General features: G+C 43.2%; 116 protein-coding genes, 1 tRNA gene, 1 pseudogene and 1 riboswitch (2 of these 119 only partly in view). Of the genes and pseudogenes, 51 read left to right on the top strand and 67 right to left on the bottom strand.

Features of this window, described 5'->3' with window-relative positions; translation table 11 throughout:
* The 4 genes from uvrB to D891_RS0103545 all read right to left on the bottom strand — a co-directional run.
* Window positions 1-1179: the 5' portion of an excinuclease ABC subunit UvrB gene (uvrB, locus tag D891_RS0103560; protein WP_025209661.1), read on the bottom strand. The gene continues 804 nt to the left of window position 1, outside the view; only the first 1179 of its 1983 coding nucleotides appear in the window; its start codon is at window positions 1177-1179; its stop codon lies off the left edge, out of view.
* The gene (gene def / locus D891_RS0103555; protein ID WP_025209660.1) at window positions 1180-1686 is read right to left on the bottom strand and encodes a peptide deformylase; all 507 of its coding nucleotides are present in this window, start codon (window positions 1684-1686) and stop codon (window positions 1180-1182) included. It abuts the gene before it with no gap.
* Between the two features lie 8 nt (window positions 1687-1694).
* Window positions 1695-2237: a glycine cleavage system protein R gene (locus D891_RS0103550; RefSeq protein WP_025209659.1), complete on the bottom strand. Its 543-nt coding sequence runs from the start codon at window positions 2235-2237 to the stop codon at window positions 1695-1697.
* Between the two features lie 108 nt (window positions 2238-2345).
* Window positions 2346-3596, bottom strand: coding sequence for an OmpP1/FadL family transporter (locus D891_RS0103545; RefSeq protein WP_025209658.1), 1251 nt, complete (start codon window positions 3594-3596; stop codon window positions 2346-2348).
* Window positions 3597-3854: 258 nt separating this feature from the next.
* Here D891_RS0103545 and D891_RS0103540 point away from each other — a divergent pair, with 258 nt between their 5' ends.
* The 5 genes from D891_RS0103540 (at window position 3855) to D891_RS0103520 (ending at window position 6393) form a co-directional block, all read left to right on the top strand.
* Window positions 3855-4196: a NifB/NifX family molybdenum-iron cluster-binding protein gene (locus tag D891_RS0103540; protein WP_025209657.1), complete on the top strand. Its 342-nt coding sequence runs from the start codon at window positions 3855-3857 to the stop codon at window positions 4194-4196.
* A gap of 3 nt (window positions 4197-4199) precedes the next feature.
* A complete protein-coding gene (locus D891_RS0103535; RefSeq protein WP_025209656.1) occupies window positions 4200-4433 on the top strand; it encodes a hypothetical protein in 234 nt (77 codons plus the stop codon).
* Between the two features lie 174 nt (window positions 4434-4607).
* Complete coding sequence (locus tag D891_RS0103530; RefSeq protein WP_025209655.1) at window positions 4608-5285, top strand: FmdE family protein; 678 nt, start codon at window positions 4608-4610, stop codon at window positions 5283-5285.
* A 2-nt stretch (window positions 5286-5287) separates the two neighbouring features.
* A complete protein-coding gene (locus D891_RS0103525; RefSeq protein WP_025209654.1) occupies window positions 5288-6067 on the top strand; it encodes a sulfite exporter TauE/SafE family protein in 780 nt (259 codons plus the stop codon).
* Window positions 6064-6393 carry an ArsR/SmtB family transcription factor gene (locus D891_RS0103520; protein ID WP_025209653.1) on the top strand — a complete coding sequence of 110 codons (330 nt, stop codon included), beginning with the start codon at window positions 6064-6066 and terminating at the stop codon, window positions 6391-6393. Before D891_RS0103525 ends, D891_RS0103520 begins: the two co-directional genes overlap by 4 nt.
* Here the strand turns inward: D891_RS0103520 and folP are convergent.
* The 4 genes from folP to D891_RS0103500 form a co-directional block, all read right to left on the bottom strand.
* Window positions 6390-7595, bottom strand: coding sequence for a dihydropteroate synthase (gene folP, locus D891_RS0103515; RefSeq protein ID WP_025209652.1), 1206 nt, complete (start codon window positions 7593-7595; stop codon window positions 6390-6392). The two genes, D891_RS0103520 and folP, sit on opposite strands and share 4 nt — an antisense overlap.
* Window positions 7579-9378, bottom strand: coding sequence for an ATP-dependent zinc metalloprotease FtsH (ftsH, locus tag D891_RS0103510; RefSeq protein ID WP_025209651.1), 1800 nt, complete (start codon window positions 9376-9378; stop codon window positions 7579-7581). The genes folP and ftsH overlap by 17 nt, the downstream gene beginning before the upstream one ends.
* Before the next feature lie 53 nt (window positions 9379-9431).
* The gene (locus tag D891_RS0103505) at window positions 9432-10280 is read right to left on the bottom strand and encodes a radical SAM protein (RefSeq protein ID WP_025209650.1); all 849 of its coding nucleotides are present in this window, start codon (window positions 10278-10280) and stop codon (window positions 9432-9434) included.
* A gap of 68 nt (window positions 10281-10348) precedes the next feature.
* Entirely contained in the window at window positions 10349-11653 is a 1305-nt protein-coding gene (locus tag D891_RS0103500) for a citrate (Si)-synthase (protein WP_025209649.1), read from the bottom strand.
* A gap of 224 nt (window positions 11654-11877) precedes the next feature.
* On the opposite strand from D891_RS0103500, the gene D891_RS0103495 reads away from it, so the two are divergent.
* The 6 genes from D891_RS0103495 (at window position 11878) to D891_RS0103470 (ending at window position 20227) form a co-directional block, all read left to right on the top strand.
* Window positions 11878-12342 (top strand): HAD family hydrolase, encoded by a 465-nt coding sequence (locus D891_RS0103495; protein ID WP_025209648.1) that lies wholly within the window; start codon window positions 11878-11880, stop codon window positions 12340-12342.
* Window positions 12343-12397: 55 nt separating this feature from the next.
* On the top strand, window positions 12398-13231 hold the full coding sequence (locus D891_RS0103490; RefSeq protein WP_025209647.1) for an MBL fold metallo-hydrolase: 834 nt from the start codon (window positions 12398-12400) through the stop codon (window positions 13229-13231).
* A gap of 8 nt (window positions 13232-13239) precedes the next feature.
* Window positions 13240-14859: an adenine deaminase gene (gene ade, locus D891_RS0103485; protein ID WP_025209646.1), complete on the top strand. Its 1620-nt coding sequence runs from the start codon at window positions 13240-13242 to the stop codon at window positions 14857-14859.
* Window positions 14856-15632, top strand: a complete 777-nt coding sequence (locus D891_RS0103480; RefSeq protein WP_025209645.1) for a tRNA (adenine-N1)-methyltransferase — start codon at window positions 14856-14858, stop codon at window positions 15630-15632. The genes ade and D891_RS0103480 overlap by 4 nt, the downstream gene beginning before the upstream one ends.
* A 162-nt stretch (window positions 15633-15794) precedes the next feature.
* Window positions 15795-18377, top strand: coding sequence for a cache domain-containing protein (locus D891_RS0103475; protein ID WP_025209644.1), 2583 nt, complete (start codon window positions 15795-15797; stop codon window positions 18375-18377).
* 29 nt (window positions 18378-18406) lie between these two features.
* Window positions 18407-18472: riboswitch (Fluoride riboswitch) on the top strand.
* Window positions 18473-18493: 21 nt separating this feature from the next.
* Complete coding sequence (locus D891_RS0103470; protein ID WP_025209643.1) at window positions 18494-20227, top strand: dynamin family protein; 1734 nt, start codon at window positions 18494-18496, stop codon at window positions 20225-20227.
* Here D891_RS0103470 and D891_RS0103465 read toward each other — a convergent pair.
* The 5 genes from D891_RS0103465 to D891_RS0103445 are packed head-to-tail and all read right to left on the bottom strand — an operon-like array spanning window position 20219 to window position 26195.
* Window positions 20219-20926 carry an SIMPL domain-containing protein gene (locus D891_RS0103465; RefSeq protein ID WP_025209642.1) on the bottom strand — a complete coding sequence of 236 codons (708 nt, stop codon included), beginning with the start codon at window positions 20924-20926 and terminating at the stop codon, window positions 20219-20221. The genes D891_RS0103470 and D891_RS0103465 overlap by 9 nt on opposite strands.
* A complete protein-coding gene (locus D891_RS09435) occupies window positions 20919-21389 on the bottom strand; it encodes a methylated-DNA--[protein]-cysteine S-methyltransferase (RefSeq protein ID WP_025209641.1) in 471 nt (156 codons plus the stop codon). Before D891_RS09435 ends, D891_RS0103465 begins: the two co-directional genes overlap by 8 nt.
* Window positions 21379-23790 carry a preprotein translocase subunit SecA gene (gene secA, locus D891_RS0103455; protein WP_025209640.1) on the bottom strand — a complete coding sequence of 804 codons (2412 nt, stop codon included), beginning with the start codon at window positions 23788-23790 and terminating at the stop codon, window positions 21379-21381. Before secA ends, D891_RS09435 begins: the two co-directional genes overlap by 11 nt.
* A gap of 16 nt (window positions 23791-23806) precedes the next feature.
* Window positions 23807-25474 (bottom strand): glutamine--tRNA ligase/YqeY domain fusion protein, encoded by a 1668-nt coding sequence (locus D891_RS0103450; protein WP_025209639.1) that lies wholly within the window; start codon window positions 25472-25474, stop codon window positions 23807-23809.
* Window position 25475: 1 nt separating this feature from the next.
* The gene (locus tag D891_RS0103445; RefSeq protein ID WP_025209638.1) at window positions 25476-26195 is read right to left on the bottom strand and encodes an SIR2 family NAD-dependent protein deacylase; all 720 of its coding nucleotides are present in this window, start codon (window positions 26193-26195) and stop codon (window positions 25476-25478) included.
* A gap of 143 nt (window positions 26196-26338) precedes the next feature.
* On the opposite strand from D891_RS0103445, the gene D891_RS0103440 reads away from it, so the two are divergent.
* The 3 genes from D891_RS0103440 to D891_RS0103430 are packed head-to-tail and all read left to right on the top strand — an operon-like array spanning window position 26339 to window position 28948.
* The gene (locus D891_RS0103440) at window positions 26339-27259 is read left to right on the top strand and encodes a TRM11 family SAM-dependent methyltransferase (RefSeq protein ID WP_025209637.1); all 921 of its coding nucleotides are present in this window, start codon (window positions 26339-26341) and stop codon (window positions 27257-27259) included.
* Window positions 27252-28142 (top strand): DpnII family type II restriction endonuclease, encoded by an 891-nt coding sequence (locus tag D891_RS0103435; protein WP_025209636.1) that lies wholly within the window; start codon window positions 27252-27254, stop codon window positions 28140-28142. Before D891_RS0103440 ends, D891_RS0103435 begins: the two co-directional genes overlap by 8 nt.
* Window positions 28139-28948, top strand: coding sequence for a Dam family site-specific DNA-(adenine-N6)-methyltransferase (locus D891_RS0103430; protein WP_025209635.1), 810 nt, complete (start codon window positions 28139-28141; stop codon window positions 28946-28948). Before D891_RS0103435 ends, D891_RS0103430 begins: the two co-directional genes overlap by 4 nt.
* On the opposite strand, the gene D891_RS0103425 is transcribed toward D891_RS0103430, so the two are convergent.
* The 6 genes from D891_RS0103425 to D891_RS0103400 are packed head-to-tail and all read right to left on the bottom strand — an operon-like array spanning window position 28949 to window position 36240.
* Window positions 28949-30283, bottom strand: a complete 1335-nt coding sequence (locus tag D891_RS0103425) for a TRAP transporter large permease (protein ID WP_025209634.1) — start codon at window positions 30281-30283, stop codon at window positions 28949-28951.
* The gene (locus D891_RS0103420) at window positions 30280-30759 is read right to left on the bottom strand and encodes a TRAP transporter small permease subunit (RefSeq protein ID WP_025209633.1); all 480 of its coding nucleotides are present in this window, start codon (window positions 30757-30759) and stop codon (window positions 30280-30282) included. Before D891_RS0103420 ends, D891_RS0103425 begins: the two co-directional genes overlap by 4 nt.
* Window positions 30759-31736: a TRAP transporter substrate-binding protein gene (locus D891_RS0103415; RefSeq protein WP_025209632.1), complete on the bottom strand. Its 978-nt coding sequence runs from the start codon at window positions 31734-31736 to the stop codon at window positions 30759-30761. The genes D891_RS0103420 and D891_RS0103415 overlap by 1 nt, the downstream gene beginning before the upstream one ends.
* A gap of 13 nt (window positions 31737-31749) precedes the next feature.
* Window positions 31750-33321: a hydantoinase B/oxoprolinase family protein gene (locus tag D891_RS0103410; protein ID WP_025209631.1), complete on the bottom strand. Its 1572-nt coding sequence runs from the start codon at window positions 33319-33321 to the stop codon at window positions 31750-31752.
* Window positions 33311-35299: a hydantoinase/oxoprolinase family protein gene (locus D891_RS0103405; RefSeq protein WP_025209630.1), complete on the bottom strand. Its 1989-nt coding sequence runs from the start codon at window positions 35297-35299 to the stop codon at window positions 33311-33313. Before D891_RS0103405 ends, D891_RS0103410 begins: the two co-directional genes overlap by 11 nt.
* Window positions 35299-36240, bottom strand: a complete 942-nt coding sequence (locus D891_RS0103400; RefSeq protein WP_025209629.1) for a hypothetical protein — start codon at window positions 36238-36240, stop codon at window positions 35299-35301. Before D891_RS0103400 ends, D891_RS0103405 begins: the two co-directional genes overlap by 1 nt.
* 236 nt (window positions 36241-36476) lie before the next feature.
* On the opposite strand from D891_RS0103400, the gene D891_RS0103395 reads away from it, so the two are divergent.
* On the top strand, window positions 36477-38270 hold the full coding sequence (locus D891_RS0103395; RefSeq protein ID WP_025209628.1) for a diguanylate cyclase: 1794 nt from the start codon (window positions 36477-36479) through the stop codon (window positions 38268-38270).
* A gap of 3 nt (window positions 38271-38273) precedes the next feature.
* A complete protein-coding gene (locus D891_RS0103390; protein WP_025209627.1) occupies window positions 38274-39044 on the top strand; it encodes an SDR family oxidoreductase in 771 nt (256 codons plus the stop codon).
* On the opposite strand, the gene aroA is transcribed toward D891_RS0103390, so the two are convergent.
* From aroA to D891_RS0103295, 19 genes are read right to left on the bottom strand one after another with little or no spacing between them, the layout of a single operon-like run.
* The gene (gene aroA / locus D891_RS0103385) at window positions 39041-40309 is read right to left on the bottom strand and encodes a 3-phosphoshikimate 1-carboxyvinyltransferase (RefSeq protein ID WP_025209626.1); all 1269 of its coding nucleotides are present in this window, start codon (window positions 40307-40309) and stop codon (window positions 39041-39043) included. The two genes, D891_RS0103390 and aroA, sit on opposite strands and share 4 nt — an antisense overlap.
* Window positions 40297-40833 (bottom strand): LPS export ABC transporter periplasmic protein LptC, encoded by a 537-nt coding sequence (lptC, locus tag D891_RS0103380; protein WP_025209625.1) that lies wholly within the window; start codon window positions 40831-40833, stop codon window positions 40297-40299. Before lptC ends, aroA begins: the two co-directional genes overlap by 13 nt.
* Complete coding sequence (locus D891_RS0103375; RefSeq protein ID WP_025209624.1) at window positions 40820-41338, bottom strand: KdsC family phosphatase; 519 nt, start codon at window positions 41336-41338, stop codon at window positions 40820-40822. The genes lptC and D891_RS0103375 overlap by 14 nt, the downstream gene beginning before the upstream one ends.
* Window positions 41338-42306: a KpsF/GutQ family sugar-phosphate isomerase gene (locus tag D891_RS0103370; RefSeq protein ID WP_025209623.1), complete on the bottom strand. Its 969-nt coding sequence runs from the start codon at window positions 42304-42306 to the stop codon at window positions 41338-41340. Before D891_RS0103370 ends, D891_RS0103375 begins: the two co-directional genes overlap by 1 nt.
* A complete protein-coding gene (locus D891_RS0103365; RefSeq protein WP_025209622.1) occupies window positions 42303-42848 on the bottom strand; it encodes a tetratricopeptide repeat protein in 546 nt (181 codons plus the stop codon). Before D891_RS0103365 ends, D891_RS0103370 begins: the two co-directional genes overlap by 4 nt.
* Complete coding sequence (locus tag D891_RS0103360; protein ID WP_025209621.1) at window positions 42839-43111, bottom strand: acylphosphatase; 273 nt, start codon at window positions 43109-43111, stop codon at window positions 42839-42841. The genes D891_RS0103365 and D891_RS0103360 overlap by 10 nt, the downstream gene beginning before the upstream one ends.
* Window positions 43112-43124: 13 nt before the next feature.
* Window positions 43125-43475 carry a hypothetical protein gene (locus tag D891_RS0103355; protein WP_025209620.1) on the bottom strand — a complete coding sequence of 117 codons (351 nt, stop codon included), beginning with the start codon at window positions 43473-43475 and terminating at the stop codon, window positions 43125-43127.
* Complete coding sequence (gene accD, locus D891_RS0103350) at window positions 43475-44296, bottom strand: acetyl-CoA carboxylase, carboxyltransferase subunit beta (RefSeq protein ID WP_025209619.1); 822 nt, start codon at window positions 44294-44296, stop codon at window positions 43475-43477. The genes D891_RS0103355 and accD overlap by 1 nt, the downstream gene beginning before the upstream one ends.
* A 2-nt stretch (window positions 44297-44298) precedes the next feature.
* A complete protein-coding gene (locus D891_RS0103345) occupies window positions 44299-45579 on the bottom strand; it encodes a dihydroorotase (protein WP_025209618.1) in 1281 nt (426 codons plus the stop codon).
* Entirely contained in the window at window positions 45576-47003 is a 1428-nt protein-coding gene (gene gatB / locus D891_RS0103340) for an Asp-tRNA(Asn)/Glu-tRNA(Gln) amidotransferase subunit GatB (RefSeq protein ID WP_025209617.1), read from the bottom strand. The genes D891_RS0103345 and gatB overlap by 4 nt, the downstream gene beginning before the upstream one ends.
* Window positions 46993-47658 (bottom strand): phosphoribosylglycinamide formyltransferase, encoded by a 666-nt coding sequence (gene purN, locus D891_RS0103335; protein WP_025209616.1) that lies wholly within the window; start codon window positions 47656-47658, stop codon window positions 46993-46995. The genes gatB and purN overlap by 11 nt, the downstream gene beginning before the upstream one ends.
* Window positions 47651-48658 carry a phosphoribosylformylglycinamidine cyclo-ligase gene (gene purM, locus D891_RS0103330; protein ID WP_051453552.1) on the bottom strand — a complete coding sequence of 336 codons (1008 nt, stop codon included), beginning with the start codon at window positions 48656-48658 and terminating at the stop codon, window positions 47651-47653. The genes purN and purM overlap by 8 nt, the downstream gene beginning before the upstream one ends.
* Window positions 48655-49713, bottom strand: coding sequence for an AI-2E family transporter (locus tag D891_RS0103325; RefSeq protein WP_025209614.1), 1059 nt, complete (start codon window positions 49711-49713; stop codon window positions 48655-48657). The genes purM and D891_RS0103325 overlap by 4 nt, the downstream gene beginning before the upstream one ends.
* Window positions 49714-50073, bottom strand: a complete 360-nt coding sequence (locus tag D891_RS0103320; RefSeq protein ID WP_025209613.1) for a hypothetical protein — start codon at window positions 50071-50073, stop codon at window positions 49714-49716.
* On the bottom strand, window positions 50074-50598 hold the full coding sequence (locus D891_RS0103315) for a DUF948 domain-containing protein (RefSeq protein ID WP_025209612.1): 525 nt from the start codon (window positions 50596-50598) through the stop codon (window positions 50074-50076). It lies immediately after the preceding gene.
* Window positions 50599-50617: 19 nt separating this feature from the next.
* Window positions 50618-51436 carry a pyruvate, water dikinase regulatory protein gene (locus D891_RS0103310; protein WP_025209611.1) on the bottom strand — a complete coding sequence of 273 codons (819 nt, stop codon included), beginning with the start codon at window positions 51434-51436 and terminating at the stop codon, window positions 50618-50620.
* Between the two features lie 8 nt (window positions 51437-51444).
* A complete protein-coding gene (locus D891_RS0103305; RefSeq protein ID WP_025209610.1) occupies window positions 51445-52491 on the bottom strand; it encodes an LptF/LptG family permease in 1047 nt (348 codons plus the stop codon).
* A complete protein-coding gene (kdsA, locus tag D891_RS0103300; protein WP_025209609.1) occupies window positions 52475-53263 on the bottom strand; it encodes a 3-deoxy-8-phosphooctulonate synthase in 789 nt (262 codons plus the stop codon). The genes D891_RS0103305 and kdsA overlap by 17 nt, the downstream gene beginning before the upstream one ends.
* 19 nt (window positions 53264-53282) lie before the next feature.
* Window positions 53283-54554, bottom strand: a complete 1272-nt coding sequence (locus D891_RS0103295; RefSeq protein ID WP_025209608.1) for an ATPase domain-containing protein — start codon at window positions 54552-54554, stop codon at window positions 53283-53285.
* Window positions 54555-54751: 197 nt separating this feature from the next.
* Here D891_RS0103295 and D891_RS0103290 point away from each other — a divergent pair, with 197 nt between their 5' ends.
* The 14 genes from D891_RS0103290 to D891_RS0103225 are packed head-to-tail and all read left to right on the top strand — an operon-like array spanning window position 54752 to window position 66117.
* Complete coding sequence (locus D891_RS0103290) at window positions 54752-55096, top strand: J domain-containing protein (RefSeq protein WP_025209607.1); 345 nt, start codon at window positions 54752-54754, stop codon at window positions 55094-55096.
* Window positions 55097-55105: 9 nt separating this feature from the next.
* Entirely contained in the window at window positions 55106-55462 is a 357-nt protein-coding gene (locus D891_RS0103285; RefSeq protein WP_084042300.1) for a NifB/NifX family molybdenum-iron cluster-binding protein, read from the top strand.
* An 18-nt stretch (window positions 55463-55480) separates the two neighbouring features.
* On the top strand, window positions 55481-55993 hold the full coding sequence (hpf, locus tag D891_RS0103280) for a ribosome hibernation-promoting factor, HPF/YfiA family (RefSeq protein ID WP_025209605.1): 513 nt from the start codon (window positions 55481-55483) through the stop codon (window positions 55991-55993).
* Window positions 55990-56460, top strand: a complete 471-nt coding sequence (locus D891_RS0103275) for a PTS sugar transporter subunit IIA (RefSeq protein WP_025209604.1) — start codon at window positions 55990-55992, stop codon at window positions 56458-56460. Before hpf ends, D891_RS0103275 begins: the two co-directional genes overlap by 4 nt.
* 1 nt (window position 56461) lies before the next feature.
* On the top strand, window positions 56462-57316 hold the full coding sequence (rapZ, locus tag D891_RS0103270; RefSeq protein WP_025209603.1) for an RNase adapter RapZ: 855 nt from the start codon (window positions 56462-56464) through the stop codon (window positions 57314-57316).
* 10 nt (window positions 57317-57326) lie between these two features.
* Window positions 57327-58208, top strand: a complete 882-nt coding sequence (locus D891_RS0103265) for an aspartate carbamoyltransferase catalytic subunit (protein ID WP_025209602.1) — start codon at window positions 57327-57329, stop codon at window positions 58206-58208.
* 11 nt (window positions 58209-58219) lie between these two features.
* Window positions 58220-58837 carry a TorD/DmsD family molecular chaperone gene (locus tag D891_RS09430; RefSeq protein ID WP_025209601.1) on the top strand — a complete coding sequence of 206 codons (618 nt, stop codon included), beginning with the start codon at window positions 58220-58222 and terminating at the stop codon, window positions 58835-58837.
* A complete protein-coding gene (cobO, locus tag D891_RS0103255; protein ID WP_025209600.1) occupies window positions 58827-59345 on the top strand; it encodes a cob(I)yrinic acid a,c-diamide adenosyltransferase in 519 nt (172 codons plus the stop codon). Before D891_RS09430 ends, cobO begins: the two co-directional genes overlap by 11 nt.
* A 6-nt stretch (window positions 59346-59351) precedes the next feature.
* Window positions 59352-60296 carry an HD-GYP domain-containing protein gene (locus tag D891_RS09425; RefSeq protein WP_025209599.1) on the top strand — a complete coding sequence of 315 codons (945 nt, stop codon included), beginning with the start codon at window positions 59352-59354 and terminating at the stop codon, window positions 60294-60296.
* Window positions 60293-62554: an endonuclease MutS2 gene (locus D891_RS0103245; RefSeq protein ID WP_025209598.1), complete on the top strand. Its 2262-nt coding sequence runs from the start codon at window positions 60293-60295 to the stop codon at window positions 62552-62554. Before D891_RS09425 ends, D891_RS0103245 begins: the two co-directional genes overlap by 4 nt.
* Entirely contained in the window at window positions 62551-64239 is a 1689-nt protein-coding gene (gene dnaG, locus D891_RS0103240; protein WP_025209597.1) for a DNA primase, read from the top strand. The genes D891_RS0103245 and dnaG overlap by 4 nt, the downstream gene beginning before the upstream one ends.
* Window positions 64220-64828 (top strand): DedA family protein, encoded by a 609-nt coding sequence (locus tag D891_RS0103235; RefSeq protein ID WP_025209596.1) that lies wholly within the window; start codon window positions 64220-64222, stop codon window positions 64826-64828. Before dnaG ends, D891_RS0103235 begins: the two co-directional genes overlap by 20 nt.
* Window positions 64818-65369, top strand: a complete 552-nt coding sequence (locus tag D891_RS0103230; protein WP_025209595.1) for a class II aldolase/adducin family protein — start codon at window positions 64818-64820, stop codon at window positions 65367-65369. The genes D891_RS0103235 and D891_RS0103230 overlap by 11 nt, the downstream gene beginning before the upstream one ends.
* On the top strand, window positions 65362-66117 hold the full coding sequence (locus D891_RS0103225) for an SIR2 family NAD-dependent protein deacylase (protein ID WP_051453551.1): 756 nt from the start codon (window positions 65362-65364) through the stop codon (window positions 66115-66117). The genes D891_RS0103230 and D891_RS0103225 overlap by 8 nt, the downstream gene beginning before the upstream one ends.
* A gap of 3 nt (window positions 66118-66120) precedes the next feature.
* Here D891_RS0103225 and D891_RS0103220 read toward each other — a convergent pair whose 3' ends face one another.
* Window positions 66121-68130 carry a methyl-accepting chemotaxis protein gene (locus tag D891_RS0103220; RefSeq protein WP_025209593.1) on the bottom strand — a complete coding sequence of 670 codons (2010 nt, stop codon included), beginning with the start codon at window positions 68128-68130 and terminating at the stop codon, window positions 66121-66123.
* A gap of 216 nt (window positions 68131-68346) precedes the next feature.
* On the opposite strand from D891_RS0103220, the gene D891_RS0103215 reads away from it, so the two are divergent.
* From D891_RS0103215 to D891_RS0103205, 3 genes are read left to right on the top strand one after another with little or no spacing between them, the layout of a single operon-like run.
* Window positions 68347-71778, top strand: coding sequence for an EAL domain-containing protein (locus tag D891_RS0103215; RefSeq protein WP_025209592.1), 3432 nt, complete (start codon window positions 68347-68349; stop codon window positions 71776-71778).
* Window positions 71771-72244, top strand: coding sequence for a MaoC family dehydratase (locus tag D891_RS0103210; RefSeq protein ID WP_025209591.1), 474 nt, complete (start codon window positions 71771-71773; stop codon window positions 72242-72244). Before D891_RS0103215 ends, D891_RS0103210 begins: the two co-directional genes overlap by 8 nt.
* Window positions 72244-72699: a precorrin-2 dehydrogenase/sirohydrochlorin ferrochelatase family protein gene (locus D891_RS0103205; protein WP_025209590.1), complete on the top strand. Its 456-nt coding sequence runs from the start codon at window positions 72244-72246 to the stop codon at window positions 72697-72699. The genes D891_RS0103210 and D891_RS0103205 overlap by 1 nt, the downstream gene beginning before the upstream one ends.
* Here D891_RS0103205 and mazG read toward each other — a convergent pair.
* The 6 genes from mazG to hrcA all read right to left on the bottom strand — a co-directional run bounded on the left by mazG (window position 72692) and on the right by hrcA (window position 79431).
* On the bottom strand, window positions 72692-73468 hold the full coding sequence (mazG, locus tag D891_RS0103200) for a nucleoside triphosphate pyrophosphohydrolase (RefSeq protein ID WP_025209589.1): 777 nt from the start codon (window positions 73466-73468) through the stop codon (window positions 72692-72694). The genes D891_RS0103205 and mazG overlap by 8 nt on opposite strands.
* Window positions 73465-74742 (bottom strand): DUF445 family protein, encoded by a 1278-nt coding sequence (locus tag D891_RS0103195; protein WP_025209588.1) that lies wholly within the window; start codon window positions 74740-74742, stop codon window positions 73465-73467. Before D891_RS0103195 ends, mazG begins: the two co-directional genes overlap by 4 nt.
* Window positions 74739-75836 (bottom strand): molecular chaperone DnaJ, encoded by a 1098-nt coding sequence (gene dnaJ, locus D891_RS0103190; protein WP_029951957.1) that lies wholly within the window; start codon window positions 75834-75836, stop codon window positions 74739-74741. Before dnaJ ends, D891_RS0103195 begins: the two co-directional genes overlap by 4 nt.
* A 107-nt stretch (window positions 75837-75943) precedes the next feature.
* A complete protein-coding gene (gene dnaK / locus D891_RS0103185) occupies window positions 75944-77851 on the bottom strand; it encodes a molecular chaperone DnaK (protein WP_025209586.1) in 1908 nt (635 codons plus the stop codon).
* Window positions 77852-77854: 3 nt separating this feature from the next.
* Window positions 77855-78418 (bottom strand): nucleotide exchange factor GrpE, encoded by a 564-nt coding sequence (locus D891_RS0103180; protein ID WP_025209585.1) that lies wholly within the window; start codon window positions 78416-78418, stop codon window positions 77855-77857.
* Between the two features lie 2 nt (window positions 78419-78420).
* Window positions 78421-79431 (bottom strand): heat-inducible transcriptional repressor HrcA, encoded by a 1011-nt coding sequence (hrcA, locus tag D891_RS0103175; RefSeq protein WP_025209584.1) that lies wholly within the window; start codon window positions 79429-79431, stop codon window positions 78421-78423.
* Between the two features lie 251 nt (window positions 79432-79682).
* Here hrcA and D891_RS0103170 point away from each other — a divergent pair, with 251 nt between their 5' ends.
* Window positions 79683-81509, top strand: a complete 1827-nt coding sequence (locus D891_RS0103170) for an HDOD domain-containing protein (protein WP_025209583.1) — start codon at window positions 79683-79685, stop codon at window positions 81507-81509.
* Window positions 81506-83008 (top strand): HD-GYP domain-containing protein, encoded by a 1503-nt coding sequence (locus D891_RS09420; RefSeq protein ID WP_025209582.1) that lies wholly within the window; start codon window positions 81506-81508, stop codon window positions 83006-83008. Before D891_RS0103170 ends, D891_RS09420 begins: the two co-directional genes overlap by 4 nt.
* Here D891_RS09420 and D891_RS0103160 read toward each other — a convergent pair.
* Window positions 82997-83977 (bottom strand): glycosyltransferase family 9 protein, encoded by a 981-nt coding sequence (locus tag D891_RS0103160; RefSeq protein ID WP_025209581.1) that lies wholly within the window; start codon window positions 83975-83977, stop codon window positions 82997-82999. The two genes, D891_RS09420 and D891_RS0103160, sit on opposite strands and share 12 nt — an antisense overlap.
* Window positions 83978-84037: 60 nt before the next feature.
* On the opposite strand from D891_RS0103160, the gene tsaE reads away from it, so the two are divergent.
* From tsaE to D891_RS0103135, 5 genes are read left to right on the top strand one after another with little or no spacing between them, the layout of a single operon-like run.
* Window positions 84038-84457, top strand: a complete 420-nt coding sequence (gene tsaE, locus D891_RS0103155; RefSeq protein WP_025209580.1) for a tRNA (adenosine(37)-N6)-threonylcarbamoyltransferase complex ATPase subunit type 1 TsaE — start codon at window positions 84038-84040, stop codon at window positions 84455-84457.
* Complete coding sequence (gene aroE / locus D891_RS0103150; RefSeq protein ID WP_025209579.1) at window positions 84441-85262, top strand: shikimate dehydrogenase; 822 nt, start codon at window positions 84441-84443, stop codon at window positions 85260-85262. Before tsaE ends, aroE begins: the two co-directional genes overlap by 17 nt.
* Window positions 85259-86956 (top strand): type IV-A pilus assembly ATPase PilB, encoded by a 1698-nt coding sequence (pilB, locus tag D891_RS0103145; RefSeq protein WP_029951950.1) that lies wholly within the window; start codon window positions 85259-85261, stop codon window positions 86954-86956. The genes aroE and pilB overlap by 4 nt, the downstream gene beginning before the upstream one ends.
* Window positions 86957-86968: 12 nt before the next feature.
* On the top strand, window positions 86969-88063 hold the full coding sequence (locus tag D891_RS0103140; RefSeq protein ID WP_025209577.1) for a type IV pilus twitching motility protein PilT: 1095 nt from the start codon (window positions 86969-86971) through the stop codon (window positions 88061-88063).
* 3 nt (window positions 88064-88066) lie between these two features.
* Window positions 88067-89272, top strand: coding sequence for a type II secretion system F family protein (locus D891_RS0103135; RefSeq protein ID WP_025209576.1), 1206 nt, complete (start codon window positions 88067-88069; stop codon window positions 89270-89272).
* Here D891_RS0103135 and mrdA read toward each other — a convergent pair.
* The 11 genes from mrdA to lptB are packed head-to-tail and all read right to left on the bottom strand — an operon-like array spanning window position 89265 to window position 100650.
* A complete protein-coding gene (gene mrdA / locus D891_RS0103130; protein ID WP_025209575.1) occupies window positions 89265-91061 on the bottom strand; it encodes a penicillin-binding protein 2 in 1797 nt (598 codons plus the stop codon). The two genes, D891_RS0103135 and mrdA, sit on opposite strands and share 8 nt — an antisense overlap.
* The gene (locus D891_RS0103125; RefSeq protein WP_156919058.1) at window positions 91048-91524 is read right to left on the bottom strand and encodes a hypothetical protein; all 477 of its coding nucleotides are present in this window, start codon (window positions 91522-91524) and stop codon (window positions 91048-91050) included. The genes mrdA and D891_RS0103125 overlap by 14 nt, the downstream gene beginning before the upstream one ends.
* Window positions 91506-92276 carry a rod shape-determining protein MreC gene (locus D891_RS0103120; RefSeq protein ID WP_025209573.1) on the bottom strand — a complete coding sequence of 257 codons (771 nt, stop codon included), beginning with the start codon at window positions 92274-92276 and terminating at the stop codon, window positions 91506-91508. The genes D891_RS0103125 and D891_RS0103120 overlap by 19 nt, the downstream gene beginning before the upstream one ends.
* On the bottom strand, window positions 92276-93319 hold the full coding sequence (locus tag D891_RS0103115; protein WP_029951949.1) for a rod shape-determining protein: 1044 nt from the start codon (window positions 93317-93319) through the stop codon (window positions 92276-92278). Before D891_RS0103115 ends, D891_RS0103120 begins: the two co-directional genes overlap by 1 nt.
* Before the next feature lie 5 nt (window positions 93320-93324).
* Window positions 93325-95499: a RelA/SpoT family protein gene (locus D891_RS0103110; protein WP_051453550.1), complete on the bottom strand. Its 2175-nt coding sequence runs from the start codon at window positions 95497-95499 to the stop codon at window positions 93325-93327.
* Window positions 95484-95687 (bottom strand): DNA-directed RNA polymerase subunit omega, encoded by a 204-nt coding sequence (gene rpoZ / locus D891_RS0103105; protein WP_025209570.1) that lies wholly within the window; start codon window positions 95685-95687, stop codon window positions 95484-95486. Before rpoZ ends, D891_RS0103110 begins: the two co-directional genes overlap by 16 nt.
* A complete protein-coding gene (gene gmk, locus D891_RS0103100; protein ID WP_025209569.1) occupies window positions 95668-96318 on the bottom strand; it encodes a guanylate kinase in 651 nt (216 codons plus the stop codon). Before gmk ends, rpoZ begins: the two co-directional genes overlap by 20 nt.
* Complete coding sequence (locus tag D891_RS0103095; protein WP_025209568.1) at window positions 96315-96548, bottom strand: DUF370 domain-containing protein; 234 nt, start codon at window positions 96546-96548, stop codon at window positions 96315-96317. Before D891_RS0103095 ends, gmk begins: the two co-directional genes overlap by 4 nt.
* A complete protein-coding gene (rnr, locus tag D891_RS0103090) occupies window positions 96549-98618 on the bottom strand; it encodes a ribonuclease R (RefSeq protein WP_025209567.1) in 2070 nt (689 codons plus the stop codon).
* Complete coding sequence (gene rpoN, locus D891_RS0103085) at window positions 98600-99937, bottom strand: RNA polymerase factor sigma-54 (protein WP_025209566.1); 1338 nt, start codon at window positions 99935-99937, stop codon at window positions 98600-98602. Before rpoN ends, rnr begins: the two co-directional genes overlap by 19 nt.
* Window positions 99934-100650 carry an LPS export ABC transporter ATP-binding protein gene (gene lptB / locus D891_RS0103080; protein ID WP_025209565.1) on the bottom strand — a complete coding sequence of 239 codons (717 nt, stop codon included), beginning with the start codon at window positions 100648-100650 and terminating at the stop codon, window positions 99934-99936. Before lptB ends, rpoN begins: the two co-directional genes overlap by 4 nt.
* A 170-nt stretch (window positions 100651-100820) precedes the next feature.
* Between lptB and D891_RS0103075 the strand changes: the two genes are divergently transcribed.
* Together D891_RS0103075 and D891_RS10110 are read left to right on the top strand one after the other, a co-directional pair.
* Window positions 100821-100896: transfer RNA gene (locus D891_RS0103075), tRNA-Phe, on the top strand.
* A gap of 686 nt (window positions 100897-101582) precedes the next feature.
* Entirely contained in the window at window positions 101583-101699 is a 117-nt protein-coding gene (locus D891_RS10110; RefSeq protein ID WP_442905301.1) for a hypothetical protein, read from the top strand.
* A gap of 79 nt (window positions 101700-101778) precedes the next feature.
* Here the strand turns inward: D891_RS10110 and D891_RS10105 are convergent.
* The 6 genes and pseudogenes from D891_RS10105 to D891_RS0103050 all read right to left on the bottom strand — a co-directional run.
* Window positions 101779-101901: pseudogene (locus D891_RS10105) on the bottom strand (UPF0175 family protein); the annotation flags it as partial.
* Complete coding sequence (locus tag D891_RS09835; RefSeq protein ID WP_025209564.1) at window positions 101895-102095, bottom strand: hypothetical protein; 201 nt, start codon at window positions 102093-102095, stop codon at window positions 101895-101897. The pseudogene D891_RS10105 and the gene D891_RS09835, both read right to left, overlap by 7 nt.
* On the bottom strand, window positions 102096-103199 hold the full coding sequence (locus D891_RS0103065; RefSeq protein ID WP_025209016.1) for an IS256 family transposase: 1104 nt from the start codon (window positions 103197-103199) through the stop codon (window positions 102096-102098).
* A 320-nt stretch (window positions 103200-103519) separates the two neighbouring features.
* A complete protein-coding gene (locus tag D891_RS0103060; RefSeq protein WP_025209563.1) occupies window positions 103520-103954 on the bottom strand; it encodes a hypothetical protein in 435 nt (144 codons plus the stop codon).
* Window positions 103920-104297 carry a helix-turn-helix domain-containing protein gene (locus tag D891_RS0103055; protein ID WP_025209562.1) on the bottom strand — a complete coding sequence of 126 codons (378 nt, stop codon included), beginning with the start codon at window positions 104295-104297 and terminating at the stop codon, window positions 103920-103922. Before D891_RS0103055 ends, D891_RS0103060 begins: the two co-directional genes overlap by 35 nt.
* Window positions 104266-104643: a hypothetical protein gene (locus D891_RS0103050; RefSeq protein WP_025209561.1), complete on the bottom strand. Its 378-nt coding sequence runs from the start codon at window positions 104641-104643 to the stop codon at window positions 104266-104268. Before D891_RS0103050 ends, D891_RS0103055 begins: the two co-directional genes overlap by 32 nt.
* Window positions 104644-105193: 550 nt before the next feature.
* Here D891_RS0103050 and D891_RS0103045 point away from each other — a divergent pair.
* Both D891_RS0103045 and vapC read left to right on the top strand, forming a co-directional pair.
* Window positions 105194-105430, top strand: coding sequence for an AbrB/MazE/SpoVT family DNA-binding domain-containing protein (locus D891_RS0103045; RefSeq protein WP_025209560.1), 237 nt, complete (start codon window positions 105194-105196; stop codon window positions 105428-105430).
* Between the two features lie 9 nt (window positions 105431-105439).
* Window positions 105440-105832 (top strand): type II toxin-antitoxin system tRNA(fMet)-specific endonuclease VapC, encoded by a 393-nt coding sequence (gene vapC / locus D891_RS0103040; RefSeq protein WP_198014778.1) that lies wholly within the window; start codon window positions 105440-105442, stop codon window positions 105830-105832.
* A 56-nt stretch (window positions 105833-105888) separates the two neighbouring features.
* Here the strand turns inward: vapC and D891_RS0103035 are convergent, their stop codons facing one another.
* Window positions 105889-106806 carry a hypothetical protein gene (locus tag D891_RS0103035; protein WP_156919057.1) on the bottom strand — a complete coding sequence of 306 codons (918 nt, stop codon included), beginning with the start codon at window positions 106804-106806 and terminating at the stop codon, window positions 105889-105891.
* A gap of 35 nt (window positions 106807-106841) precedes the next feature.
* Window positions 106842-107486: a response regulator transcription factor gene (locus tag D891_RS0103030; RefSeq protein ID WP_198014777.1), complete on the bottom strand. Its 645-nt coding sequence runs from the start codon at window positions 107484-107486 to the stop codon at window positions 106842-106844.
* 103 nt (window positions 107487-107589) lie between these two features.
* Here D891_RS0103030 and D891_RS0103025 point away from each other — a divergent pair, with 103 nt between their 5' ends.
* Window positions 107590-109131, top strand: a complete 1542-nt coding sequence (locus tag D891_RS0103025) for an ATP-binding protein (protein ID WP_025209556.1) — start codon at window positions 107590-107592, stop codon at window positions 109129-109131.
* 8 nt (window positions 109132-109139) lie between these two features.
* The gene (locus D891_RS09830) at window positions 109140-109310 is read left to right on the top strand and encodes a hypothetical protein (protein WP_156919056.1); all 171 of its coding nucleotides are present in this window, start codon (window positions 109140-109142) and stop codon (window positions 109308-109310) included.
* 55 nt (window positions 109311-109365) lie between these two features.
* On the opposite strand, the gene D891_RS09415 is transcribed toward D891_RS09830, so the two are convergent.
* Window positions 109366-109827, bottom strand: coding sequence for a prepilin-type N-terminal cleavage/methylation domain-containing protein (locus tag D891_RS09415; RefSeq protein ID WP_025209555.1), 462 nt, complete (start codon window positions 109825-109827; stop codon window positions 109366-109368).
* Between the two features lie 34 nt (window positions 109828-109861).
* Complete coding sequence (locus D891_RS10025; RefSeq protein ID WP_051453549.1) at window positions 109862-110293, bottom strand: prepilin-type N-terminal cleavage/methylation domain-containing protein; 432 nt, start codon at window positions 110291-110293, stop codon at window positions 109862-109864.
* A 385-nt stretch (window positions 110294-110678) separates the two neighbouring features.
* Here D891_RS10025 and tig point away from each other — a divergent pair, with 385 nt between their 5' ends.
* The 5 genes in view from tig to hslU are tightly spaced (at most 4 nt apart) and all read left to right on the top strand, a layout consistent with a single transcriptional unit that may run on beyond the window.
* Window positions 110679-111995 (top strand): trigger factor, encoded by a 1317-nt coding sequence (gene tig / locus D891_RS0103005; RefSeq protein ID WP_198014776.1) that lies wholly within the window; start codon window positions 110679-110681, stop codon window positions 111993-111995.
* A complete protein-coding gene (clpP, locus tag D891_RS0103000; protein ID WP_025209552.1) occupies window positions 111992-112594 on the top strand; it encodes an ATP-dependent Clp endopeptidase proteolytic subunit ClpP in 603 nt (200 codons plus the stop codon). The genes tig and clpP overlap by 4 nt, the downstream gene beginning before the upstream one ends.
* Complete coding sequence (gene clpX / locus D891_RS0102995; RefSeq protein WP_025209551.1) at window positions 112591-113856, top strand: ATP-dependent Clp protease ATP-binding subunit ClpX; 1266 nt, start codon at window positions 112591-112593, stop codon at window positions 113854-113856. The genes clpP and clpX overlap by 4 nt, the downstream gene beginning before the upstream one ends.
* Window positions 113856-114395: an ATP-dependent protease subunit HslV gene (hslV, locus tag D891_RS0102990; protein WP_156919055.1), complete on the top strand. Its 540-nt coding sequence runs from the start codon at window positions 113856-113858 to the stop codon at window positions 114393-114395. The genes clpX and hslV overlap by 1 nt, the downstream gene beginning before the upstream one ends.
* 4 nt (window positions 114396-114399) lie before the next feature.
* A protein-coding gene (gene hslU / locus D891_RS0102985; RefSeq protein WP_025209549.1) for an ATP-dependent protease ATPase subunit HslU crosses the window boundary here: on the top strand, window positions 114400-115343 show its 5' portion. The gene runs 409 nt beyond the window's last position; 944 of the gene's 1353 nt are visible here — the first part of the coding sequence; its start codon is at window positions 114400-114402; its stop codon lies beyond the right edge, outside the window.

Here is a 115343-nt window from a genome sequence, read left to right as displayed (position 1 = left end):
TGCAGAAACAAAGATAACCTGATCCCATCTCTCCATGAGTTCCTCAAACCTAAGCGGCCTGTTGTCCAATGCAGAAGGAAGCCTAAACCCGTAATCCACAAGCGTCTTTTTCCTGGAATAATCCCCCCTATACATGCCCTTTAGCTGCGGAAGCGTCACATGGGATTCGTCTATTATAACCAAAAAACCATCCCCGAAGTAATCTATCAATGTCCCTGGCGGTTCACCGGGTTTTCGGTTTGAGAAGTGTCTGGAGTAATTCTCAATGCCTGCGCATGTACCTGTCTGCTCTATCATCTCAAGGTCAAAGTTCGTTCTCTCTTCAATCCTTTGGGCCTCAAGTAGCTTACCCCTGCTTTTGAAGTATTCAACCCTCTCCTTTAGCTCTTCCTTAATCGATTTTATGGCCCTCTCCTTCTTCTCCTTTGTCGTAATAAAGAAATTGGCAGGAAATATAGCAACAGATTCCCTCTCCTCAACAACCCTGTTGGTAAGGGGGTCAAACATAACAATTCTATCCACCTCATCGTCAAACAACTCTATCCTTATGGCCAGATTCCTCATATAAGATGGATATATATCAATAACATCCCCCCTAACCCTGAATGTGCCACGCTCAAAGTTTATATCGTTCCTTGTATATAAAAGCTCAACAAAAGTCGAAAGTATATCCTTTCTTGAGAGCTTATCACCCACATTGATATAAAATGCAAGCTTCGAATAATCCTCCTTCTCGCCCGCTCCGTATATACAGGAAACGCTCGCCACGACAATCACATCCCTGCGGGTCAAAAGGCTCATTACGGTTTTTTGCTTAAGCCTGTCTATCTCGTCGTTTATGGATGAATCTTTGGCTATATAGGTATCCGTTCGGGGAATATAGGCCTCTGGTTGATAGTAATCGTAATAGCTAATAAAATATTCAACGGCGTTCTCTGGAAAGAACGCAGAGAATTCATTGTAAAGCTGAGCAGCCAGCGTTTTGTTGTGGGATATTACCAAAACAGGCTTGTCGATCCGGGCTATGACATTTGCAATGGTAAATGTCTTGCCACTGCCTGTAACACCCAATAAGACTTGATACTTAACACCCCTCTTGAGGTTGTTTACCAGCTCCTCTATAACCCTGGGTTGATCGCCTGCAGGCTCATAATCGCTCTTTAGCTTGAATATCCCCATTTAGCCGTAATTTTTTCGCCTGAAAAGATCGGTTCTTTTTGAGATGATTCTATCTATAAACAAAATACCGTCTAAATGGTCTATCTCGTGTTGAATAACCACAGCCTCAAAGCCCTCTGTGTCGAATTGGTGCTCCTTACCGTCTAAATCCCAGTATTTTACAGTAATCTTCCTCGCCCTGTTGACATTACCCGTATAATCCGGCACGCTTAAGCACCCTTCTCTCGTTTTTATTATGCTGCTCCAATCTAAAATCTCGGGGTTTATCATAACAAGCTCGCCGTGATTTATCTTCTGCCCCTTTTTATTCTTCGATGCATCAACGGCTATAATCCTCACAAGTTCACCTATCTGGGGGGCAGCTATACCGACTGTATGGTTGTAATAGCGCATGGTTTCCAATAGATCCTTAGCAACCTTGAGCGTTTTTTCATCTATATTCCTAATCTCATCACATACGGTCTTCAATCTCTGATCAGGGTAAATCACTATATCTCTAACAGGCATAGGCTCTCCTAAAGCTCATAGGTTTCGACTTTTCTAATGGAGTAATCGACATTGATCTTCTTGCACGCCCTATCGAGTATCCCTCTAAAGGCAGACTCATCCATCCCTTTGGGCAGATCCACATCCAAAATCATCACATACATGGGGGGCTCACCCTTTGTCAGCCTGGTTCTTAAGTCGAGTATGTTTATGCCGTTATCTGCAAAGGCCTTGGAAATCCCATAAACAATGCCCACCCTATCTGTGCCATAAACCGACACGCTGTATAGGTTCTCAGGCTCCCTTGTTGTGGCTTCATCCTTATCTATCCTTCTTAGGGAAATACTCAATTCTAAATCCTTCCTTGCTTTTGCAAAGGCCTTTTTTAGCTCAAGCACGCCGTAATTGGTATCTGACGATATTATTAGCGTCATGGTAAACTGATCCCCAAGCAGCGTGGAGATGGAATCCTCAATCGATATACCCTTATTGAACAGAACCTCAGAAACAGCAGCCACTATACCAGGTTTATCCCTTCCTATAACCGTAAGGGCATAAAAATACTTACCCATTCTTCACCCCCTTTTTGTTCTAACGGGCAATTTTATATCTATGGGAAAAATAATTCAAATAAAAAAGGCCGGACAAGCCGGCCAACCTTGTTTAGGAGGACAGCGTCCTTAGAAGGTATAGCTTAGCTGGAATGCAAAAGTATCCTGGTGCATTTTGATTTTCGTCTCAGGACCATACATCATTAGATTTTGCACGGATGTATTTTTATGGCTCTGTTTATGCTCAAATGCATGTGCATAGGCAAATGAGGCCTCCAGATTCTTTGTAAAGCTATAACTCAAACCCGCTGTTAGGTGTGTTTCCACAATAGCCGGAGCAACTATGTTAGCATTCAAATCATCATCTTTGATTGGGCTCTTTGCATAGTTAAAACCAGCCCTAAGTGTTAAAGCCCTTGTTGCTTGATATTCGGCACCAAAGGCAAATACCCATTGATTATGCCAATGGAAATTCCAGGTTGGCTGACCCATGCCAGTTGTATCAACTTCATTCATAACCTTATGGTAATTAATCCATCTAACATCAGCCTCAAGTCTAAGGGGCTCAATTGGCCTGAAGTTAACACCTAAAGCGATCTGCTGCGGCATATTCAATCTCATTTTAACCTTATTACTGTTAATCATCATGCCTGCGGCTGTTGTAGGACTTGGTTTTGTAACATTCCATTCAAGCTTTTGCATCCATCTTTCAGATTTATAAACAAGACCCAGTTGAATCATATCGTTTAATTTATAAACAACACCAAGATCAAAACCCAAGCCATATGCGTTTGTTGTATCCAAGGAAGCACTGGAGTTATCTGAAAAACCATACTCCAAACCCATAGCTTGATAAACAAATACAGGAGCAAAACCTATAGACAACTGATCATTGAACCTATATGCACCACCAATAGACATCTCCATCATCTGCATGTTAGAGTATGCTTTCTTAAGCCTTCCAGTGCCAGTTAAATTATTATTACTCCAATCAACACCCATACCGGAGATACCATACATACCTATACCAAAAACAAAGTGGGGTGTGCCGCAATTACAACCCATAGGATTGTAGGCAAAACCAGCTGAAGGTATCATAAATATGTTGGAATCGCTTTTGTGGCCGTTCATTTTCCTTGGGGGCGTAAATATTGCTCCACCAACATCAAATGTCGTATTCCTCAACCAGGCAATACCTGCAGGGTTCTGGATGATCGTTGATGCATCCTGCGGATTTGCAACAACTGCACCTGCCATACCCAAAGACTTAGCGCCTGTTGCTATCATGTAATATCCATTTGTAGCATGAGACATATTGGCCGCACCAAAAACCAAACCAGCAGCTATTGCTGCACTAAAAAGCCTCTTCCTCAAAGACATAACCAAAAACCTCCTGTTTTAATAAAATTTCCTGAAAACTAACTTTATTCTTACAATCACAGAGTATTTGATATAACTTTATAATACATTTGTCAACCGCAAAAATACATTCAAACCCATTTTTCTAATAATTTTTTGAAGATATTATTTTATAATCGTAATCCAGTCCAACAATTAAACAATATTTGCATACCCACTGCTTGACTTTTTTATAAAATGACATATGTTCAAAATAGAAAACGACTCTGGAGGTATGGAATGAAGATCGCATTTCCAACAAACAACTTAAAAACAATCTCATCACACACATCCCTTAGCAAATACTTTGCCATAATAGAGATAAGGGACGGCAAGGTCACAGACAGGGTGGCCATAAAAAACCCGATACCGGAGCTTGCAAAGCAAACCCAGACAGAGGAGCCCAATAGGGGCTTGGGTGCTGGCAGGATAGTCCCACAGCTTCTAAACGGCGTCGATGTGTTTATAGTCAACCAGATCGGAGACGGCATGAAGACAAACCTAAACGCTGCTGGCATAAAGGTTATAGAAACCCAGATTAAAGACATAAAAACGATTATAAACGAGTTTCTGGAGGTATAGAGAATGAACAGGAGATTTAAGTGTGCTGACTGTGGTGCAGAATTTGAGGAACCATTCGGAACAGGCAGGCCCGTATGCCCCAAATGCGGCTCGGATAATGTATTCAGGATCGACGAATATGCCGGCATGGGAAAAGGCCAAGGCTTAGGCGCAGGAAGAGGGCAAGGTCTTGGCAGAGGATTAGGCAGAGGCTTAGGAAGAGGAATGGGAAGAGGATTTGGCAGAGGCAGATTCTAAACCTCAAGGGGGACAACCCCCTTTTTTCTTTTTAGCTATTCAAACCTCCAACATCAAAACCTTCAATCCATCCAAACAAGGGTATTGCACTGAGCACCATTGAGATATATTTTTCTTGACATATTCTAATATTGGAATATATAAAAATAGAAATTTATTAACGGAGGTGCAGGGATGCAAGAGATGTTTAAAGCCCACAGGGAGATCGTAAACTCCATAACGAGCCTGGATGAGACAGAAAAGGAGTTGCTCTATTCGGCCCTAAACATTCACGGCCATTTTTGCGGCGGTATGCCAATGGGTTATCTGGCCGGCCTTGCAGGCTTGAAGGCCTTAGGCACAACAAGGGAGCTTAGCATGGACAAGGAGGTTATAGTCTATGTGGGCGACCACCACGCAGGCGGTTGTTTTGCAGACGGTGTCCAGTTTGCAACAGGATGCACATTTGGAAAAGGTATCATGAGCAAAGACCCAAGGGGTAAATGGGCCTACATGTTGATAGACAAAAAAAGCAAAAAGGCCGTAAAGGTTACGGTAAAACCCGAAATCATGCAGGCGGCTTTTGATGCACCGTTTATAACTAAATACAGGCTAAAGGGCATCCCTCCTGCTGAGGTTGATCAGGATGTGGCAAAACAGGCGTTCTTAGGTCTGTTTGGCAAAAAACTTGAGGATATAGTCAACATAGAAGGACCGTTTAACTATGACCCAAAAAAGGGCAACTCCTGCTTCAATTTGGCATTCTGCGACAAATGCGGAGATGCGGTTGCTGAGAATTACCTAAGGGTGGAAGACGGCAAGAAGGTATGCCTGGATTGTTTCACATACACCAACCTCATTGAGAGGAAATAGGCATGACACCCACTGTGTCTGTCTTGGGTATAACATTCGTCATTATATGGGCAGCTTCATTCTTATTTGCCATGCTGGGGCTTGGCGGCGGCATGGTGTATGTCCCTGTAATGAAGTGGCTGGGCTTTGACCTAAAAACCATAGCCATACCGCTTGGGCTTCTGCTTAATGGGCTTAATACCGGCCTTGCCATGATACCTTACCACAAAGCAAAGCTTATCGATTACAAAGGCGCCCTACCCTTTGCTTTAGCAGCCATCATCGGGGCGCCCTTTGGCGTATATACGGTTCAATTCATACCGACACGCATTGTCTTGATACTGTTCATCATAGCCGTATTGATTGCTGCTGCCAAGGTGTTTATATCAACAAAGGCTCCAGATGAGGACAACCTCATAGAGTTTAAAAAAAGGCTCATATACGGCGGTGCAAGCGGCCTTTTGATAGGTTTTATAGGCGGCATGCTGGGCATAGGCGGTGGATTTTTGGCAGCTCCAATCCTAATGAGTATGGGGTATGGTGCAAAAAGGGCTGCTGCCACAACGGCCTATGTCGTCACATTCTCATCCGCCAGCGGATTTTTAGGCCATGTTGCAGAGGGGCATTTTGACATTACAACGACAGCCGTGCTTGTGGTGGCCGTTCTGCTTGGTTCTCAACTGGGCGCCAGATTCACTGTAAAGAGGGCAAAACCCAAGACAATCAAAACAATTTATGCTATAATTCTATTGCTTATTGCTGTTAAGTTGACACTGGGTTTATTTGGGATACGATTTAGATGAAAAACTTAGAGGCTTACGAATTCAAAACGCAGGTGGTTAAGGCGTTTGCCCACCCTTTGCGCCTTGCCATCTGCGAATACTTATTAAAAATAAAACAGCCAAAGTGTGTAAACCACATAGCGGGGGAGTTTAACAAGAACCAGTCTGTAATATCCAAACATCTCTCGATTCTGCAACAGGCCGGGATAGTTAAGGTGGAAAAGGAAGGGGTCTTTGTGCGCTATACCCTCTCAAACCCGCAGATCACACAAGCCCTGATAAAATCCATAAACGAACTGGCCAAGCACAACGCCAAGATGAGCTCAAAGATAGCAGAGTCCCTTTAGAAGGTCTCATCCACTATGGCCTTTGCAAGCCTTAAGGCCTCCCTGTGCGCCTTAACATCGTGAACCCTGAAGATCGATGCCCCCCTTAAGAGTGCCACAACATTGGAAGCAACAGTCCCAAAAAGCCTATCTTTGGGGTTGCCAACCCCCAAAACCGCACCGATAAAACTCTTTCTTGATGTCCCTATAAGAATAGGTCTGCCCCACACCCTGAATGCCTCAAGGTGATTTAGTATAGTTAGGTTATCCTCAAACCTCTTGCCAAAGCCAACACCCGGATCAAGCACAACCCTTTCTTCGTCGATGCCGGCCTCTTTAAGCCTATTCAAGATCCCTTCAAATCTATCGTTGATCTCGCCAAGCAGATGTTCGTATGTCGGGTCTTTCTGCATATCCTTTGGCGTTCCTTTTATGTGCATATCAACTATACCGCAGTCGCTGTTTGAAAGAACATCGACCAGCCTATCATCAAACCCCAATCCGCTTATATCGTTTATTATCTCAACGCCCCTATCCAAAACCTCTTCTGCAACCCTCGATTTGTATGTATCAACAGACACAACAACATCAAAGCGCCTCTTTATGGCCTCCACAACAGGAACAACTCGCTTCAACTCCTCATCCAAAGGCACAAATTCGCTGCCAGGCCTTGTTGATTCTCCGCCAACATCGATAATATCGGCACCCTCCTCAATCAACTGCTCCGTCCTTTTCAACGCAGCATCTATGCTGTTAAACTCGCCTCCGTCAGAGAAGGAGTCAGGCGTCACATTCAATATGCCCATTATCAAATAATCGTCTTTTAAATCAAAAACCCTATCCTTCACCCTCCATACAAAGCTTCCTTCCAAAACCCCTTCAAGGGCCTTTTTAAGCCTAAAGGATAGCTTCTTTAGAAATGCAAAATCCTGAATGGATAACTTATCGGCAAGCTTAATTAATCTTTTTGCATCGCCCATTATAAGGCAGTCTGTGATCTGGGTCTGGGCTGTCACAACACCCTTTTCAACGGCAACATCGATACCCAAAGAAAGGGCCTCCTGCTTTAAGATGTTGGCATGATAGAACCTGCATCCAAACACCCTAACCGCATAACAGACGGCCTTTTTATCCATCAGGCCTATAGCGACACTATCAACACCAATACCCTTTATGAGTCTTTTGGCCTCACCTATGTCGTTTATCTTAAGCAGCTCTATCATCGCTCAACCCCAAAATCTCATCGATCTCTCTTGCATCTAAAACCTCTTTTTCAAGGAGCTTCTGAGCCATCTTTTCTATCTTATCCCTGTTATCCTCTATTATCTCAACGGCCATTCTATAGGCCTCCTCAACCAGTTTCCTCACCTCGGCATCTATCAACTTGGCCGTCTCCTCCGATATGCTCTTCTTAACGGCAATATCCCTGCCCAAGAAAACCTCTTTACCCTCATCGGCCAGATGGATAGGACCCAAAGAGCTCATGCCCCATTCGCAGACCATTTTCCTTGCAATCTCGGTTGCCCTCTCTATATCGTTGCCCGCACCGGTTGTTATGTTGTTTAGAATAACCTCCTCTGCTGCCCTTCCGCCCATCAAAACGGCCATCCTGTTCATCAGATATTCCCTATCGTATGTGTATTTATCATCCTCTGGCAGCTGCTGTGTAATACCCAAGGCCATGCCCCTGGGGATTATGCTAACCTTATGCACCGGGTCTGTATTGGGCAACATCTTTGCAACAATGGCATGCCCAGACTCATGGTATGCTGTTATTCTCTTCTCCCTATCGCTAATTATGACATTCTTCCTCTCAGGCCCAAGCAGAACCTTATCCTTCGCAAGGTCAAAATCCTCCATCTCAACCTTGCTCTTATTCCTCCTTGCAGCAATCAAGGCCGCCTCGTTCACCAAATTGGCCAGATCGGCCCCAACAAACCCTGATGTGCTTTTTGCTATAACCTCTAAATCAACATCATCCCCCAAAGGAATCTTCCTTGTATGAACCTTCAATATCTCAAGCCTGCCCTTTACATCCGGTTTTGGCACAACGATCCTTCTATCGAACCTGCCAGGCCTCAACAAGGCCGGATCCAGAACATCGGGCCTGTTTGTTGCAGCCATAACTATGATGTTGGTATCGGTCTGGAAACCGTCCATCTCAACAAGCAGTTGGTTTAGCGTCTGCTCCCTTTCATCGTTTCCACCACCGACACCAGCCCCACGCTGTCTTCCAACCGCATCTATCTCATCGATAAACACAATGCACGGGGCGTTCCTTTTGGCCTGATTAAACAGATCCCTCACCCTGCTTGCGCCAACACCGACAAACATCTCAACAAAATCCGAGCCGCTTATGGTAAAAAACGGCACGCCGGCCTCACCGGCTACAGCCTTTGCAACAAGCGTCTTACCGGTGCCTGGTGCACCAACCAACAATACACCCTTTGGTATCTTTGCTCCTATCTTTGTAAACTTCTTTGGATTCTTCAAAAACTCTATAAGCTCAAGCAATTCATCCTTAACCTCATCTATACCGGCCACATCCTTAAATGTTATGCGGTTTTTTGGATCGCTTACAAACATTCGCGCATTGCTCTTACCAAAGCTTAGCGCCTTACCCCCCTTGTTCATCTGGTTCATGAAATAAAACCACAAGAAGATAAAGACAATCATCGGCGCCCAATAGATCAGTATATTGGTAAGCAGGGAGTTGTTTTGCGGGGGTTTTATATTCACAGCAACACCACTGTTTGCAAGCTTGTCGGCTATCTCCTTAACCTCAGGAACATATGATTTATACCGCTTACCGTCTTTGGTGATTACATAAACATCGTTGCCCTCAAAATTGGCCTTCTTGACCTTGCCGCTATCAATTAGCGATATGAGTTTTGTATAGCTCAGTCTCGCATAGGTGTAATTCTTGTTGTTGAACAGGTTAAACAACAGTATCATCAACACCGCTATAATCATCCACAAAAACGCATTGCGATAAACGGGCGACATCAACACCTCCATGCAGGAATTTGAAAAAATATAGCAAAACAGGAGGGCAAAGTCTATACCTGTTGAATATAACCCTTAAGGCCCAACTCATGGACAAAATCGACTATCTCAAAATACTCATCCGGGCTTATCTTTCTTTTTATGAGCGGATGCAAGAAGGCCTTATATGCCGGAAAGTATTGAAACATCACAGAAACATCGACATCGGGCAGATTGTCCCTTATCCACAGAAGCGCCTTTTTGCTGTTCTCTATGCAACCGGGTAGAACAAGGTGTCTGACAATAAGCCCCTGCTTTGCTATACCATCTTCTAAAACGAGCCTGCCTTTGGTGTTAAACATGGCCTTCAAGGCCCTTGTTGCCACATCAAAATAGTCATTCACACCAGAAAGCTCCATCGAAAGCTTATCGTCGGTGTATTTTAAATCCCCCAGATAGACATCCACATAGCCTTCCAAGGCGTAAATCACCTCTTCCTTATCATACGAACTGGTGTTGTAAACAATGGGAATACTCAAGCCCTTAGACCTTGCAAGTTCAATAGCATCCACAAGCAGGTGAGCAAAATGGGACGGCGTGACAAAATTTATATTATGAGCACCCCTTTTTTGGAGTCTTATCATTATATCGGCAAGCTCATCAATCTCAACCTCCCTAAATGCGCTCTTTAGCTGGCTTATGGGGTAATTCTGGCAATATATGCAGCCCATATTGCAACCGGCAAAAAATATCGTGCCCGATCCGTTTTTACCGCTTATGGGGGGTTCTTCGCCAAAATGGAGGTTGAAGCTTGCTATCTCTAACTTGCTTGAGGTCTTACACAGCCCTCTGCCCCTGCTCCTGTTCGCCTTACAATTCCTCGGGCAGAGCCTGCAGTTGCCCTCAACAAGATACTTTAACATTCTGCCAATAAAAAAAGGGAGGACCCATAACGAGCCCTCCCCCATTTGTTTTTAAGCTGCAAGCCGGATTATTTTGCTCCAGCAAGCTCCTCGAGCATGTCTGTTGTGATGGATTTTGGCCTCTCGATCTGATAGCCAAGACCCCTGTCCCAAACGATGTTTGCTGTAACACCCAAGGCCCTTCCGATACCGAAGAGTACTGTGTAGAAGTCGTACTCCCTTACGCCGTAATGCCACTGGATGCAGCCGGAGTGTGCGTCTACATTTGGCCATGGGTTCTTTACTTTGCCAAGCTGCTGCAAGATTGGAGGAACAACCTGGAACATCAGGTCTACATACTTGAAGATCGGATCGTCTGGCAAGTGCTTCAGAGCGAACTCCCTCTGAGCTGTGTATCTTGGGTCTGTCTTCCTCAAGACTGCATGACCGAATCCAGGAACAACCTGACCGCTGTTCAATGTATCCCAGATGAACTTCTCCATCTCCTCTTTTGTTGGGATCTTGCCGCCCATCTTCTCCATTACGCCCTGGATCCATCTCAAGACCTCCTGGTTGGCCAAGCCGTGCAATGGACCAGCAAGACCGCACATACCAGCAGCATAGGAGTAATAGATGTCGGACAATGCACTTGCTACCAAGTGTGTTGTATGAGCGGAAACATTTCCTGACTCATGGTCGGAGTGCAGGATGAAGTACATCCTTGCAACATCGTCATAAGGCTTATCGATTCCCATCATATGGGCGAAGTTACCACCGAAGTCCAGATTCGGATCGCTTGGAATGTGTGTATCGCCCTTATATTTCATTCTATAGATGTAAGCGCCCAATAGTGGCAATTTTGGCAGAAGATCCATTACATCTTCATACATATACTCCCAAGCATCCATCTTGTTGAACTGGCCGGATGCATACCACTGAGCGAATTTGGAATCCCTCTGCATTGCAAGGATTCCAGCAGCAAACATTGTCATTGGGTGAGTATCCCTTGGCATAGCCCTCAAGATGTCAATTACATACTGAGGAAGCTGCTCCCTCTTCTTCCACTCTGTGTAAACCTCTTCAACATCCTTCTCTGTTGGCAACTCGCCTGTCAACAACAGATAGAAATGACCCTCAACATAGGGCATCTCTGCGCCCTCTGGCTTGGGCAACTTCTCCATTACTTCAGGGATTGTATAACCCCTAAACCTAATTCCCTCATAAGGATCCAGATAGGAGATGTCTGTAATGAGAGCCTTCAAGCCCCTCATACCAGCGATGATCTTGTAAACGGTTACCTCATCGATAACCTTGTCTGCAAACTCCTTGTAGAGTCTGGTGATCCTCGGTCTGTGAGCCTGAATCTTCTCATACAGCTTTTCCTTAATTCCCATGGCTAAACCTCCTTAAAAAATTAATTTTTCTTTACATAAAGCCGTTTACGGCTTATTAAGTTCTCCTCTTGCTGCGCTGTGTCTATCTATAACACTTTTATTAACTTTTGTCAACAGTTTAAATATCTTACTAACAATAAACTTTATCCCTTACAAAAGTAAAGGCCCTTAACCAGAGTTATAGTGGGTTGATTTTTAAGCCTTTCATCGGTATAAATAAAAACATGAATTTTACCGTGGACGGCAAGAGGTTTAATTTTAACTATCTCATATCGGATTACACCGGAACGCTCTCAGAACACTCAAGAATTATCCCCTGCGTTAAAGAAAAAACAGCTCAGCTAAAAAACCTATTTAAAAGAATCATTGTACTAACCGCTGATACGATGGGCAGTGCAGAAAGGGAGCTTTCAAGCCTCAATATAAAGCTAAAAATCATAAACCGGAACACATCCATACAAAAAAGGGAATTCTTAGAATCGATAGGTGCAGAAGAATGCATAGCGATAGGAAATGGCAACAACGACATAGAGATGTTCAAGGTTGCAGGCCTGTCGCTGGCCGTAATAAACAAAGACGGCTGCAACGCTAAGCTGATACAGCACGCAGACCTTGTGTTTAACTCGATATGCGATGCATTAGACGCCCTCATAAACCCCAAGATACTCATATCGCTCTTGCGCAACTAATTGTAAAAAATTAAAAAATCTTATAGAATTGTAAAAAATTTACGGGAGGTTTCTTATGGAGGTAAGAATTACGGTTCTGGCAGAAAACAGCGTCGTTGTGCCATTTGATGTAATTGGAGAGCACGGCTTTGCCGCTTTTGTGGAGACACCGGAGTTTAACTTTCTATTCGACACAGGACAGGGCAAGGCTTTGATAAACAACGCAATAGCGCTAAAGAAGGATCTATCCAGCATAAAATTCCTATACCTATCGCATGGTCATTACGACCACACAGGCGGCATGGTTGATCTGTTAAAGATAAAATCCCCTCTAAAGGTATACACCCACAAGGACGCCTTCTCAAAGAGGTTCTGGTTCAAGGGCGGCATAAAGAAATACATAGGCATACCGTTTGATAAGAAATACTTAGAAAGCTTAGGCGCTGAATTTGTTTATGAGAAGGAGTTTAGGGAGATAGAAAAGGGCATTTTCTCCTCCGGTGAGGTTGAGCGCAAAACGGATTTTGAAAAGATAGACGCAGAGATGAAGGTGGAAAAGGAAAACGGCGAGCTTGTTCAGGATCAGATCTGGGATGATTTCTCCTTAGCAATTGACACATCCAAGGGGTTAATCGTGATTCTTGGTTGCGCTCATGCAGGAATCGTTAACATACTAAACCACTTCATCAACAAAACCGGCAGAAAGGAGATATACGCAGTTATCGGTGGAACGCATTTAGGATTTGCAAACGATGAGCAGATAAACGCAACACTGGAGGTTATAGAGAAATACAACATTCAAAAGCTCGGCGCCTCACACTGCACAGGCCTAACCGTATCGGCCAAGCTTTACAATAAATTAAAGGATAGGTTCTTCTTCGCAGGCGTAGGAAGCGTTTTAGAGGTATAGAGGAAAAAATGGACTTAGCCATAAACAATGCATGGGTTGTCGATTTTGATAAATTGAGATTCGACAAACTAAGCATAGGCATAAAAGACGGCCTTATTGCAAAAATAAGCCCAACGCCCATAAAGGCCAAAGAGGCCATCGATGCAGAGGGGCTTTATCTATCCACAGGGCTTATAGACTGCCATTGCCACATAGAAAGCACGCATTTAACGCCTAAGGGCTTTGCCGAGGCGGTTATTGACAAGGGAACGCTATTTGCCGTTGCCGATTGCCACGAAATAGCCAATGTCTTTGGCAGGAAGGGGCTTGAGTTCTTCATAGACGATGCAAGGGATGTGGATATGCAGCTTAGGTTTGCCGTCCCCTCCTGCGTTCCTGCCACAGGGTTTGCCACAAGCGGCGGCAGGATCGACCCAGACGATGTGGAATACTTCTTGGGCTTTGATGAGGTTGTATCGCTGGGCGAATTGATGAATGTGCCGGGTGTTATAAACAGGGATGAAAAATTCATAAAGATGATAGAGCTTGCCAGGATGCACAACAAAAGGGTTAACGGCCATGCGCCCCATTTAGATGCACAAACACTTAAGCTATACAAAGAGGCAGGCGTTGAGGATGACCATGAAAGCTATGATTACGATGAGCTGAAACAGAAGATAGAGTTGGGCTTTTTTGTATTCATAAGGGAGGGAAGCAGTGAGCATTCAACCAATGAGGCATACAAAATAATCAAAGAATACCCCGACAGGGTTGCCTTCTGCAGCGACGACAAATCGGTGGGCGATATCTTAGAGAAGGGCCATATAGATTACAACCTAAGAAAGGCGATAAGCTTGGGCATTGAGCCTGCTTTGGCGCTTAAGGTGGCATCGTTTAATGGCCTGAAGTATTACGGGCTTGATGAATTTTTGGGGATAAAAGAGGGAAAAAGGGCTTACCTTGTCCTGTTTGATGAGAAATTTATGCCAAAAACATCGATTACAAACGGCAAAATTTACAAATCCATCCACAAAAAGAGCAGTCCACCCGAGGCGTTTTTAAACTCCATCAAGGTAAAAACGCCTATAGAACTGCCCAAAATAAAGCACAAAGGGATAGCAATCGGTCTAAAAAACGGTTCGTTGATTACACAAAAGCTATCCATTGCGCATCAGGAGGAAGAGTTCAACACAAAAGACGACATACTAAAGCTTGTTGTAATAGAACGATACGGGCATAACAACAAAGCGGCCTGCTTTGTTAAGGGGTTTCTGCTAAAAAAGGGGGCTATGGCCACATCGCTTGCCCACGATTGCCACAACATAGTGGCCGTCGGCACCTCGGATGAAGAGATAGAAAGGGCCGTTTCAGCCATAATAGAGATGCAGGGAGGACAGGTTGTTGTAAATAACGATAAAATAACACGCCTTGCCCTGCCTATAGGCGGAATAGTATCAAGCGATGAGCCCGAAAACATAAAAGAATCCGTCATAGCCCTAAAACAAGCCGCAAGGGAACTTGGCTGCGGGCTGGATGATCCGCTTGGCATGCTGTCGTTTCTATCACTTGAGGTCATACCCCACATCAAGCTGACAGACAAGGGCCTGTTTGATGTTGATAAATTCTGCTATATAGAGGAAAATCCATGAATAGACCCAATCAAAACAGCATTATCATACTCTATGACAAACAAAAAGACAAAAAGCACATATTAAACCTTGCAACACTGCCTGACAAATACTCAACGGCAAACGGCATTATAGAAAAGGATCTGATTCTCAATACCGGTTTTGGCAAAAGCATAAAGACCCATTTAGGATATGAATACATACTCCTGCCTGCAACGCTGTATGATTTCATCATGAAAAAACTCAACAGGCTCACGCAAATCGTATATCCAAAGGATGCAGCATACATCGCATTGAGGCTTGATATAAAACCGAACGACACGGTAATAGAATCCGGCATTGGAAGCGGCGCCATGAGTGCGGTATTTGCCCAGATTGTGGGCAGACAAGGCAAACTAATAAGCTATGAAAAGCGGCAGGAGTTCATAGATAACGCCCTTAAAAACCTAAAGAGATTCAACCTCCACGACAGGATAGAGGTAAAGCACAAAGACATTGCAGAAGGGTTCGATGAGGAGAATGTGGATGCCGTTTTTATAGATGTCAAAGAACCCTGGCTTTACCTTGAAAACGCCATAAAGCCCCTAAAAAGCGGCAGGCTCATAGGCGTTTTAGTGCCAACGACAAACCAGGTGTCGCTGGTTTTAAAGGAGATGGAAAGGCTGCCCCTGATAGATGTTGAGGTTAGCGAGATACTGCAGCGCCACTGGAAAACAAACCCGGAAAGGCTGAGGCCGTATGACACCATGAGTGCGCATACGGCTTTTCTCATATTTGCAAGAAAGATTCAGTGAGCCAAAGCTGCATTACTTCAAAAAGTTAAAGGCGTTTCATAAATGAAGCAATTATATATGTTCCTTTGTTTCATGTATAAGAATTAGGAAAAATTATCTTTTGACAATTGCAAAATAAAATACTATAGTTCTCCGAGTAAACTAAAGGAGCCAAGTCTGCAAGTGAAACAGATTAAATTATCCTCCATGATAGGCGTGTTCATAATGCTAAGCATAATCTCTATAACCGTCATTGTTTCTATCGGGTGGGGGTATTTTCTGCTAAATGCAACAAACAAGGCCATCCATTACTTCAACGAGGATGTTCACCTAAAGAGAGAGATAAGGCTTGAGCGATATGAGGTAAGGGATGCGGTAAAGCTGATAAACTCAGAGAGGGAAAAGGCGTATCAGAATGTATTAAAAACCCTAAAAGACAGAACATACAGGGCATACAAGGTGGCAATGAACATATACAACAAATACAAGGGGAAGGAGTCAAAGGAAAGCATAAGGGAGAGGATAAAGGATTCCCTGATGTTCCAAGTGTTTGACAACGGTAAAAGCTATTACTTTATAACCTCCCTAAATGGGGTGGAAATACTAAGTCCTCAGAAAAGCCTAATTGGAAAAAATCTCTTAAAGGATAAACGATATTCAAAATCCGTTCAGCAGGAGATAGATGTCATAAAAAGACAGAAAGAGGGGTATGTTAAGGGAAAATTCATGCACAACGGCAAGCCTCTGCTAAGGATAGCCTTTGTAAAGCTGTTTGAGCCTTACGGGTGGTATATAGGCTCAGGCAAGATGATAACGAATTTAGAAAAAGAGACAAAAGAGCTGACATTAAAGAAGTTAAATACATCCTTTGGAAACTTCAAAAACCCCAGCCTGTTCATAATGGAACTCTCCTTCAAAGGAGAATGTGCAGGAAGGGTTATATTCTATACAGATCCGGCCTTTGAAGGCCACACATGCCTAAAACTCAACGATAAGTCCATAACATACACAAACTCAAAGCCGTGTTTGAAGGACTGCCTTGAAAAGCTGCTAAAGCTGGGTGATCTGACAACAACACTAATCTGGCCGTATCATAAAAACAAACAGCTCAGAGAAAGGATTACATACCTTTACTATTACAAGCCGTATAATTGGATCATAGGCTCATGCGCACCAAGGAACTTTACGGCAGTATTCCCAGATTTTGAGGCAATTATAAAGAAAGAGGCCAAATCCAGCATAAAGAGCCTGTTGTTTATATTCTTTATATCGGCGCTTGCCATAGGTTATCTGTTGTGGCTGTTGATATTCTTAAGGTTTATATACAAACCGATCAAAAAAGATATAGAGACCATACTCAACTTCTTCTCCAATCAAGGATTGGATACAAAGATAGACCCTGGCAGTATAAAAGTAAAAGAGCTTTCACAGATGGCTCAAAGCATCAACGAAACGGCACAAAAGCTACACCAGGCTCAAAAGAAAACCGAAGAGCTTTTGAAAAACTACTCCCTGCTTTTAAAACACATGCCCGAATGCGTTGTGGTTTTAAAAAAGGTCGGTGGGGAATTAACGGTTGAGGATGTAAATGATGCGGCCATGAACTGCAAAGCCATAACAAAATCCGAAAACCTAATAGGCAAGAAAGCCCAGGAGGTGCTTAAAACATACAACACCTTAAAAGACGCCATTGAACTGGTCATGGATAGGGGCTTTAACCTACACACCACCGTAAAGCTAAACGAAGATGAGAATGATGTGTTTGTTGAGGTGGTAAGCTATTCGCCAGAGAAGAACAGAAGCGTCTGCATCTTCAGAAACATAACCCAGATGGTATGCCTATACAGGGCTATAGAGAAACACAAACACCAACTGCAACAGTTCATAGACAAGATAAAAACCGGCATTATAGTCATGGATAAAAACGGCAACATCAAATATTACAACCACCTGGCAAAGAAGCTGCTCTGCTTCGAAGAAAACGAGGAGTTCACCATACAGAGGCTAAAGATACCGGAATCACTAAAGATACGGTTCCTGAAGGTTGTAAAGGGAAGAGAGGACTGCGATGGTTGCGAGACCAATATCATAACAGCCGACGGCAAAAGCAGGTGGTTTGATGTGCATGTCGCAAAAATCAAGATAGATTCAGAACCGGTATTAATCATATCGTTCAACGACATAACACAGAGGTATCTGAAAAACAAGCAGTTGGAGTATTTGAGCCTGCACGATACCCTAACAGGCCTATACAACAGGCACTTCTTTGAAGAGGAAATTAAAAGGCTATTCAACAGAAGGCACTATCCGCTTGCACTGGTAATAATAGACCTAAACGGCTTAAAGATAGCCAACGACCTGCTCGGCCATGAGATAGGCGATAAGCTAATCATGAAGATGGCAGAGATACTATCCACATCAACAAGGGGCAGCGATATAGCAGCAAGAATCGGCGGCGATGAATTTGCCGTTATAATGCCAAACACAAACGAAAACGGGGTGAGGGCGTTTATAGAGAGGATCAAGGCAAGGATAGCAAGCAATAATGAGGTCTCAGAGATCATCATCAGCGCCTCTATCGGATACGCCATCCAAAATGGTCAATTCAGAAAGGCAGATGACCTGATGAGAGAGGCAGACAAAAATATGTATATGGACAAATACTCACCCTCCCGCACAAGAAAGCTAAAAGAGATCATAAAATGGGCAAAGAACCTCAAATCAACGATGAGCCACATAGATGAGGATTACCTGATTAACAGATAATTGAACTTGCCGCCTTTTTAGGGTAATATTCTAAAAAAGGCTATGAGGTTAGCCTAAAAAGCCCCGCCAGCGGGGATGATAACCTCTATCCACATACCAGAACATAGGGGGATGAGATGAATAACATTAAAGAGAGGCTTTTAAAAACCATCGCCACAATAGAGGTTATCACATCAAAAGACTTATCAAAAACAAAAGAGAAGCTTATGAATGAGCAATTCAACCTTGTTGTCATAGGGCAGTTCAAAAGAGGCAAGTCGTCGCTTATAAACGCCTTGCTTGAGGACAACATTGTGCCATCATCCATCCTGCCATTAACATCCATAGTAACGATCATCTCTTACTCAAGCAGAAAGAAGGCCATCGTCAAATTCTTAGACAACTCAGAAAAACAGATAGAGATCAACGAGATCGAAGGATATGTCACAGAGAAGCACAACCCCAAAAACAGGCTCAATGTAAAAGAGGTTCATGTATTACACCCATCACCATACCTAAAAAAGGGCATAAGGATCATAGACACACCCGGCATAGGCAGCGTTTTTAAGCACAACACCGATGTTGCCTATAACTTCTTGCCCTATTGCGATGCGGCAATCTTTGTTATGAGCCCCGATCCGCCGCTTGGTGAGGCTGAGATAGAGTTTTTGAAGAATGCAAAGGCGTTCACAGAAAAGTTCTTCTTTGTGCTCAACAAGATAGACATCGTATCAAAAGACGAGCTAAAAGAGGTTATAGGGTTTAACAAGGGGCTGCTTAAGGAATACATAGAATCGGAGAATATAGAGATCTATCCCATTTCTGCAAAAAACGCACTGAAGGCCAAACAGACAAAGGACGGAGGGTTATTGGAATCATCGGGCATAAAAGAGTTAGAAAACAGCTTGGATAGCTTCATACAGAAAGAGAAGGGCAACATCATAGCGATAAATACGATAAACGCCCTCCTGCGCCACATAAACAACGAGCTAAACGCCTTCGAGATACAGAAGAAAACCCAGAGCCTCTCGCTAAAGAACCTGCAGGAGAAGGCGGATAAATTCCAATCCTTCATTGGCAAGGTAAAAGAGGAGGCAGAGGAGTATGAGTACATCTTGGACAAGCGCATAGAAAAAATTTACGGCGAGCTGGACGATGAGATAGAAAAGTTAAAGGAAAAGCACCTGCCGGGGCTTATAGAGAAGATGCAGAACCATTACAACCAGAAGACAAAAGAAAAGCCGTCCACAGAGGAGTTTGAATCATATATGACGCAAAAAATGAACGAGCACATAATGGAGATATTCAACGATTTTAAGAAGGAACAGTCCGAATCCATCTCATACAGGGTTGAGGCCATATACGATGAGCTGGCAAAAAGGATCAACGAAAAGATAGAAGACATCATCCAGACAGCCTCAACCATATTCGATATAAAGCTAAACACCTATATCGACAAAGAAAGACTAACAGACAAAAGCTATTTTAACTTTATGTTGACCGATCAGATGGGCATACTCAACATCTTTGCAACCACATTCAGGACAAAGCTGCCGTTCTTTATAGGCAAAAAGATAGCATACAGACACATAAAGAACACAACAATAGAGCTATTCGACAGGCACTGCGGAAGGGTCAGGTATGATCTGACAAAAAGGGTAAGGGAGACAACCTTCAGGTTTAAGGATCAGCTTAAGGATAAGCTGGATCTAACGATAGAGGCCATAGAGGGCGCATTAAAGAAGGCCATTGAGATCAAGAAGGAAAACCAGGCAAAGGCCAATCAAATACTAAAAACCATAGAAAACAACACAAGGCTCCTCTTAAAAGAGAAAGAGGAGCTTGAAAAACTCAAAAATAAACTATCTTAGATAGTAAACAACATTAACAACAACCCTGACGCGCTTAATATATGGCGTGTTGGGGTCTCTATCTGTTATGCTGAAATAACCCTGACGGGCTGTCTTTATCGGGCCCAATTCCGAGTTGGACTCATTTGCAAACTTCATAGCCACCTTATGGGCGTTCTGTATAGCCTGCTCTATCATGATCGGCTTTATCTTGTTTAACTGGGTATAGAGATAGACCGTCTGGAACTTCTGGTTTGTGGCCATTACGCCCATCTCTGAAAGCTTAAACAGTTTCTTCCCCAGCGATACCACCTTATCGACCTGGTGCGTATAAAGCGTTATAATCAGTTTCCCCGTATATCTAAACCTGGCGTTTGAGTTATATTCATTTGCATAATTATCAACAATTCGGGGAGAAGAGACAAATATCTCATCCTCACCAAACCCTTGAGATTTCAAAAACGACTCTATACTATCCCTGCCTGCCTTAAGCTTGTTGGATAGCTTTATGGGGTTATTGTCGGCAACAACAAGTTCTATTGGGTATATCGCAATATCGGCCTTTACAAGCCTTTCGGACAAACCCTTAACACTGACGGTTCTATCCAGCCTCTTAACGCTTAATGCCGTATTCATAACAAACCAGCCCAATACAGACAGGCCAGCAGCAATAAGCAATCCACACCAGAAACCGCTCCAGGCAGACTCCCTCTTATACATAACCCTCTCCCTTTAAAGCTTCCCATTCTAAGATTTTACGCTTCAATTCCACCCCCGCCGAATATCCGCCTATCCCGTTTTTTGATACAACCCTATGACAGGCAACAAAAAAGGCAAACGGGTTGGCGTGCAACATAGAAGCCACAGCCCTTGCATAGCTTCTTGAGTTGAAAACCTCCTGTGCCACATCTGAATAGCTAAAGGTCTGCCCTATCCTGGTTGATACAAGAAAAGCCTGAAGCATTCGGGCTTTCTTAGAAAGCTGTGAGTTATCCAACAAGCCGTAATCAAAGCAGGAAAAATCGCCACTGTCAAAGATATACCTAACACAATCCCCCAAAGCATCAGACAGCGGCAGACCCACGGGTTTGAAAGAAAAGGAGATACTCCCTATCTTTAGACCTTCAAATTCAAAAACGAGAAACCTATCGAACGGCGTCTCAACAAAAAACTTACTGCTCAATGACTATCCTTATATGATAGATTGAAGCGACAGTGTCCTCCTGAATCCTCCTTACCATATCCTCAAACTCATCGAAGGATACCTTCTTGTATTCAACAAGAGGATCCCTCTGACCATACCCCCTCAAGCCAACGGCATCCCTTAGATAATCCATATTCTTCAAATGCTCCCTCCAGTGCATATCCACGATCTGAAGCATGACCTGCCGCTCTAAATTCCTCATCTCGTCGCTGCCAATCAGCTCTTCCTTTGCGTTGTATTCCCCCTTAAGCTGACCCTTTATGTCCTCAAGCAATTTATGTCTCTGTTTGGTCTTCGAAAGCTCATTTGTATCTATATCAAAAGTCCTGTCGAATATCCTGCGCATCTCCTTGTTGAAGCCCTCAACATCCCAGTTGGTAGGGTCAACCTTATCGGGCAGATAAACAGAGGCCAAATCCTCAACAATAGAATCGATATAACCCAGGATATCCTCCTTTAAGTCCTTACCCTCAAGGATACTCCTCCTTTGCTGATAGATAACCTGCCTCTGCTTGTTCATTACATCGTCATACTCAAGTAGGTTCTTCCTGATCTCGAAGTTATAGGCCTCAACCTTTTTCTGGGCGTTCTCTATAGACCTTGTAATCATCCTGTTTTCAATGGCCTCACCCTCTTCAACACCCAACTTGTCCATAAGGAGCTTGATCCTCTCAGAACCGAATATTCTGAGCAGATCGTCTTCTAAGGATAAGAAAAACCTCGACTCACCGGGGTCTCCCTGCCTTCCAGATCTTCCCCTTAGCTGGTTATCTATCCTCCTTGATTCATGCCTTTCAGTGCCCAGGATAAACAACCCACCCAATTCTTTGCTCTCTGGTGTCAGCTTAATATCCACGCCACGGCCAGCCATATTGGTGGCAATGGTAACCCTCTTGGGCTCACCGGCATGGGCTATAATCTCTGCCTCCTTCTCATGGTGCTTTGCATTCAATACGGAGTGTGGTATGCGTTTCTTTGTAAGAATTTTATGCAACTCCTCAGACTTCTCAACGCTTGTCGTTCCAACAAGAACGGGCTGCCCTTTTTCGTATCTTTCCTGAATCTCTTTTATTATGGCATCCACCTTCTCTTTGTGGGTTTTGAACACCAGATCGTTGTGGTCTATTCTCCTTACGGGTTTGTTTGTCGGTATGACAACGACCTCTAAGTTGTAAATCTCCTTAAACTCCCTGGCCTCAGTGGCCGCTGTTCCTGTCATACCGGCAAGCTTCTCATACATCCTGAAGTAATTTTGAAATGTTATAGAGGCAAGGGTCTGGGATTCCTTCTGAATCCTCAAATGCTCCTTGGCCTCAATAGCCTGGTGCAGGCCATCGGAGTATCTCCTGTCTGGCATTAGCCTGCCTGTAAACTCATCAACGATTATTGCCTTACCGTCTTTAACAATATAATCCTTATCCTTCAAATATACCGTATGTGCCTTTAGGGCCTGATTGACCATGTGCAGGATCTCAATGTTCTCTATGTCGTATAGGTTATCTATACCCAAAAACTTCTGAACCTTCTCCACACCCGAATCGGTCAAAACGGCGTTTTTAACCTTCTCATCAACCTCATAATCGCCTGGTCTTAGCTGCCTTACGGCCTTATCTATTTTGTAATACAAAGAAGAAGGCCTATCGGCCACACCGGATATAATCAAAGGCGTTCTGGCCTCGTCTATCAAGATAGAGTCAACCTCGTCGACTATGGCATAGTAAAAATCACGCTGAACATACTCATCCAGCGAATAGCTCATATTATCCCTTAGATAGTCAAAGCCGAACTCGCTGTTTGTGCCGTAGGTAATGTCGGCCAAATAGGCCTCTTTTCTTGAGCACGGGACAAGCTTTGTGGTGAATTTCTCCTTATCATCCCACTCAATCAAAAACGACTTGTTCTGCTGCTGTATAACGCCGACACTAAAGCCCAAAAACAGATAAATTGGCCCCATCCAGAGGGCATCCCTCTTTGCCAGATAGTCGTTAACCGTAACGAGGTGAACGCCCCGCCTGGTCATGGCATTAAGCACAAGGGGCAGTGTGGCAACAAGCGTCTTACCCTCACCGGTCTTCATCTCGGCAACCATGCCCTTATGCAAGACATATCCGCCGATAAGCTGAACATCAAAGTGTCTCATGTTGAGGGTTCTTCTTGCCGTCTCCCTTGTTAGGGCAAACGAATCCACCAATATATCGTCCAGCTTGCCCTTTTGGTGGTATCTATCCTCAAGCTTCTTTATCTGTTCTCTAATCTCATCATCAGAAAGCGATTTTGCCCAGCCCTCCCTATCGTTAATCTTATCCACATACGGCTTTATGGACTTTAAGATCCTGTCGTTCTGCGTTCCAAAAATCTTCTTCATCAATCCAGCTAACATATCTATTCCCTCTTTTTCAGCTTAACTTCTTTTGAATCTTGGCCCAGCTATCCTTAAGGGTCGCCGTTCGGTTGAACACCAACCTTCCATCCTTTGAATCCTCATCCACGCAGAAATAGCCCTTTCTTAAGAACTGAAACTTATCGCCAACCCTGGCGTCTTTTAGCGAAGGCTCAACCTTGCAGTTATCAAGCACAACAAGTGAGTTTGGATTTATGTTATCCAAGAAATTATCACCTTCTTCAGGGTCCTCTTTAACAAACAGATGGTCATACAGCCTAACCTGGGCATCTATGCAGTGCCTTGCGCTTACCCAGTGGAGCGTTCCCTTAACCTTCCTGCCATCCTCTGTCCATCCGCCCTTAGAGGCCGGATCGTATGTGCACCTAAGTTCAACAATATTGCCGTTTTCGTTTTTTACAACCTCGTTGCAGGTGATGTAATAGGCATGTTTCAGTCTCACCTCCCTGCCCGGTGCAAGCCTAAAAAACTTCTTCGGGGGGTTTTCCATGAAATCGTCCCTTTCTATGTAAATCTCCCTGCAGAACGGAATCTTTCTTGTGCCTGCACTCTCATCCTCTGGATTGTTTTCAGCATCGAGCCATTCAACCCTATCCTCAGGATAGTTGGTTATAACGACCTTTAAAGGATCCAAAACAGCCATAACCCTGTTGGCTTTTTTGTTTAGATCCTCCCTGATGCAGTGCTCAAGCAGGGCATAATCCACAACGGAGTCGGTTCTTGAAACGCCCGTTCTATCAACAAAATCCCTTATAGCCTCAGGCGTATAACCCCTCCTTCTTAAGCCCGCAATCGTTGGCATCCTCGGGTCATCCCATCCGTTTACATACCCCTCTTTAACAAGGATCGTGAGTTTTCTCTTGCTCAAAACGGTGTATGTCAGATTGAGCCTGCCAAACTCTATCTGCTGTGGCTTGTATATGCCAAGCTGATCTAAAAACCACTCATAGAGTATTCTGTGATCGGCAAACTCAAGCGTGCAGAGCGAGTGGGTTATAAGCTCTATGGAATCCTCAAGGCAGTGCGCCCAATCGTAAGTGGGGTAAATATACCACTTCTTGCCCTGCCTGTAATGGGGCTTTTTGATGATCCTGTACATCACAGGATCCCTCATATTCAAATTGGGATGGGACATATCTATCTTAGCCCTTAAGGTCTTTGAGCCCTCTTCAAATTCTCCGTTTCTCATCCGCTCAAATAGATCCAGGTTCTCCTCAACGGAGCGGTTTCTATAGGGGCTTTCCCTTCCTGGCTCTGTTAGTGTGCCCCTATATTCCCTAATCTCATCCGGCGTTAAATCGCAAACATAGGCCTTGCCCATCTTTATCAATTTAACCGCATACTCATACATCTTCTCAAAGTAATCAGAGGCAAAAAACAGCCTGTCTTCCCAATCAAATCCCAGCCACCTTACATCCCTCTTTATGGACTCAACAAACTCCTCACCCTCCTTTAAAGGGTTGGTATCATCAAACCTCAGATTGCACTTTCCGTTATACTTCTCTGCCAGGCCGAAGTTCAAGCATATGGATTTTGCATGGCCAATGTGCAGATAACCGTTGGGCTCGGGCGGAAACCGTGTGTGCACCCTACCCTCGTATTTGCCGGAATCTATGTCGTTTTCTATGATCTCCTCAATAAAATTCAAGGATTTATCGACCATATCACACCCCTTCAACGAGTTTTGGCAAAACCTCTTCAGCCTTATACTGCAAGAATATATCGGTAATCTCACCCGTATAATTAGACGGGTCTGGATTGATCTCTATGATAAAAGCACCGTTATTTTTGGCCAAGAAAGGAATCTGGCTTGCTGGCATTATCTGGCCCGTTGTGCCAACAACAAGCATAACATCGCAAATCTGGGCAAGCATAAAGGATTTCTCCAAAGCATCCTTGGGGATCTGCTCACCAAAGAAAACAAAATCCGGTTTTAAGATGCCCCCGCAATCGCATCGCGGAATATCCGCAGAAAGATCTACCCTATCCCTATTGAATCTTTTGGAGCAATCCATACAAACAAGTGTTTGTGCTGTCCCGTGGAATTCAATAACATCTTTAGAGCCTGCCGCCTGATGGAGGTTGTCTATATTTTGCGTTATTACAGGACAGGCAAGCTTTGCTATTGCTATATGGGCGGGGTTGGGTTTTACATCCTTAAGGAGATATTCATAGAATATCTGTTTTATGTATTTCCAGCTCTTGCTGGGGTTTGAGAAGAAAAAATCTATATCCAAGATGGAGGGGTCGTATTTGCTCCAAAGACCCGACGGCCCCCTAAAAGGCGGTATGCCGCTTGCAACGGATATACCAGCACCGGTAAAAGCAACAAGCCTTTCGGCCTTCTTTATCCTCTCTTTAGCTTTCTCAATGAGACTATCCATAGCAATGCCATTTTAGCATAGAAACACCACAAAAGTAAACAAGGCTTTGGAGGTAAAGACACATCTTATCAATATAACCTTGATTTTTAATTATTCATGATATACTTTTATTCTGATGGAGTTATTTGAAAACTGGCAAAAATATGAGAGAAATAAAACAAGAAGACTATTTAGAGTTTATAAAAAACCACTCAGAGGTCGTAATAGGAAACTCTGCAGTTAAACTTGAGGGTAATTTTGTTATTATAAGCAACTGCTCTCCCTCTGAAAATTATATACCTGAAAGAACCTCTGTTTGGAGTTTTCCAGACAGAGGAAAATGGGCAACCCATCGAGGCAACTATAGAGGCAATTGGTCTCCATATATACCCAGAAATCTCATACTAAAATATACAGAAAAAAACGATTGGGTATTGGATCAAATGATGGGAAGCGGAACCACACTGGTAGAAGCAAAACTATTACAAAGAAATGCTATAGGTATAGACATCAACTTAGAAGCTGTCATGGTCAGTAGAGACAGATTAAACTTCTCCTGTGATTCGAGTGTACATAATGATTACAGAGAACCAATAATAAAAACTTATTGGGGCGATGCCAGAAATCTTGATAAAATAGACAATAACAGCATAGATTTAATTGCCACACATCCACCTTATGCAAATATAATATCCTATAGCAGAAAAAAGAAAATAGAGTCAGACCTATCATCAATGCCGTTAAAGAAATACATATCTGGCATGAAAGAAGTAGCCAGAGAATCCTACAGGGTGCTAAAGCCTGGCAAAATATGTTCAATATTGATTGGTGATGCCAGAAAACATAAACACTATATCCCAATATCAAACATGATTATGGAAATATTTCTCAACAGCGGCTTTATTTTAAAGGAGGATATTATTAAAATTCAATGGAACATGAAAGCCACAAGGGAAAATTGGAGAGCAAAACAATATGATTTCTTTTTAATTGCCCACGAACACATCTTTGTCTTTAGAAAACCGGAAAATGAAAAGGATCTAAAAAAACATAGATTCAGCACAAAGCTGTGGAAAGATGATTAATTATAGTTTACTTGGATTTAAAAAATTTGAAGATTTTTCAAATTTTTTCTTCAAAACACTGCTACCATCAAATAAAACTTACGAATATTTTGTGGATTGGAACAAGGTAAAAAAGTCTTTAGATAAATACATAAATGAAATCTCTCTAATGAACTCATTGGCAAAGCTGCCCAAAGATCAAAGAGCAAAACACTTATATAGAATTTTAGAAGATTACCCGTCAACAGCACAAATAATACCCATATTAATAGCAGAGAGGCTTAAAAAGGGTAAAATAGAGGTATTCGATACAGATTTAGATAAATTCCTAACTTTAACCTTTAATACTCAAAATTTAAATAAAGAATTAATAGTAAAATTCTGCGAAAAAACTGGCATACTAAGCTTATTCGAAAAAATCAGCGATCTTTACGACTATTTGCTCGGGGTTGAAGTCGGCATGGACACAAATGCCAGAAAAAACAGAAGCGGCGCTATATTTGAAAAAATGGTAGCATATAAGCTCAATAAAATTATAGATAAAAGGTATAAAATAATAGAGCACGACCCCAATCTTTCTCTCTACCCCATACTGTTAAACAAAAAACTAAAAAAAGCAAAAAATCACGACATAGTCATATACTTAGATAAAAAACCCATTGCAATAATAGAATGCAGTTTCTATAACACTCAAGGAAGCAAACCAATATCAATTGCTGAAAGCTATCCTAAAATGCACAGAATAGCCAAAGAACTTAAAATAAATTTCATATGGGTAACTGACGGACCAGCATGGAATAGCATGAAAGAGCCCCTTTTAAGAGCAATGAAAGAAATGGAATGGGTATTGAATTTTAAAATGATAGACAAAATACCGAAAATATTAAAATCAATAAACACATGAAACCTTTTTTAAAATGGGCCGGTAATAAATATAAAATACTTGATAAAATATTGCCACTACTACCCAAAGGGGATAGACTTATTGAACCGTTTGTAGGGGCAGGTGCTGTTTTTCTAAATACGGATTACAAAGAATACATTTTAGCAGACTCAAACGAAGATCTTATCAATCTATACATTGTTATAAGTAAACATAAATACGACTTTATAGATTTCACAAAAACCCTCTTTACCCAAGAAAACAACACACCCGAGATGTATTATAAACTAAGAGATGAATTCAACAATACAAAAGACGGTTATTTAAAAGCAGCTCTTTTCATATATCTTAACCGCCACGCTTACAACGGACTATGCAGATACAACAAGCAAGGAAAGTTCAATACACCCTTCGGTAAATATAGAAAACCATACTTCCCTGAAAAAGAGTTAATAGGTTTTATCGAGAAAATAAACAAAAGTAAGACAACTTTTTTATGTCAAGATTTCGAAAAAACCATGATGATGGCACAAAAAGGTGATGTTGTATATTGCGACCCGCCCTATGTTCCACTATCAGAAACAGCAAACTTTACAGATTACTCATCTGGAGGTTTTACCCAGAAAGATCAAATAAGATTGGTTAGCATATCAGAATCTATTAGTAAAAAAGGCGTCTTTGTTTTAATAAGCAATCACAACACTACTTTCACCCAACACTATTACAAAAATGCATCCAAGATAATCACATTTGATGTTAGAAGATCAATCAGTTGCAATGGGAAAAATAGATCTAAAGCACCGGAAATTCTTGCTGTGTTCGGTTAATCACCTAATCATATGCGAAGGCAGAAAGTAAACAACCTCAGGAAAAAGGGCAAGGATTACAACCACAAAGATCATAATCAAAAAGAACGGGAAGCTGTATTTTATGATATTCCCCACCTTTTCGTTGGATATACCCTCAATAACAAACAGGCTAAATCCAACAGGTGGCGTAATCTGGGCAAGTTCCACCATAATCACCAAGAATATTCCAAACCACAAGGCTTCAAAGCCCGCCTGCTGCATTATGGGCAATATTATAGGCGTTGTCATAACAACCATAGAAACGCCGTCTAAGATAGCGCCGAGCAGAAGATACATAAAACCCACAATTACAAGGAGCTGGTAAGGGCTTAGGTGAGATTGTGCAACATAGAGGCTCAAGGCCCTTGTTATGCCACTAAAGCCGGCAACCTGAGATAAAAATGCAGCGCCCATCATGATAAAGGCTATCATGACTGTGGTTTTTATGGAATTCTTTACCGACAGCTTAAAGTTATCCCATGTTAGATTCCTAAACGCCGCAGCCAGAGATAAAGCACCCACAACGCCCAAGGCTGCAGCCTCCGTTGGTGTTGCAAAACCAAGATAGATGCTGCCCAAAACAAGCACGATCAGCAAAAATACAGGCATTATGTCTTTAAGCGCAACAAGCCTGTCCCTAAGACTAAACCGCTCATTATCTTTGGGCACAACATCCGGCTTTATCAGTGATACAACCATGATATACAAAGAATACAAGCCACCGAGCATTAAGCCGGGTATAATCCCTGCTATAAACAGCTTACCTATGGAGACATTAGACATCACCCCGTAGATTATCATTATCAGGCTGGGCGGTATCAAAAAACCAAGCGTTCCAGCACCGGCCAATGAGCCGACAGACAAACTCTTCGAATAACCCCTTTTTTGGAGTTCGTTTAAGGTAATCTTGCCAACCGTTGCCGTTGTGGCTGCAGATGAGCCCGATACAGCGGCAAACATAGAACATGCAACCACATTGAGATGCAAAAGCCTCCCCGGTATCTTTGAAAACCACGGCAGAAGCCCATTGAATAGCTTATTCGATATATCGGTGTGATAAAGTATCTCTCCCATAAATACAAACAAGGGAAGAGCAACCAAAGACCAGGAATCTAAGCTATTCCAGGAGGAGTTGGCAAGCAGCCCCCCGATTTTGGACCATATAGAGATGGTTGGCGGCAAGGTGAAATCGTAAAGCAGCATCGTTGCCACACCCGTTGCAAAGAGCGAAAAACCTATCCATAGACCCGACAGAAGGAACGCAAATAGGATTATAACCATGACAATTAGAAGGGTTAACGGATCGGATATCATCTAAACACCTTCAAAATCTCAGAAATCAACTGCAAAGCCAAAATAAAAAAGCCCACAGGCATACACAATTGAGGTATCCACAGCAGTGTCTGTGCAACCGTATCGGCCCTCATCTGATAGACATAGGCCTGATAGACCATCAGGCATGAATAGTAAAACATATATACAACCAGAGCCAATGCTATAGCCTTAACAACCAAACCAAACACCCTCTGCAACCCTTCAGGAAGCTTGGATGTCAGAACCGTTATCCTTATATGCCCGTCTTCTTTGAGTGTATAGGAGATAGAAAACATAACAAAGGCGGCAAACATATAGGCAGAATACTCATCGGTAATCATGATCGACTTATTAAACAGGCCCATAAGGGCTATATTGGAAACGATCAGAACTATAATGACAATTAGAAAAAGGGCGGATAGATAGGCAAACAGATCGCTTAGCCTATCTATCCAACCGGTAAGCCTCTCAATCATTACTTGATAAATTCTTTAAGGATCTTCTTCTCAGAGGGTGATGCCTTTTCTAAGAACTCATCCACCAACTGCTTTGAGGCCTTCTCCATCTGTTTCTCAAACTCCTCTGTAGGCTCGTTAACAACCATGCCGTGCTCCCTTATAATCTTCAAATCCTCGTTGTTTATCCTCTCAGAGTAAGCCCACTGGTATTCTTCGGTCTCTTTAGCTGCCTTCAGGACGGCCTCTTGTTGCTTTTTATCTAAAGCCTTCCAGTAATCCAGGTTTATGGTCACCATATTCAGGGGATAGGCATAGTTTATCGGTGAAAAATACTTCAAGACCTCCCAGAATTTACCGTTCTTGGTCGATTCTGCACTGGTCAAAACGCCGTTTATAAGGTTTGTTCTTAGGGCCGAATACACCTCACCCCAGGGCATGGATACGGCATTTGCCCCCAATATCCTTAAAAACTTCGCACCGTTTTTGTCGTATGTTCTAATCTTTAAACCCTTCAGATCCTTAGCCGTCTCAATCTTAACCTTTGTAACCAAACCGCTCGGTGGCCACGGGGCGGCATACAGAAACTTCTGATTCCACTTCAAGGCAGCCTTCTCATACAGCGGCTTAAACGCCTGATACAGCTTGTAGGCCTCTTTGTAAGAATTAACCAGCTTGGGCAGGGAACTTACGCCAAACACATGCTCACTGCCTGAGACCACACCCATCAAAATATCGGACATAGGAACCTGCCCATCCCTAACAACACGCAGAAGCTCAGGACCCTTAAACCCTAAGCTGCCACCGGGATAAACCGTAATAACAACGCTGCCGTTTGTGTATTTCTTCACAAGCTCAGCAAACCTAACAGCGCCCTTTGTGTGGATACTGTTTGGCCCATAGATGCAGTTTAGATTCATCTTGATGACCTTTGCATGCGAAAAGCCGCTAACAATCAAAACGGCCAACACAACAACAAACAACCTAAAAAACCTCATAAACACCTCCCAATCACTTCTTTGGCTTAAAATAGCCGCCACCGCCCGGTGTTTCTATCCTGACAATATCACCCTTATTTAGCTTCATGGTAAACTTGGGTGGCATCTCCATCTCCTTTGAATCCCTTATGATTATATTCCTGCCCCTCTTGCCGGCCTCTCCACCCTCAAGACCGTAAGGCGAAAGCCGCCTTCTCTCGGATAAAACGGTAATCTCAGCCTTATTGAGCAGCTCTATCTCCCTAACAAGCCCATCTCCACCACAGAAGGCACCCCTGCCACCTGAACCCCTCCTTATAGAATACTGCCTAACCCTAAAAGGATAGCTGTATTCCAAAGCCTCAATGGGTGTATTGAGTGTGTTGGTCATATGGGAGTGTATGGCGCTTTCGCCGTGGTGTCTGCTTGATGCACCCATGCCACCGCCCAATGTCTCATAATAGGCAAACGGTTCACCGTTTAGCTCATTGATGCCGCCGATGGCTATGTTGTTCATAGTCCCCTGGCTTGCAGCCGGTATCTTCTCCGGTATTGCCTTTGAGAGGGCACCCAGGATTACATCGACTATCCTCTGGGATGTCTCCACATTGCCACCGGCAACGGCGGAGGGAAAGACGGCATCGACAATACTGCCCTTTCTGGTTATAAGCCTCAGCGGCCTTAAACAGCCGGCATTGGTGGGTATGTTCTGTTCAACCAAACACCTGAACACATACAAAGCCGCAGAAAGCGTTATGGCATATACGGCATTTACGCTGCCTGAGACCTGATCGTCCGATTTTGTAAAATCCAGGGTTGCCTCATCCCCATCTATGGTCAAATCCAGCTGTATCTTTATGTTCTGCCTCTCAATTCCATCATCGTCTAAAAAATCCACAAATGAGTATGTCCCATCCGGTATTTTCAAGATCGTCTTTCTCATTATCCTTTCTGAGTAATCCATAAGCTCCTTTGCATAGAACCTAACGGTTTGTAAGGTGTACTTCTCTATCATCTCCTTGATTCGCTTAATACCGGTCAGGTTTGCCATTATCTGGGCCTTAAAATCCCCTTCCCTTTCATACGGTGTCCTTACATTGTTTAAAAACAGCTTGAACACGCTTTCGTTTATCTGGCCGTTTTCAACGAGTTTTAGCGGCGGGATTATCACACCCTCCTGGAATATGCTGCTCGATAGGGGCATCGAACCGGAACTCATACCACCCACATCGGCATGATGAGCCCTGTTCGCCACATAGAAAACCGGTTTCTCTTCACCCTCAACAAAAACCCCGGCAACGATGGTTATATCGGGCAGGTGCGTGCCGCCCTTGAACGGGTCGTTTAAGACCACCATATCCCCTTCCTTGAAGTCAAACTCCGATATTGCCGCCTTAACAGACATAGGCATAGAGCCAAGATGCACCGGTATGTGGGCAGCCTGGGCTATCATGTCGCCATTTTCATCAAATACAGCGCATGAGAAGTCCCTTCTTTCCTTTATATTTGCAGAGAAAGCCGTCCTGTTTAAAGAAACCCCCATCTCATCGGCCACCGAGGACAACTTATTCTTAAACACCTCAAGGAGTATAGGATTAACCTTCATCTTTTGCCCCTTCAATGTCAATTATGAGATTACCGTATTTGTCCACAACCGCCTTTGAATAGAAGGGTAAAACAATGGTGGATGAGTATTCAACTACAATGGCAGGCCCCTCAATAACATTGCCGCAGGTTAATTTATCCCTATCTATCACAGCCGTTTTGTAAAACTTACCATCAAACACCACATCCCTATAACCCAAAACAGCCTCATCTTTCAGCCTAAAAGAGCCGCAACGCATCGGACTAAAGTTCGGCTTTGACGGTATGCCTATAGCCCTAAGCCTTATGTTGACTATCTCAACCCTCTTGCTTATGTCTGCATAGCCGTAAAGCTTCCGATGGAGGTTGTGGAATGAATTTAAGTAATCCTCCTCAAACGGCACAACTATCTCATAGGATTGCCCAAGATACCTCATATCCAGATACTTCTCTATCCTGACCCTCTTTTCGATTCCCTCGTTCTTTAAATCCTCAAGCCCCTTTTCAACCAGCGGGTCGAATGCGGCATTCAACTCCTCATAATTCGTATCTTCTGCTTTCAGCATAACGGTTAGGGAGTAATCCTTAATAACATCAGCCATCAACATGCCTATGGCCGACAGTATTCCGGGATTCTTAGGAACAAATACCTTGGGAATCCTCAATAGCCTCGCCAAAAAGGCAGCATGCATTCCGCCTGCACCGCCAAAGGAGAACAGCACAAATTCCCTCGGGTCATAGCCCCTATCCACAGAGATCACCCTTATCGCCCTCTCCATCGATGCATTTGCCACGGTCAGGATGCCCTCTGCCAGCTCTATCTCATCCATATTGAGCTCTCTTGCCATCATGGAGAAGTATTTGTTTAGCCTATCCTTATCAAGCCTCATATTACCGCCCAAGAAGAACTCAGGCACCAATCTGCCTAAATAGAGATTGGCATCCGTTACGGTTATCCTCTCGCCCTTTCCATAACATATAGGCCCTGGATCAGCCCCGGCGCTCTCTGGGCCAACCCTTAATGAGCCGCCTGTATCTAAATAGGCAATGGAGCCACCGCCTGCTCCAACGGTATGTATGTCGATCATCGGCACCTTAACGGGAAAACCGCCGATCTCCGATTCAAAGGTTAAGGGTAGTTTAGAATCTATTAGCGACACATCGGTGGATGTCCCGCCCATGTCGAATGTAATGAGCTTAGAATAGCCCGCCATCTTGCCTATCTCAAAAGCACCGACAGCACCGCCTGCAGGCCCTGATAAAATCGTCCTGACAGACTCCTCCGATGCGGTTTGGGCCGAGATACTCCCACCGTTTGATTGCATTATCCTTAATTCATTATCCTTAAGCTCATCCATGATGTTGTAAAGGTAGCGTTTCATTTTTGGCGAGACATAGGCGTTGATTATGGTCGTTGATGCCCTCTCATACTCCCTGAATTCGGCCAATATCTGATGTGATAGGGATACGGGCAGATTTAACCTCTCAATAGCCGATTTCACCCTCTTCTCGTGTTCTGGATTCAAATAGGAAAACAAGAAACAGACGGCTACCGATTCCGCCTTTGCATCCTCAAGCTTTTTAACCAGGCTCTCAAGCTCCTCATCGTCAATATCCTCAACTATCTCACCCTTTGAGCTAACCCTGCAGGAAAGGCCAAACCTCAACTCCGAGGCCACAAGCGGCTCTTCCCTTTTGTAAAACAGATCATAGAGCCTCTCCCTATTCTGCCTGCCTATCTCTATGACATCCTCAAAACCCTTATTCGTTATAAAGGCCGTATAGGCGCCCTTTCTTTCCAATATTGCATTGGTAGCAACGGTTGAGCCATGGACAACCTTGAATTTATCGCCCTTGACTATGTGCTTAATCCCCTCTAAAACGGCCTCAGCAGGATTGGACGGTGTGGAAAGCAGCTTATAAACGCCCCACTTGCCGTCCTGGGTCTTGTAAATAAAATCGGTAAATGTACCGCCCGTATCGACACCTATAATCTCCATCAATTATCCTCCGATAAGTGATCGACCAAATATTTAATCATCCTCATACCTTCACTATCGCAAAACCTATCCCTGCTTATCACCTTCATATTCTTAAACAGAAAATAGTTGTTCTTGATGACCCAGCTATATCCAACCACCATATCTGCAAAACCCAAAAAGTGGCGATTCACCAAAATCTCATCCTGTGTGTATATGTAAAGCCTGTATTTATCCTTAAGCACATCCTGATAGACACTAATGGAGTTTTCCTTATCCATCCTTGAGGCCGCTATATAGAAGATCCTGCTGCCAAAGGGTATCTCATCGTTATCGGCAAAACCCTCAAGCGGGTGTGTCGCCCTCAAAGGAACAAGCCTAACACCCTCATAGACAAAAGGCTCAAGCTGCGGGGAGCAGAAAAACGGTGCAACGATGATCTTATTGTCTATAGCCCTGTTGGAAAGCTCACTTTTCAGTGTATCAAACGGCTTAAACACCACATTACACTCTATAAAATCCTCTATCTGGGACTTGGCAAATATGGCGATGGATTCGTCCTTTTCCGTATAGATCACATTGGATTGGCTCCTTTTGGCATTGGATATAACATCGTAAACCAACGACAATATATCCTCTTCGCTAAAGCCGTTTTTAAGCAAAGACTCAACAGACCCCTTGAAGGCCTCTTTAGAGCTTATAAATTCAGAAATCTGCTGTTTGGTGAACTTGGCCGTCGTCCTTGTTCCACCCTTCTTGTTGCTAACAAGATACCCCTTCTGCACCAGCTCCTTTTCCACCTTCTTAACCGTCAACTCACTGACACGGTCGCTCTGGGCTATCTCTTTAGCCGGCGGGAGCTTAAGCTGCGGGTTTTCTATGGCCTTTAAAATTAACTTCAATTTAACTATCTCGTGTTTTATGAAAAACCGATCGATATTCAATTTAACTTCATCACACATATTAACTTCATTTTAAAAATAAATTAGCAGTTGTCAAGAAAAATCAAACAGACTAACCTTTATATGATCCCTAATTTAATTTGACACTTGCCAAAAGGGCAAACATGCCTATTTTTCCTAAAAAAGTAATATTTTATTTACTTAAAAACGGAAGTTTTAAATTATTTCACTCTGTTCGATAAAAATGTATAATAGCTTGACCGTAAAGGGTAAAAAGTTTTGATTTTTGGTTGGTTATGAGAAGGATAATAGGCAGACTCTCCAAGAAGTCGTTTAAATTCAAGATACTGGCCACATACACCATAGGCCTTATTATCATAGGGATTTTGGGTTATGGGTATTTCTTTGTAAAACAGTACTCACAGATGCAAAAACAGATAGAAAACCAAAGAACCAACCTAATACAGATACACAAGGACATGGCAAGAACAGCCGTTGAGGTGGCTCAAAATATCGTAAGCATAGCGGAAAATCTGGCCATGGAGGGTAAGCTCTCGCTTGAGGATTCAAAGAGCATAGCTCTTGATGGCATAAGCACAATAAAATACGGCAGGGTTGGGTATGTATGGTGCATGACCTATGACGGCACTATGTTGATAGACCCGCCACGGCCAACCATCGAGGGAAAAAACATATTCAAGCTGAAAGGCAACCCGTTTGAGGACCTAAAACGGATGCTTGAAACCCTTAGGATAAAAAACGGCGATTTCATTACATACCGCTGGTATTACCCATCAGACACATCGGGCAGGCTGTATAAAAAGATATCCTATGTTAAAACCATACCATCCCTAAGGTGGATCATAGGCAGTGGATTCTATATAAAAGACATAGACGAGATTATAAGCATATACAGCCAAAAGCAGAAGAAGCTGTTTATAAAGGATGCCATAAAGAGCCTCATACCGGGCATATTCTTTTCCATAATATCGTTTCTGGTTATGTACATTCTCATCTCAAAGATGATGAGATCCGTTGAGGAGATTGCCGATGTATCAAAGAAACTGATAGAGGATGAGGTAAACATCAACATGAAGTTGCCGCTATCCTCCACCGAGGGGCCTGTCGGTAAACTCATATCCAACATAAACAGCTATATCGAAAACACGACCAGGCTTTTGAAGTTCAAGGAGGACATAGACCTATGCGAAAGCGAGGAGGAGATATTCCTGCTTCTTGCAGAGCTTCTAAAGAGGGAGTTCAACATTAAGAACTTCTCCATATACAAGGAGAAGAACTCAAATCTCATACCCGTTGTCAGGGAAGGCACCATAAACTGTCCGTTCACCCAAAAATGCCTAAAGGCCGTAAAGAAAGGCATGACACTAAACGAAACCTGCCCCAACAATCAGGAATACATATGCTATCCCATATTCTCAGGCGAATCACTGATGGGGGCCATCGAGATGGTCTTTGACTCAGACACACCGATAAATACAACGATGAAGAAGGTAATCAACCGATTCATACAGAGCATGGCACACAGCCTAAACATAAAAAGACTAACCCAGAGTCTAAAGGAGCTCTCACTAAAAGACAAGCTAACCGAGCTTTACAACAGGAGGTTCTTAGAAGAGGTAATCCCCACTATACTATCGACGGCCAAAAGGCTCAATACAAAGGTTGCCGTCGTCATGATAGACCTGGATGATTTCAAAAAGATAAACGACTCATACGGACACCTAATAGGCGATGAGGTGTTAAAACATGTGGCAGCCATCTTGAAGAACCACTTTAAGCGGAGTTCTGATCTAATCGTAAGATACGGCGGTGAGGAGTTCCTGATTATTCTTGAAAACATAGAGGAGGAAAACCTCATTCAGCTCCTTAAGGGGTTTAAGGATGAGCTTTCTGCCTCGCCCATCAAGATCAACGGCAACACCATAAACATCACGGCAAGCATAGGGTATGCAATCATACCCGAGGATGCCCAAGACTTCAAAGAGGCTGTCAGATTGGCCGATGAGGCCATGTATGCAGCAAAGAAAGAGGGTAAAAACAGGATAATAAAAGCCAAGAAGGAGGAGTGATTGATGGGAAAAATAGCCCTGATTACGGGTGCCTCAAGCGGCATAGGCAAGGCAACAGCCGAGATATTGGCCAAAAACTCAATAGATCTCATCATTACAGCAAGGAGGCTGGAGAGATTAATAGAGTTAAAGGATGAGCTGCAGGAGAGATACAAGGTAAAGGTGCTGCCCATAAAGCTCGATGTCAGAAACAGGGATGAGGTCATAGAATCGCTTACAAACCTGCCCGATCAGTGGAAGAATGTCGATATATTGATAAACAACGCAGGTTTGAGTAAAGGGCTTGATAGGCTTCAGGATGGAAGGATAGACGATTGGGAGGTCATGATCGACACAAACATCAAGGGGCTTCTGTATGTAACCAGGGCCATACTGCCCTCCATGATAGAAAGAAACAGCGGCACAATCGTAAATATAGCATCAATCGCAGGCCATGAAACATATCCAGGTGGCAATGTATATTGCGCCACAAAGGCGGCCGTTTTGCACCTATCCAAGGCTTTAAGGATGGATGTTTTAGGCACAAACATCCGCATAATCTCCATAGACCCGGGCATGGTTGAGACCGAATTCAGCATCGTAAGGTTTGACGGCGATATAGAGAAGGCAAAGAAGGTCTATGAAAACATAACCCCTCTGACGGCAGAGGATGTGGCCGAAGCCGTATGGTTTGCCGTCTCAAGGCCCTTGCATGTTACGGTTGAGGATATGGTTCTTATGCCAACGCAGCAGGCCAGCGCACTGCTGAATGTCAAGAATTACAAAAGGCTTTAACTCGATACATAAGAGAGGTGATCCAAAAAGTTCGGATACGATGTCAGGATGGAGTGTGTCTCAGTCAACTCTATCGGCACAGAACTAACCGCAGATAAGATAGAAAAGCTCATGGCTATTCTGTGGTCGTTGTGTGTATCGATCAAGGCTGGCCTTATCGGGTGGTTGGGTTTGCCGTAAATATCAAATCCATCCTCAAACTCTTCTGTTTTGACCCCCACCCTTTTTAACCCCTCGCAAATCGACTTTATCCTGTCGCTCTCTTTTTTGCGCAACTCAGCCGCATCCCTTATGCTGCTTATGCCATCGCAAAAGATGGCCAGAATAGACAGAATGGGTATCTCATCTATCAACAGAGGCAGAAGCTCACCGTCTATCTTAAACGGCCTGAGGTTGTTAGAAAACCTAACCACAACATCGCCCATCTTCTCAAGCCCGCTCAAACGCTCGTTTTTTATATCGTAATCCACATTGGCCTCATCAAAAACACTCAAAATGCCGCTCCTTGTCGGATTTAGGCCTACATCCTTCAAGACAAGCTCAAAATCCCTCTTCAGGGCGCCCAAAACCATAAAGAAGGCAGCAGACGATATGTCGGCAGGAACATCTATGGCCAGATCGCCCTCAAGTTGCCTGTTTTTGCCCAACCTCACCGCTAAACCGTCCTCTATCACATCGACACCGAATGCCTTTAACATCGTTTCTGTGTGGTTTCTCGATTTATACGGTTCAACAACCTCAACATCACCGTCAGCATAGAGACCGGCAAGCAGGATAGCGGATTTCACCTGAGCAGAGGCTATACCCATCTTGTGCTTTATACCCTTTAGATTAGAGCCCTTTATGGCAAGTGGCGCCAAGTCGTTATCTCTTGCCATAATCGACGCCCCCATAGCCCTTAAAGGCTTAATAACCCTGCCCATGGGTCTGTTGCGCAGCGAATCATCACCCGTTAAGATGCTTAAAAAGTCCTGTCCGGCCAACAAACCGCTCAAAAGCCTCATGGATGTGCCGGAATTGCCCAGATACAGCACATCATCGGGCTCTTTAAGCCCGTATTTGCCCACACCCACCACCTCGATTCGGCGTGAGCTAACCTCTATCCTTACGCCCATCGACTGCATGGCCTTGATTGTTCTCAATGTATCATCGGAAAACAGGGCGTTGTTGATAACCGTTCTGCCCTCGGCTATAGATGAAAACATCACAGCCCTATGGGATATGGATTTATCAGACGCCACCCTCAACGATTTCATCTTAACCATATACTAACACCCCTGCTTACAAGCTTAGAATCGTTCAGGTAATAGACAAAGGCCCTGCCCTTGAACTTGGATTTATCCGTCCTTCCATGAAACGGGACATCGCTTTTTAGTGCATTGTTAGAAGAGTTGTATGAAACCCTATCGCCTTCAATTACCAGATCCCTCCTTTTAAGAACAACACCGCCAGAGGCATAGATGTCGTTATTGGGATAGACCAAAGCCTCACCTGAGACAATTAAAACAGGCGGCTTTGATGGCCTTATAACCCACAACTTAGGTTTTATGAGTTTTACAACCCCGTTTTTCAGCTTAACCATCCTGTTTGCAACTATGTGGTATTTGCCGTTTTTGCTGAACTTATACACATCAACACCGCTTGCCTTCTCCTTTACATTGAAAGAGACATCAACGGTCTTTATGGTTTCTTTTTGCATAAACCCCACAAACAGGAAAGCCGAGATTCCAAATAGAAGGGATAGGGAAAAATAGCCGCTGAAGAGCGTGAGTTTTTTAAACGATACCATATCCGTCTATCAGCAGGTATTTTTTCATCATCTCTTCCCATATACCTTCCTGCTTCATGATGTATTCCACAATATCCCTAACTGCACCCCTGCCACCGGGAAGCGGCGATATGTAATCGCTCACCTTCTTAACCTCCTGATGGGCATCAGAGGGGCAGGCACTAAAACCGGAAACTATCATGGGCGGTATATCGATTACATCATCCCCGATATAGGCTATCTCGTCGTTGTTGAGGTTGTATTTCCTCTTCAATTCACCATAAGCCGTCATCTTGTTGTGAACATCCTGATAGACATCTTCAACACCCAACTGTTTGGCTCTTATGTTTGTGACCTCAGAATACCTGCCCGATACAATGGCCGTCTTTATGCCGAAGTTGTGGATTATGTGAAATATGTGGCCATCCTTCACATCAAAGAACTTATACTCAACACCGTTATCGTCCAGTATTATCCTTCCGTCGGTCAAAACGCCATCGACATCCATGATTATAAGTCTAATCATTACAATACCCCGGCTTTAAGTATATCGTGCATATGTATAACGCCCTCGATCCTGCCATTAACATTAACAACCACCAAGCTGGTTATGGAATAACCCTCCATGATGTTTGCCGCCTTTGCCGCCAAAGAGAACCTATCTATGGTCTTCGGGTTTCTGCTCATTATATCCTTGGCCTTTATATCAAACAGTTTGCTTTTGTATCTCTCTATCGCCCTTCTTAGATCCCCATCCGTTATAACGCCCACAAGATTACCGCCATCATCGACAACCGTAGTCATGCCCAGTCTCTTGGACGAGATCTCATACACCAGCCTCTCAAAGGACTCATCCAGACCCACCATGGGCACTTCATCGCCCGAATGCATCAAATCCTCAACCCTGACAAGCAATTTCTTGCCTATAGCACCACCGGGGTGGAAGAAGGCAAAATCCTCCTCCTTGAAGTTCCTTTTTACAATAAGACCAGCAGCCAGGGCATCGCCTATAACCAAGGCCACGGTTGTCGATGATGTCGGCACCAGGCTTATCGGTGTGGCCTCAGATTCAACCGAGGCATCCAAAACAACATCGCTCCTTCTTGCAAGCTCTGAGTGTATATTCCCCACAATGGAGATTATCTTTAGGCCAAACCTCTTAAGCATCGGCAAAAGGAACAGCACCTCGGCCGTTGCACCGGAGTTTGAGAGCAATACAGCCACATCATCGCTTCTTATCATACCCAGATCACCGTGGGCTGCCTCTGACGGATGGACAAACATAGAGGGTATGCCTATGCTGGAAAAGGTCGAGGATATCTTCTTCGCCACCAGGCCAGATTTTCCAATACCCGAAAAGATCACCCTGCCCCTGCAGCTATCCAACAGCTCAACGGCTTCAATAAAGGATTCATCTATCCTATTGCTCAATCCCTTTATGCTTTCTGCTTCTATATCAACAGCCCTTTTGATCGCCTCTAAAACACTATTCATTTCTCTTTGTTCTTCTTTACCATCTCCATGAGTTCCTTAAGCAGTTCGTTATCAAACGGCTTCATCTTTGCAGCCTTTGCCAGATAGTCGATGGCTTTGGAGTAATCCCCCATCTTCTCATACACCTTCCCAAGGAGCATATTGGTATTTATGCCCCTGTTTCTGTCCGGTTCTATCTTAGATAGATAGAGGTCATCACCCATGCTCGTCGCCTTTACATTATACAGAGACAGCACATCATACAGATAGTCCAGATCGCCGTCGGCATACATAGCGCTGTTCTGGTATTTCTCAAATATCTCCCTCAATGTATCCTGCTGTTCCTCTGAGGAGAACACATAAACACCGAACATATCCTTTGCCTCAACCAGCCCATCCTCAATAGCATCGATACACATCATGCCAAATTGGGCTATCCTGTTTGACGGATCCTTGGACAAAACCAGCATAAAGAATGTCTTTGCCCTATCAAACCTGTTATTCAAAAAGCTCTCTATACCGTATTGAAGCAACTCCTCTATCTTCTTAGGTTTCACACCCATATTCTAAACTCCTTATCCTCCGGTTTGTAATCCACATCAAACACCTCAACATCCTTAACAACGCTGGCTGCAGGACCCTTCTTTGCGGCATTTATCATGACATTGACCAGCTTATCCTCAGCACACACAACCATCTCAACACTGCCGTCAGGCATGTTCCTGACATAGCCCTTAACACCAAGCATGCCGGCAAGCCTCTTTGCCCAGGCCCTATAGCCCACACCCTGCACAACACCGGTTATTCTCAATCTCTTACAAGGCATTGCATCCTCCATATCAAGCCTTCTTGTCGACATTCACCCCGATGGCATCGGGCAGCTTGCAACTCCTATTCAAGATACCGCAAAGCACCTCATAATCCTGCAACAGACATCTATTTGTCAACTTATTGCAGATTCTAACCTTCCATTTACCGTCCATCTTAATTAAATTAATCGAAAATCTATCCCCATCAAGGCCAAAGTATTCACAAAACGCATCCTTGAATGCATCTTTGGCCTTCTTGGGCTTCTTCTTTTTAAAGAAACCCTGCCTGCTATTCTGGCCTCCCTCCTTCTTAAAGCCATCGATCCTGTCGATTCGAGGCGGGCTTTGAACCCTATAGGTATATAAAGAGTCATCATCCATTACTTGCCGTTTGAGAAATACCTCAAAAACTTACCTATGTATTTAGGTATCTCCTTCCTATCCACAATAACATCAATAAAGCCCTTCTCAAGCAAAAACTCAGACCTCTGAAAGCCCTCAGGCAGACCGTGTCCTATGGTCTGCTCAATAACCCTCGGGCCTGCAAACCCTATTAATGCGTTGGGCTCTGCTATAATCACATCGCCCAACATGGCAAAACTTGCAGCCACACCGCCGGTTGTTGGGTCTGTTAAAACCGATATATAGGGCAGGCCCTTATCCGCCAAAAGACTCAAGGCGGCTGCTGTTCTTTCCATCTGCATCAAAGACAAGATTCCTTCCTGCATCCTTGCCCCACCAGATGCACTGATTATAACAAGCCCAACCTTTAGCCTTATGGCCTTCTCTATCGCCCTGACGATCTTCTCACCCGTTGCATAACCCATAGAGCCGCCCAAGAAGGAAAAATCCATAACGCTTAAGACGCAGGGTTGACCGTCTATGGTGCATGTGCCGTTTATAACGGCCTCCTTAGAGCCTGTTTTCTGAATGGCCTCCTTTAGCCTATTCTTATAAGGCTTAAGATCCGTAAAGTTCAACGGGTCTTTTGTCGATATGCGGCTGTCAAACTCCTTAAAGCTCCCCTCATCCACCGTCATCTCTATCCTGTCTTTGGCCGAAACCCTGAAGTAAGAGCCACACCTGGGGCAGATCCAGAAGTTCTGCTTAACCTCATCTATATAGAATGTCTCATTGCATTTTTTACACTGAATCCACTTCTTCTCTTCCTTCTTGGACTTCTTCCTCTTAAAAAACACCATCTTTACACCCCTTTTGAGTAAACCAGCATTCCCCTGTAAAATGTTTTAACAATCTCACCCTTAAGCTTCTTACCGTGATAGGGCGTATTCTTGCCCTTGGATACGAATTTATTCCTATCAACCACCCATTCCTTGTTCTTATCAATTAACACGATATTGGCAAACCCACCCTCATTGAGCGTGCCTGCATCAAGATGGAAGATTCGAGCAGGCTTAACAGTCATCAATGCTATGGCATCTGAAAGACCTATGATGCCGGCCTCGACAAGGTATGTATTGACCACGGCAAAGGCCGTCTCAAAGCCGCTTATACCAAATGCCGCATTCTGCATGGTGCATCGCTTGGAATCCTCATCGTGGGGCGCATGGTCTGTGGCTATAGCATCAACAAGACCTAAGGAGAAGGCGCCGTGTATAGCCTCCACATCCTCCTTGCTCCTGAGTGGGGGATTAACCTTGGCAAATGTGTTATACCCCCTGATCTCCTCATCGGTCAACGATAGATGGTGTGGCGTGACCTCGAATGTAATCCTGTCGCTGTCCATCTTGGCCTTCTTTAGCACATCAATCGACTCCCTTGTGCTAACATGGCATATGTGTAGTTGGGCATTGGTGCTTTTTGCTATCTCCACATCCCTTGCTATGATGGATGATTCAGATACATTGGGTATACCCTTAAGCCCCAATTCAAATGCGGGCTTGCCGTCGTTTACAACCCCATCACCCGATATATTCAGATCCTCCTCATGCAGCGTAAGGGGGACATTCAAATCCTCAGCGTATATCAGAGCCTTCCTCAAAACCTCACCGTTCATAACGGGTCTACCGTCGTCGGAAAACGCCACACAGCCTGCCTCTTTTAGGCTCATCATGTCGCTTAATTCTTCGCCCTTCTCGCCCTTTGTTATCGTGCCTATCGGATAAACATCGCATATGCCAACGGCGGCTGCCTTCGATTTTATATACTCCACCGTCTGGATATTGTCTATTGTCGGATTCGTGTTGGGCATGCAGCAGATGGTGGTAAAGCCACCCTTAACGGCAGCCCTCATGCCCGTCTCTATGGTCTCCTTATGTGTAAAACCCGGATCCCTCAAATGGGCGTGTATGTCCACAAAACCGGGGGCCACTATCAATCCTGTGGCATCCACCTCTTCATCTATACTAACCCCTCCAACATCGCCTACCGTTTCTATAACACCGTCAACAATCGAGACATCGGCAAAACCCTCAAACTCGTTTGACGGTGCTATAACATAACCGTTCCTTATAACCGTTCTCATAACTCCTCCAATTTAGAAGCAAGTATCTCATTAACAATCTTGGGATTGGCCTTGCCCTTGGTTTTTTTCATTACCTGTCCGACAAAGAAGCCAATCGTATTCTTTTTACCACCCTTATACTGCTCAACGGCCTTTGGATTGGCCTTAATAACCTCATCCACAATGGCCTCAATCTGCGCCTTATCGGTTATCTGAACAAGCCCCTCCTCCTCAACGATCTGTTTGGGCTTTTTGCCGGATTCATACATCTTAGCAAAGACGGTCTTCGCTATCTTGCCGCTTATGGTGCCGCTATCCACAAGCTCAACAAGCTCTCTTATGTGGGATGGCTTTATCAATGTCTCATCTATGGTTTTGTTGTCTTTATTTAGATAACCCAAAAGTTCTGACAATATCCAGTTCGCTATGGCCTGAGGGTTTTTATAGCCCTTCGAAGCCTCCTCAAAGTAATCGGCCAAGGCCTTCTCCTCAACCAAAACCCTCGCATCGTCCTCTTTCAATCCGTATTCTTTAACAAAACGCTCAAGCTTCTGCCTGGGAAGCTCAGGCACTTCATTTTTTATCCTCTCTATCCACTCATCGTCTATTAAGATAGGCACAAGGTCTGGATCCGGGAAGTACCTGTATTCATAGGCCTCTTCCTTACTCCTCATGGGCTTTGTTATGCCACTCTTTTCATCCCACAATCGGGTTTCTTGAATTACCTTGCCACCGTCTTCTATAACCTCTATCTGGCGTTGTATCTCATACTCTAAGGCCTTCTCCACATGCCTAAACGAATTCATATTCTTAAGCTCCGTCTTTGTCCCAAGCCTCGTCTCACCCTTGGGCCTAACGGAGACATTCGCATCACACCTCAAGGAGCCCTCCTCCATGTTGCCGTCGCATATACCCAAATACCTGACGATCCTGCGCAGGGAGCGCAGATACTCCCCGGCCTCTTTTGGTGAATGCATAACGGGCAGCGAGACTATCTCAAGCAGTGGAACGCCTGCTCTGTTGAAATCCACATAACTGCCATCCGGCCTGTGGATGGTCTTTCCTGCATCCTCTTCCATGTGTATGCGCTCAAGCCCTATCTTTTTATACTCACCATCCACGAATATCTCAACATAACCGCCCTCCAATATGGGCAGTTCATACTGTGATATCTGATATCCCTTGGGCAGGTCTGGATAGAAGTAATTTTTTCTTGCAAAACGGGAAAATCTATTTATCTTGCAATCCAGGGCCAGACCCAATTTTATAGCATAGTCCACAACCCTCTTGTTCAAAACGGGCAGAACACCCGGTGCACCCATGCAAACAGGGCATATATGCGTATTGGGCGGGGCTCCAAAATCCGTTGAACAGCTGCAGAATATCTTGGTATTTGTCAGAAGCTGTATGTGAACCTCCAAACCTATTACGGCCTCAAACTCCATCTCTTCCTCCACCTACTGGATTGATTGCAAAGAAACCCTCATCCAAGAAATCCCCATCTATCAAAACACGATTGCCCTTTAAGCTTATTCTATCCTCGCACAACAACTTAACGGCCAGCGGATATATCTTATGCTCGCTCTTCAATATCCTGTCCGAGAGGCTATCCTCGGTATCATTATCAAACACAGGGACAACGGATTGGATTATTATGGGCCCTGAATCGAGCTCTTTTGTAACAAAATGAACCGTCGCACCGGCAAACCTCACGCCGGCCTCAAGCGCCTGCCTCTGGGCATGCAAACCCTTAAACGACGGCAAGAGTGCAGGGTGTATATTTAGGATCTTACCCTCAAAGCTATCTATGAAACAGTCAGAAAGTATCCTCATATACCCTGCCAGAATAACATAATCCACATTATAGCTTCTCAATATCTCGACCAACTTTCTATCGTATTCATCCCTTGAAAGCCCTTCGGGGTTTACAAACAGGGCATCTATGTGGGCCTCTTTGGCCTTCTCAAGACCCCTTGCGTTGGCTTTATTGCTTAAGACAACAACGATCTTTCCGTTTTTTATATAACCCGATTCTATAGCTTTCAGTATGGATTCAAAGTTTGACCCCCTGCCAGATAGCAACACTCCAAGCCTATACAATTTCCACCCCTTTAACATCTTTTGTTGTGTATCCGATCCTATAGGCATCTATACCCAACCCTGAAGAGGCAGATACAACCCCATCAACATCGGATTCATTGCAAATTATAACAAAACCGACACCCATGTTAAATGTCCTAAACATCTCCCTATCGCTAATTTTACCCAAATTTTTAACAAACTCAAATATCTCAACCTCAGGAAGAGCCTTTTTCTCTATAACAACACCAATACCCTCAGGCAAGATGCGTGGTATGTTATCGTAAAAACCGCCGCCTGTTATATGGGATGCAGCCACGACCCACGGCCTTATCTTCTCAAAGAGCTCGACATATATCCTGGTCGGCTTAAGCAACCACTCGACCAGTGGTTTATTCAAAATCATGCTGTCTAAGCTGTATCGGCCTATATCAAAAAACAGTTTCCTCAAAAGCGAATAACCGTTTGAATGAAAACCGCTCGATGCAAAACCAATCACCACCATGCCCTCTTTTGTCTGCTTTGGCAAAAGCTCATCCTTCTTGCCCACACCAACACAGAAACCCGCAATATCGTATTCACCATCCCCATAGACATCGGGCATCTGCGCCGTTTCACCGCCTATTAAAGCCGTATTGGACTGCCTCAACCCCTCAACTATACCCTCTATTATCTTCTCAAGCACACCATCCTCAAGCTTGCTGTATGATATGTAATCCAAAAAGAATACAGGCTTTGTTCCGCCGGTAATTATATCGTTCACATTCATGGCAACCAGATCTATACCGACGGTGTTGTGAATACCAGCCATCTGGGCAACCAAAAGCTTCGTTCCAACGCCATCTGTGGCAGAGGAAAGAACCAGATCGCACCCAAATCTATCTAACCCAAAAAGCGCTGAAAAACCGCCGATGGAAGAGATAACCCCGTCTTTGGGTAAAACCTCGACCATTTCCTTTATGGCTTCTGCAAATCTGTTGCCCTTGTCTATATCCACACCGGCAGATCTATAGTCTATCACATTGCTCTCCTTTTTATTAAGATTGGCACAAGCTTCTCATAGCTAACAACGATTATACCCAAAAGCGGAACAGAGAGTATAACACCCCACACACCTAAAAGCTTTCCAAAAAACAGAATGGAAAGCAGGACGGCTAAAGGGTCTAACTCTAACTGTTTTGAATAGATGTAAGGTGCTATAATATTGCCGCTGATAAAGTGTATAAACAACAAGACGGCCAACACCTCAATGGCCATAATGATGCTGTGGTGAACGACCAACGCCACAAGAATAGGCGGTATAAAGCTAAAAATCGCACCCAAATAGGGGATTATGTAAAGCACACCACCCAACACACCAAAAAGCAGGGCATAATCTATGCCCACCACATAAAGCCCTGCAATACCCAGAGCAGACACCACCACCATGAGTATTACAAGACCCACGATATAGCTTATAATGACATTGTGTATATCCTGAAACACAGAAAGGTAATCCTCTCCCAAAACGGTCAATATGATGCTTTTAATCACAAGCTTATACTTCTGCCTGTAAATAATCATAAAGAAGGAGAGTATAGGGATAAGGAACATAGCCATAAGTCCTGAGACGCCCTTGATGAGGCCCGTTAGAGAATTCACGGCAAAATCAATGAGGTATTTTTTAACAGAATCGGTGGCGGAGGCCAATAAGTGGTTGATTATGCTGTTGTTGGAAAACTTGATCGACATATAGCTGTAAATCCTATTTATAAAATCCTGAATCCCCTCGATGAGTGCGGGAAGCTGTTTTTCTATCCCGGAGATCTGATTGATAAGGGCAGGCACGGTTATGGTCAAAACAAACACCGTGCCGCCCATGATAATACTCAAAACAAAAAGCCCACTCATCCAGCGGGGGATTTTAAACTTAAGCAACATATTCTCAAATGGGTATGATATCTCTGCAACAAGATAGGACAGAAAGACAACAATGGTTACAAAGGTGAGCTTAAAGAACAAAAGATAAACACCGCCTATAAGGAACAAAAGGAATATGAAATACTCAAACAGGCCGGAATGGTTGGTCGTATTCAACTATTCCACCCCTGTATTTACCTCATCCAACTTCGCCCTTATCTGTCTTAGCTTCTCCCTTTCTTCTTCTATCATCCTCTTGGCCTCTTCTATCGCATCCTCAATGGCCTGCTTCTTTTGCTGAATAATATCACCGGCCTTACCGACCAGATCACTGCCAAGTTGCCCAAACGATGTGTTTAAGAATGAAACCTTCTCCAATAGCTCCTCTTTTGCGCCCTCTAACTTTGATAGCTGCTCATTGATTGAGGATAGCTTATCCGTCAGCGAGGATAGCTTATCTGAATCGATCTTTTTGAATACAAAATACAAACCCACTGCAGCAGAACCCAAAACGCCCAACATTAAAATCTTTTTCATCTATCTATCCTCCCTCTTTATTAGTTTTGAGGTAAATTTGGAGATGCCCACCAAAAACGCATAAACATCGTCAAGCTTCTCCTCGAGGGCTGAAACCCTGCCGAATATATAGTTTGTGTGATTCTCAACCCTCTTTTTGGTGCTAACAACCAAATCGCTGACCTCATTAACGGTCTCCTTGGTCTTGTCCATCACCTCAAAACTCGTCTGCTTGGCCTTATCCATGACCTCCGTGGTGGTCTCTTTGGTCTTATCCATCACCTCAACACCGGTTTCTTTGGCCTTCTCAACCAACACCTTCACATCCTCAGCCAGGGTCTGGGCTATCTCCATCATAACCTCTGCCTTGTAGAGCATCTGATCGGCTTTGGACTGATAGGGCTCAATCTGCTTCTTGATCTCCTCCACTCTTTTCTTCATGTCGGAATAGAGCTTAATTAAAACAATGATGCCGATCAGACCACCCAATGCAAGACCCGCATAAACCAAAGCAATAACCGCCAGTGAAATGGAAGCTAAATCCATTTTCAAAAACCTCCTAACTCTAAAGTTTTCTTCCAAATAATTTGGAAACTATCTCGCTGGCCGTCTCCTCGACGGATCGGTTTGTAACATCCACAACAAGCCATTGCGGATGCTGCCTAAAGATAGAGTTTGCATACTCAACCTCCTCGTATATCCTGCTCAATGAGGCATACGAGGAGTTGGATAGTCCCAATTTCTTTGCCCTCTGCTTTCTGATCTCATACAGCCTCATCGGGTCGATGGTTAAACCCACGATCTTCTTCTGATCAACCTTAAACAGGGCATCGGGTAATTTTTCACCCTTTACTATAGCAAAATTGGCAACCTTATATCCACCCTCCTGGGCCAGATAGATGCTCAAAGGTGTTTTGGATGTTCTGGATAGGCCCACCAATATTATATCGGCATCGTCCAGATTGCGACTGCTCCTGTTATCGTCGTGCTCAACGGTATATTCAATGGCCTTGATCTTTTCAAAATAGCGATCGCTAATCCTGTGCAGAAGGCCTGAAACATTCCTTGCCTTTTGGCCGAAGAACTCCTCAAACTTACTGATGTAATAACCAAACAGATCCAGCACTATCAGATTAATCTGGCCAAACCTATCGTTTGCATAGTCCCTTAAGTCCTTATCGGCTATAGTCAGAATAACCAAAGGCCTCTCATCCTCGGCCTTTCTAACAATCTCGTCTATCTTTTCCTTATCCCTTACCTCAATAAATTTCCTCTCAACTATATTGGGGTATTTAAACTGAACCAAGAAGGCCCGGGCTATCTTTGTTGCAGTCTCACCCGTGCCATCGGATATAAGATAGATATACTTCGGTTCTGCCTCCATTCAACACCTCAAACGCCAAGTTTCAACAGATTATACACAGAAACACTCACCCAGAAAAGGATAAAAATAACAACAGATAAAATCGGATCGACCATAGAATACCTGCCCATCGACGATATCAACTCCAGGCTGCCCACATAAACCAGAAAGACTATACTGCCCAAAAAGACATTCCTTATAAAACCGCCCCTTCGGGGGCTTGTTCTTAAGATAAACACAAAAGATAGCAGGGTTAGGATAACACATGAAAGGGGGTATACGATCCTGTGTATAATCAAGGCCGTATAATAATCCTTATCCAGCGTATGGTTTAAGGAATACACAAGCTCAGAAAACGATGGCTCTTTAAACTTCGATGAGGAGAACATCGAATAGAAGCTCTTGCTTGTCTTTATCTTAAAATCCTTAAAGCATTTTGGGTTTGAAAAATTGGGCATGGAATAGAGACAACCGTCAAACAAAACCACTTCCTTGGGTTTAAAAACCGCCTCATGCGCCTTTACAATCACCTCAACCCCTTTAAAATCCTTATCAACCCTGTATGCAGTTATATCATAGGCCTTCCTATCCCTGACGGAGAGCTTATTGACCCTTACAAAGAAGTTGCCGATTTTTGTCCATCCCCTTTTGAAGCGCTTGTTTTTAAAATAGTAATGCCTGATAAACGAGGCCTTCTCAAGCCCCTTATTCACAACAAGCTCCTTACCGAAAAACATAACAACGGCAACAATCAAGGAAAAGAGCAAAACGGGCTTTGCTATCCTTAATATGCTCAGGCCGCTTGAGCGCATGACTATTATCTCGTTCTTTGAGGATAGATAGCCCAAGCTTACCAACGAAGAGAGCGCAAATATAAAAGGCATGCTGAAGTAAACAACAAAGGGGGAATAGTAAAGGTAGTAGTTGATTATGTATCTAAACGGCACATCGTTTCCAACTATATCAGACAGATTTGAGAAAAAATCACTTAATACAAACAATAACACAAAGAATGCAATGGAGATAAAGAATGTCTTAAGAAAGAAAACCGATATGTATCTATGAATCTTTTTCATATTCGTCTGCTATCTGCCAATGTTGTAATACGGCGGGGATTATACTCTCAAACTCATCCAACGACAACATAACAGCGGCATCGGATAGGGCCTTTTCAGGCTGCGGATGAACCTCAAAAAACAGACCATCCACACCCACACTGGCTGCGGCAAAGGCCAGCCAGGATGCATATTCCTTCGTCCCTAAGCTTTTACCTGCCACACTGGGCATCTGCATGGAGTGGGTCGCATCGTATATAACAGCATCGGCAAATTCCTTCATTATCCTCAAGCTCCTAAAATCCACCACCAAGTTGTTGTATCCAAAGGTTGCACCCCTCTCTGTCAGCCACACATCAACATCGGATGACGATTTGGCCTTCGCTGTAGCATATTTCATATCCCACGGTGCCATAAACTGGCCCTTTTTGATGTTTACCGTTTTGTTTGTCCTTGCAGCCTCAACAATCATATCGGTTTGGCGGCACAGGAATGCAGGAATCTGTATAACATCAACAACCTCGGCAACAACCTCAGCCTGAGACGGTATGTGTATATCCGTCGTCAGCCTAAAACCAAACTCCTCCTTTACCCTTGAAAGGATCCTAAGACCCTCATCTATACCCGGCCCTCTGAAGGAATCGATAGATGTTCTGTTGGCCTTATCAAAGGACGATTTAAAGATTATCTCGATATTATACTTTTCACTTATCCCCTTTAGCCTTTCGGCCGTCTGAAGAACTATCGTCTCATTTTCTATAACACACGGCCCTGCAATAAAGAAATGCCTCATGGCTTCCATAATACATAACCTAAAGCAAATCGTAAAGCTGTTTTATGTTTTTATAATCCAAAGCCGAGACCACAAAAAAACCGCCCTCTTTCAGGCGATTTACCACATCCACTTCACCCTCAAACAGCCTCAGTTTTCCAGAGAGATCCACCTCAGACACCAAAACGGTCCTCTCCTCAAACGACCTTTTCTTAAAAGAGGAAAAAATCGCCCCCACAACCGCTGCATCCAAAAGCGTTGAGGTTATTCTCAATCCGCCCGTAATATTTAGATAGACATCGTATTTATACATGGGCAGGTTAAGCCTCTTCTCAATAACGGCAATAAGCATATTCAACCTGTTTATATCAAAACCCACGCTTATCCTGCGTGGAATAGCAAGCGGCGTTTCTATGCAAAGTGCTTGGACCTCAACGATTATGGGGTGTTTACCCTCCACGATAACACCATAGCAAACACCGTCGTTTGAGCCAAACCCATCGATAAACTTGGTCGTCGGATCCTCAACGACAACAAGCCCCTTATCCGTCATCTTCAATATCAAGGCCTCATCCGTTGAACCAAAACGGTTCTTTAAAAACTTCAACACCCTCAGGCCGCTTTTTGATTCAACCTCAAGCAGCAGCACGCTATCAACCATATGCTCCAAGGTCTTCGGGCCTGCAATGGCGCCGGATTTGGTTATATGCGCCACTATAAAGAGGGTTATGTTGCTTCTTTTTGCAATATCTATAAGCCTCTCTGTGGCATATCTGACCTGCTGAATACCCCCCACAACATAATCCACATTCTCATCAAATACGGCATGTATCGAATCTACAATGGCCACAGCGGGTTTTTCATTCTCAAGAAGACCCAAAATGGCCTCAAGCCTATTGGATGAGAACACCTCCACATCAAGGGCCCCTATCCTCTTGCCCCGTGATGCCACCTGCTCCTTGGACTCCTCAGCCGATATATACAACACCCTGCCGCTTTTGCTTAAATCCCTTGACAGCTGCAGAAGCATGGTGGATTTACCCACACCGGGGGTTCCAGAGATCAAATAAACCCCACCCAGGGAGAGCTTACCATCAAACAGGGCGGAAAACTCACTATCAAAGGGCAAAAAGCTCTCGTTGTGGTCAATCTCCTTTATCTTTAAAGGTTTATCATAACAGACTGCCCCTTTAGCTTGCGGGCTTTTCTCCTCAAAGGTTCCCCATTCTCCACACTTGGGGCATCTGCCATACCACTTGTTTGAGGTATAACCGCAGTTCGAACAGACATATACAGTTGTTTTCTTAGACATACGGTAATTTTAGATTAAACCGATTCAGCTGTCAAAAACTCAAGCGACCTTTACAACCACAACTTTTTTTCCTAAACTATGGATATGTGGACTAAAGGATATAATCGATTAAAACTTGTTGATGAAACACTCAAAAAAGCATATTATTCCACATATGGAAAAGGCAGGGGACTTTACTCCCTCAGCGGGGGTGGCTTATGATTTATGATTTCTCCTTTCAAAGCCGATTTACAAAGATAAAGAGATACGAGATAGCCGCAAGGAAGATACTGGGCGTTAGTGAGGATGATCCCGACTGGATCATAAGGAACAACTATCTGAAACTGGCTAAAAAATACCATCCCGATGTTAATAAGAACACAGAAGAGCTATTCAGAGACATCAACACCGCATACATGATACTAACGAAAAAGGACTTCGATGTTGAGAATGTCAAGTTCTTAACCATAACAGAAGAAGAATTAGACGATTGGGAGAGGGAATATTCCATTGAAAGGGAAACATCCGATTATTACTCTTACTGGAAAAACAGATTCTTTTAAGGAGGCTTGATGATGATAAGGGTTGCCATGCCCATTGAAGGTGATAATCTGTGCGAGCATTTCGGCCATGCGCCCAAGTTTGCTTTTTTCGATATAGAGAACGGCAAGGTCGAACTTATGCAGATTGAGCCAGCCCCCGAACACTTTGAGGGGTCTTTTCCTCAATGGGTCAAACAGAAAAATGCCGATGTTGTTATAGTGGCCGGTATAGGCCCGAAGGCAAAGGAGTTGTTTGAAAGCTTTGGCATCAGGGTTATCAGTAATGTAAGACCCAAGAAGGCCAAGGAGTTGGTGGAGGATTTTATCGCAAACAGGCTGGATCTATCCTATCAAGAGGTGTGCGATCACCACGAACACAACCATTAATTTAACCAAGGAGGGGTTATGAAGATTACAATTAGTGCAAAAAACACGGAGCTTACGCCTTCGATTAAGGAGTATGTGGAAAAGAAAATCGGAAGGCTTCAGAGGAAGATAGATGGCTCGGCAACAGCCGATGTGGTATTGAGCGTGGAGAAATACAGACATATAGCCGATGTAAAGCTAAATATAGAGGGCGAGATCATCAAGGCCACAGAGTCATCGAAGGATATGTACTCATCCATCGATCTGGTGTATGAGGTGTTGGAAAAACAGATAGAGAAGATGAAGGATAAGCTTTACAAGTCCAAAAGGAGGGCATCCCAGGCTGAGCAGTATGCACCCCAGGAGAGCGAGAGGGAGCCTGTCATTGTTGAGGAGGAGTTTATACCCAAACCACTAACGGTGGAAGAGGCCATAATAAAACTCAACGAGGAGGATAAGCACTTCGTTGTATTTAACAACTCAGAAAACGGTAAGGTATGTGTGGTGTATAAAAAGAAAAACGGCGATTATGGATACATAGTTACACGATGAAGGAAAATAGAATTACCGATTTCATCAATACAGTAAAGCTAAACATCAACTGCCATGAGAAGTTTGAATGCCTAAAGAAGATGGCAGAATACTTGGCAAAGGAAAACAACCTAAACAGTGAGGATGTCTTTTCCCTTTTAAGGGCAAGGGAGAGGTTTGGCTCAACGGCCGTAGGGGGGTATTTTGCCCTCCCTCACGCCAAGATGGATTCATTAAGCAAGCTCATAGGTGGCCTATTTACCACCGAGGAACCCGTCGATTTTGGTTCTTTAGACGGCGTTCCTTCACAGATATTCCTGGTGGTTTTAGCGCCAAGCTCCAAACCGTCTATACTGCTTAAGGCCTTAGCAAAGGCGGCAAAGATATTTAAGGATAACCGCCTAAAAGAAGAGATAATAGCAGAAAAAGAGGCAGAGAGGGTTATAGAGTTAATCAAGAATAGAGAAGAAGAGCTAAAGAAGGCATAAAGTGGAAATCGTCTTTATTAGCGGGCTGTCTGGATCTGGCAAAACTACCGCTTTGAAGGCGTTTGAGGATAACGGATACTTCTGTATCGATAATCTGCCGCTGGCGCTGTTTAAAAAATTCATAGACATACTGGAGCTTTCAAAAAGCCAGATAAACAGGATAGCCACGGTTTGCGACATAAGGGATCCAAACATCACAAAAGACTTAAGGCTCATAAAGGAGTGGCTTGACCATTCAAAGATCAAACACACAATAATCTTCTTCGAGGCCGACGAGAAAACGCTAATAAGGCGATTTGAGCAGACACGCAGAATCCATCCGTTGAGCCTTCTTAAGAATATACCGCTGCACAAGGCCATAGAGGAAGAAAGAAGGGCTATGGAGCCTGTAAAATCCCTGGCCGATTTTATAATCGACACAAGTCAGTTGAATGTCAACGAACTTAAAAGGGTCATTCGTGAAAGGTTCCTAAAGCTGGACAAAAAACCCATTATACAACTCATATCCTTCGGTTTTAAATACGGCATACCGATAGAATCGGACAATGTATTCGATGTCAGGTTCCTGCCAAATCCATACTTCATAGAGGAGTTTAAGGATACAACGGGCAAGGATAAAAAGACCTATGAGTTTGTGATGAACCAGGCACAGACAAAGGAGTTTTTAAGCTATATAAAGGAGTTTCTCAAGACCTTCATACCGTATTACATAAAGGAAGGCAAGAGCTATCTGACCATATCTATAGGGTGCACGGGCGGAAAGCACAGATCGGTGGCCATTGTTGAGCATTTGAGAAACTTTTTAATGGATAAGGGTTTTGAGATAGAGGTTTTTCATAGAGACATAGAAAAATGAGGTATTCAAGATGAAGCATTTTATATCCATTAAGGACTTTACCAGGGAGGATGTAGAATTAATCCTAAAAAGGGCCTTGAAGTTTAAAGAAAGCAGGCTGTATGAGGGCAAGCTTAAAGGGAAAACCATAATCACCCTGTTTTTTGAAAACAGCACAAGGACACGCACATCGTTTGAGATAGCAGCAAAGAACATGGGCGGTGAGGTGATAAACATAGACCATAACCAATCGAGCCTAAAAAAGGGGGAAACCGATTACGACACCATAATCAACCTTTCAGCAATGAGGCCCGATGCCTTTGTTATACGCCATTACCATTCGGGATACCCATTTTTTTTGAGCCATTTTACCAACATCCCCATCATCAACGCCGGTGATGGAACCAACGAACACCCATCCCAGGCCATATTGGATGCCCTAACGATGTTGCAGGCAAAGGGAAGGCTCAACAACCTCAATGTGTGCATCATAGGTGATATATCAAACAGCAGGGTGGCAAAAAGCCACATGTGGATGGCGCGGTTGTTTGACTGGAATTTGAGCTTCTTCGGCCCAAAAACAATGCTGCCCAAGGCCGAATGGCTGGACAATGTAAAAATCGAAAAGAGCCTAAACGAAGCGCTATCAAACAAGGACTTCATAATACTTTTAAGGATACAGTTAGAAAGAAAGAGCGGCCAGAGCATACCGTCTCTTAAGGAATACTCTAAATTTTTCGGCATAAACGAGAAAAACATGCCAGATAGCTTTATCATGCATCCAGGGCCTGTAAACAGGAATGTGGAGCTAAGCTCCTCTTTGCTTGATTCCGACGGAAATATCTTGATTACCAGACAGGTTGAGAATGGCGTCTTTGCAAGAATGGCCATTTTCGAGTACTGTCTGTTTTAGGAGTAAAAACAATGAAGCCTCAAAAGGAAGACAGGATAGCACTATATAGATTTTTGGGTATCTGCTTTACATACCCGCAGGAGAACTTTTCAGAGATAATACACAAAGCCATAGAGATGGCAAAACAACCATACAGGAACCTTCATGATCACGGATACAAAATAACAGGCATCAGGAACCTAAAACACGGGCTGGATGAGTTAAGCAAACTGACGCTTAACGAATGGCAAGGCATATACACGGGTCTTTTTATTGCAAACTATCCCAAGACCCCACTGCACCCCTATGAGTCGTTTTACAAAGACGGACTTGTGGGCGGCGAGGTATCGGATCAACTCAACGAGATATACAAAAGCTGCGGTCTTGAGATATTCGACGAGAGGGAGTTTCCGGACTATTTGACATTCGAGCTGGAGTTTGGTGCATTTCTGCTTGAGAACGAAGAGAACTGCAAACCCATTTTCGCGCAGTTCTTCTTTGACCATCTGTTTGAATGGATCTTCTCGTTCTTTGATGATTTAACAAATACAAAGGAAGCACCGCTATTCTACAAAAGCTTAGCTCAAATAGGGAACTCGTTTCTAACAAAGGAGCAAAAGGTATTAAAGGAGCTTCTGAATGAAAACTAAGGGCTATATACAGGTCTATACGGGCAACGGCAAGGGCAAGACCACAGCAGCCATAGGATTGGCTGTAAGGGCTGCCGGTGCAGGCTATAGGGTGCTATTTGTTCAGTTTGTTAAGGGGCAGGATTACAGCGAGCATAAGGCCCTGAGGGTTTTTGAAAACATAACCCTAAAGCGATTTGGAAGGCCCGGTTTTATACACTCAACGCCCTCAAAGGAGGATATAGAGGCCGCCAAAGAGGGATACAACTTCGTTCTTGATGCCCTAAGGAGTAAGGATTACGATGTTGTTATACTGGATGAGGCCAATATAGCCGTATTCTTCAACCTCTTCAGCGAGGATGACCTGCTCAAGCTGATGGATGAAAAACCGGACAACACCGAGCTTGTAATAACCGGCAGGTATGCAACAGAAAGGGTGATCGAAAAAGCGGATCTGGTCACCGAGATGAAGGAGATAAAGCATTACTATAAAAAGGGAATACAGGCAAGAGAGGGAATCGAAAAGTAAGGGTCTATGAAGCTTGCTCCCATACGGTTAAAACTAATAAAACCCTCCCAAAAAAGGGACTTTGATATATATGTCCTTGAAGAGACAAAACCGGTATTGCTGCTGAGTAAGAACACGCCGCTTGATAGAAAAAATCCGATACTCAAATACAACTCCAACTTCATAGCCTATATACCAACCGAGCAGCTTAAGGGATACAGGAATTACATCTGCGAAAACATAGACAACATACTAAAAGACCCCATGATGTCTCAGAAAAACAAGATGTATGCAATCTATGTATCAATGATAGACAACTTAGAGGATCTGGTGAACTCAAGGAATCTAAAATTGGCAGTGGATGTATCAAACAGCGTATCCAAGTTCATAGCCAACACCATAAACGACGATAAGGCGATGAGCATATTCTTCTCCTTCATAAAAAGCGATGTGCACAACCTTGCTGTCCACATGTTCAATGTGGGCGTCTATGCAACGATGCTGACAAAGAAGATGTTTACAGACCTATCCCAACAGAAACTTGAGGAGATCTCAAAGGGATTCTTCCTACACGACATAGGCATGCTAAAGATAGACCCACAGATACTCCTAAAAAAGGGCAAATATTCTCAGGAGGAGTACGAACAGATCAAGAAACACCCGATATACGGGGTTGAGATAATAAAAAACGAACTAAAGATACGCTCGCCCATCATAGAGAAAATCATACTGGAGCACCACGAGAGAAAGGACGGCAGCGGATACCCATACGGAAAGAGTGAGGTAAATACATTTGCCAAGATATGCTCCCTATGCGACATATTCGATGCCATAACATCCAAGCGGGAATACAAAGAAGAGGGGCCAAAGACCACATTTGAGGCACTAAAGGATAACAAGGACTTCTTTGTAAGTGAATTCGGACGGGATATATATGAGAACTTCGTCAAGTGCTTTAGAGTCAAGCAATGAAAGATACGCTCCAAACGCTGCAGTATGACAAACTAAAAGAACTCATCTCAAAACACCTACAGACAGAATACGGAAAAGAGGAACTGGACAACCTAAAGCCCGTATTCGACATAGAAAGGGCAAAGAGGGGTTTTGAGGTATTGATGCGGTTCTTCGAATGCTTCAGCAAACACTCGCCACCACAGATGGAGAACATACACATAAACCCCATCATTGAGGCATCATATAGAGGGATGCTGGATGAGAAGGAGCTAAAGGTCATAGGCAACTTCATATCGTTGCTTGTTTCATTAAAGGATGAACTAAGCCAGACCTGCCCCGATATATACAAGGAGCATATAGGCTTCGATATACCCTATGGCCTGGCAGACGATATAAACAGATCCATAGACGATTACGGCCTGCTGAAGGATTCTGCAACGGCTCATCTGTTTGAAATCAGACAACAAAAGCAGCAGATATCCCAGAATATAATCAGAATACTCAAGAATATCATGCACGGGCGAGGCAAGGATGTCCTCATGGATACGGCCATATTCCTGAAACGGTCTCGATATACGCTGCTTTTGAAACCCAATTACAAGGAATACATATCCGGCCGCATAATAGACATAGGCAAAAGCGGCGGGTTCTTTGTTGAGCCGGATGCCGTATTCAAGGAAAACTCCCTCCTTGAGGATGTCATGGCAAAGGAGGAGGCAGAAAGAAGGAGGATATTGACAGATCTGACCAACAAGGTCAGGGACAACGAAAACAGGTTAAGGTTCAATGCAAAAAAATTGGGCATATTGGATTTAATCACGGCAAAATACCACTATTCAAAAGGCTTGCCTGAATGTGAGCTGAGCTTTAGCAGCTCACCAATCATAGAAGCAAAAAACGCCAAACACCCGCTCCTTGCCTCTATCAACAGCAAAACAAAAGCCGTTGACATAGACATGCAATCAAACAGAAAACTCATTATTACAGGGCCAAATACAGGCGGTAAAACCGTATTCCTAAAAACCATAGGGATGCTAATACTGTCTGTCTATTCCATCATACCGCCTTATGCTGAGCAGCTAACCATGGGTAAATTCGACAATGTGTTTGCCATAATAGGCGATCAACAGGACATATTCGAATCGCTGAGCGGATTCTCATCAAAGATCGTGGCATTCAGGGAGGCGTATAAAGGAGCAACGCAAAACACCATGATGCTAATAGATGAGATAGGTTCAGGCACATCGCCCGATGAAGGAGAGGCTGTGGCCTATTCCATAATAAAAAACACAGCCAATAAATGCCCTGTATGTGCAACAACCCACTACAAGAAACTGGCATATCTATTGCAGTCTGAGGGGTTCAGGGTGGCGGCCTTTGAGTTTGATACAAAAACACTAAAACCCACATACAACCTAATATACGACAGAATCGGCAAAAGCTACGGCATCGACATACTCAAAACACTTAACATCGATGAAAATATAGTGCAACAGGCAGAGGAGTTCTATTCCAACCAATCCAGCACCTTCAGCAGGCTGGAAAGCCAGCTTCAGAAAACCATAGAACATTATACAAAGGCCACAAAGGCACTATCAAAAACCAAGGAGAAATACATCAAGCTCATAGAAAACGAAAAGAGGGAAAAAGAAAGGCTCATACAGCAGCTAAAGGAAGAACAGAAACAAAAACAGAGGGAGTATGAGCAGCTTCTAAGCTCACTAAAGGATGAGATAGCCCAGCTTCTGAAGACAAAGAACATCTCAAAGGCGCACAAAAGGATAAACCAGATAAGGGAGAGATCCAAAGCCGTATTTGATGAACAAGAGGAAGAAAAGAAGCAGGTCAGCTTCAATATAGGCGATACCGTCATATTCAACGGATTGAAGGGCAAGATAACATCCATAAAGGGGGATAAGGCCACGCTGCAGATTGAGGGCAAGCTGATAAACACACAACTCTCAAGGCTGCAAAAGATAGAAGACAAGGCCACCGATGAAAGGGATATAAAGATAAACACCAAAAGCCCCGATACGAAATTAGAACTAAACATCATAGGCAAAAGGAGGGATGAGGCCTATTTTGAGCTGTTGAGGTTCATCGATTCTTTAACGATTCAATCTGTAAAATCTGCCCGCATCGTTCACGGCATAGGCAGCGGCATACTAAAGGACATGGTTAGGGAAACCCTAAAACAACTCCCGCAGGTTAATCGATTCTATCCTGCACCCCCACAGGAGGGTGGGGATGGTGCAACAATTGTCGAGCTAAAATGAAAGACATCGTTGAACAGATAAAAAAGAGGGTCGATATAGTCGAATTTATATCGGGCTATGTGCCGTTAAAAAAAAGGGGCTCCAATTACTTCGGTTTATGCCCGTTTCATCATGAAAAGACGCCGTCTTTTTCTGTTAACCCCAAAGGGAACTTTTATCACTGTTTTGGATGCGGTGAAAGCGGTGATGTCATAACATTTTTGATGAAAATAGAAAACTTAGACTTCAAAGAGGCTGTGCTGGAGCTTGCCAAAAGATACAACATACCGATAAACACAAAATACAAGCCCCAGAGCAACGCTTTGGTGGATATACACAAGATAGCCGAGGATTACTTCTTTGAAAAGCTTAAGGCCAATCAGCATGCGCTCGATTACATAAAGAAAAGGAATATAGCAGACCAAACGGTGGAGCTGTTTAAGATAGGCTATGCGCCGGAAAGCTCAGAACTCGAAAGGATACTAAAAGACAAAGGCTTTAAAGAGGATGACCTAATAAAAAGCGGCATCTTCATCAAGACACAAAAAGGCCTATACAACCGATTCTCAAACCGCATCATCTTCCCCATAAAAAACGAAAACGGGCAGACTATAGCCTTTGGCGGCAGAATCCTAAGCAACGATAAAACCAAGGCCAAATACATAAACTCGCCAGAGACCCCGATATTCTCAAAACAGAGAACGCTCTTTGGGCTCAACTTAGCACAAAAGAGCATAAGAGAGAGCAAAAAGGTCATAATAACCGAAGGATACATGGATTGTATCAGGCTGCATGCAAGCGGCATAAACAACGCAACAGCAACACTGGGCACTGCACTATCCAAGTTTCACCTAAGCAAGTTAGAGAGAATAGCTGAGGAGATCTATCTAAACTACGATGCTGATGAGGCGGGTTTCAGGGCCATGATAAGGAGCGCCCCAACCATTCTAAGTAGCAGACTAAAGCCTTTTGTTGTGGTCTTAGCCAACGGTGAAGACCCCGACAGCTTCATAGTAAACAACTCAAAGGAGGCCTATCTTCAGCTCATATCAGAAGCAAAAGACTATTTTTCATACATAATAGATTTTCTAAAAAGCAAATACAACATAGACTCACCCGCAGAGAAACTCAAGGCCATAGAGGAGCTAAAACCCATAATATTGAGCATCAACGACGGTATGGTTAAGGCTGCATACATATCAAAGGCGGCCAGCGTATTCAATGTGTCTGAGGATGTCTTTCTAACAAAAGCAGCATCGTTTGATTTTCTGTCATCGATAACCAAACAGGAGGCGCTTTTGAGCATAATCCTAAGGGATATTGAGCTTATGGCGTGGATAGAGGATTTAGAACAGCTAAAGGATGAGTTTGAAGGCACACAGAAAGAACTATACATAAAGGCGGTTAGGTTCTTCCTAAGTGGTGAGGAGTTCAGCATAGATAGCTTTAAGGAGGATTTGAATGAAGAGGAGAAGAGGTTGTTTTACAAACTCATAAGCCTGCCGCAAACGGATATTGAACACAGGCATTCAAGGAGGAAGGTCTTGTTGTATCTTCTGGCTCAATTCAAGATATCTGCACTAAAGAAGAGGTTAAAGGCAATCCAGCAAAAAATAGAAAAAGACCCGAAGGATGAATACTTTGCCGAATACAACAGGGTGTTCAATGAAATTAGAGAGGTGTTAAGTGCTTGGCAGGGTGGTTGATTTTATTCTATCGGCTATCGGCTATGGAGGATATGGTGGCATATTCTTTTTAATGTTTTTGGAAAGCTCGTTCTTTCCTTTTCCCAGCGAGATTGTGGTGCCACCTGCAGCCTATCTGGCTGCCAAAGGGAAGATGGATTTATGGATGGTGCTTTTATCCTCTGCAGCGGGCAGCCTGGCCGGTGCGCTGTTCAATTACTTCATATCCCTAAAACTCGGATACCCTTTTTTGTTGAAATACGGAAGGTATGTGGGCCTGGGGCCAAAAACATTAGAAAAGGTCGACAGATACTTCAATAAACACGGCGAAATTAGCACATTCATAGGCAGACTGCTGCCGGGTATAAGGCAATACATCTCCTTACCGGCAGGTATAGCAAAGATGAGCCTGTTTAGGTTTTCGCTGTTCACATTAGCCGGTGCATCAATATGGATCGCCGTCTTGGCGTTTATAGGCTATACAATGGGCGATAATCCGCAACTCATAAAGGATGCCGTTCATAAAACATACCCATACATCCTGGCATTCTGCGGCATTGTCATAGCGATATACATATACTTCCAAAAGGAGAAAGCCAATGATAGGTGAGTTTAGAAGGATAGGCAATATGATGTTCTTATCAGGCCTTGTGGATGCATCAAGCGGCAATATGAGCTTTAGGGCAAAGGACGGTGTATGGATAACAAAAACAGGAAAGAGCCTTTACAACCTAAGGGGCAAGGATATAGTAAAGGTCGGCTTTGAGAGGGATGTAAGGTGGAATGCCGCATCAAGCGAAATAGAGATACACATAAACACATACAAGGCCATTGACGATGCCAAAGCCATCGTTCATGCACACAGCCCAAATACCGTTCTGCTGTCGCTTAAAAACATAAAGACCATCAAACCTGAGGATTACGAGGGGAGCCTGTTTCTAAAAGAGGTTGATGTCATAGACATACCATACAAAAACTGGGATAAGGCCAAAGAGGTTATACCGCAATACTTCCTTTCGGAAAAAAGACCCATTGTTGTGGCCAAAGGACACGGGGTGTTTGCATACGGAAAGAGCCTATTTGAGGCCTATCAGCTAATCAGCGCTCTGGAGTCATCATCAAAGATACTCATAGGGTTGATGGGTGATTGAAAGGATAAAGAAGGCCGCCGATATAATAAAAAACGCCAAAAGGATAACCGTCCTGACAGGTGCAGGCATATCTAAAGCAAGCGGTATACCCACCTTTAGGGATAAAAACGGCCTGTGGAGGAAATACTCCATCGAGGAGTTTGCAACGCCCCAAGCATTTAAGGAAAACCCCAAAAAGGTCTGGCAGTGGTATAACCAACGGAAAAAACTCATCAAGCAGGCAAAACCCAACAAGGCACATTATGCACTGGCAGAGCTTGAGGAGCTCTTCAAGGATGGATTTGCCCTCATAACACAGAACATCGATAACCTGCACAGGTTGGCCTCAAACAGGCGTATATACGAACTCCACGGCAACATATTCCAGACCAAATGCCTCGTATGCGACAAGGTCTATCTTGATGAGGATGTGTATGAAGATGAGCAGCTGCCGCCTGCATGCAGATATTGCAAAAGCAAAAAAACAAGACCCAATGTGGTATGGTTCGGAGAAAGCCTCGATACATCCATGATAAAAAAGGCGATGGGGCTTGCCGCAACCTGCGATGTCTTCATATCCATAGGCACAAGTGGGGCCGTTATGCCAGTTGCAAAACTGCCCCAGATAGCCCAATACATGGGAAGGTATGTTGTGGAGTTTAATGCGGATTATTCGACCATTTCGATGTTTGCAGACGATGTGATAATAGGCAAGGCCGAAGAGACCCTCCCCCTTCTTGTTAGCCTCATAAAAAGGGGGAGGGGTTAGGGTTTAGATTTTGTATTTAGAAACCGCCCTATTTACCTCTTCTGCCCTGGCCAACAGCTCCCTGGATTTGGATTCAACATTCTCAACAACCCTGACGCTTTCATCGATTGCATCGTTTATATCGTGGATCTGGCTTTCTATCTCCCTGTATGTTGCAGACATCTCCTCAATGGCCGCAGCCACACTGCTTGATTGAGCAGACATCTCCTCCATGTTGTTGCCGATCTCCTCCAATATACCCTTCACCTCGAAGGTAAACTCCTTACCCTCCTTGGCAGACTCCTCGCTCTTTCTGGACTGCTCAACAGCCCTGTAAACATCGGCCTGTATCTGTTTTATAATATCTGCAATCTCCTGCGTTGAGTGCTGGGTCTTCTCAGCAAGCTTCCTTACCTCATCGGCAACAACGGCAAAGCCCCGTCCTGCTTCACCAGCCCTTGCTGCCTCAATTGCAGCATTAAGCGAAAGCAGGTTGGTCTGCTCGGCTATATCGTTGATTACATTTATTATGTTTCCGATCTGTTTGGATGTGTCATAAAGCTTTTCTATAGCAGAGGATGTCTCCTTTGCGTTCTTCTCAAGCTCCTCTATTACATTGGCCGTAACATTGACCTTATTCACACCGTCCTGTGTTACACCCACCATGTTCTCAATAAAGTTGTTTATCTGCTCGGTATTTGCCGTTATGCTATCGACAGCCTCCCTCATATCAGTGGTGGATGTCTCTATCAGCTTCATCCTCTCCTTAACATTGTTCATGTTGCTTTTGAGCTGGCTGCTTGATGCTGCAAATTCACTGGCGGCCTGCTGAACATCGCCACCTATGGCTTTAAGCCTCGATATATCCTGAGCCCTCTGCCTGGTGAATTCATTAAACTTCTCAGCCAACAGACACAGCTCATCGTTGGATAATCTATCCAAGAATACGGTTAAATCGTATCTGGATCTATCAAAGGCCTCAATCAGCCTGTTTGTTCTTTGAGTCAGAGATCTGGCAAAGATAGATGTTATAGCAAATGCTATAACCAGCATCGCAACGAATGCCACCATCGAGGATTTAACAATGGAAGCAACAACAGCATTGGAAAAATCGCCCTCTATCGCCTTGACGCATATGATATAGTGCAGCGGCTCAAAATACCTGAAGGCGGCTATACCCTTCTTGCCCCTAAACACATACTCAATAACACCGTTTTTCTGGGCAATCATCCTTTTAACAAAATCAAAGGATGAGACATTCTTGCCAATCAGCTTTCTATCTGGATGGGCAACTATATTGCCCTTATCATCTAAGACAAAGGCATAGCCGGTCTCACCAACCCTTAAGGATGTCAGGACATTCTGAATATCATTTGCAAACTTCGACATCTTAACACCCACATAGAGTATAGCCTCAACCTTACCCTTAACAAATATGGGCTTGTATGCCGTTATATACCAATCGTCCACAACAAAGGCCTTACCGAAGTATGTCTTACCCGACAGAACCGTCTGTATGACTATAGAATCCATCGGTATGTATGTGCCTGTTGCCCTTCTGCCGTCTTTGTATCTGACGCTGGTTGCCACCCTTAAGAACCCATCATCGATCCTCTGAAATATGGTGGCTGTTGCGCCAGTGACCTTTGTAATCTTATCAACTATCTCATTGTTGGCCGTCAATATGATGGGGCCTGACTGAAGCAGTGGAACCTTAACCGTATGGGTCTTTTTCGTTATCTGGTTTGTCGCCTGCATAGTTATAGTATCATTCGATAAATAGACGGGCCTATTACCCATAGCAACCATCCAGGCAACCTGAAGATCCCTGTTAAGCTGATTTTTCAAATCATCATACGAGGCATTAACAAACTTCAAAGCCAGGTCGCCTTCGGACTGAAGCGTGCTTGCAAGCAGGGGCTTTACATTGCGCTTGGCCAGATAGACCGTAAATGTGGCACCAACAAAAACAACCAACAAACCGACAGCCAAAACCGTGAGGATAATTTTTCCTCTCAAGCCAAATTTCTTCACTACCTACCCTCCTTTTTTAGAAGTTTTCACTAAATAAATAGATTATTCATTTACATTTTTAATATAACAAACTAACTTCATAAAATCAATAGGCTTGAAGCAGAAATAATTCAGAAGAATTGATGACTAATTTATACTTAAAGTTTAACAAGCATTCTTTGACAATTTAAGCATCATCAAATATAATGGTTGTTGGGGGTGTTGTAAAAAAAGCCAATGGAAACAGGCTCTATTCTGACTGCTATAAAAGACTCTCCCATTATCGGGGTTTACATATACCAGGAAAAGGGAAGGATAGTCTTTGCCAATGAGACATTCCTGAAGTTTACAGGATATACAAAAGAGGAGATCCTGAAGAAATCCGTATCAGACATCATAGATGGCCCAGAAAAACAACTGGCCATAGAAAACACCAACAAACGCCTAAGCGGTAATAGGTTTGCATCGCAGTATAAACACATATACTTCAAGACCAAAGGGGGCTTCCTTAAGCCTGCGCTCCTGTTTGCCCACTCCATTGTCTTTCAAAACAAACCATCCGGTCTTGTGATGGTCATAGACAAAACAAGGGAGAAGGCATACGAAAAGCTCTTCTTTGCCCTTTCACGAATAAACGAATTAATAATAAAAGAGACCGATGAGTTAGAGCTCCTTAAAAAGCTGGTCGACATAATGGTTGATAATATAGGGTATACAGTCTGTATCCTGGGCAGGATAAACCCGAAAACAAAGCTCATAAACAAAATCCACACAAGATCCATTTATAAAGAGGTGGAGGTTCTTTCAGAGAAATACCCCATCTCTGTTGACCCATCCAAACCATATGGCAGGGGTTCTGCCTTTAAGGCCTATACAACAAAGGATGTCAGTTTAGTGCCTGAGGTGAAGCTAAACCTGTCTATGTCGTATTGGGGTGATTTCTATAGAAAATTCAACATACACTCGGCCTGCTCCATACCCATAATAAAAAACGGCGAAGTTGAATATATAATAATACTCTTAGACACAGCTCCCCACGCCTTCGATGAGGATCACATGGAGCTTTTAAATAAGATAAAGCTCAACCTATCCTTTGCATTGGAAAAGATCGAATACCAATACAACACAACGCTATTCAAAGAGGCACTGGAGAAAACCCACGAATGGGCCGTAATAACCGACAGAGACGGTGTGATATTAAATGCAAACAATGCCACATGTGATATCTCCAAATACTCCAAAGAGGAACTAATAGGCAAAAAACCCAGCATATTCAAATCGGGATACCACACAAAGGAGTTCTATCAAAAATTATGGAAAACAATACTATCCGGTGAAACATTCTCGGGGCATTTTACAAACAGGGCAAAGGATGGTTCGATATTCTATTTAGACTCTATCATAATACCCATAAAGCACAACGGCGAGATCCACAGGTTTGTTGACCTATCCAGAGACATAACAAAAGAGGTCATATATTCAGAAAGGCTAAAATTCCAATCCAGCCTATACAACACGCTGTTTCACTTAACCACGCTATCTGCACAGGCCAGATCAAAAGACGACTATCTAAAGAGCCTAACGGAACTATTTGTAAGGTTTGCCCATATAGATGTGGCGTTCCTTGCAAAACCATCATCCAAGGGACACCTAAAAATAGAAAACGCATCGGTTATAGAGCCGTCTTTTTCCAAACTTATAGAGGATGCAAAAGAGCTCCTAAGCAGATACGACTCACTCCCACAAAGCATACCAGCTCTAAAATCGATAAAAAGAGGGAGGGTCTATATACAAAACGACGCCACCGACGATAAGCTCTCTCCCATAAACCAGATAGCAAAGAAGCACAACATAGGCTCATGTTGCGCCATTCCCATAAAGGAATCATCCAAAACAATCGCCTCGCTTATTCTGGTATCAAGGCGAAAGGATCTATTCGATAAAAAACTCTTTGAGCTGGTAAACGCCGTTGCCAATCAAATTGAATTGATATTAAACAAGATAGAAGAGGAGAAGTTCTTAAGGATAATACTCAAGGCCATAAATGTCGGCTTTGAGTTTGTCTTTATAACGGACAAAGACCTAAGGGTCGTATACATAAACGACTCACTAAAGCAGGTTTCAGGATATAAGCAGGAAGAGGTTTTGGGCAGGCCATTGTTTGAATTTTTGGGCAACCAGGAGGATAAAAAGGCCGTCAAGGAGCTTATAAAGAAGGCAAAAAACGGCGATACAGTGTCTAAGGCCATAACATACATAAAAAGAGACGGGTCTTTGGCAAGCTTCCTTACAACCATAACACCCTATTTAGACAAGGGTAAGATAGAGTATTTCATCGGCGTCGGCAAGGAGATAACAAACGAAGAGGAGCTCATAGAGGAGCTAAACAGACTCCTCAATTACGATTCATTGACGGGCCTTCTAAACGCCAAGGCTTTCATTGATTCGACGGATAAATTCCTCCTAAGGGCAAAGAAAGAAAAGCAGATAGGGGCAATAGCCATAATAAACCCCATATCATTCAAAAGCATAAACGAGGCGTTTGGATTTGATACAGGCAACGCCATACTAAAACAGATAGCAGATAGGCTAAAGGGGAGCACATTCAACTATGATGTGGTCGCCAAGTTAGAATCGGACAGGTTCGGTGTTTTGCTTAAGGATCTAAAAAAGGAAGAGGATTCACTAATAGCCTCAGCAAGGATCCTTTCAGAGCTATCTAAGCCCTATAAGATAAACAACTCCAACCTGGTGCTATCCTTCAACATAGGCCTAAGCCTCTATCCAAAAGATGGACACTCACCCAAGGAACTGCTAAACAAGGCCCAGATAGCCCTTGCGGATGCCAAAACAAAGGGTGAGGGAAGGATAGGCTTCTTTAGAAAGGACTTTGAGCTTAAGGCGACAAAGCTGATAAAGCTAAAGGCCGAGCTGGAGCTTGCCTTAAAGAATAACGAATTCAAGGCGTATTACCAGACTTGCGTTGACAAAGACGGCAGGATCCTGGGCGCTGAGGCTCTAATCAGGTGGATAAAAGACAACCAGATCATACCGCCATCTGAGTTTATAGACCAACTGGAGCAGTCAGACCTCATAGTGGATGTGGAAGATAGGTTTATGGAGAATGTGATGCTCTTTTTAAAGAGGCTAAAGGATGAGGGCATAAAGAGGGTGCCCATTGCCATAAACCTATCTGTAAAAAGCCTAAAAAGGCCGGATCTGTATGAGAGGGTCAATGCAAAACTAAAGAGGATAAACATAAACCCGAAAAACATAAAATTCGAAATCGTCGAGCGGTCGTTCCTTGAGAATTTCCAGCACCTGAGGGATCTCATATTGAGATTCAAAAAAGACGGCGTGCTGTTCTCGGTGGATGACTTCGGCACGGGTTATTCATCCCTATCCTATTTAGCAAAACTGCCGGTGGACTTTTTAAAGATAGACATCTCTTTTACGAGGGCTTTAGACGACCCAAAGATAAAAAGCATCGTAAAATCCATAATCTTCTTGTCAAAGGAGCTTAACCTGCGCACAATAGCAGAAGGCGTCGAAACAAGGGAGCAGTTTGAAGAGCTAAAGAGGATGGGGTGTGAGTGCTTTCAGGGGTATCTATTCTCAAGACCGCTGCCTGAGGAGGATTTTAGAAGGCTCTTAATGAACAATGGATAAATACGACAAGCTTTGCAAACTATACAAAGAGAAACTAAACAAAAACATTTACACAGGCCGGTGGGTAAAGATTACACAGGACAGAATAGACGCCTTTGCCAGGATTACAGGCGATGAGCAGTGGATACACACAGACCCAGAAAAGGCCCAAAAGCTATCGCCGTATAAAACAACGGTGGCTCACGGGTTTTTAACCCTTTCCATGATACCGTATCTAACACAGAGCAATTCAAAAGAGAACTTCAGCAAAAACTATCCAGGCATGAAGCTCAGGATAAATTACGGGCTAAACAGGGTTCGTTTCCCGTCCCCGGTAAGGGTTGACTCATACATCAGGGCAAAGATGGAGCCCATATCGGTAAGAAGATTGGAAAACGGTGTGGAGATTATCTATAAAATCACGGTGGAGATAAAGGATGAGGAAAAACCCGCCTGCGTGGCCGAGCAGATAGTCAGACTCTATTGATGTGCCATCCGTTTGTATTCAAGATAAAAAACAAAAACATACTCTTTGTCGGCGGCGGGAAGATAGCTCTAAGAAAGCTAAAACCGCTGCTTAAAAAACAGCCAAACATAACGCTCATATCTCCTGCCATCCACCACAAGATCGAGGCAATGGCAAAGGAGGGCAAACTAAAAATAGTGAAAAGACCGTTTGAAGAGACCGACATAACCAAACAGTGGGATTTTGTATTTGCATGCACAGACAACCATCAACTCAACACCCGCATAGCGCTTATGTGCAAAGAACTATCAATACCCGTAAATGTCGCATCCTCTAAGGATATGTGCGATTTTTACATAGCCGCCGTTATAGAAAAAGAGCTATACTCAATCGCCATCACAACCTACGGTAAAGACCCAACGCTCTCAAAGAGGATTAAAGAGAAAATAGAAAAAGCCTTAAACAACATCACTTAAGCCTGCCCTTGCACTCCTCCCACAACCTATCCATCGTTTCAAGATCGGCCTCTTCAAGGCTTAAGCCCATGCTCTTTAGCCTATCCTCAACGCAGGAAAACCTCTCCTCAAACCTCAAGTTAGCCATTCTCAGGGATTCCGATGCGTTTATGCCCTCAAGCCTTGCAAAATTTATCAAGGCAAAGATGAGATCACCTATCTCTTCCTTCTTTTGGTTTTCAGACCCCTCTTCGATAGCCTTTTTTAGTTCTAAAAACTCCTCCTCAACCTTACAGAACGCATCGTTTGAGCTATCAAAGTCAAACCCCACCTTGCTTACCTTCTTTTGAATCTTGTAAGCCTTCTCTATCGGCGGAAGCCCTCTGGGGATGTTATCCAAAAGGTGTTGCGGCTTATCCTTCTTCTCAGACAGCTTTATCTTCTCCCAATTCCTTAACACCTCATCGGCATCATCGACCTTCAAATCACCGAACACATGCGGATGGCGCCTGATGAGTTTCTCATTTATGCCATTTATCACATCATCGAGACTAAACAGCCCATCCTCTTCAGCCACAATGGCATGGAATATAACATGCAAAAGCATATCGCCCAACTCTTCCTTGATGTTTTCTATATCCTTCCTATCCAGCGCATCTATAAACTCAAAGACCTCCTCTATCACATTCTGCTTCAACGAGTAAAGCGTCTGCTTCCTATCCCACGGGCATCCATCGGGGGCCCTTAGCCTCTTTATGGTCTCAACAAGTCTATCGAAAGCCTCACTCATCGTATAATCACCTCTATTAATCCTATTATAAAGCCCAATATGCCACCAAATAGATTGATATGGCTAAACTGATCCCTGCTTATGCTTAAGATAATATCCTCAATCTGCCCAACATCCAGCTTTTTAAGCTTACTCATAGCGTTCTCTTTGATGTCGAAATCAAATATCCTGTCGCTCTGCCTTTTTAGAATCACAAGGAGGTTGTTTACAATAAACCTGTTAAGCCTCTTCTCCAAATCGGGTCTTACAAACCTCAACAGATCGTAAAAGGAGTATCTCCTAAGGTAAAGCCTCAAAAGGGCAACCAACCTCCTTGCCGTTGACCTTTTATCTATGCTGCCAACAATAGCCCTATACACCACTTCCTTTATATTGAGCGTATGGGTTAGACTGGCAATTCTTTTTGAAAGCTCAACCCTGAGCTGCTCAAAGTCCTTGGATGTAAATCTCAATACAAACTCATCCAGCCTCAAACCCAACAATTCCACCTTCACGGCCTTACTCATAGAGGCATAGACCTTCTCTTTGACCTGTTTATCGGACAGAAAACCCTCAAGCTTTTCGACAATAACATCCACAACCCTGTCGTTGTCCTCTATCAGGGGCGCTATCATGGCAACAAAGCTCGCAGTCAAGATATTGGATTCATCCGCATACTCCTCCAAAGCCTCAGAGAGCTTCTTCCTTATAAGCTGTTTTGTATCATAGTCGTTCAACTGACAAGAAAGTTCACCAAGAAACCTCTCAAGCAGACCCCTTAGCGATGTATCTATCCTCTGCCTTGTCTCGTCTGGCAGATACTCACCTATCCTCCTTGTTTTGTCTATAGCCCCGAGTGCGTTGTATGCAAGGTAATCTATGTTGAGATCCAGGTTATCTATCTTGCTCTTTATAAACCCGTCTAAATAACCATCAAGCCAGCCATAAACGATACCCTCAATCCTTTTGTATGGGAGATTAACAGCAGAAAGCCTCTTTTTGAGCAACCCATCGAGGATATCCTGGGTGTATGTATAGAGGAATTCCCTATTTTTTTTGGAATAGACAAAGCGGGTTAGCTCCCTTTTGTTTATAACCTTATTGGCAACCACATCGGAAATCTTCTCAACCAACTCATCCTTCTGCTTTGGAATCAAGCCCGGCGTGAAGGGAATTCTATAGCCCTTTATGTAATAGGCTTTTTTTGGGTGAAAGAGCATCTTTATGGCAACATAATTGGTAAAATAACCTATGAATGCCCCGATTAAAGGGAGACTAACAACATCTATATTCATTTAAACAGGTTCTTAAACTTATCTAAGATTGAGTCTTTGTATGTCAAATCCTCACCCGACTCCTTTGCAAACTCCTCAAGCAGCTCCCTCTGTCTCTTCGACAGATTCGTCGGCACCAACACCCTGACCTTTACATATTGATTGCCCTTTATGCCGTTTAACTCAACACCCCTGTGTTTTAGCGTGAATATATGCCCACTCTGGGTGCCGGGCGGTATAACAAGTTCGCTCTCGCCCCAGATGGTCGGAACCTTAAGCGTCGCCCCTAAGGCGGCCTGTGTCATGGATATGGGTATCTCTATGTGTATATCCCTGCCCTTCCTCTTGAAAAACTCATGCTCCTTTACATGTATGTAGATATAGAGATCACCGTCTGGGCCGCCGTATTTGCCCGGGTTGCCCTTGCCCTGAATACGGATGATATTCCCATCGTCGATACCCTGCTTGATGTTGATCTCCAATTTCTCCTCTTCATAGACATACCCCACACCGCCGCAGTTTGAGCATTTCTTTGTAACGATTCTCCCCGTTCCACCGCATTTTGGGCATGTCTTGGTAAATGAAAAGAAGCCCTGGGAGTAGCTAATCTCGCCCGTCCCTCTGCAGTATGGACATGTCTTTATGCCGTCTTTGGCAGCCCCTGTGCCTTTGCATTTAGGGCAGGTCTTCCTCCTTTTTATCTTTACTTCCTTCTTTGCACCAAAAACCGCCTCTTTGAAGTCTATCTCTAAGTTTATGCCAATATCATCGCCCTTCTGCGGTCTGCGCCTCTCATAGCGGTAATCACCAAACAGATCACCAAACATACTGGAAAGATCCGCAAACAGGTCATCGAAGGCGCTTGAGAAGTTAAAGCCGCTATCAAAATCCGAGTAATCTCCGTCAACCCTGCCAAATTGGTCGTATTGAGCCCTCTTTTTGGGGTCGGATAAGACGGAATAGGCCTCGTTTATCTCCTTAAACTTCTCCTCTGCCTCTTTGTTATCAGGATTCCTGTCCGGATGGTATTTTATGGCAAGCTCCCTGAATCGCTTTTTTATCTCCTCCTCCGATGCGTTCCTTGAAACACCCAAAATCTCATAGTAATCCTTCATGGACAACCCCTCATACAATAGTTAAGCCGCAAGGCCCATAAATAATAAAAAGGGGATTGAATTTCTTCAACCCCCTTTTTTGCTATCTTAAGTTAAGGCGTCTGGCTCTATTTAGAGGTGTTGTCCTCTTCAACCTCGGCTTCCACAACCTCTTCCTCATCCTTGCTTGAGCCTGCCTGCGCCTGCCCCTTTTGATTAGCTGAGGATTCCTGAGCCTTCTTATAGGCCTCCTCAGCCAATTTGTGGGATTTTCTGGCCAGCTCCTCCATGGCCTTTTCTATCTCTTCCTTGGAGTCGCCCTCCATAGCCTTCTTGAGGTTTTCTATAGCCTCCTCAATCTGCTTCTTCTCCTCCTCGCTTACCTTATCGCCGAAGTCTTTGAGACTCTTCTCAGTGGAGTATATCAGGGAGTCTGCCTTGTTTTTTGTTTCGATAAGCTCCCTTCTTCTTCTATCCTCCTCTGCGTGAGCCTCAGCCTCTTTTACCATCTTCTCGATCTCTTCCTCTGTCAGACCGCTTGAGGCTGTAATCCTGATGGCCTGCTCCTTGCCTGTGGCCTTGTCCTTGGCCGTAACATTCAAGATACCGTTTGCGTCTATATCGAATGTAACCTCTATCTGAGGCACACCCCTTGGGGCTGGCGGAATACCTACAAGCTCAAACTTACCCAGGGTCTTGTTGTCTTTAGCAAGCTCCCTTTCACCCTGCAAGACATGTATCGTAACGGCCGTCTGGTTATCCTCAGCCGTTGTGAATATCTGACTCTTCCTTGTCGGGATGGTGGTGTTTCTCGGTATTATCTTCGTCATTACACCGCCCAATGTCTCTATACCCAAAGACAGCGGCGTTACATCGAGCAATAGCACATCCTTAACATCACCCTTCAAAACGCCACCCTGGATAGCAGCACCCAAGGCAACGGCCTCATCGGGGTTGATGTCCTTTCTCGGCTCCTTGCCGAAGAACTCCTTAACAACCTCTCTGATCTTTGGCATCCTCGTCATACCACCGACCAAGATAACATGGTCGATGTCGCTTGGCTGCAACCCTGCATCCTTCAAAGCCAACCTGCACGGCTCAAGCGTCCTTTCTATCAAAGGCATGACAAGCTGTTCGAACTTAGCCCTGGTTATCTTCATAACAAGATGCTTAGGACCGCTTGAATCGGCCGTAATAAATGGCAGGTTGATCTCTGTCTCCAAAGCGCTTGATAGCTCTATCTTGGCCTTCTCACAGGCCTCTTTAAGCCTCTGTAAGGCCATTGGGTCTTTCCTTAGGTCTATACCGTTTTCCTTTTGGAACTCATCGGCCACATAGTCGATTAAGGCCTTATCAAAGTCATCACCGCCTAAGTATGTATCACCGTTGGTGGATTTAACCTCGAATACACCGTCGCCTATCTCCAATATCGATATATCGAATGTACCACCGCCCAAATCGTAAACGGCAATCTTTCCCTCTTTCTCCCTGTCCAAGCCAAACGCCAGGGATGAAGCCGTAGGCTCATTGATTATCCTTAAGACATTCAAACCCGCTATCCTTCCTGCATCCTTTGTGGCCTTCCTCTGGGAGTCATCGAAGTATGCAGGCACTGTTATCACAACATCGGTGATCTTCTCACCCAAATATGCCTCAGCGTCGCTCTTTAGCTTTTGCAGGATCTTCGCAGAAATCTCCTGAGGCGTATACTCCTTGCCGTCGATTTTTATGCGGCAGTCTCCGTTTGGCCCCTCCACAACCTCATAGGGCAGTCTGCTTATGGCCTCCTGAGCCTCCTTGGATGTAAACCTCCTACCTATAAGCCTCTTTACAGAGAAGATAGTCCTTTTCGGATTGGTGATGGCCTGTCTCTTTGCTGCATGACCCACGAGGATCTCGCCTTTATCGGTAAACGCTACAACGCTTGGCGTTGTATTTGTGCCCTCAGCATTGGGTATTACCCTCGGCTTTCCTCCCTCTATGATAGCCATGCAGGAGTTTGTTGTTCCTAAATCAATTCCTAAAACCTTTCCCATCGTTTATTCCTCCTTCTCATTGTTATTTTGATTGTTATCTTGATCATCGTTTGAGCCTGCGCTAACTATGACCTTTGCAGGCCTGATGAGCTTATCCTTATAAATATACCCCTTCTGAACCGTCTGGATAACCGTATCCTTGGGCAGCTCATTAGACGGTTGCATCATCAAGGCATCATGGAGATTGGGGTTGAAGCTCTCCTTGTCGGGATTAATCTCCTCAACCCCGTGTTTTTTAAGCATATCCTTAAACGATTTAATCGAAAGCTCAATCCCTTCGATGATGGCATCCTTATGCTGATAGGCCATCTCAATGGCCTTCTCCAGGTTATCAAGTATCGTTAAAAAATCGTTTATGATGCTCCTTTTTGCCGACTCCTTCGCATCCTCTATCTCTTTCAAAACCCTCTTTCTGTAATTGTCAAACTCAGCATAAAGCCTTAAGTATTCATCCTTGAGCTTGTTGTACTCCTCTTGATAATCCTTCTGCTCTTCCTCGTTTTGATGCTGTTGTTGCTGGTTCTTACTTGTATCCTTAACCTCTTCATCCTTGTTCTTTTTATCCATCTCTATCCTCCGATATTCAAAATGTCGTTTATTTTCTTCTTTGCAGACTCTATGATGTTGATCATCTCGGCATAATCCATGTTGATAGGACCAACAACGCCCACCACACCAAGCTTCTTATCCTCATACTTATAGGGTGATGATACAAAACCCAGCTCACTCAAACCCTCAAGGGGCAACTCATCACCTATCAAGATAAACCTATCACTCTCCATTGCGCTCCTGATCAGCTCAAGGAGCGTCTTTTTATCCTCAAGCGTTTTTATCAACTTCTTTAGCTTATCCAAATCCCTCTGAAAATCGGGGTATTTAAATATGTTCTCAATCCCATCGACCATAACCTTTGGCCTTTTGGCCTCCCTATTTAAGTTGTAAATCAACGCCTCGCACTGCTGTTTTTTATCGATCAAATACCCTTTTAGTTCTTCTTCTATCTCCTCCAGCGAATAGCCGCTGTATTTGTGGCTAACAAACTCCGAAAACTCCTTCAGCTCCTTCTCTGTCGGTGTATGAGACATGCTTACAACCTTTGTCTCCATGATGTTGTTCTCAGACACAATCACGCACAGCACCTTACCCTCGCCTATTTTGATAAACTGCAGGTTCTTTATCCTTGTCTTGGAAAAATCCGGCATAGTTAGAAGACCCACCACCTCACTTAATGAGGACATGGTATCTAAGATCCTGTTCATCTTCTCATCCAGCCCGCCTATAGTATCGTTAAGCGGGATTCTCTCAAACTCGCTCTTTAGTTTCGGGCTAAAGTTTTCCATAATCATGTCTATATAAAACTTTATGCCCTTCGGCGTGGGTATCTTACCGCCCGATGTGTGCGTATGGGTCAGATAACCCATCTCCTCCAAATCCAGCATAACATTCCTCATTGTGGCGGGCGAAAACTCCAAGTTGTATCTCTTTGTCAGAACCCTTGAGCCTGCCGGTTGTTTATGTTTTATGTAATTGTCCACTATTATACTCAACACTAGAACCTTTCTCTCGTCCAATCTGTTCATTAGCACTCACCTCAACTGTCTGCTAACAAAATAACCAAAAAATGATTTTTGTCAAGTTATAGAAACAGAAAATTTTTAAACAAGCCCATAGCCAACCAATCATGCCAATTCTTAAAAGTTTTATTATTGAAAAAATTTAAAGCTTTACATTTTTGAGCCAGTCAGTTAATATTAAAAATAGGGGATTTTGTAAAAATAAGGGTTTTATTGTGAATAACATAATATAAACCTGATTAATATAATTAAAGACAATGGAAGGAAGAAAGATTATAGTCCTATTCGATGACCCCCTGAAGGGGTTTACAACCATAAAAAAACTACAGGATAGCGGTTTTCAAACCAAGAGCTTTAAACTCAGCACGCTGATTGTGGAAAAGATCGATAAACAGACACAGGCTGTAATCCTATCCTTCAAAAAGCCCATAACAGGCCTTATAAAGGTCATAGACAAACTCAAACACCACACAAAAAGGGCTATATTCATCGCCATAACCCCCAAGGAGAACTTCTCCTTATGGGAAAAAAGCGGAGTGGATTACATAGCAGAGACACCGTCAAAGGCCATAGAGATAATAAACACACAGAAAAAGCCCACACTCCATATACCCATACACTCCAAACATACAACCGAGGAGATACTAAAACAATACAAAAAACCCATAAAGATACTGCTGTTTTACTTCGACAACTTTGACGACGAACTCATAGAGAAAATGACAGAGACCATAAAGGGCATATACAACAACCTAAAAAGGGCCGACGGTTTTATAATCATAGAAGGCACAGGTTTTATAGTGATACCATACAACCAAAATGAATCAAAGGGTATAGAGATATTAATGAAAAAGATAGAATCAACGATACAGCAGGCAGGCTTTTTACAGCATCTGACCATATCGAACATAGTAAATTACAATCCGCAATCAGATTCATTAGAGGGGATACTATCGAAAAAGAAAAAGGATATAGAGATAGCCATAAATATCGAGACCAAAACGACACCCATTGAGGAGCTTTTGAAGCTGCCTTTCATAGTTAATTCTGCAATAGAGGTCTTAGATGGTCAAACACTGGCTAAGTTGTATTACGATAAGGAATTCAGAAGGATCATAAATCCGTTTATAGACATAAAGTCTGCCAGGCTCATAGCTCAATTAAAGGGCAAGGTTGATGAGAAGGACATAAAAGAAGCAAAGGATAGATTCACAGAAGTATTGAAAGAGGCGGGCAAATACTTTGATGAAAACAGGCGGGGCGACTTTTTTAAAACCCTAAACTCCAATATACAGCTATTCAGCCTTCCTGAGGTGCAATCCAACATAATCATGTTGATAAATGAGGAGGCGCCGTTTAAAAAGATAATAAACGAGATACAGAAGGATGCCGCCATAACAACAAAGATACTGAAATTTGCCAACTCGGCGTTCTTTGGTCTAAAAAGGGAGGTAAAAAGCATAGAAAAGGCAGCAATAATGCTCGGGACAGAAGAGATACTCGGCATATCGTTAAGCATCTCATACTTAAACTTCTTCAACTCAACCCATACAAAGAAACTCTACAAATACTCAATAGCATGCCTTGCTATATCGAAGTTCATAGAGGAGGAGGCAGAAATCAATACAGGGGCAACACTGGCAAGCGTAATACACTCCATCGGGGATATGTTCTATGCACAGTACCATCCAGAGGAGTACAAAAAACTCATAGACTATGTGAACGAGAACAACATGCCGTATGAGTTTGCCGAGTTGAGGTTTTTGCCCGCAGCCAGCGTAAATGTCGGCTATGAGTTGGCCGTTTTGTGGAACCTACCAAAAAGGATCACAAAAACCATCAAATACCACCTCTATCCGGCCGTGGTATCAAGGATAGACTCAGCCTTACACCTCATACACGCATCCAGCATAATAGCCAAGGCTATGGGGTATTTTTACGGTAGCTATTCCATAGACAACCTCAACTATCACACATACAACCTGTTCCTGAATAGATTTAAACTAAACCTATTGACCCTCTTTGAAAAACAGGGCAAAATAATAAAGCAAAAAATCGACGAAATGCTGTATGTGCTATCATGAGCAACATAAACAAGCTCATAAATGACCTAAGCAGGGATTTACAGAACATAACCGAAGAGATACTCCTATTTAGCGATACACTAACAAAACCGATAAACCTAACAGACTCAAGCAAGACCCAGCTCCTTTTATCCTTAATAAAACCCATTGTCAAGATGGGTGTTGACTGCCTCTATCTAACCAAAGAAAACGGTGAGGTGATATTCAGCTTTCCCCAAAAGGGCTATTATGTAATACCCTTGAAGGAACTCTTAGAAAAAGGCGAAATGTTCTCCGATAATGCTATCGCCAGAAGGATATTCAAAAACGATAGCCTTACCCACTTTATAGTAAAACACCTGAACTGCTGTGAGGATTACTATCTAATAGCCATGCTCAACAAGAAGGAGAAGCCCTATAGGGTCAAGCTCCTACATACGGCAATATCCGTTTTAGATGAGAAGATAAAGCTGGCCAGACTGACGGGTGCATCCACCATGTTTACAAAGCTCAGATTAACCATTGAGATACTCTATAAGTTTGACAAAGAGACATATATGCACTCATACAGGGTAAGGAAATACGCAAAAGAGTTAGCAAGGATTACAAACCTATCCGAAGATGAAATCAGGATGGCAGAGATAGCTGGACTGTTGCACGATTTTGGAAAGCTATTCATGCCGCCACAACTCCTAAAAAAGACCGATAAACTAACGGAGAGCGAATTTGATACGATCAAGCTTCATACAGTTAGAGGATACGAAGCTCTAAAATCCTTCGGCATAGAGGATAAAATACTGGATGCCGTCCTTCATCACCATGAAAGAATAGACGGCAGCGGCTATCCCGACGGTATAAAGAAACTAAGTCCCATAACATCGGTTGTTGCAATGGCAGACATACTGGATGCCGTACAGTCTGCAAGGACATACAAAGAAAAAAACACATACAATCACTTAAAAACGGAGATAGAAAGCCTAAAAGGCAAACTGCCACTAAGGGTTATAGATGCGGCGTTGAAACTGATAAACTCAGAAACCTTCTGGGCTATAAAAAAGACCTCCCTCAAAAAGGAAAAAAGCCTAAACTATACGGATTACAGCGGCGATATTTACGAGAGGCTGGTTCAGCTAAAAAGCGAAAACGACGGCCTAAAGAAGGAGATGGAGACATACAAAAGAATCATCAAGACAACGCAGGACAACTATGAGAAACTCGTATTCAAACTAAAGGATCAGGCAAAGGACGAAAAGACAAAGAATTCAACACTGGGTATAGCCTATGGCATACTGAAGGACTCTGAGGGGCTTGAGGGCATTATGCTCATAAAAGACGGTATGATAAGGGAGATAAGAGGCAGCATAGCTATCGAGAAACTCCCAAATAGCCCAACATCAAATCCAGAAAAAGGGGTCTTTTGCATAAACATAAAGGACAAAACGGCCTGCATACTGCTAAAGAACAATCAAGAGAAGCCCCAAAAATCAACAGAGCTCCTCATAAAAAGCCTATTTAAATAGAAATCCCTTGATCCTCTCAAAGGCAAAATCGACACTCAACTCACCATAACAGGCAAAATTTAATCTGCATTTAGAGGGGTTGTTGCACGGTTGGCAGGAAAGCCCCCTATAAACAAGAAGGGTGTTGTTGTTTTCTATAAACCAACCGCTTGTCGGACCGCAGATAACGATTGTTTTGATGCTCTGACTTACGGCAACATGAGAGGCAAATGAGTCATTACCAATCAAAAAGGCGGCGTTTTTAACCAAAGCGGCAAAGCCCTTTATATCAAACGGTTTTTCTATTAAATGGACATTGTTGATTTTGGATGCGCATTCGTATGCTATCTGTCTCTCATCATCTGCTCCATAGACAACAACGGTCTTTAAACCCAACAAGTTTGATATTCTGTCAGATAACAGTCCAAATCTTTCCGGTTTCCACATCTTGGTGGGCTTTCTTGCCGTCGGGGCAACGACAAAATAGCTGGATATATTGTGATTCATGAGGTATTCCTTGACTCTATCCTCAACCGATTCATCAAAAAACAGCCTGGGCATGGCTCTTTTGGGGTTTTCAATACCCAGGGCTTTAAGGATCTCAAGCCTTTCAAAAGCTGTGTAACCCTCAACTGTGCTCTTTATGGGTTTATTGTAATAGATGTTGTCGCCCTCCTTATAAAAAGCAGACCTGATCGGGGCCTTGGAAAACAAGCTTATCCTTTTGGATCTGCCCGTCCTTTGAAGATCCAAAACGGCATCGTAATGCATGCCCCTTACCTTAAGGATGGTCTCAATCTCACCAACAACGCCGTCCTTTATGGTCAATATGTTGTCTATAAAGGGATTGTCCTCGATTATGGGCCTGGCCGCCTTTGAGGTTAGAAAATCAACCCGCCAGGTGTTGTTGAAGGACTTTATGGCCTCCGCTATAGGCGTTGAAAGCAAGACATCGCCCAGCTGCTTAAGCTGAATGATGAGGATTTTCATGGCAGTGGATTATACTTTTAATGCTTGAATTGTAAAGGCATTAATTGTATAAACTAAAATATGATTAACAAAACCTATTTGACTAAATCGGAGAAAGAAACAGCCCAGATAGCAAAACAGATAGTCGATGCCATGATAAAGGGTAAAAAGCGCGTGGTGGTGTTCTTAGAGGGTGAGATGGGCATTGGCAAAACGACCTTTATCAGATTCGCCCTCAAGGCGCTGGGTATAAGCGAAGACGAATTTGAGGGCAGTCCCAGCTTCACACTAATCAATCAATACAAAGGCAATATATACCACATGGATCTGTATAGAATAACGGAAGAGGAGGAGCTCTATCATGCGGGCATTTATGAGTTTTTCTCAAACGAAGGCATCTTCTTTATAGAGTGGCCTGAAAAACTCAACATAAAACCCGATATAACGATTAAATTTAAAGAAACCTTGAACTGGAGAGAGATTGATGTATGTCAATGGTGAAACCGATGTCTATTGTGTAATAGGCAATCCAGTAAAGCACAGCCTATCCCCGATTCTGCACACATTCATGTTTGAGTATTACGGCATAAACGCCGTATATGTGGCCTTCAAAACAGACAATATAGATATAGCCATAGAAGGCATAAAGGCGCTCAATATAAAGGGGGCAAATATAACGGTGCCGTTTAAGAGGGATGCATTTAGATTGGTGGATGAGGTCGATGAGGATGCCCGATTCTTAGAGTCCATAAACACCATAAAGAATGTCAACGGAAGGCTATACGGATACAACACCGACTTTTTAGGCTTCAAAGATATGTTTGAGGAATACACAAAATTCTGCGATGAGAACGACAACATAGTTGTGCTTGGGGCAGGTGGTGTATCTGTTTCTGTGATATACGCCCTCTATAAATTAAACATCAAGAGGGTCTATCTTCTAAACAGAAACCCGATAAAGGGCAGAAAGATTCAAAAGAAATTCAAGGGGATGATGGATATAATAGTAAGCGATTTGAACGATAGGGAGATACTCTCCAGCTCAAACATCATAATCAACTGCACATCCGTCGGTTTAGACAACAATGAGATGCCTATAGACTTAGACCTGGTAGAAGACCCGCTGATAATCGATGTTATTTACTTTGATACACCTTTAGTAAAAACAGCTCGTCAAAGGGGGTTGACAAGCATCAACGGAATGGATATGTTTATTGGACAAGCTTACTATGCATTTAAAATATGGACAGGCATAGAGTTTAGCAAAGAAGCAGCAGAAAATCTATTGGGGGATCTGGAATTATGACCACACTATTGGGGCAGCTTTTATTATGGAACAATGTTATTACCCAGCAACAGTTAGACGAGGCATTAGAAGAACAGAAGAGGACAAAAAAGAAGCTCGGCACGATACTCATAGAGAAAGGTTTTGTCGATGAAAAGACGCTCAATGAATTCCTAAGCAAGCAATACGGGGTGGACAGCATAGACCTAAACTCCATAGAAATTCCCAAGGATGTCATCAAGAAGGTGCCTGCTCAGATCGCAAAGAAATACACACTGATACCGGTGGCCATAGAAAAGAACAAGATAAAGGTTGCCATCTCAGACCCAACAAACATATTTGCCCTGGATGAGGTTAGGTTTGTAAGCGGTTTGAATGTCGTCCCGTTGTTTAGCAACGAAAGATCTATTCTTAGGGCTATAGACAAATATTACGGCACATCGACGGAATTAGAGGAAATAGCAGACGAGATAGCAGAATTCTCAAGCGAGGTAAATGTAATCAAAGAGGAAGAAGGACAAGAGAGCGTAGAGGATTTAGAGAAATCGGCAGAGGACGAACCGATAATAAAACTGGCAAACACCATACTATCTCGAGCCGTTGTAAGTGGAGCAAGCGATATACATATAGAACCGTATGAGAACGACCTAAGGATACGATACAGAATCGACGGCAAGCTCAAAACCATCATGACATTCGCAAGGACAATGGCACCAAAGCTGACATCCCGCATAAAGATAATGTCGAAACTGAATATAGCAGAAAAGAGGCTTCCACAGGATGGAAGGATCAGGATAAAGGTCTCAGGCAAAGACATCGACCTAAGGGTATCGACCCTGCCCACCGTTCACGGCGAAAAGGTCGTTATGAGGATCTTGGACAGGAGTAATGTAAGGGTTGAGTTGGAGAAGTTGGGCTTTGAGGATAGCGACCTAAACAGGTATCTAAAAGCCATAAACAAACCATACGGCATGATACTGGTCACAGGCCCAACGGGAAGCGGAAAATCGACAACGCTTTATGCATCGCTAAACAAGATAAACAACGAGTTTGTGAACATCATGACGGTTGAGGATCCTGTCGAATACAACATAGACGGCATAAACCAGGTTCATGTAAAGGAAGAGATCGGCCTAACATTTGCCGCAGCGTTGAGGTCTTTTCTGCGTCAGGATCCAGACATCATAATGGTTGGAGAAATCAGGGATTCAGAGACAGCAGAGATAGCCATAAGGGCGGCGCTCACAGGGCATCTGGTCTTTTCAACCCTCCATACCAACGACGCCCCATCAACCGTCATGAGGCTGGTGGATATGGGCATAGAGAGATACCTCATCGCATCATCGCTGATACTGGTGCTTGCCCAAAGGCTTGTCAGGAAGATATGCCCGTATTGTAAGAAACAGCTGGATGTGCCGCCTGAGGCGTTAGAGGAGATAGGCTTTTCAAAAGAAGAGGCAAAAACGGTGAAGGTTTACAAGGGCGAGGGGTGTGATTACTGCAACGAAACCGGATACAAAGGCAGGGTTGCCTTATATGAGGTTATGCCTGTATCCGATAAGATAAAAAGGATGATACTGGAAGGGGCAAGTGTTGAACAGATAAGGAAACAGGCCATAGAGGAAGGGATGTCGACCTTAAGGATGAGCGGATTAAAAAAGATAAAAGAGGGCGTAACCACAATAGAGGAAGTCATGAATGTAACATTTAACTAAAGGGGAGTTGATATGGGTAAGAAGGCTCAAGATTTGGTGGAGTTGTTAGAGCAGATGATAAGTATGGAGGCATCAGACCTCCACATTACGGCGGGGGCAAAACCGAAAATCAGGATACACGGGGAGTTGCTGGATATGGACGAATACGACCACCTCTCCCCTGCCGATGCGCAGAACCTCTGTTATAGCGTTATGACGGAGATGCAGAAGAAGACATTGGAAGAGGATTTCGATGTCGACTTTTCCTTTGGAATACCCAAGCTCTCCAGGTTCAGGGCAAATGTCTATATACAGAGGGGGACTGTTGCCGGAGCCTTCAGGATGATTCCATATGAGATTCCCCCGTTTGAGAAGCTGGGCATACCGCCTGTCGTTCAACAATTTGCAACGCTAAAAAAGGGTATAGTCTTGGTCACAGGCCCAACGGGAAGCGGAAAATCGACAACGCTTGCGGCCCTTCTGGATAAGATAAATAGGGAAAGAAGGGTTCACATAATAACCATAGAGGACCCCATAGAGTTTACATACTCCCACAAAATGGCCTTGATAGACCAAAGGGAGGTTGGAAGCGATGTAAAGGGATTTGCCTCAGCCCTAAAGCACATATTGAGGCAGGATCCAGATGTAATACTCATTGGAGAGATGAGGGATTTGGAGACCATTCAGGCGGCTTTAACGGTTGCAGAGACCGGACACTTGGTCTTTGCCACGCTCCATACAAACTCAGCCCCAGAGACCATAAACAGGATAGTCGATGTATTTCCACCTAATCAGCAGGAACAGGTTAGAACACAGTTATCCGTCGCCCTTCAGGGCGTCGTATCTCAGACACTCATAAAGAAAAAGGACGGCAAGGGGCGGGTGCTGGCCATGGAGATAATGATACCCAATTCAGCTATCAGAAACCTCATAAGGGAGAACAAGATACCCCAGATCTATTCATCCATGCAAATGGGGCAGGCAGAAACCGGCATGATAACCATGAACCAATCCATCGTAAACCTATACAGAAAAGGCCTGATAACATACGAGGCTGCCATAGAGGCATCAAACGACAAGAAGGCCATCCAACGGGAGTTGGATAAAATAAGATACGCAAAGGGGTAAGATATGCCTTACTTTAGATGGAAGGGTAAAGACATCAAAGGCAGGATAAAAAGGGGCGAGATTATCGCAAGCTCAAAGAGTGAGGCCATAGCCAAACTGAAGGCCAAAAGGATATCCATAATCACTGTCAAACCAGCACCCAAAGACATAGAATTGCCGTTTCTAAAGACAAAGGTAAAAGAAAGGGAGCTGATGGTGGTAACAAAACAGCTCGCCAGCATGCTCTCAAGTGGATTGCCGTTAGACGAATCACTCAACATCATGGCCGAACAGGCAGAAAGCAAAAAGATGGGCGAGATACTCTATTCCATAAAACAGAAGGTCGAAAGCGGAGCAAGCCTCTCCCAGGCCTTAAGGGATTACAAGGATGTGTTTTCGCCGATGTATGTGCATATGGTCAATGCGGGGGAGCAGACGGGAAATTTAGACGGCGTTCTTAAAAGGCTCTCCGATATGATGGAAAAACACATAGCTCTGAAAAGGAAGGTCAAGGGTGCCCTAATCTATCCAACTATGGTCACGATCGTGGCGGTGGGCGTAATAGCCTTGATTATGACCTTCGTCATACCCACCTTTGCAGAGATGTATTCCTCAAGCGGAATGCAACTGCCTCTGCCCACACAAATTGTCATCAATATCAGTTTATTTATGAAAAAATACTTTCTAAAGATACTCCTTGGATTGATACTATTTGTGATAGCCTTAAGGGTTGGATACAAAAAGAGCTACGGTGTCAGGAAGTTTATGGATAAGCTCCTTCTTAATCTGCCCATATTCGGTAATCTGGCCAGAAAGGGGTCTATAGCCAACTTCACCACCATACTTGCATCCTTAAGCTCAAGCGGTGTGGACATACTCGATGCCCTCCAGATAAGTGCGAAAACGGCCGGAAACCTCATCATGGAGGAAACGCTCACAGAGGTCAGGGATATGGTTAAGAAGGGTGAAAACCTATCCTTCGCCATGGCATCAAGCGGTGAGTTCCCCGATATGGTCATACAGATGGCCTCTGTGGGTGAGGAGACAGGAACACTGGATGAGATGATGCAGAAGATCTCCCAATATTACGAGGAAGAGGTGGACAACGCCGTAAAGAACCTAACATCGATGATAGAGCCTATCTTAATAATCGTTCTTGGTGGCATCATAGGATTCTTGGTTATATCCATGTATCTTCCGATATTCAAGATGGGCTCAACGATCAAATAATCCCCAATTCTATGAGTTTTTCATAAACCAACCTGGCAAATGCAGCGGCGTTTGCACTCGATTCGCCATGTTCTAAGAAGACGACCACTATCACTTTGGGGTTGTCCTTAGGGGCAAAGGATGCAAACCAGGCGTGTGGGTAATACCTCACCGCCTTCTCTATAGGCATCCTCCCCTCTTTAACCCTCTTTTTTATCCTTTTATAAACGGCGCTGGAGACAACCTGGCTGGTGCCTGTCTTTCCGCATATATTTAGACCATCGATTTTGGCCTTGCCGGCTGTTCCGTATGTTCCATTAACAACAAGCCATAAAGCCTTCTTTATATCCTTATAATACCTGCTTTTGAACACATACAGCGGGAAACTCTTTGAACCCTCAACCAGAAAAGGCCTATAACCGATACCCTCGTTTGCTATAACAGAGAATGCAACGGCAACCTGAAGGGGCGTTGCCAAAAAGAACCCCTGCCCTATCGATGTGGATATGGTATCGCCTATATACCAGCCCTTCGAATATCGCTTATACTTCCATGCCCTTGATGGCAAATTGCCCTTCGAACAATACGAAAACAGACCGGGTGATTTACCGAAACCAAATTTAGAAAGGTAGTAATCCATCTTGTCTATACCAAGTTTCATACCCAACTGATAGAAGAATACATCCGATGAACTCTCAATAGCCCTGTATAAGTCAATATACCCAAAACCACCTGCCCGCCAATCCCTGTATGTGTATTTGCCTATCTTTACGGCATACGGGCAAAAAACAACCGTGGTGGGCTTAATAATACCCTCCTGCAGGGCTGCAAGGGCAACGAAGGGCTTGATCAAAGAACCCGGTGGGAATGCCCCCTGGGTGGCCATATCAAACAAATCCAAAAGCCCGCTCTTTTGCAATTCTTTCCACTGCTTCCTTGTTAATCCCTCAACAAAGAAGTTGGGGTTAAATGTGTCGCTATCGACTATGGCCAATATTGCCCCATTGGGCCTTTCGACAACCACAGCCCCTTTTAGGTTGTTCTCCTTTAGCTTGTTGTAAATAAAGGATTGCAATCTGGAGTCTATGGTAAGCGTAATACTTTTACCCTTCCTGGGCGGGGTTGTTGAGATAACCCTTACAACAGCCCCCTTTGATGAGACCTCAACCTCTTTATAGCCCCACTCTCCCCTAAGCTGGGCATCGTATTTCTTCTCTATTCCCTTTCTTCCTATCAAATCGCCAACCTTCAACAGCGGATTTGCCCTTAAATCGGCCAAAGAGACCTCCGATATATAACCGACCACATTGGCGTATGCATAGGCGTTTGACGGATAGACCCTCTTGGGTTCGACCTCTATGTTAACAAATGGCGACACCTCCTGATCAAACAACAACCTGAATACATCCCTCCTGTCCACATTCCTCTTTATGGGGATGCTCTTATAATAGCCCGAATATGCCAGCTTCTGTTTCAAATCATCCTTATCAACCCCCAAAAGCTTAGATACCTTAAGCAAAATATCGTCTGTAAGCTTTTTGCTCTTATACAGATAGACGCTGAAGGAAGGCACATTCTTGGCATAGAATACACCATCTGATGTCTTTATATCGCCCCGTGGAGGGGCAATACCCACAAGCCTTATGGAGTTTCTTTTAGCAAGAGAAGAGAAATAATCGCCCTTTATGATTTGCAGATAGAAAAGCCTCAAGATAAGGACAACAAAGGAGATAACCACAACCAGATAGAGATAGGATAGATTCTTCTTAAGAAGCTCTATCTTACCTAAAAACCTATCACGCCTCGCCATGGATCCTTTTTTCTAATAGCCTCAAAAAAACAAAATCCAAAAAAACAGCCACAACAAGACTCAAAATCGAGGCAAACAGGGAAGCTGCAATTGGAAGCCCCAAATTCAGAAGAAAGGCAACATAAATGCCACCTAAGACAACAAATATGTAAAAGCCTCTAAACTGCATATACTCAACGAGCTTTGCTATAGCATAAGAGGCAAGCGGAAAAACCACGCACAGAACAAAGATATGCCTAAACAGAAGGACATCGCAGATAAAACCAAAAACAAAGCTGCCAAAATGGAATCCCTCCTTATCCTCTAACCTCAAAACAAATGCAAGGCTAAACATAAACAACAGATACGGCAAGACAAAGGGCGTCAGATAGACAAAGTTTATAATCTCGCTGCAAACAATAGCGGCAATCAATATGATAAAAAAACCCAATACGGGCTTTATGTTCACTGTTTCCTTCTGCACAATACAAACACCTGCCAGTCGTTGAAAAAGCTTTTATCTATGTCAACATATGCAACCTTGTAATAACCGTTTACATCCTTGATTTGTGCAACCCTGCCTATGAATAAACCATACGGATAAATACCCAGAGCGCTTGTGGTATATACGCCATCGCCCCTGTTCAGTTTCACATTGGGGTCTAAAAACTCCACCTTCGGGCGGTATTCTGACCCCATAAACAACGCCTTAAATGTGCCGTTTTCTGATTTTATATAGACATCTGCAACAAACGATGGATTAAAGACGGTCTGGGCAACATAGATGTCCTTTTTAACCCTTCTTTTCACAAGACCAACAAGTGCAAGTTTATGGGACAAAACAAAGCAGTTGTTCTCCTCTAAATTCAGGTTCTTTTTGACATAGAGGTATATCTCGTCGTTTTCAAAGTTACCCTTAAAGGAAAACGATGCCTCAATAAGATCGGAATAACCCTTTTTGTCATCTTTCTTTTCAAACCTCTCAAGCTCTTTGTTTATAAGGATGCAGTGGGCAAGCTCCCTTTTTAGCCTCTTGTTCTCCTCCTCAACAGATATCAATACAAGGTATCTATCGAAACCACTCTTAACAAAACCAAGACCCTTCGAAACGGGATAAGAAACGGCCGTCAAAACACCTATAACACCGCTGCGCAACAGTCCACCAACAGGCCTAAAAACCGATACAACAACATTCAGAACAAATGCAATAACGATATAGGCTAAAACCCATCTCATCAATCTATGGCTACTTCACCCAAAAGGTCTATATTGTCCAGTATCATGCCGACACCCTTAACAACGGCAAACAGCGCCTCATCATGCACCTTAACCGCCAAACCGGTCTCCTTATGAATCAACCTATCAAGCCCCCGTATCAATGCGCCTCCGCCTGTTAACATTATCCCATTATCCACTATATCGCTTGCAAGCTCAGGGGGTGTCTTTTCAAGCGCATCCTTAACCGATGCGACTATTACATTTACAGGCTCCCTTAAGGCCTTCCTTATCTCCTCAACGCTCACCTCTATGGATGTCGGAACGCCCGTTATTAGGTCTATACCCTTAACGACGATGGGCTGGTTGTCCTCCTCTTCATCCTCAGAGGGAAACACGCTGCCGTATTCTATCTTTATCGCCTCAGCCGTGCTGTCGCCTATGAGTATGCTGTATTGCTTTTTTATGTAATTGACAATCGCCGTGTCCATCTTATCGCCACCAACCCTAACCGAAACGCTGTGCACTATGCCACCCAAGGAGATAACGGCAACCTCCGTTGTGCCACCGCCAATATCGACAACCATACTGCCCACAGCATCCTGCACCGGCAGGCCAGCACCTATGGCAGCCGCCATCGGCTCCTCAACCAGATAGACCTCCCTGGCTCCAGCATCGATGGCAGACTCCTTAACAGCCTTCTTTTCCACCTGCGTTATACCGTGAGGAACGGCTATGATTATGCGGGGCTTGAATATACTCTTCTTGTTCTTTGACTTCTTGATAAAATACCTCAACATCCTCTCTGTGACCTCGAAATCCGCTATAACCCCATCCTTTAACGGCTTTATGGCCTCTATGTTGCCCGGGGTTCTTCCGACCATCTCCTTGGCCTCTTTGCCTACACTTAAGACCTTTTTAGCGCCTTTTGAATCGGTCTTCACCGCAACAACGCTGGGCTCATTCAAAACAATACCCCGGCCTTTAACATAGACCAGTGTGTTTGCCGTGCCCAGATCGATAGCCAGATCGTTGGAAAAATAGTTAATGAACGACTTAAACATCTCTATCACCGCCTATTCCTTTTGTAATAGTAATAGGTTTTACCCCTTTCTATATCCAAAACATTCTCATCCTTCTTTAAAGTATCTATGAGCTTTTCAAGCTCAAACTTGCTTGAAACCTCTATGTCCATGTCGAACATCACCGTGGTATGCGCCTTGTCTAAAAATACAACCTTCAGGTTGCCCAGGTCAATATCCATGTTATATAGAATATTGGTTATCCTTGCAAGTATACCCTTAGTATTTTTAACCTTAACCTTCAGCTTAACGGGCATGTTCTTCTTTATAGAGCCATCCCATTCAACCTCAACAAGCCTATCGCTATCATAGCCTATTTTCCTTATATTGTCGCAATCGACCCTATGGATGATAATACCCCTGTTTCTTGTTATATAGCCAACTATCTCATCGCCATAAACAGGGTTGCAGCACTTGGCAAGCCTGAAGACTATATCATCGGATCCGTCGATCTTTATCTTATAAACATCGCTTTTGGTTAGTTGCTTTTTTTCCTTCTTCTTCTGGTTAGGATACACCCTCGATATAACGCTCGATGGATGGATCTTCAAAAAACCGATCTTTTCAAGGAGGTCATCGATGCTATTGCATCCAAAATACGACATAGCCTCCTTAAGCTTCTCCTCCTTCAAAAAAGCCTGTAGCCCCTTGTTGATCTTGGACAGCTCCTTGGATAGTATGCTCTTACCTATCTCAACAGCCTCTTTCTTCTCCTTCTCTCTAACCTTCTGCTTTATCCTGCTTCTTGCCTTGCTGGTGACAACAAACTTCAGCCAATCCTTGCTTGGCAAGTGGTTGGCCTGTGTGAATATCTCCACTATATCACCGTTGGACAGCTTATAATCCAGAGGCACTATCCTGCCGTTGACCTTTGCTCCAACGCATCTATTGCCCACCTCTGTATGGATTGCATAGGCAAAATCAACGGGCGTTGCACCCCTCGGCAAGACCTTCAAATCACCGGCAGGTGTAAACACATAGACCTCGCCCCTAAATAGGTCGACCTTGACCGTATTGAGAAACTCCTTGGGGTTTTTGACCTCCTTCTGCCACTTAAGCAGATGCCTCAACCAGAGGAACTGCTTATCGTGTTTATCTATTATGCTGACCTTATTTTCTTTGTATTTATAGTGGGCTGCGATTCCCTCCTCTGCTATCTCATGCATCTTCTTCGTTCTTATCTGTATCTCAACAACAATATCACTGGGGCCAAAAACAGTGGTATGGAGGGATTGATACATGTTCTGCTTGGGCAAAGCTATGTAATCCTTGAATCTGCCCGGCAACGGTTTGTAATTCTTATGTATTATACCCAAAGCGGCATAGCAATCCTTCTCCGTTTCTGTGATGATTCTAACGGCAAGCAGATCATAGATACCGTCAAAGTCCACCCTTTTTCTCTGCATCTTTGTGTAGATACTGTATAGATGTTTAAGCCTGCCGGAGACCTCACACTTTATCGAGGCCTCCTCCATATCCTGCTTTATCCTGTTCTCAACGAACTTGATTATCTCCTGCTTCTTCTGAATGGTCTCCCTAACCTTCTGATCAATTTCATTATATTCCTTGGGATAGAGGTATTTAAAGCTTAGATCCTCAAGCTCGGATTTAAGCCAATATATACCCAACCTGTGGGCTATAGGGGCATATATATCCAATGTCTCTTTGGCTATTCGCTTCTGCTTTTCCTCTTTAAGATAGGATATGGTGCGCATATTGTGCAATCTGTCGGCAAGCTTTATGAGTATAACCCTCAAATCGCTTGCCATGGCGACGATCATCTTCCTAAAGTTATCGGCCTGATTCTCTTCGCTGCTTTTGTATTTGACCTTGCTTATCTTGGTTAAGGCCTTTACCAAAAACAGGACATCGTCGCCAAACTCCTCTTTTATCTCCTCCTCGGTGGCCTCGGTATCCTCCAAAACATCGTGCAGGAGTGCGGCTATAAGGCTGTTCTCATCTAAATAGAATTGATTTACAATCCTTGCTACATGTATGGGGTGGACTATATAGCTTTCGCCGGATGCCCTCTTCTGATTCCTGTGTTTATCATAGGCATAAAGAAAGGCCTTATCTATCCTTTCTTCATTAAAGTCTATCTTTATCTCACCCTTAAATTCCTCATAAAGCTTTCTGATTGCAGGATCTATTTTTTCTTCCACAATCCCTCTTTAATCTCTATAAGGCTAACAACAGTGTTTTTATGTCTGGATGCAACAGAACCGCTCACAAGCGGCTTATCCCCTTTAAACAGAGAATTTGCCCTAATCGCTGCAACCCTTACAAGCTCATACCTGCTGGGAAAGTGCTTCAAGGCGCCGTTTATTATCTCAGGTATAAATACTTCCATCGTTCACCTCCAGATATTCTTTAACCCTTATTCTCAAATCGTCTGCAACCTTTAGGTATTTATCAGCAAAAAAGGACATTCTAAGCAAGGATGAATCGATAATCTCATTGAGGGATTCCACAGCCTCGTTTAGTCTGTCGTTCACTATACAGTAATCAAAAACCTCAAGCTCACCCAACTCCTTCAAAGCCGTCTTCATCCTGACAACCATGTTGTCCCTCTTTTTGTCGTTTTGAATCCTCCTAATCCACTCATCAAACGACGGTGGAAGTATAAATATACTGACGACTCTGTCAAATGTATTCATCACATTCCTTGCACCCTGCACATCAATGGCAAGCAACGGGTGTTTACCTGAGTTAATTACATCGTTTAAAGCCCCTTTCGTGGTGCCGTAATAGTGTCCATGAACCACCGCATACTCAACAAACTCGCCCTTTTTTAGCTTATCCTTAAATGTGTCTACATCAACAAAATAGTAATCAACGCCGTCCCTTTCGCCCTCTCGTGGTTTCCTTGTGGTATGGGTTATAACCCTCTCCACATCAGATCTTCTGCTTTTGATGGCGCTGCATATGGTCGTTTTGCCCGCTCCTGTGGGTGATGAAACCACAAATATAACACCCCTCATCGCTCCATCCTTTCTGCCAGCGTATTGACTGCTATACCGGATAGTATCACATGCCCTGAATCCATAATGATAATAGCCCGGGTCTTTCTGCCCTGGGTTGCATCTATGATCTTGCCCTCCTGCTGAAGCTGCTCCTTTAGCCTCTTTATGGGCGCAGATGTCGGATTCACTATGGCAACAACCCTATCGGCATTTATAAAATTCCCAAAACCTATATTAACAACACCCATTTATAATACGGTAAAATCTATCTCTGCGGCAAACTTATCGACACCTATCAAAACGACCCTTACATCATCGCCAAGCTTAAACACCCTCTTCTTTCTCTTGCCCACCATGGCATAGGCGTATTCGACATATTCATAATAGTCGTCTTTTAAGCTTGAGGCAGCAACAAAACCCTCAACAAAATAATCCTTCAACCTGATAAAGAAACCACTCGGCACTATGGTTGTAATGGTTGCATCAAACTCATAGCCAATAAACTGCTTCATGAAGTGAGCAGCCTTTATATCATTCATATAGAACATTGCACTCTCTGTTGTCAACTCCCTCTCTTTAATCACCTCAACCGCCATATTAAGGTCATCAAAGGACTGCCTGATCTTATCAAGAACGGCCTTGACCATTCTGTGCACGATCAGGTCTGGATACCTGCGAATGGGTGATGTAAAATGGGTATAGTTATCGAAATGGAGCGCAAAATGCCCCTCATCCTTTAGGGAATATTCGGCTCTCTTTAGGGATCTCAACATCAATTGGGATACTATCTTTTTTAGCTTCTCATCCTTTACAGCCTTTAAGATCTTCTGCAATTCTTTGGAGGTAAACTCATCTGGCAGCTCAACCCTTATGCCCATCTTCCTTAAAAATGCCAAAAGTATGCTCAATTTCTGCGGGTCTGGATCCTCGTGTATCCTTCTTATGTATGTATCGTAATGTTTGGATAGAAAATCCGCAACGCAGAGGTTGGCCGCAAGCATGAACTCCTCTATTATGGAGTGGGCAAACATATGCTCCCTTTCGGTTATATCGACTATCCTGCCATCCTCCATAATCACCTTCGGCTCGGGTATATCTAAATCCAGGCTCCCCTTTTTAAACCTCCGACTCCTTAGCTTCTTTGCAAGCTCCCTCATCAACAAAAGCCTATCCTTAAGCCAATCCTCATCCTTTATATTCCCATCTAATATGCCTTGAACGGCCTTATATGTCATCCGTCTTTTGTTTCTGATTATGCTCTTTGTTAGCTTGTATGATTTTATGGAGCCCCGCTTGGATATATCCATAATCACACTAACCGTTAGCCTATCCTCACCAGGCACCAGCGAGCAGATATCGTTGGAAAGCTTAAACGGCAACATGGGTATGACACCCTCAGGAAAATAGACGCTAAAACCCCTCCTCAATGCCTCACCATCCAACTCCATGCCCGGTTTTACATAGTGGGAAACATCGGCTATATGAACATAGAGCCTAAAGCCATCCTCGGTTTTTTCTATATCAACCGCATCGTCAAAATCCTTAGCGTCTTCGCCGTCTATCGTTATGGTATAAAGGCCTCTAAAGTCCGTCCTGTCTTTAAAATCACCCTCACCGGGCTTATTGATATTCTCAAGCTCCCTTTCGATTTCAGAAGAAAACTCACTCGGCAGACCAAATTTATCTATTACCACTTCCCTGTCTATCTCTATATTGTAAGGGTCGCCGTACACCTTAACTATCTGACCCCTTACATCCGCATGCTTCGATTCTGCAAAGGATGTGATTTTAGCCAGAACCAGCCAGCCCTCTTTAAGCTTCTGATCAGTTTGCTTAACCTTGACCACAAAGGGTATCTTCTTCTCTGTTGGATTAACTATCCAACCCTGTGGCGACTTAACAAGATAGCCGATCACCTGCTTAAGCTTCCTCTTTAGAACCTTAACAACCTTTGATGTAATACCGATGCCACTCTTGTTGAGCTTTACAATAACCTCATCACCTTCGGTCGCACCCACGGTGTTGATAAGCCTTGGAAGCTTAACCTCATCCTCCTTATCAACCAAATAGAAAAAACCGCCCTTCCTGATAAGGATACCCTTCAAGATGTGGCCCACGGATGTCTTTTTGGCTATTATGTATCGGCTCTTTGAGATCTTTTTTATCTTGCCCTGTTTTTTTAGCCTTCTTAACTCTTTATAGAAAGCCGTCTTTCTCTTCTTTGATATACCCAATGCCCTTCGAATCTCAGAACCGTTCAACGGTTTATAGTCCTTCGATGAGAGCAAATTGAGAATCGCTATAGTATATTTTGACATCTTCTTTCCCTACTGCTTGGAATATTCATCTCTTTCCTGTATTTGGTTATCGTTCTTCTGGTTAGTTTTATACCCTTTTTAGAGAGCATGCCCCTTATCTGGTCATCACTGAGCGGATTTGACTTATCCTCCTTCTCTATCATATCCCTTATAAGCCCTTTAACATAATCCTTCGATACATCCTCAGAAACACCGCTTGAGAAGAACTTGCTCAACGGGAATACGCTACCCCTATACTCCAAATACTTATTGGAGACAGCACGGGTAATGGTTGAGACATTAAAGCCCAAAATAGATGCCACCTCTTTTCTGGTTAACGGCAATATGGTGCCATCCTCAAAAAACCTGCTCTGTTTTTGCAATATAACATTAACGGTCTTGAGAAGCGTTTTATTTCTGTTCGATATGGCAACCATAAACTCCCTGGCCTGTCTGTATTTCTCCTTAATAAAATCATTGGCGTTTTCATCCTTCAGATAGAGGTTTAACATCTCCTCATCTATACCAAAGCCGCTTAAGCTTCTATCGTTCAATATGGCAACAAGGGAAGAACCTACCCTTTTAACAAAAACATCCGGCTCGATATAGCTAATAGAGCCCTCGGGATTGTAATATTCAAGCGGATAGAGTATAAACTCCTTAAATCGCTCAACAACCACCTCAAATAGCCCATCATCCCAGCCAAGCCTCTCCTTAAGCCTTTTTAGATCCGGCCTGGTAAGGTTATTTAAACCCTTGATAAACTCCTCTAACCGCTCTCTCATCCCCGAATCGGCTTCAAATGAGGCCTGATGGAGCAAAAACTCCTCCGTATTTAGACTACAGCAACCGATAGGCTCAAGGTTCATAATCTGCCTTCTTATCAATTCAACCCTCTCTAAACCTACACCTAAATTTAGAGCAATATCTTCAGGCTTTACAGACAAAAAGCCCTTCTCATCCATGTTGTAAATGAGGCCTTCTGCAATAGCCCTATCGGTATCGCTTAAGCTCATCTCAAAACCCAACTGCATAAGCAGGCTATCCTCGATGCTTTGAGTATCCGAAACGGTGGCCTCGATAATATCGGATACAGCATCCTCACCATCAAAATGCTGCCGAAACGAGTCTTCTATCTCTTTAAATTTATCCTCGATTAAAGGTTGCTTTTTTACCTTTACATCCTCATCCAGCTTAATCAGGGGGTTCTCTGTCATTAATTCCTTTATCTTCTGCTCTATCTGGACAACATTCATCGATAATATCTTAAGCGATAAATCGAGCCGCGGCGTCAATATAAGGCCTAAATTGGTATCCAGCGTCGTTCTTAAATCGATCATAGGCAAAACCTTTTACCTAAATACATATCTATGACCTTTTCATCCTGCGTTAGCTCATCGGGCTTCCCTTCCCTAACTATCTTTCCATCAAACAACAGATAGGCCCTGTCGACTATATCGAGTATCTCCCTGACATTGTGATCCGTTATGATTATGCCTATGCCCCTTTTTGCCAGATCCTTGATTATGCCCTTCAACTCATCCACAATAATGGGGTCGATGCCTGCAAACGGCTCATCCAGCAGTATAAATTTAGGCTTTGTCGCAAGAGCCCTTGCAACCTCCACTCTCCTTCTTTCGCCGCCGCTTACCGCATAAGCCTTTGTGTTCCTTATGTGCGATATGTTTAAATCCTCAAGCAGTCTCTGAAGAATAAGTTTTCTTGTCTTGGGGTCATCATAGAGAAACTCAAGCACGGCATCTATATTCTCCTCAACGGTCATGCCCCTGAAGATGGAAGGCTCCTGCGGCAGATAAGAAAGCCCCTTTTGCGCCCTTTTATACATGGGCAGGTGGGTTATATCCTCCCCGTTTATGTAAACCGAGCCTTTATCGGGTCTGATCAGGCCTGCTATCATATAGAATGTCGTGGTTTTGCCAGCACCGTTAGGGCCCAAAAGCCCAACAATCTCGCCTTCCTTTGCGTTTATATTCACATTATTGACAACAACCCTTTTTCTATAGCTTTTAACCAATCCGTTGCATTCTATCATGCCTTAATCATACATAATTTATCGAGGTTTAACAAGAATATAGAGACCCTCTAAACACCTAGGCCAATCAAGACAAAGCCCAACTTTAAGGCTTTCTTTTTTATGATTTATATCAACACCCCAAAAAGGTATTGACTTTTTAGAAAAGTTATGTATAAATGGTGGCGGTTGCCGAGATAGCTCAGTTGGTAGAGCAAGGGACTGAAAATCCCTGTGTCCGTGGTTCGATTCCACGTCTCGGCACCATTTGAAAGCCCATCATTAAGCCAATCTTGAGAGCGGCCTCAAGATTGGCTTTTTTAGTTTATTATAACCGATAGGAGAAATACTGGAGAAGCTCTTTAGATATATTTTCCCAGCTGAAAAGCCAATTAAACTGCATATCGGGCTATAAAACCCCAAAAGTATCCCCAAACATTCTCACTTTTCTCACCATCAGGCCACATTCAATCACCTTTAAGGCCTCTCTGAATCCATGCTCCCCGAATTTAGCTCTCAAAGAGAATCCCAGATGCCTTTTTCGTGCTCATATTTACCCGACATGCGACGAGAGAGGCGCTAAAAAGATACAAGAAGCACGCAGAAAAGAGAAAAAAGCGTCGTGTAGCACGAGCGTAGTGTACAATATCTTGTGTAATTCTCAAGGATTGGGTATCCTCCCAGGGATAACATCCAATCCTTAAGGAAAATATTTGAAATGACGGAACTGAAAAGTATCCTGTCAAAGAACATGACAGATGACAATAGCAAGAGATTACACTCTGCTATTGGATAAAGAGGCCTTTTGAGGTGTATGGGTGCAAGACAGAAACAAAAGAGAACATAGTTGCTTGAAAAGGAGGTGGAATAATCCTATTAACTGAGAGTTAAGGAGAGAAAAGGGAAATGGGAAGAATTGACTTGATAAGTGGGGGCGGTATACCTCAAGAAACATAGCATCTAAGTATCTAAGAGAACTATCAAGTATCGGCGTTTTAAAAGAGGCTAAAGTAGGAAAGGAGAAGTTTTTTGTGAATGAGTTGCTGTTCAAGATTTTAAAGAAACCATAATATACCCTAACTCAGTGCATATCACAAAAATATGCACTAAAAAGTGAGAAATTAGTGCATGACGGGCTACGATGAAGTATTAAAAGCTTATTTTTTCCAGAGTCTCCAAATCCTCTTCCAATTCTGCTATGTCGCAATGAAGCGGCACTTCCCTTTTTCTCAACAGTTCAATAAAATCCCAGACAGATAGTCCCGCTAACTTTCTTGCTTGGCCAAAAGAGAGTTTACCTTTTTCAAAAAGACAGACGGCAAGCTCTTTTTTATTGTTGAGTTCACTTCCTTTTTAGGTATTCCCAATACTCTGATTGTGTTTTCTGGTATTTCTATGTAATACTTTGGCAATGTCAACTTTTTTGTGTCACCCCTCTTCCTGTTTGGTTCACTTAGTTTCCCCATCTATCCAAAAGCCTCCATCAGGTATTCAGAGTATCTGAGCTTTCTTGATGAATACTTCTCATCCTTATCTTTGAAGAAAAGGTAAAGGAACTTTTCAGCACTGTCCTCAGAATGGAGATAACCCCTAATTCTTAAAGAATCCTTTAATTCCTTGAAACACCTCTCCATCCAGTTTGTTGTTGAAAAGTATACCTTTATCTTTTCATTGAGGTTTGAGAAGTGTGTATAGTTCTTGACTTTACTTTTTAGGCTGTTTAGGGATTTATAGAGCCTACTCCATTTGTCGATGAACTCATTCATCAAGAGTTCTGCCTCCTCTTGGGTCTTAGCCTCCATTATCTGGTTTAGCTCTTTCAGCATCTCATCCCAGTGTCTCTTTCTCACCTTGCTTTTTATGTTCTTCTTCAGATGAAACCAGCATAGCTGATGCTTTGCTTTGGGGAATGCCTCCTCTATTGATCTTGAGAGCCCTTTTAGATCATCGCTGATTATCATTCTGACATTCTTTAGTCCCCTTGATTTTAGGTCCTCAAATATCTCTCTCCACATCTGTGTATTCTCATTGCCTCCAGGTAGGAAGTATGCAAGTATGTTTCTTCTGCCGTCGTATCTCAATCCCAGAACAGCATAAACTGCCTCTTTTTCTACACTGTCCCTCTTCAGAGGCAGGTATGTTGCATCTATGTATAGGACTGGATACTCATCATCCAACCTTCTGTTTTTGAACTCCTCTATGACCTCTTTTGGTATGTCGGAAATATAGCTTGCAAACTGGGATGATATGGAACATCCAATGAGATTTTCTAAAACCTTGCCTGCCTTCCTTGATGAGACTCCAGACACGAACATTGCCCTTATTATGTCATCAAGGAGAAACATCACCCTCTTTCTCTCAGGCAATACATCGCTTTTGAACTTGCCGTCCCTTGTTCTGGGGATGGAAAGCTCCATCTGACCTAATATTGTTTTTGGTGACCTTGTGTAATATCCATTTGCCCTTGTTGATTTGTTCTCTTCTAAGTACCTGTCTCTTTCCTCTTTCATGATCCTTTCAATCATTGACTTGAATTCTTCCTTCAATTGTGTAAAAATCAAATCATACATGTGTTTTTCCTCCTTTGAAGGGTTAGTGTCAAAGAGGGGTTATAACATATAACCCCTCTCCCTTCAAAGGGTGACACAAGTAATTTTACACTGCCAATACTTTTCCATATTTGCCACTCCCTAATTTTGAGTTCTTAAAAATATTAGCAAATATCCAGCTTTTGCTCCAACGGTTTTTGGAGTTAAATCAATTAGTTTCTGGCTTTATCTATACTTCCTTTGCCTCAAAGGAAACGACTAAAGATCATTTCAAGGGGATTGGGGTTTAATGCTTAAGCCCGCCCTTACTTAATTCCTGTATAAAAAGAGAAAGGCCTTTTTTACAGCTTTTCTTTTAGTTTTTCCTCAATACAGCTTTTTATGAAATCTTTTATATTAACAGCAGGCAAAACTCTGTAATCGGGAGGTAATGCCGAACATGCTTGATATATCATTCCTCTTATTATACCGTAGACGATCGATAAGCCATTATATAGCATAAACCTTGTTTTGTCCTTTTCGGACATCTCCTTGTCTACGACATTGAATAAGGCTAAAATTTCGATATGGGCTTTGAGAGCGGCATTTTTTGACCCTTTGTTTATATCTAACTTAAACTCTATACCTTTATACACATCATTTTCTAATTTATACCCTACAACTTCAAAATCCCCATCTAAATTGAATTTCTTTTTGCCTTTTATGTTTTCCTCAATTCTGAAGTTCAAAACTTTTATGGCTTTAAGCTGCAGTATTGAAGATTCCGTCAGCTTCATCATCTACCTCCAAAATATCCTTGCCAAGTTTGATAATATTTCTGCCTTTCTCTAAACCATCTTCGTCGTATAAGCTCCCTGTTTTTCTTTCTTTCAAAAGAATTTCCGCATCAATCTCAAGAGCTGCCAACACCTTAGCTATAGTTTTTATGCTTATATTACTACCGCTGAAGATCTTCGTTATGTAAGAGGGTTTGACGCCCATTTTTTTAGCAAGTTGTTTTTTTGTCATATTTTTCTTTTCCATGAGCTTCTTAAGTTGGTAAGATATATCCAGAATAAGGCCTTCGTATATAAAATCGGCGTCATATTTATACTCCTCTAACAAACCCTTCAAACCCATCTTTCACCTCCTCCACTACTTCACACACCTTCTTTATTTCCTTATTCTTATCTACACTTCTGTTTTTCTGCACCCTCCATACATGTACCACAAGTATGGCATCCTCAAAAACATAACAGCCCAGCCTGTAAGGCTTTGGTTTTAACTCAAAAGCCTTAACTCTCTTGCACGCTTTTATACTTTCCCACTGTTCGGGTTTATTCGGTATTCTATCACCTAATCTCAGAAGGTACTGGATAATCCTTTGTTTTACTTTTTTGTCTTTTATTGCCTCTATATACTTTTCAACCCTTTTTAATGTGAATATCTTAAACTTTTGCCCTTTGAGAAAAAGCTCAAAATCCATTTCACTTATAAGTTAAATAAAAGATAAAGGAATGTCAAGATAATTTTTTCAGAATGGGACTCTAAAGTCCCCCACACAGGGTCAATTAAATTCCCCAGTTTCGGCACTATAAAAAATCCCAAAAATTTCCAAACTAAGCAGACTCTTCCTCTATAATCTGGTGCAGAACGCTTTTTATGAAGGTCTGGTACCTTAACCCTTTTTTAGCTGCTATTTTCTTGATTTTCTCAAGGTCTTTGGATGATATTTATAATACCCCCGTAAACCTCATCAGATTTTTGAAAGCCTCTCTTTTAATCTGATTTAGTCTCCCTGCTATTGGGTATAAAATGCTTTTTGAAGAGTTAAGGAGAAAAAAGGGCAACGCAGTGATAGGTGCTCTACATTCTGCTCAATCTATTGAAAAGTTCATCTATCTGAGGGCGGTATATTTCTTGGGAGGCACTCATAGGTGGATTACACAAAAATCTTGACAATATCGTTTTTCTTTACAGTTTCAGTTTTTATGTATATATTACTAATAGATACTTAGTGAAGAGGTGGTGCATTGATGCACAGAACAAAAGTATTTAAAAGCGGCAACTCGTATGCAGTTAGATTACCCAAAGAGTTTAGGCTTAACTGCGATACGGTGTATATAAAGAAAGAGGGTAAGCGTATAGTTCTGATACCGCCAGATGATAAGTGGGATGATTTATTTGACAGGCTTAGGGAGTCTAAAGATATTACCAGTGAGTTCATGAAAAAGAGGAATCAGCCCTTGCCTCAAGAAAGGGATCTGTTTTAGATGATTTATATGCTTGATACCAATATCTGCAGCTATATAATCAGAAATGCACCAGAAGAGATAAGGATAAAACTTAAAGAAGTGGAACAAGAGCACGAGTTAGCCCTTTCATCTGTTGTTGTTGCCGAACTGTTCTACGGTGCTTACAAGAAAAACAGCAAAAGACTAATTAATCTTATAGAAAGCTTTATAGAGAACTTTACTATCTACGGCTTTGATGCAAAAGTAGCCGAAATCTATGGAAAAATCAGAGCTGGAATTGAAAGAAAAGGTAATGTCATGGGGGCTTACGATCTCCAAATTGCCGCACATGCAATATCTTTAGATGCCGTTCTTGTGACCAATAATGAAAGGGAGTTTAGAAGAATAGAAGGTTTAAGGGCGGAGAATTGGGCAAGATAAAAAGCGTTTTGCATTAGATTTCTTACAAGAATATCCGTTTAACTCAATAGCAAATCTCATCTTTTTATCCACAAGAAAACCATAAACTCGCTATCTTTCACCTTTTTAGAAAAAACCCAGTTGTTTTTCTTTGAAATATATTCTATAATGGAGATACCCAGACCCGAATTGGAAGGCTTATCCGCTATACGGTTAGATACCGCAAGCGCCACACCCCCACTCTTCTTTTTAAGGCTCACCTTGATTTTGCAATTGCTGTACTTAACGGCATTGTTGAATATCTCACCCAAAACAATCCTTAAATCGTTCACATCCACCCTAACACCCACATCCTCTAAGTTTAGCTCAAAATCACACTGCTTTTTGGATAAGCTTTCTATTACCCCCAGCACCTCTTTTTTTAGGTTTACCCATTCCTTATCCCTGTTTTTTGATATATTACCGAGGGTTTCTGTTAAAAAGTTAAAATCGCTCTCCATTTCATCCATAGCAAGCTTCATCTTCTTAACAATAGGCTCATCTGGATCTAAAAACTCCAAATTCACCCTTTGAGCCGATATGAAGTTCCCCAATTTATGGGAAACGCTCAATAAGATAAATTTAAGCAGATCCTCGGTGTATTTCTGCTTCATAGAAAACCTTCTAAAAACAGCAAAAACAATCATTACTATAGTCATGGTTAGGGCCATCTCCCACAGAATCAAGGTCCATGTAAACTTCTCAAGCTGTGTCTTTATCCTGCCTATGTTCACATATACATACTTGCCATCCTTTATACGGTAAAGCATACACTCCTTTTTCTTTATCTGGCTTGAGCTTATACAGATATCCTCAGGAAGCTTCTTTAAAAATCCCTTATTATACAGATCAAGCCTCATATCGACTTCCCTTTTAAAAGACATCAAAATACTATTTCTGAAAAAAGAGACCACCACAACATCTATAGCCGCAAGCCAAAACATCATGATAGCCACCGTCAATATTATAATCTTATCCTGATAAGTAATTGTCAGCCTGATAGCCTGTATCCCCTACCCTTTACAGTTTCTATGAGAGAATGCCCCAGGGCATCCCTGAGCCTTTTAATATAAGCCCTAACCGAATCATCACCCGCTTCCCCATCAGGCCATACATAGCTTAAGATCTCATCACTTGATACAACCCTGTTTCTATTTTTTACTAAAAAAGTCAATAGATCCCACTCCTTTTTGGTCAGGTTTACATTTTCGCCATTTCGCATCACCGTTTCTTTGCTTAGATCTATCCTAACATCCCCAACTTTTACGGTCTCATCGCCATACCGCCTGCAAACACTTTTTATTCTCAACACCAGCTCCCGTGGGTCAAAAGGCTTTACCATGTAATCATCAGCACCGAGCTCGAAGCATGTTTTTTTATCCTCTATCTTGCCCTTTGCCGTTAAAATTATAACAGGCAGGTTGTATTTCGATTTTATCATTGAGAGTATATTCTCTCCCTTTTCATATTTCAGCATCAAATCCAGTATTACCACATCATAACCCTTAAAATTCAAAGTGGAAGCCACATCTCTATCATCAGAAATCCAATCACACTCAAAGCCGTTTTTATTTAGATAAAGCTTAACCGCATCACCCAAATATTTATCGTCTTCCACAATCAGAACCCTAATCATTTACATAAAGACTAACCCATAATTACAACAAGGTCAAGCAACGAGTGGAAAAATATACAATCGGGTTGATTTTATGCTTTTTTGAATTATAATTTTATCTACCATGAAAAAACTCCCAATAGGCATCCAGACCTTTAGCAAGATCATAGAGGAAAACTGCTACTATGTAGATAAAACCCACTTTGCATTAAAACTCTTGCAGGGCGGTGGATACTACTTCCTCTCACGCCCCAGACGCTTCGGCAAATCACTCTTCCTTGACACATTGGCAGAGATATTTTTAGGCAACAAAGACCTATTCAAAGGTCTATACATCTATGACAAGTATGACTTCAAACCCCACCCTGTCATAAGGATATCATTTGGCAGTGGGGATTACTCTTTGGATGAGGAGCGAATCCATAAAAGACTGAAATGGGTTTTAAAGGAAAACCAGGAAGACTTAGGGATTGACTGCGGTGATCTATCCAACGAGGAATGTTTTGCAGAACTGATAGAGAAAGCTCATGCCAAACACTCCCAACGAGTCGTCATCCTCATAGACGAATACGACAAACCCATCCTTGACAACATCACAAACAAGGATATGGCAAAAAGGGCAAGAAACATTCTAAAGAACTTCTACTCTGTGATAAAGGACAGCGACAGATACATCAGGTTTGTCTTTATTACTGGAGTAAGCAAGTTCTCAAAGCTCAACCTATTCAGTGGTTTGAACAACTTAGAGGATATTACCCTCAATGAAGAGTTTGCAGAGATCTGTGGTTATACACATGATGATCTGTTGACTGTCTTTAAAGACAGAATAGAGGGTATAGACTTAGAGTTGGTAAAGAGGTGGTATAACGGCTACAACTACTTTGGCAAACCACTATACAACCCATTTGACATACTTCTGTTTCTCTCAAACAACGGCACATTCCGCAACTACTGGTGGCAGACAGGAAACCCATCATTTCTGATAGAATTACTAAAGGAGGGTGATTACTATATCCCAGAGCTTGAATACTCAGAGGTTACAGAAGAGATACTGAATGCGTTTGATGTTGATTACATTGACCTAAGGGCACTCCTCTGGCAGACAGGCTATCTGACATTTGACAAAAGGATAGCAGACAACCTTGGGGGATACACCTACACACTCAGGGTACCAAACACAGAGGTGAGAATCTCACTAAACCAGCTCCTCATAGATTACCTAACCAACCAGAGACAACAGAAGGCCAGATACCGCCTTGATATGTTTGACTGTCTAAACAGAAACGACATCAACGGCTTTGTTGAACTGTTTAAGAAGATCTTTGCCTCTATTCCATACACAAACTATGTAAACAATGTAATATCAAACTACGAGGGTTATTACAGCAGCGTTGTTTTTGTCTACCTGATGGCTTTGGGCTATGATGTGATACCTGAGGATATAACAAACAGGGGAAGGATTGATTTAGCAGTTAAGACAGAGGATAAGATATTAATTATTGAGTTTAAGGTTGATGCAAAAGAGCAGCCGATAAAGCAGATAAAAGAGAGAAGATACCATGAGAAATACTTGAATGAGAATAAAGGGATATACCTCATTGGGATGGTGTTTGATTCAAGAGAGAGGAATATCAGCCAGTGGGAAGTTGAGAGGGTGGATGGGTGAATGAGTAGATGAGTAAATGGGTAGATGGGTGGATGAGTGGATGGGATTTTAGAATGCCCTTTTTTGCACTGCAAGGTGGAAAAAAAGGGGGGGGATCAAGCGAAGAGATTTTCGAAAGGATCAAAAGAGTTTATCTAAATTACATGATGAACCTGAAACTAAAGGAAAAAATACAATAAAAAACAACAGGAATTAACCATGATTTTTGCACTCACAGGTGAAAAAAAGGGGGGGTTAAAATAAGTTTGTGAGAACTGTAGGGCTTCCTTCTACTTGTTTTGGTTTGCAGGCACCGTAAGGCATATCAGCCGAACAGCTAATCACCCATTTCGCTTTCCATTTGGAGTCAGTGGGGTTATTTTCGACTGACAGCGTATAACTTGTTGCTGTGCAGTTGTCCACCTTTAAAATAAATTTCCTTTTGCTATCGGCATCTTTATTGATTATGAACTTGTTATCTTTAGTACCATCATTAAAACCTGTAAGATCCTCTATTGTGCAAGCATACTGTCCATTATCAGCATAATAGGTTTCCTCGGCAGCTGCAGCAGCATTAAGAGCATTCAAAGGGCTCGTTTGGTATGCAGGTTTTAGAAATGTAGAATAAGTAAAGGCCGCAACCGCGGCCAGAATAGCTATAATAGCTATGGTTATTAATAACTCAATAAGAGTAAACGCTCTGTTTCTAAAACCCATAAAAATACTTTTTACTAAACTCAAAAAAATTTTGTTATTGTTTTGTGGGACCTATGCAATGAAAACTACCGCTATCATCATCAAATATACATACAGCCTGGTATGTTTTACCATCAACGCTTCCTGTAGCGGTTACATTGTCATTCTCACTCTTAAACCCACCACACTTAGTAGTATTGTCATTACTAATAGATATAGATACACTTTTTAAGTATCCTACATCCCCACTAGCTTTACATGAATCTATATTAGAAGCATCAACATCAGTTCCATTATCTTTATCCATACAGTAAGCAACAACATCTTGAGCACAATTGTGAGCCAAAGTTATCAAATCCTTTGCCTTAGCCCTTTCTCTGTACTGATTATACTGCGGTATAGCTATAGCCGCCAAAATTGCGATGATTGCGATAACAACCAGAAGCTCAATCAATGTAAAACCCGCTTTGGATTTAATCTCCTTCATACCTAAACCTCCTTTTTGGTTTTAAATCAAGCATCCCAAAGGCCTATTCGTATTGACACACATATCCTCTCAACCCCCTATCACCCCCCTTTTTGAAGTTTTTTAAGATTCACCATAAAACTAACCTCCCTAATACAAGTTTAACACACAACCAGGCACAAGTCAAATCACTAAGACCCGCTTCTGTTCTATTACTTTGTTATCTAATTATATACCGTTATTGTGTCTTGTCAAGTTAACTTTATAGGTTTTTAATTTTCAGCGCTTTGGCAGAAGTTAAACCGCCGTTTTTTTGGGGTTTATCCCTTCAAACTCCAACAATAAAATTGAAAAATAGACCGTCTTTTGGTATATTCTGCTAACTAAAACGGTAGGAGGAAGTATGGTGGAAGTAGCAGTTGAAGATGTTAAACCCTCAAGAAAAAAGATTCACATAAAGGTAGAGCCAGAGAGAATCGAAAAAAAGAAAGAGGAAATCGTATCCGAGCTGAGAAAAACCGTAAGAATCAAGGGCTTCAGAAAGGGCAAGGTGCCAAAAGAGATCATCCTGAGGAATTACAAAAAGGATATTGAAGACAACACAAAAAGGGAACTCATGAGTGAGGCTTACGAATTTGCCATACAAGACAACAAGATAGAAACCGTGGCCGATCCTGTATTCACCGATGTGGTTTTTGACCAGGAGGGCTTAAGCTTTACGGCAATGGTTGATGTTAAGCCTTCATTTGAGCTTAAAGAATACAAGGGCATAAAGATAGAGGCAAAGCCGATAGAGATAACAGAAGAAGACATCAACAAGGTGTTGGATCAGCTAAGGGAGGCCTTTGCAACATTGGAGGATAAAGAGGGTGATACATTCGAAGAGGGCGATATAGGCATCATTGACATAAAGACATTCACAAAAGAAACACATTACCCCATTAACGACTTTGGCGGTGAAAACCTGCCCGTCGAGCTTGGCAAAAAGCAGTTAATAGAGGAGATAGAAGATCAACTAAAGGGCATGAAGGTCGGCGAAACAAAGAAAATAGAGGCCTCGTTTGATAAGGATTACCCCTTAAGGGCCTTAAAGGGCAAGGATGTTGTCTTTGAGGTTAAGCTAAAATCATTAAAACAGAAGAAACTGCCCGAGGTAGACGATGAGTTTGCTCAGAAGATAAATAAGCAGTTCAAGACTGTTGAAGATTTAAAGAAAGACATAGAAGACAGACTGAAAGAGAACAAAGAAAGGGAAGAGATAGACAGACAAAAAGACGAAATACTAAAAAAACTCCTTGATGAGTATGAGTTTGACCTTCCAGAAAGCCTGGTAAACCAGGAAACAAATCAGATGATCATGGAGTATGTGAAAGAGATGTATTACATGGGGGCTGATGTAAGCTCCGATGAGTTTAAACCCCAGAAGTTAAGGGAAAAATTCGAGCCAGAGGCAAGAAAGAGGGTTAAATCGACCTTCATACTCTTAGAGATAGCAAAGAAAGAGGGCATAGATGTCTCCAGCGAGGAGATCAATCAGGTCATAGCCCAAGATGCCAACGCCAGAAGGATGAACTTTGAAGACCTATACAAGGAATACCAGGAAAAGGGCTTGATACCTATCATACAGATGGAAATCTTAGGGGATAAGGCACTGGATCTATTGCACAAAAATGCCCAGATAATAGAGCCAAACAAAGAGGAAAGCAAAGAGGATAAAGAATGAATTTGATACCCATTGTAATTGAAAAAACACCGCAGGGGGAGAGGGCATACGACATATATTCCAGGCTGTTAAAAGACAGAATCATCATGCTAAACGGTGAGATAAACGACGATGTCTCTAATGTCATAGTGAGCCAGTTGCTGTTCTTGGAATCGGAAGACCCGGAGAAGGACATCTTCCTTTACATAAACTCACCCGGCGGCAGTGTTACGGCAGGTCTTGCCATTTACGATACGATGCAATACATAAAATGCGACATAACAACCATATGCATCGGTTCTGCTGCTTCCATGGGCGCTCTGCTTTTGGCAAGCGGAACAAAGGGCAAAAGATACTCACTGCCACATTCAAGGATTATGATTCATCAGCCCATCGGCGGCATCTCGGGACAGGCAACCGAGATAGAGATACACGCAAAGGAGATATTGAGGCTGAAGAAGCTGCTTAATGAGATATTGGCAAAACATACGGGAAAGAGGCTAAAAACCATTGAAAAGGATACCGAAAGGGATTACTTTATGGATGCAAAGGAGGCCCTGGCATACGGTATTATAGATAAAATCATTTACTCAAGGGAAGAAGAGGAGAAGAAGTCATGAAACCGATGGGCGGTGGAGGAAATTCAGATATAAAAGGCCCTCTGAGGTGCTCGTTCTGCGGCAGGACGCAGGATGAGGTTAAAAAGCTCATTGCAGGGCCAGGCGTTTATATATGCGATGAGTGTGTGGCTCTGTGTGAGGACATACTGGCAGAGGATGAGGAGATAAACAAAAACAAAAACGAGAAGCTAAACACCCTGACGCCTGAGGAGATAAAGAAGCGATTAGACGAATACATCATCTCTCAAGATGATGCAAAGAAGGTTTTAGCCGTTGCGGCATACAACCATTACAAAAGAATCAACTCCCAGACCTTAAAACGCAAAAAGGACGATGTGGAATTGGAAAAGAGCAACATACTCCTTATAGGCCCAACCGGAACGGGCAAAACGCTTATAGCCAAAACGCTTGCAAAGATACTCAATGTGCCCTTTGCTATAGCCGATGCAACAAGCCTGACAGAGGCCGGTTATGTGGGCGAGGATGTCGAGAATATCCTGGTGAGGCTGCTTCAGGCAACCGATTACAATGTGGCGCTGGCTCAAAAGGGCATAGTTTACATAGACGAGATAGACAAGATCTCAAGGAAGAGCGAGAATCCCTCGATAACAAGGGATGTTTCTGGTGAGGGCGTGCAGCAGGCCCTGCTTAAGCTCATAGAGGGCAGCATCGTGAATGTGCCACCATACGGCGGAAGAAAGCATCCGCAGCAGGAGTTCATACAGATAGACACAACAAACATACTCTTCATATGCGGCGGGGCATTCGAGGGGCTTGAAAACATCATAGCAAGGCGCATAAACAAAAAGGCTATAGGTTTTACAAACCCGGTAAATGTGGACAAAAACGAGAAATACAACCTGCTAAAGCAGGTCACGCCTGAGGATTTAATGAGATACGGCCTGATTCCTGAGCTAATCGGAAGGCTCCATGTGGTTGCAACGCTCAATGAGCTAAATGAAGAGGAGCTTGTTAGAATACTTACAGAACCCAAGAACGCTCTTGTTAAGCAATACTCAAAGATGTTCAGCATGGACAATGTGAAGCTAACCATTACCGATGAGGCCCTAAGGGCGATAGCCAGAAAGGCCATCGAAAGGAAGGTTGGCGCCAGGGGATTGCGCAGCATTATGGAAGAGATAATGGTCGATTTGATGTTCAAGATACCGTCAATGAAGAATGTAACTGAGTGTATAATCGATGAGGAAGTTGTTTTATACGGCAAGCAGCCCAAAATAATAAAGAGCAAGAAGAGCGCATGATGGAACAACTCAGGGGCACAACGATCATATGCGTCAGAAGAGACAATCAAACGGCCATCGGCGGGGATGGCCAGGTAAGCTTGGGCAATACGGTTATTAAATCCAACGCAAAGAAAATAAGGAAACTATACAACGATAAGGTGGTCGTTGGATTTGCCGGGGCAACGGCCGATGCATTTACGCTGTTTGAAAAGTTGGAGGATAAGCTAAACGAGTATGCAGGCAACCTGACGAGGGCATCGGTAGAATTGGCAAAGGAGTGGCGCACAGACAAGGTATTGAGAAGGCTTGAGGCGATGCTTATTGCAGCAGATAAAGAGAGCATCTATCTAATCTCAGGAAACGGTGATGTCCTGTCGCCCGATGAGGATGTCTGCGCTATAGGCTCAGGTGGCAATTACGCACTCTCGGCAGCCAAAGCACTCATCGGCTTTACACAGCTGGATGCAGAATCGATAGTAAGAGAATCCCTAAAGATAGCAGCCCAGATCTGCATATACACCAACGACTCCATTACCGTAGAAACATTAGGAGAATAAAATTATGGAAGACAAGCTCACGCCAAAACGAATTGTGGAGCTTTTAGATAAATACATAGTCGGCCAAAAAGAGGCCAAAAAGGCCATAGCTATAGCACTAAGAACCCGCTATAGAAGGCATAAGGTTTCAGGCGATATAAAAGAAGAGATAATGCCAAAGAACATACTCATGATAGGCCCAACCGGCGTGGGAAAAACAGAAATCGCAAGAAGGATAGCAAAGATAACAAACGCCCCGTTTGTGAAGGTTGAGGCAAGCAAGTTTACAGAGGTCGGCTATGTGGGAAGGGATGTTGAGTCTATAATACGAGACCTTGCCCGCATAAGCTATGAGATGGTCAAGCAGGAGGAGCTAAAAAAGGTCGAGGACAAGGCTGAAAAAGAGGCAGAGGAAAGGGTTTTGGATATCCTGGTGCCTCCTATAAAGAAGCGCTCCATCTATGAGAGTGAGGATGAGGAGAGAATCTCAAAGACAAGGGAGAAGTTCAGGGAAAAGCTAAGAAACGGCGAGCTGGACGATAAGGTCGTGGAGATAACCATAAGCCCACAAAAACCCGAGCAGATGGTTCCCTTTATCGAGGTTGCAGCAGCACCGATAGATGAGCTGGATTCAAGCCTTAAGGACATGTTAGACAACCTCCTGCCAGGCAGGAAAAAGACCCGAAAGGTAACGGTAAAAGAGGCATTGAGGATACTAAAAGAGGAAGAGGCCCAGAAACTCATAGACAAAGACAAGGTCAAGGAGAAGGCTATAGAGAAGGCATCCAATGATGGCATAGTCTTTATAGACGAGATAGACAAGATAGTCAGCAAATCCTCATCGACCTCCGGCCCGGATGTCTCAAGGGAGGGCGTGCAGAGGGATCTATTGCCCATCGTGGAAGGCTCAAGCGTCAACACCCGCTATGGAATCATAAAGACAGACCACATACTGTTCATTGCGGCAGG

This window comes from Hippea sp. KM1, assembly GCF_000526195.1.
Taxonomy (GTDB): domain Bacteria; phylum Campylobacterota_A; class Desulfurellia; order Desulfurellales; family Hippeaceae; genus Hippea.
This window is presented reverse-complemented; position numbering and strand designations above follow the sequence as displayed.

Bases quoted from the DNA above. Each gene is read 5' to 3' on its own strand.
- def (WP_025209660.1), bottom strand. From the start codon at position 1,686: ATGCCTGTTAGAGATATAGTGATTTACCCTGATCAGAGATTGAAGACC.
- D891_RS0103550 (WP_025209659.1), bottom strand. From the start codon at position 2,237: ATGGGTAAGTATTTTTATGCCCTTACGGTTATAGGAAGGGATAAACCT.
- D891_RS0103545 (WP_025209658.1), bottom strand. From the start codon at position 3,596: ATGTCTTTGAGGAAGAGGCTTTTTAGTGCAGCAATAGCTGCTGGTTTG.
- D891_RS0103540 (WP_025209657.1), top strand. From the start codon at position 3,855: ATGAAGATCGCATTTCCAACAAACAACTTAAAAACAATCTCATCACAC.
- D891_RS0103535 (WP_025209656.1), top strand. From the start codon at position 4,200: ATGAACAGGAGATTTAAGTGTGCTGACTGTGGTGCAGAATTTGAGGAA.
- D891_RS0103530 (WP_025209655.1), top strand. From the start codon at position 4,608: ATGCAAGAGATGTTTAAAGCCCACAGGGAGATCGTAAACTCCATAACG.
- D891_RS0103525 (WP_025209654.1), top strand. From the start codon at position 5,288: ATGACACCCACTGTGTCTGTCTTGGGTATAACATTCGTCATTATATGG.
- D891_RS0103520 (WP_025209653.1), top strand. From the start codon at position 6,064: ATGAAAAACTTAGAGGCTTACGAATTCAAAACGCAGGTGGTTAAGGCG.
- folP (WP_025209652.1), bottom strand. From the start codon at position 7,595: ATGATAGAGCTGCTTAAGATAAACGACATAGGTGAGGCCAAAAGACTC.
- ftsH (WP_025209651.1), bottom strand. From the start codon at position 9,378: ATGTCGCCCGTTTATCGCAATGCGTTTTTGTGGATGATTATAGCGGTG.
- D891_RS0103505 (WP_025209650.1), bottom strand. From the start codon at position 10,280: ATGTTAAAGTATCTTGTTGAGGGCAACTGCAGGCTCTGCCCGAGGAAT.
- D891_RS0103500 (WP_025209649.1), bottom strand. From the start codon at position 11,653: ATGGGAATTAAGGAAAAGCTGTATGAGAAGATTCAGGCTCACAGACCG.
- D891_RS0103495 (WP_025209648.1), top strand. From the start codon at position 11,878: ATGAATTTTACCGTGGACGGCAAGAGGTTTAATTTTAACTATCTCATA.
- D891_RS0103490 (WP_025209647.1), top strand. From the start codon at position 12,398: ATGGAGGTAAGAATTACGGTTCTGGCAGAAAACAGCGTCGTTGTGCCA.
- ade (WP_025209646.1), top strand. From the start codon at position 13,240: ATGGACTTAGCCATAAACAATGCATGGGTTGTCGATTTTGATAAATTG.
- D891_RS0103480 (WP_025209645.1), top strand. From the start codon at position 14,856: ATGAATAGACCCAATCAAAACAGCATTATCATACTCTATGACAAACAA.
- D891_RS0103470 (WP_025209643.1), top strand. From the start codon at position 18,494: ATGAATAACATTAAAGAGAGGCTTTTAAAAACCATCGCCACAATAGAG.
- D891_RS0103465 (WP_025209642.1), bottom strand. From the start codon at position 20,926: ATGTATAAGAGGGAGTCTGCCTGGAGCGGTTTCTGGTGTGGATTGCTT.
- secA (WP_025209640.1), bottom strand. From the start codon at position 23,790: ATGTTAGCTGGATTGATGAAGAAGATTTTTGGAACGCAGAACGACAGG.
- D891_RS0103450 (WP_025209639.1), bottom strand. From the start codon at position 25,474: ATGGTCGATAAATCCTTGAATTTTATTGAGGAGATCATAGAAAACGAC.
- D891_RS0103445 (WP_025209638.1), bottom strand. From the start codon at position 26,195: ATGGATAGTCTCATTGAGAAAGCTAAAGAGAGGATAAAGAAGGCCGAA.
- D891_RS0103440 (WP_025209637.1), top strand. From the start codon at position 26,339: ATGAGAGAAATAAAACAAGAAGACTATTTAGAGTTTATAAAAAACCAC.
- D891_RS0103435 (WP_025209636.1), top strand. From the start codon at position 27,252: ATGATTAATTATAGTTTACTTGGATTTAAAAAATTTGAAGATTTTTCA.
- D891_RS0103430 (WP_025209635.1), top strand. From the start codon at position 28,139: ATGAAACCTTTTTTAAAATGGGCCGGTAATAAATATAAAATACTTGAT.
- D891_RS0103425 (WP_025209634.1), bottom strand. From the start codon at position 30,283: ATGATATCCGATCCGTTAACCCTTCTAATTGTCATGGTTATAATCCTA.
- D891_RS0103420 (WP_025209633.1), bottom strand. From the start codon at position 30,759: ATGATTGAGAGGCTTACCGGTTGGATAGATAGGCTAAGCGATCTGTTT.
- D891_RS0103415 (WP_025209632.1), bottom strand. From the start codon at position 31,736: ATGAGGTTTTTTAGGTTGTTTGTTGTTGTGTTGGCCGTTTTGATTGTT.
- D891_RS0103410 (WP_025209631.1), bottom strand. From the start codon at position 33,321: ATGAAGGTTAATCCTATACTCCTTGAGGTGTTTAAGAATAAGTTGTCC.
- D891_RS0103405 (WP_025209630.1), bottom strand. From the start codon at position 35,299: ATGGAGATTATAGGTGTCGATACGGGCGGTACATTTACCGATTTTATT.
- D891_RS0103400 (WP_025209629.1), bottom strand. From the start codon at position 36,240: ATGTGTGATGAAGTTAAATTGAATATCGATCGGTTTTTCATAAAACAC.
- D891_RS0103395 (WP_025209628.1), top strand. From the start codon at position 36,477: ATGAGAAGGATAATAGGCAGACTCTCCAAGAAGTCGTTTAAATTCAAG.
- D891_RS0103390 (WP_025209627.1), top strand. From the start codon at position 38,274: ATGGGAAAAATAGCCCTGATTACGGGTGCCTCAAGCGGCATAGGCAAG.
- aroA (WP_025209626.1), bottom strand. From the start codon at position 40,309: ATGGTTAAGATGAAATCGTTGAGGGTGGCGTCTGATAAATCCATATCC.
- lptC (WP_025209625.1), bottom strand. From the start codon at position 40,833: ATGGTATCGTTTAAAAAACTCACGCTCTTCAGCGGCTATTTTTCCCTA.
- D891_RS0103375 (WP_025209624.1), bottom strand. From the start codon at position 41,338: ATGATTAGACTTATAATCATGGATGTCGATGGCGTTTTGACCGACGGA.
- D891_RS0103370 (WP_025209623.1), bottom strand. From the start codon at position 42,306: ATGAATAGTGTTTTAGAGGCGATCAAAAGGGCTGTTGATATAGAAGCA.
- D891_RS0103365 (WP_025209622.1), bottom strand. From the start codon at position 42,848: ATGGGTGTGAAACCTAAGAAGATAGAGGAGTTGCTTCAATACGGTATA.
- D891_RS0103360 (WP_025209621.1), bottom strand. From the start codon at position 43,111: ATGCCTTGTAAGAGATTGAGAATAACCGGTGTTGTGCAGGGTGTGGGC.
- D891_RS0103355 (WP_025209620.1), bottom strand. From the start codon at position 43,475: ATGGATGATGACTCTTTATATACCTATAGGGTTCAAAGCCCGCCTCGA.
- accD (WP_025209619.1), bottom strand. From the start codon at position 44,296: ATGGTGTTTTTTAAGAGGAAGAAGTCCAAGAAGGAAGAGAAGAAGTGG.
- D891_RS0103345 (WP_025209618.1), bottom strand. From the start codon at position 45,579: ATGAGAACGGTTATAAGGAACGGTTATGTTATAGCACCGTCAAACGAG.
- gatB (WP_025209617.1), bottom strand. From the start codon at position 47,003: ATGGAGTTTGAGGCCGTAATAGGTTTGGAGGTTCACATACAGCTTCTG.
- D891_RS0103320 (WP_025209613.1), bottom strand. From the start codon at position 50,073: ATGAAAAAGATTTTAATGTTGGGCGTTTTGGGTTCTGCTGCAGTGGGT.
- D891_RS0103315 (WP_025209612.1), bottom strand. From the start codon at position 50,598: ATGGATTTAGCTTCCATTTCACTGGCGGTTATTGCTTTGGTTTATGCG.
- D891_RS0103310 (WP_025209611.1), bottom strand. From the start codon at position 51,436: ATGGAGGCAGAACCGAAGTATATCTATCTTATATCCGATGGCACGGGT.
- D891_RS0103305 (WP_025209610.1), bottom strand. From the start codon at position 52,491: ATGAAAAAGATTCATAGATACATATCGGTTTTCTTTCTTAAGACATTC.
- kdsA (WP_025209609.1), bottom strand. From the start codon at position 53,263: ATGAGGCATTTCTTTATTGCAGGGCCGTGTGTTATAGAAAATGAGACG.
- D891_RS0103295 (WP_025209608.1), bottom strand. From the start codon at position 54,554: ATGTCTAAGAAAACAACTGTATATGTCTGTTCGAACTGCGGTTATACC.
- D891_RS0103290 (WP_025209607.1), top strand. From the start codon at position 54,752: ATGATTTATGATTTCTCCTTTCAAAGCCGATTTACAAAGATAAAGAGA.
- D891_RS0103285 (WP_084042300.1), top strand. From the start codon at position 55,106: ATGATGATAAGGGTTGCCATGCCCATTGAAGGTGATAATCTGTGCGAG.
- hpf (WP_025209605.1), top strand. From the start codon at position 55,481: ATGAAGATTACAATTAGTGCAAAAAACACGGAGCTTACGCCTTCGATT.
- D891_RS0103275 (WP_025209604.1), top strand. From the start codon at position 55,990: ATGAAGGAAAATAGAATTACCGATTTCATCAATACAGTAAAGCTAAAC.
- D891_RS0103265 (WP_025209602.1), top strand. From the start codon at position 57,327: ATGAAGCATTTTATATCCATTAAGGACTTTACCAGGGAGGATGTAGAA.
- D891_RS09430 (WP_025209601.1), top strand. From the start codon at position 58,220: ATGAAGCCTCAAAAGGAAGACAGGATAGCACTATATAGATTTTTGGGT.
- cobO (WP_025209600.1), top strand. From the start codon at position 58,827: ATGAAAACTAAGGGCTATATACAGGTCTATACGGGCAACGGCAAGGGC.
- D891_RS09425 (WP_025209599.1), top strand. From the start codon at position 59,352: ATGAAGCTTGCTCCCATACGGTTAAAACTAATAAAACCCTCCCAAAAA.
- D891_RS0103245 (WP_025209598.1), top strand. From the start codon at position 60,293: ATGAAAGATACGCTCCAAACGCTGCAGTATGACAAACTAAAAGAACTC.
- dnaG (WP_025209597.1), top strand. From the start codon at position 62,551: ATGAAAGACATCGTTGAACAGATAAAAAAGAGGGTCGATATAGTCGAA.
- D891_RS0103230 (WP_025209595.1), top strand. From the start codon at position 64,818: ATGATAGGTGAGTTTAGAAGGATAGGCAATATGATGTTCTTATCAGGC.
- D891_RS0103215 (WP_025209592.1), top strand. From the start codon at position 68,347: ATGGAAACAGGCTCTATTCTGACTGCTATAAAAGACTCTCCCATTATC.
- D891_RS0103210 (WP_025209591.1), top strand. From the start codon at position 71,771: ATGGATAAATACGACAAGCTTTGCAAACTATACAAAGAGAAACTAAAC.
- D891_RS0103205 (WP_025209590.1), top strand. From the start codon at position 72,244: ATGTGCCATCCGTTTGTATTCAAGATAAAAAACAAAAACATACTCTTT.
- mazG (WP_025209589.1), bottom strand. From the start codon at position 73,468: ATGAGTGAGGCTTTCGATAGACTTGTTGAGACCATAAAGAGGCTAAGG.
- D891_RS0103195 (WP_025209588.1), bottom strand. From the start codon at position 74,742: ATGAATATAGATGTTGTTAGTCTCCCTTTAATCGGGGCATTCATAGGT.
- dnaJ (WP_029951957.1), bottom strand. From the start codon at position 75,836: ATGAAGGATTACTATGAGATTTTGGGTGTTTCAAGGAACGCATCGGAG.
- dnaK (WP_025209586.1), bottom strand. From the start codon at position 77,851: ATGGGAAAGGTTTTAGGAATTGATTTAGGAACAACAAACTCCTGCATG.
- D891_RS0103180 (WP_025209585.1), bottom strand. From the start codon at position 78,418: ATGGATAAAAAGAACAAGGATGAAGAGGTTAAGGATACAAGTAAGAAC.
- hrcA (WP_025209584.1), bottom strand. From the start codon at position 79,431: ATGAACAGATTGGACGAGAGAAAGGTTCTAGTGTTGAGTATAATAGTG.
- D891_RS0103170 (WP_025209583.1), top strand. From the start codon at position 79,683: ATGGAAGGAAGAAAGATTATAGTCCTATTCGATGACCCCCTGAAGGGG.
- D891_RS09420 (WP_025209582.1), top strand. From the start codon at position 81,506: ATGAGCAACATAAACAAGCTCATAAATGACCTAAGCAGGGATTTACAG.
- D891_RS0103160 (WP_025209581.1), bottom strand. From the start codon at position 83,977: ATGAAAATCCTCATCATTCAGCTTAAGCAGCTGGGCGATGTCTTGCTT.
- tsaE (WP_025209580.1), top strand. From the start codon at position 84,038: ATGATTAACAAAACCTATTTGACTAAATCGGAGAAAGAAACAGCCCAG.
- aroE (WP_025209579.1), top strand. From the start codon at position 84,441: ATGTATGTCAATGGTGAAACCGATGTCTATTGTGTAATAGGCAATCCA.
- pilB (WP_029951950.1), top strand. From the start codon at position 85,259: ATGACCACACTATTGGGGCAGCTTTTATTATGGAACAATGTTATTACC.
- D891_RS0103140 (WP_025209577.1), top strand. From the start codon at position 86,969: ATGGGTAAGAAGGCTCAAGATTTGGTGGAGTTGTTAGAGCAGATGATA.
- D891_RS0103135 (WP_025209576.1), top strand. From the start codon at position 88,067: ATGCCTTACTTTAGATGGAAGGGTAAAGACATCAAAGGCAGGATAAAA.
- mrdA (WP_025209575.1), bottom strand. From the start codon at position 91,061: ATGGCGAGGCGTGATAGGTTTTTAGGTAAGATAGAGCTTCTTAAGAAG.
- D891_RS0103120 (WP_025209573.1), bottom strand. From the start codon at position 92,276: ATGAGATGGGTTTTAGCCTATATCGTTATTGCATTTGTTCTGAATGTT.
- D891_RS0103115 (WP_029951949.1), bottom strand. From the start codon at position 93,319: ATGTTTAAGTCGTTCATTAACTATTTTTCCAACGATCTGGCTATCGAT.
- rpoZ (WP_025209570.1), bottom strand. From the start codon at position 95,687: ATGGAAGTATTTATACCTGAGATAATAAACGGCGCCTTGAAGCACTTT.
- gmk (WP_025209569.1), bottom strand. From the start codon at position 96,318: ATGAGGGGTGTTATATTTGTGGTTTCATCACCCACAGGAGCGGGCAAA.
- D891_RS0103095 (WP_025209568.1), bottom strand. From the start codon at position 96,548: ATGGGTGTTGTTAATATAGGTTTTGGGAATTTTATAAATGCCGATAGG.
- rnr (WP_025209567.1), bottom strand. From the start codon at position 98,618: ATGTCAAAATATACTATAGCGATTCTCAATTTGCTCTCATCGAAGGAC.
- rpoN (WP_025209566.1), bottom strand. From the start codon at position 99,937: ATGATCGATTTAAGAACGACGCTGGATACCAATTTAGGCCTTATATTG.
- lptB (WP_025209565.1), bottom strand. From the start codon at position 100,650: ATGATAGAATGCAACGGATTGGTTAAAAGCTATAGAAAAAGGGTTGTT.
- D891_RS09835 (WP_025209564.1), bottom strand. From the start codon at position 102,095: ATGGGGAAACTAAGTGAACCAAACAGGAAGAGGGGTGACACAAAAAAG.
- D891_RS0103065 (WP_025209016.1), bottom strand. From the start codon at position 103,199: ATGTATGATTTGATTTTTACACAATTGAAGGAAGAATTCAAGTCAATG.
- D891_RS0103060 (WP_025209563.1), bottom strand. From the start codon at position 103,954: ATGAAGCTGACGGAATCTTCAATACTGCAGCTTAAAGCCATAAAAGTT.
- D891_RS0103055 (WP_025209562.1), bottom strand. From the start codon at position 104,297: ATGGGTTTGAAGGGTTTGTTAGAGGAGTATAAATATGACGCCGATTTT.
- D891_RS0103050 (WP_025209561.1), bottom strand. From the start codon at position 104,643: ATGGATTTTGAGCTTTTTCTCAAAGGGCAAAAGTTTAAGATATTCACA.
- D891_RS0103045 (WP_025209560.1), top strand. From the start codon at position 105,194: ATGCACAGAACAAAAGTATTTAAAAGCGGCAACTCGTATGCAGTTAGA.
- vapC (WP_198014778.1), top strand. From the start codon at position 105,440: ATGCTTGATACCAATATCTGCAGCTATATAATCAGAAATGCACCAGAA.
- D891_RS0103030 (WP_198014777.1), bottom strand. From the start codon at position 107,486: ATGATTAGGGTTCTGATTGTGGAAGACGATAAATATTTGGGTGATGCG.
- D891_RS0103025 (WP_025209556.1), top strand. From the start codon at position 107,590: ATGAAAAAACTCCCAATAGGCATCCAGACCTTTAGCAAGATCATAGAG.
- D891_RS09830 (WP_156919056.1), top strand. From the start codon at position 109,140: ATGAGTAAATGGGTAGATGGGTGGATGAGTGGATGGGATTTTAGAATG.
- D891_RS09415 (WP_025209555.1), bottom strand. From the start codon at position 109,827: ATGGGTTTTAGAAACAGAGCGTTTACTCTTATTGAGTTATTAATAACC.
- D891_RS10025 (WP_051453549.1), bottom strand. From the start codon at position 110,293: ATGAAGGAGATTAAATCCAAAGCGGGTTTTACATTGATTGAGCTTCTG.
- clpP (WP_025209552.1), top strand. From the start codon at position 111,992: ATGAATTTGATACCCATTGTAATTGAAAAAACACCGCAGGGGGAGAGG.
- clpX (WP_025209551.1), top strand. From the start codon at position 112,591: ATGAAACCGATGGGCGGTGGAGGAAATTCAGATATAAAAGGCCCTCTG.
- hslV (WP_156919055.1), top strand. From the start codon at position 113,856: ATGGAACAACTCAGGGGCACAACGATCATATGCGTCAGAAGAGACAAT.